This is a genomic window from Rhizobium skierniewicense Ch11, from assembly GCF_023757665.1.
GTDB classification, from domain to species: domain Bacteria; phylum Pseudomonadota; class Alphaproteobacteria; order Rhizobiales; family Rhizobiaceae; genus Agrobacterium; species Agrobacterium skierniewicense.
On sequence record NZ_RXPG01000005.1, the window covers coordinates 469,399 to 557,458 of the forward strand.

Annotated in this window: 111 protein-coding genes and 1 pseudogene (1 of these 112 cut by a window edge); 57 read left to right on the plus strand and 55 right to left on the minus strand. The window is 54.8% G+C overall.

Features of this window, described 5'->3' with window-relative positions; translation table 11 throughout:
* Nucleotides 1-9,143: the 5' portion of a PLxRFG domain-containing protein gene (locus EKM04_RS05670; protein ID WP_210290134.1), read on the minus strand. Its footprint begins 6,265 nt before the window's first position; only the first 9,143 of its 15,408 coding nucleotides appear in the window; the start codon lies at nucleotides 9,141-9,143; its stop codon lies beyond the left edge, outside the window.
* A gap of 99 nt (nucleotides 9,144-9,242) precedes the next feature.
* Here EKM04_RS05670 and EKM04_RS05675 point away from each other — a divergent pair, with 99 nt between their 5' ends.
* The 3 genes from EKM04_RS05675 (at nucleotide 9,243) to EKM04_RS05685 (ending at nucleotide 11,327) form a co-directional block, all read left to right on the plus strand.
* Entirely contained in the window at nucleotides 9,243-9,458 is a 216-nt protein-coding gene (locus EKM04_RS05675; RefSeq protein ID WP_183896939.1) for a hypothetical protein, read from the plus strand.
* A complete protein-coding gene (locus tag EKM04_RS05680; protein WP_183896940.1) occupies nucleotides 9,436-10,185 on the plus strand; it encodes a hypothetical protein in 750 nt (249 codons plus the stop codon). Before EKM04_RS05675 ends, EKM04_RS05680 begins: the two co-directional genes overlap by 23 nt.
* 338 nt (nucleotides 10,186-10,523) lie before the next feature.
* Entirely contained in the window at nucleotides 10,524-11,327 is an 804-nt protein-coding gene (locus EKM04_RS05685) for a DUF2971 domain-containing protein (protein ID WP_183896941.1), read from the plus strand.
* Between the two features lie 36 nt (nucleotides 11,328-11,363).
* Here the strand turns inward: EKM04_RS05685 and EKM04_RS05690 are convergent, their stop codons facing one another.
* From EKM04_RS05690 to EKM04_RS05780, 19 genes are all read right to left on the minus strand, one after another.
* Complete coding sequence (locus EKM04_RS05690; protein ID WP_183896942.1) at nucleotides 11,364-11,543, minus strand: hypothetical protein; 180 nt, start codon at nucleotides 11,541-11,543, stop codon at nucleotides 11,364-11,366.
* Nucleotides 11,544-11,551: 8 nt separating this feature from the next.
* Nucleotides 11,552-12,529, minus strand: coding sequence for a hypothetical protein (locus EKM04_RS05695; RefSeq protein WP_183896943.1), 978 nt, complete (start codon nucleotides 12,527-12,529; stop codon nucleotides 11,552-11,554).
* A gap of 10 nt (nucleotides 12,530-12,539) precedes the next feature.
* Nucleotides 12,540-14,798 carry a portal protein gene (locus tag EKM04_RS05700; RefSeq protein WP_183896944.1) on the minus strand — a complete coding sequence of 753 codons (2,259 nt, stop codon included), beginning with the start codon at nucleotides 14,796-14,798 and terminating at the stop codon, nucleotides 12,540-12,542.
* A gap of 1 nt (nucleotide 14,799) precedes the next feature.
* On the minus strand, nucleotides 14,800-15,168 hold the full coding sequence (locus EKM04_RS05705; protein ID WP_210290135.1) for a hypothetical protein: 369 nt from the start codon (nucleotides 15,166-15,168) through the stop codon (nucleotides 14,800-14,802).
* 68 nt (nucleotides 15,169-15,236) lie between these two features.
* Entirely contained in the window at nucleotides 15,237-16,790 is a 1,554-nt protein-coding gene (locus EKM04_RS05710; RefSeq protein WP_183896946.1) for a terminase large subunit, read from the minus strand.
* Nucleotides 16,790-17,608 (minus strand): hypothetical protein, encoded by an 819-nt coding sequence (locus tag EKM04_RS05715; protein WP_183896947.1) that lies wholly within the window; start codon nucleotides 17,606-17,608, stop codon nucleotides 16,790-16,792. Before EKM04_RS05715 ends, EKM04_RS05710 begins: the two co-directional genes overlap by 1 nt.
* On the minus strand, nucleotides 17,608-17,799 hold the full coding sequence (locus EKM04_RS05720) for a hypothetical protein (protein WP_183896948.1): 192 nt from the start codon (nucleotides 17,797-17,799) through the stop codon (nucleotides 17,608-17,610). The genes EKM04_RS05715 and EKM04_RS05720 overlap by 1 nt, the downstream gene beginning before the upstream one ends.
* Entirely contained in the window at nucleotides 17,793-18,416 is a 624-nt protein-coding gene (locus EKM04_RS05725; RefSeq protein ID WP_183896949.1) for a DUF1376 domain-containing protein, read from the minus strand. The genes EKM04_RS05720 and EKM04_RS05725 overlap by 7 nt, the downstream gene beginning before the upstream one ends.
* 58 nt (nucleotides 18,417-18,474) lie before the next feature.
* On the minus strand, nucleotides 18,475-18,690 hold the full coding sequence (locus EKM04_RS05730) for a hypothetical protein (RefSeq protein ID WP_183896950.1): 216 nt from the start codon (nucleotides 18,688-18,690) through the stop codon (nucleotides 18,475-18,477).
* Nucleotides 18,687-19,037: a hypothetical protein gene (locus tag EKM04_RS05735; RefSeq protein ID WP_234910978.1), complete on the minus strand. Its 351-nt coding sequence runs from the start codon at nucleotides 19,035-19,037 to the stop codon at nucleotides 18,687-18,689. The genes EKM04_RS05730 and EKM04_RS05735 overlap by 4 nt, the downstream gene beginning before the upstream one ends.
* Nucleotides 19,034-19,516: a 5' nucleotidase, NT5C type gene (locus EKM04_RS05740; protein ID WP_183896951.1), complete on the minus strand. Its 483-nt coding sequence runs from the start codon at nucleotides 19,514-19,516 to the stop codon at nucleotides 19,034-19,036. The genes EKM04_RS05735 and EKM04_RS05740 overlap by 4 nt, the downstream gene beginning before the upstream one ends.
* Nucleotides 19,517-19,563: 47 nt before the next feature.
* Nucleotides 19,564-21,330, minus strand: coding sequence for a DNA cytosine methyltransferase (locus EKM04_RS05745; protein WP_183896952.1), 1,767 nt, complete (start codon nucleotides 21,328-21,330; stop codon nucleotides 19,564-19,566).
* A complete protein-coding gene (locus tag EKM04_RS05750) occupies nucleotides 21,327-21,896 on the minus strand; it encodes a GcrA family cell cycle regulator (protein WP_183896953.1) in 570 nt (189 codons plus the stop codon). The genes EKM04_RS05745 and EKM04_RS05750 overlap by 4 nt, the downstream gene beginning before the upstream one ends.
* Nucleotides 21,897-21,899: 3 nt before the next feature.
* Nucleotides 21,900-22,175, minus strand: coding sequence for a DUF2312 domain-containing protein (locus EKM04_RS05755; RefSeq protein WP_183896991.1), 276 nt, complete (start codon nucleotides 22,173-22,175; stop codon nucleotides 21,900-21,902).
* A 113-nt stretch (nucleotides 22,176-22,288) separates the two neighbouring features.
* Complete coding sequence (locus EKM04_RS05760) at nucleotides 22,289-22,705, minus strand: hypothetical protein (protein ID WP_183896954.1); 417 nt, start codon at nucleotides 22,703-22,705, stop codon at nucleotides 22,289-22,291.
* Nucleotides 22,683-22,970 (minus strand): hypothetical protein, encoded by a 288-nt coding sequence (locus EKM04_RS05765; RefSeq protein WP_183896955.1) that lies wholly within the window; start codon nucleotides 22,968-22,970, stop codon nucleotides 22,683-22,685. The genes EKM04_RS05760 and EKM04_RS05765 overlap by 23 nt, the downstream gene beginning before the upstream one ends.
* Nucleotides 22,970-23,611, minus strand: a complete 642-nt coding sequence (locus tag EKM04_RS05770; protein WP_183896956.1) for a hypothetical protein — start codon at nucleotides 23,609-23,611, stop codon at nucleotides 22,970-22,972. The genes EKM04_RS05765 and EKM04_RS05770 overlap by 1 nt, the downstream gene beginning before the upstream one ends.
* Nucleotides 23,608-23,832, minus strand: coding sequence for a hypothetical protein (locus tag EKM04_RS05775; RefSeq protein ID WP_183896957.1), 225 nt, complete (start codon nucleotides 23,830-23,832; stop codon nucleotides 23,608-23,610). Before EKM04_RS05775 ends, EKM04_RS05770 begins: the two co-directional genes overlap by 4 nt.
* On the minus strand, nucleotides 23,832-24,071 hold the full coding sequence (locus EKM04_RS05780; protein WP_183896958.1) for a hypothetical protein: 240 nt from the start codon (nucleotides 24,069-24,071) through the stop codon (nucleotides 23,832-23,834). The genes EKM04_RS05775 and EKM04_RS05780 overlap by 1 nt, the downstream gene beginning before the upstream one ends.
* An 87-nt stretch (nucleotides 24,072-24,158) precedes the next feature.
* On the opposite strand from EKM04_RS05780, the gene EKM04_RS05785 reads away from it, so the two are divergent.
* From EKM04_RS05785 to EKM04_RS05865, 18 genes are all read left to right on the plus strand, one after another.
* Nucleotides 24,159-24,464 carry a helix-turn-helix domain-containing protein gene (locus EKM04_RS05785; protein ID WP_183896959.1) on the plus strand — a complete coding sequence of 102 codons (306 nt, stop codon included), beginning with the start codon at nucleotides 24,159-24,161 and terminating at the stop codon, nucleotides 24,462-24,464.
* Between the two features lie 154 nt (nucleotides 24,465-24,618).
* Nucleotides 24,619-25,314 (plus strand): COG3904 family protein, encoded by a 696-nt coding sequence (locus EKM04_RS05790; protein ID WP_183896960.1) that lies wholly within the window; start codon nucleotides 24,619-24,621, stop codon nucleotides 25,312-25,314.
* A gap of 108 nt (nucleotides 25,315-25,422) precedes the next feature.
* Nucleotides 25,423-25,551 carry a hypothetical protein gene (locus tag EKM04_RS22885; protein WP_286089333.1) on the plus strand — a complete coding sequence of 43 codons (129 nt, stop codon included), beginning with the start codon at nucleotides 25,423-25,425 and terminating at the stop codon, nucleotides 25,549-25,551.
* A gap of 12 nt (nucleotides 25,552-25,563) precedes the next feature.
* A complete protein-coding gene (locus EKM04_RS05795) occupies nucleotides 25,564-25,866 on the plus strand; it encodes a hypothetical protein (RefSeq protein WP_183896961.1) in 303 nt (100 codons plus the stop codon).
* Nucleotides 25,863-26,144 carry a hypothetical protein gene (locus EKM04_RS05800; protein ID WP_183896962.1) on the plus strand — a complete coding sequence of 94 codons (282 nt, stop codon included), beginning with the start codon at nucleotides 25,863-25,865 and terminating at the stop codon, nucleotides 26,142-26,144. The genes EKM04_RS05795 and EKM04_RS05800 overlap by 4 nt, the downstream gene beginning before the upstream one ends.
* A 1-nt stretch (nucleotide 26,145) precedes the next feature.
* Complete coding sequence (locus EKM04_RS05805; protein ID WP_183896963.1) at nucleotides 26,146-26,727, plus strand: hypothetical protein; 582 nt, start codon at nucleotides 26,146-26,148, stop codon at nucleotides 26,725-26,727.
* On the plus strand, nucleotides 26,717-26,962 hold the full coding sequence (locus EKM04_RS05810; protein WP_183896964.1) for a hypothetical protein: 246 nt from the start codon (nucleotides 26,717-26,719) through the stop codon (nucleotides 26,960-26,962). The genes EKM04_RS05805 and EKM04_RS05810 overlap by 11 nt, the downstream gene beginning before the upstream one ends.
* Nucleotides 26,955-27,374 carry a helix-turn-helix domain-containing protein gene (locus EKM04_RS05815; protein WP_183896965.1) on the plus strand — a complete coding sequence of 140 codons (420 nt, stop codon included), beginning with the start codon at nucleotides 26,955-26,957 and terminating at the stop codon, nucleotides 27,372-27,374. Before EKM04_RS05810 ends, EKM04_RS05815 begins: the two co-directional genes overlap by 8 nt.
* 124 nt (nucleotides 27,375-27,498) lie before the next feature.
* Nucleotides 27,499-28,029 (plus strand): hypothetical protein, encoded by a 531-nt coding sequence (locus EKM04_RS05820; protein ID WP_183896966.1) that lies wholly within the window; start codon nucleotides 27,499-27,501, stop codon nucleotides 28,027-28,029.
* On the plus strand, nucleotides 28,026-28,421 hold the full coding sequence (locus EKM04_RS05825; RefSeq protein WP_183896967.1) for a hypothetical protein: 396 nt from the start codon (nucleotides 28,026-28,028) through the stop codon (nucleotides 28,419-28,421). The genes EKM04_RS05820 and EKM04_RS05825 overlap by 4 nt, the downstream gene beginning before the upstream one ends.
* Entirely contained in the window at nucleotides 28,414-29,073 is a 660-nt protein-coding gene (locus EKM04_RS05830; RefSeq protein WP_183896968.1) for a hypothetical protein, read from the plus strand. The genes EKM04_RS05825 and EKM04_RS05830 overlap by 8 nt, the downstream gene beginning before the upstream one ends.
* Complete coding sequence (locus EKM04_RS05835) at nucleotides 29,070-29,357, plus strand: hypothetical protein (RefSeq protein WP_183896969.1); 288 nt, start codon at nucleotides 29,070-29,072, stop codon at nucleotides 29,355-29,357. Before EKM04_RS05830 ends, EKM04_RS05835 begins: the two co-directional genes overlap by 4 nt.
* A complete protein-coding gene (locus tag EKM04_RS05840; RefSeq protein WP_183896970.1) occupies nucleotides 29,354-29,782 on the plus strand; it encodes a DUF7694 domain-containing protein in 429 nt (142 codons plus the stop codon). Before EKM04_RS05835 ends, EKM04_RS05840 begins: the two co-directional genes overlap by 4 nt.
* Nucleotides 29,775-30,467: a hypothetical protein gene (locus EKM04_RS05845; protein ID WP_183896971.1), complete on the plus strand. Its 693-nt coding sequence runs from the start codon at nucleotides 29,775-29,777 to the stop codon at nucleotides 30,465-30,467. Before EKM04_RS05840 ends, EKM04_RS05845 begins: the two co-directional genes overlap by 8 nt.
* 3 nt (nucleotides 30,468-30,470) lie before the next feature.
* Nucleotides 30,471-30,845, plus strand: a complete 375-nt coding sequence (locus EKM04_RS05850) for a hypothetical protein (RefSeq protein ID WP_183896972.1) — start codon at nucleotides 30,471-30,473, stop codon at nucleotides 30,843-30,845.
* Complete coding sequence (locus tag EKM04_RS05855; protein ID WP_183896973.1) at nucleotides 30,838-31,443, plus strand: hypothetical protein; 606 nt, start codon at nucleotides 30,838-30,840, stop codon at nucleotides 31,441-31,443. The genes EKM04_RS05850 and EKM04_RS05855 overlap by 8 nt, the downstream gene beginning before the upstream one ends.
* The gene (locus tag EKM04_RS05860) at nucleotides 31,436-32,353 is read left to right on the plus strand and encodes a DUF5131 family protein (protein WP_183896974.1); all 918 of its coding nucleotides are present in this window, start codon (nucleotides 31,436-31,438) and stop codon (nucleotides 32,351-32,353) included. The genes EKM04_RS05855 and EKM04_RS05860 overlap by 8 nt, the downstream gene beginning before the upstream one ends.
* Before the next feature lie 329 nt (nucleotides 32,354-32,682).
* Nucleotides 32,683-32,886, plus strand: coding sequence for a hypothetical protein (locus EKM04_RS05865; RefSeq protein WP_183896975.1), 204 nt, complete (start codon nucleotides 32,683-32,685; stop codon nucleotides 32,884-32,886).
* On the opposite strand, the gene EKM04_RS05870 is transcribed toward EKM04_RS05865, so the two are convergent.
* Nucleotides 32,850-33,704, minus strand: coding sequence for a hypothetical protein (locus EKM04_RS05870; RefSeq protein WP_183896976.1), 855 nt, complete (start codon nucleotides 33,702-33,704; stop codon nucleotides 32,850-32,852). The two genes, EKM04_RS05865 and EKM04_RS05870, sit on opposite strands and share 37 nt — an antisense overlap.
* Before the next feature lie 25 nt (nucleotides 33,705-33,729).
* On the opposite strand from EKM04_RS05870, the gene EKM04_RS05875 reads away from it, so the two are divergent.
* From EKM04_RS05875 to tnpC, 3 genes are all read left to right on the plus strand, one after another.
* Nucleotides 33,730-34,107 carry a transposase gene (locus tag EKM04_RS05875; RefSeq protein ID WP_183897996.1) on the plus strand — a complete coding sequence of 126 codons (378 nt, stop codon included), beginning with the start codon at nucleotides 33,730-33,732 and terminating at the stop codon, nucleotides 34,105-34,107.
* Nucleotides 34,104-34,448, plus strand: coding sequence for an IS66 family insertion sequence element accessory protein TnpB (gene tnpB / locus EKM04_RS05880; RefSeq protein ID WP_183897997.1), 345 nt, complete (start codon nucleotides 34,104-34,106; stop codon nucleotides 34,446-34,448). Before EKM04_RS05875 ends, tnpB begins: the two co-directional genes overlap by 4 nt.
* Nucleotides 34,449-34,521: 73 nt before the next feature.
* Entirely contained in the window at nucleotides 34,522-36,114 is a 1,593-nt protein-coding gene (gene tnpC, locus EKM04_RS05885; RefSeq protein WP_183897998.1) for an IS66 family transposase, read from the plus strand.
* Nucleotides 36,115-36,377: 263 nt separating this feature from the next.
* Here tnpC and EKM04_RS22890 read toward each other — a convergent pair whose 3' ends face one another.
* Nucleotides 36,378-38,633 carry a methyl-accepting chemotaxis protein gene (locus EKM04_RS22890; protein WP_327786372.1) on the minus strand — a complete coding sequence of 752 codons (2,256 nt, stop codon included), beginning with the start codon at nucleotides 38,631-38,633 and terminating at the stop codon, nucleotides 36,378-36,380.
* A 293-nt stretch (nucleotides 38,634-38,926) separates the two neighbouring features.
* On the opposite strand from EKM04_RS22890, the gene EKM04_RS05900 reads away from it, so the two are divergent.
* From EKM04_RS05900 to EKM04_RS05925, 6 genes are all read left to right on the plus strand, one after another.
* Nucleotides 38,927-39,145, plus strand: coding sequence for a class I SAM-dependent methyltransferase (locus EKM04_RS05900; RefSeq protein ID WP_183897786.1), 219 nt, complete (start codon nucleotides 38,927-38,929; stop codon nucleotides 39,143-39,145).
* An 81-nt stretch (nucleotides 39,146-39,226) separates the two neighbouring features.
* Entirely contained in the window at nucleotides 39,227-39,502 is a 276-nt protein-coding gene (locus EKM04_RS05905; protein WP_183897785.1) for a hypothetical protein, read from the plus strand.
* A 171-nt stretch (nucleotides 39,503-39,673) separates the two neighbouring features.
* A complete protein-coding gene (locus EKM04_RS05910; protein ID WP_234911053.1) occupies nucleotides 39,674-39,886 on the plus strand; it encodes a hypothetical protein in 213 nt (70 codons plus the stop codon).
* 216 nt (nucleotides 39,887-40,102) lie between these two features.
* Nucleotides 40,103-40,342 carry a type II toxin-antitoxin system VapB family antitoxin gene (locus EKM04_RS05915; RefSeq protein ID WP_183897784.1) on the plus strand — a complete coding sequence of 80 codons (240 nt, stop codon included), beginning with the start codon at nucleotides 40,103-40,105 and terminating at the stop codon, nucleotides 40,340-40,342.
* On the plus strand, nucleotides 40,342-40,785 hold the full coding sequence (locus EKM04_RS05920) for a type II toxin-antitoxin system VapC family toxin (protein ID WP_183897783.1): 444 nt from the start codon (nucleotides 40,342-40,344) through the stop codon (nucleotides 40,783-40,785). Before EKM04_RS05915 ends, EKM04_RS05920 begins: the two co-directional genes overlap by 1 nt.
* Before the next feature lie 167 nt (nucleotides 40,786-40,952).
* Nucleotides 40,953-41,480: a thermonuclease family protein gene (locus EKM04_RS05925; protein WP_183897782.1), complete on the plus strand. Its 528-nt coding sequence runs from the start codon at nucleotides 40,953-40,955 to the stop codon at nucleotides 41,478-41,480.
* A 13-nt stretch (nucleotides 41,481-41,493) separates the two neighbouring features.
* Here EKM04_RS05925 and ligD read toward each other — a convergent pair.
* From ligD to EKM04_RS05940, 3 genes and pseudogenes are all read right to left on the minus strand, one after another.
* Nucleotides 41,494-42,554, minus strand: a pseudogene (gene ligD, locus EKM04_RS05930) (non-homologous end-joining DNA ligase).
* A gap of 64 nt (nucleotides 42,555-42,618) precedes the next feature.
* Nucleotides 42,619-43,041 (minus strand): hypothetical protein, encoded by a 423-nt coding sequence (locus EKM04_RS05935; RefSeq protein WP_183897781.1) that lies wholly within the window; start codon nucleotides 43,039-43,041, stop codon nucleotides 42,619-42,621.
* 28 nt (nucleotides 43,042-43,069) lie between these two features.
* Nucleotides 43,070-43,546 carry a hypothetical protein gene (locus EKM04_RS05940; RefSeq protein WP_183897780.1) on the minus strand — a complete coding sequence of 159 codons (477 nt, stop codon included), beginning with the start codon at nucleotides 43,544-43,546 and terminating at the stop codon, nucleotides 43,070-43,072.
* Nucleotides 43,547-43,706: 160 nt separating this feature from the next.
* On the opposite strand from EKM04_RS05940, the gene EKM04_RS05945 reads away from it, so the two are divergent.
* Complete coding sequence (locus tag EKM04_RS05945) at nucleotides 43,707-44,390, plus strand: SOS response-associated peptidase (protein WP_183897779.1); 684 nt, start codon at nucleotides 43,707-43,709, stop codon at nucleotides 44,388-44,390.
* A 5-nt stretch (nucleotides 44,391-44,395) separates the two neighbouring features.
* Here EKM04_RS05945 and EKM04_RS05950 read toward each other — a convergent pair whose 3' ends face one another.
* The 3 genes from EKM04_RS05950 to EKM04_RS05960 all read right to left on the minus strand — a co-directional run bounded on the left by EKM04_RS05950 (nucleotide 44,396) and on the right by EKM04_RS05960 (nucleotide 46,612).
* Nucleotides 44,396-45,667, minus strand: coding sequence for a Y-family DNA polymerase (locus EKM04_RS05950; protein ID WP_183897778.1), 1,272 nt, complete (start codon nucleotides 45,665-45,667; stop codon nucleotides 44,396-44,398).
* Nucleotides 45,664-46,095 carry a LexA family protein gene (locus EKM04_RS05955; RefSeq protein ID WP_252094043.1) on the minus strand — a complete coding sequence of 144 codons (432 nt, stop codon included), beginning with the start codon at nucleotides 46,093-46,095 and terminating at the stop codon, nucleotides 45,664-45,666. Before EKM04_RS05955 ends, EKM04_RS05950 begins: the two co-directional genes overlap by 4 nt.
* A 100-nt stretch (nucleotides 46,096-46,195) precedes the next feature.
* Nucleotides 46,196-46,612, minus strand: a complete 417-nt coding sequence (locus tag EKM04_RS05960) for a helix-turn-helix domain-containing protein (RefSeq protein WP_183897777.1) — start codon at nucleotides 46,610-46,612, stop codon at nucleotides 46,196-46,198.
* A 164-nt stretch (nucleotides 46,613-46,776) separates the two neighbouring features.
* Between EKM04_RS05960 and EKM04_RS05965 the strand changes: the two genes are divergently transcribed.
* Both EKM04_RS05965 and EKM04_RS05970 read left to right on the plus strand, forming a co-directional pair.
* Nucleotides 46,777-47,211, plus strand: a complete 435-nt coding sequence (locus EKM04_RS05965; RefSeq protein WP_183897776.1) for a helix-turn-helix domain-containing protein — start codon at nucleotides 46,777-46,779, stop codon at nucleotides 47,209-47,211.
* Nucleotides 47,201-47,644, plus strand: coding sequence for a hypothetical protein (locus EKM04_RS05970; RefSeq protein WP_183897775.1), 444 nt, complete (start codon nucleotides 47,201-47,203; stop codon nucleotides 47,642-47,644). Before EKM04_RS05965 ends, EKM04_RS05970 begins: the two co-directional genes overlap by 11 nt.
* Nucleotides 47,645-47,784: 140 nt before the next feature.
* Here the strand turns inward: EKM04_RS05970 and EKM04_RS05975 are convergent, their stop codons facing one another.
* Nucleotides 47,785-48,378, minus strand: a complete 594-nt coding sequence (locus EKM04_RS05975) for a hypothetical protein (RefSeq protein ID WP_183897774.1) — start codon at nucleotides 48,376-48,378, stop codon at nucleotides 47,785-47,787.
* Nucleotides 48,379-48,576: 198 nt separating this feature from the next.
* On the opposite strand from EKM04_RS05975, the gene EKM04_RS05980 reads away from it, so the two are divergent.
* Nucleotides 48,577-48,873, plus strand: coding sequence for a PadR family transcriptional regulator (locus EKM04_RS05980; RefSeq protein WP_183897773.1), 297 nt, complete (start codon nucleotides 48,577-48,579; stop codon nucleotides 48,871-48,873).
* Nucleotides 48,870-49,406, plus strand: a complete 537-nt coding sequence (locus tag EKM04_RS05985) for a hypothetical protein (protein ID WP_183897772.1) — start codon at nucleotides 48,870-48,872, stop codon at nucleotides 49,404-49,406. The genes EKM04_RS05980 and EKM04_RS05985 overlap by 4 nt, the downstream gene beginning before the upstream one ends.
* A 27-nt stretch (nucleotides 49,407-49,433) precedes the next feature.
* Here the strand turns inward: EKM04_RS05985 and EKM04_RS05990 are convergent, their stop codons facing one another.
* Nucleotides 49,434-49,907 carry a hypothetical protein gene (locus EKM04_RS05990; RefSeq protein ID WP_183897771.1) on the minus strand — a complete coding sequence of 158 codons (474 nt, stop codon included), beginning with the start codon at nucleotides 49,905-49,907 and terminating at the stop codon, nucleotides 49,434-49,436.
* 446 nt (nucleotides 49,908-50,353) lie between these two features.
* On the opposite strand from EKM04_RS05990, the gene EKM04_RS05995 reads away from it, so the two are divergent.
* On the plus strand, nucleotides 50,354-50,947 hold the full coding sequence (locus tag EKM04_RS05995) for a recombinase family protein (RefSeq protein ID WP_183897770.1): 594 nt from the start codon (nucleotides 50,354-50,356) through the stop codon (nucleotides 50,945-50,947).
* A gap of 19 nt (nucleotides 50,948-50,966) precedes the next feature.
* Nucleotides 50,967-51,254, plus strand: coding sequence for a hypothetical protein (locus EKM04_RS06000; protein WP_183897769.1), 288 nt, complete (start codon nucleotides 50,967-50,969; stop codon nucleotides 51,252-51,254).
* 53 nt (nucleotides 51,255-51,307) lie between these two features.
* On the opposite strand, the gene EKM04_RS06005 is transcribed toward EKM04_RS06000, so the two are convergent.
* A complete protein-coding gene (locus EKM04_RS06005) occupies nucleotides 51,308-52,177 on the minus strand; it encodes a hypothetical protein (RefSeq protein ID WP_183897768.1) in 870 nt (289 codons plus the stop codon).
* 285 nt (nucleotides 52,178-52,462) lie between these two features.
* Between EKM04_RS06005 and EKM04_RS06010 the strand changes: the two genes are divergently transcribed.
* Both EKM04_RS06010 and EKM04_RS06015 read left to right on the plus strand, forming a co-directional pair.
* On the plus strand, nucleotides 52,463-53,035 hold the full coding sequence (locus tag EKM04_RS06010) for a hypothetical protein (protein WP_183897767.1): 573 nt from the start codon (nucleotides 52,463-52,465) through the stop codon (nucleotides 53,033-53,035).
* Nucleotides 53,032-53,628 (plus strand): hypothetical protein, encoded by a 597-nt coding sequence (locus tag EKM04_RS06015; RefSeq protein ID WP_183897766.1) that lies wholly within the window; start codon nucleotides 53,032-53,034, stop codon nucleotides 53,626-53,628. Before EKM04_RS06010 ends, EKM04_RS06015 begins: the two co-directional genes overlap by 4 nt.
* Before the next feature lie 148 nt (nucleotides 53,629-53,776).
* Here EKM04_RS06015 and EKM04_RS06020 read toward each other — a convergent pair whose 3' ends face one another.
* Together EKM04_RS06020 and EKM04_RS06025 are read right to left on the minus strand one after the other, a co-directional pair.
* Nucleotides 53,777-53,986 (minus strand): sunset domain-containing protein, encoded by a 210-nt coding sequence (locus EKM04_RS06020; RefSeq protein WP_234911054.1) that lies wholly within the window; start codon nucleotides 53,984-53,986, stop codon nucleotides 53,777-53,779.
* Nucleotides 53,987-54,247: 261 nt separating this feature from the next.
* Complete coding sequence (locus EKM04_RS06025; protein ID WP_350310105.1) at nucleotides 54,248-54,550, minus strand: hypothetical protein; 303 nt, start codon at nucleotides 54,548-54,550, stop codon at nucleotides 54,248-54,250.
* A 369-nt stretch (nucleotides 54,551-54,919) separates the two neighbouring features.
* Between EKM04_RS06025 and EKM04_RS06030 the strand changes: the two genes are divergently transcribed.
* The 10 genes from EKM04_RS06030 (at nucleotide 54,920) to EKM04_RS06075 (ending at nucleotide 63,135) form a co-directional block, all read left to right on the plus strand.
* On the plus strand, nucleotides 54,920-55,120 hold the full coding sequence (locus tag EKM04_RS06030) for a hypothetical protein (protein WP_183897765.1): 201 nt from the start codon (nucleotides 54,920-54,922) through the stop codon (nucleotides 55,118-55,120).
* Nucleotides 55,121-55,623: 503 nt separating this feature from the next.
* Nucleotides 55,624-57,585, plus strand: coding sequence for a ParB/RepB/Spo0J family partition protein (locus tag EKM04_RS06035; protein WP_183897762.1), 1,962 nt, complete (start codon nucleotides 55,624-55,626; stop codon nucleotides 57,583-57,585).
* 23 nt (nucleotides 57,586-57,608) lie between these two features.
* The gene (locus EKM04_RS06040) at nucleotides 57,609-58,181 is read left to right on the plus strand and encodes a hypothetical protein (protein WP_183897761.1); all 573 of its coding nucleotides are present in this window, start codon (nucleotides 57,609-57,611) and stop codon (nucleotides 58,179-58,181) included.
* A gap of 130 nt (nucleotides 58,182-58,311) precedes the next feature.
* Nucleotides 58,312-59,055, plus strand: a complete 744-nt coding sequence (locus tag EKM04_RS06045) for a ParA family protein (protein ID WP_183897760.1) — start codon at nucleotides 58,312-58,314, stop codon at nucleotides 59,053-59,055.
* Complete coding sequence (locus tag EKM04_RS06050; RefSeq protein ID WP_183897759.1) at nucleotides 59,052-60,050, plus strand: ParB/RepB/Spo0J family partition protein; 999 nt, start codon at nucleotides 59,052-59,054, stop codon at nucleotides 60,048-60,050. Before EKM04_RS06045 ends, EKM04_RS06050 begins: the two co-directional genes overlap by 4 nt.
* A gap of 13 nt (nucleotides 60,051-60,063) precedes the next feature.
* Nucleotides 60,064-60,411: a hypothetical protein gene (locus EKM04_RS06055; protein ID WP_183897758.1), complete on the plus strand. Its 348-nt coding sequence runs from the start codon at nucleotides 60,064-60,066 to the stop codon at nucleotides 60,409-60,411.
* 379 nt (nucleotides 60,412-60,790) lie between these two features.
* Nucleotides 60,791-61,327, plus strand: coding sequence for a plasmid mobilization relaxosome protein MobC (gene mobC, locus EKM04_RS06060; protein WP_183897757.1), 537 nt, complete (start codon nucleotides 60,791-60,793; stop codon nucleotides 61,325-61,327).
* On the plus strand, nucleotides 61,317-62,468 hold the full coding sequence (locus EKM04_RS06065; RefSeq protein WP_183897756.1) for a relaxase/mobilization nuclease domain-containing protein: 1,152 nt from the start codon (nucleotides 61,317-61,319) through the stop codon (nucleotides 62,466-62,468). Before mobC ends, EKM04_RS06065 begins: the two co-directional genes overlap by 11 nt.
* 83 nt (nucleotides 62,469-62,551) lie before the next feature.
* Nucleotides 62,552-62,851 carry a type II toxin-antitoxin system RelE/ParE family toxin gene (locus tag EKM04_RS06070; protein WP_183897755.1) on the plus strand — a complete coding sequence of 100 codons (300 nt, stop codon included), beginning with the start codon at nucleotides 62,552-62,554 and terminating at the stop codon, nucleotides 62,849-62,851.
* 2 nt (nucleotides 62,852-62,853) lie between these two features.
* On the plus strand, nucleotides 62,854-63,135 hold the full coding sequence (locus EKM04_RS06075) for an addiction module antidote protein (RefSeq protein WP_183897754.1): 282 nt from the start codon (nucleotides 62,854-62,856) through the stop codon (nucleotides 63,133-63,135).
* Between the two features lie 45 nt (nucleotides 63,136-63,180).
* Here the strand turns inward: EKM04_RS06075 and EKM04_RS06080 are convergent, their stop codons facing one another.
* The 18 genes from EKM04_RS06080 to EKM04_RS06165 all read right to left on the minus strand — a co-directional run bounded on the left by EKM04_RS06080 (nucleotide 63,181) and on the right by EKM04_RS06165 (nucleotide 79,092).
* Complete coding sequence (locus EKM04_RS06080) at nucleotides 63,181-63,720, minus strand: restriction endonuclease (RefSeq protein WP_183897753.1); 540 nt, start codon at nucleotides 63,718-63,720, stop codon at nucleotides 63,181-63,183.
* A gap of 13 nt (nucleotides 63,721-63,733) precedes the next feature.
* Nucleotides 63,734-64,921: a Fic/DOC family protein gene (locus EKM04_RS06085; RefSeq protein WP_183897752.1), complete on the minus strand. Its 1,188-nt coding sequence runs from the start codon at nucleotides 64,919-64,921 to the stop codon at nucleotides 63,734-63,736.
* 62 nt (nucleotides 64,922-64,983) lie between these two features.
* Entirely contained in the window at nucleotides 64,984-65,190 is a 207-nt protein-coding gene (locus EKM04_RS06090; RefSeq protein WP_183897751.1) for an antitoxin VbhA family protein, read from the minus strand.
* Between the two features lie 72 nt (nucleotides 65,191-65,262).
* On the minus strand, nucleotides 65,263-66,855 hold the full coding sequence (locus EKM04_RS06095) for an LPD7 domain-containing protein (protein ID WP_183897750.1): 1,593 nt from the start codon (nucleotides 66,853-66,855) through the stop codon (nucleotides 65,263-65,265).
* Between the two features lie 12 nt (nucleotides 66,856-66,867).
* Entirely contained in the window at nucleotides 66,868-68,748 is a 1,881-nt protein-coding gene (locus EKM04_RS06100) for a type IV secretory system conjugative DNA transfer family protein (RefSeq protein ID WP_234911052.1), read from the minus strand.
* A gap of 73 nt (nucleotides 68,749-68,821) precedes the next feature.
* The gene (gene virB11, locus EKM04_RS06105; RefSeq protein ID WP_252094044.1) at nucleotides 68,822-69,838 is read right to left on the minus strand and encodes a P-type DNA transfer ATPase VirB11; all 1,017 of its coding nucleotides are present in this window, start codon (nucleotides 69,836-69,838) and stop codon (nucleotides 68,822-68,824) included.
* 12 nt (nucleotides 69,839-69,850) lie between these two features.
* Entirely contained in the window at nucleotides 69,851-71,077 is a 1,227-nt protein-coding gene (virB10, locus tag EKM04_RS06110; protein ID WP_183897748.1) for a type IV secretion system protein VirB10, read from the minus strand.
* Nucleotides 71,074-71,955, minus strand: coding sequence for a P-type conjugative transfer protein VirB9 (gene virB9 / locus EKM04_RS06115; protein ID WP_183897747.1), 882 nt, complete (start codon nucleotides 71,953-71,955; stop codon nucleotides 71,074-71,076). The genes virB10 and virB9 overlap by 4 nt, the downstream gene beginning before the upstream one ends.
* On the minus strand, nucleotides 71,952-72,632 hold the full coding sequence (locus tag EKM04_RS06120) for a VirB8 family type IV secretion system protein (RefSeq protein WP_183897746.1): 681 nt from the start codon (nucleotides 72,630-72,632) through the stop codon (nucleotides 71,952-71,954). The genes virB9 and EKM04_RS06120 overlap by 4 nt, the downstream gene beginning before the upstream one ends.
* 2 nt (nucleotides 72,633-72,634) lie before the next feature.
* The gene (locus EKM04_RS06125; RefSeq protein WP_183897745.1) at nucleotides 72,635-72,943 is read right to left on the minus strand and encodes a hypothetical protein; all 309 of its coding nucleotides are present in this window, start codon (nucleotides 72,941-72,943) and stop codon (nucleotides 72,635-72,637) included.
* A 3-nt stretch (nucleotides 72,944-72,946) separates the two neighbouring features.
* Nucleotides 72,947-73,876: a TrbL/VirB6 family protein gene (locus EKM04_RS06130; protein WP_183897744.1), complete on the minus strand. Its 930-nt coding sequence runs from the start codon at nucleotides 73,874-73,876 to the stop codon at nucleotides 72,947-72,949.
* A gap of 2 nt (nucleotides 73,877-73,878) precedes the next feature.
* The gene (locus tag EKM04_RS06135) at nucleotides 73,879-74,151 is read right to left on the minus strand and encodes an EexN family lipoprotein (protein ID WP_183897743.1); all 273 of its coding nucleotides are present in this window, start codon (nucleotides 74,149-74,151) and stop codon (nucleotides 73,879-73,881) included.
* Nucleotides 74,151-74,903, minus strand: coding sequence for a type IV secretion system protein (locus EKM04_RS06140; RefSeq protein WP_183897742.1), 753 nt, complete (start codon nucleotides 74,901-74,903; stop codon nucleotides 74,151-74,153). Before EKM04_RS06140 ends, EKM04_RS06135 begins: the two co-directional genes overlap by 1 nt.
* Nucleotides 74,900-77,290: a VirB4 family type IV secretion/conjugal transfer ATPase gene (locus EKM04_RS06145; RefSeq protein ID WP_234911051.1), complete on the minus strand. Its 2,391-nt coding sequence runs from the start codon at nucleotides 77,288-77,290 to the stop codon at nucleotides 74,900-74,902. The genes EKM04_RS06140 and EKM04_RS06145 overlap by 4 nt, the downstream gene beginning before the upstream one ends.
* Nucleotides 77,290-77,637, minus strand: coding sequence for a VirB3 family type IV secretion system protein (locus tag EKM04_RS06150; protein WP_183897741.1), 348 nt, complete (start codon nucleotides 77,635-77,637; stop codon nucleotides 77,290-77,292). Before EKM04_RS06150 ends, EKM04_RS06145 begins: the two co-directional genes overlap by 1 nt.
* A gap of 3 nt (nucleotides 77,638-77,640) precedes the next feature.
* A complete protein-coding gene (locus EKM04_RS06155) occupies nucleotides 77,641-77,943 on the minus strand; it encodes a TrbC/VirB2 family protein (protein WP_183897740.1) in 303 nt (100 codons plus the stop codon).
* A gap of 14 nt (nucleotides 77,944-77,957) precedes the next feature.
* The gene (locus EKM04_RS06160) at nucleotides 77,958-78,581 is read right to left on the minus strand and encodes a lysozyme family protein (protein ID WP_183897739.1); all 624 of its coding nucleotides are present in this window, start codon (nucleotides 78,579-78,581) and stop codon (nucleotides 77,958-77,960) included.
* Between the two features lies 1 nt (nucleotide 78,582).
* Nucleotides 78,583-79,092, minus strand: coding sequence for a hypothetical protein (locus tag EKM04_RS06165; RefSeq protein WP_183897738.1), 510 nt, complete (start codon nucleotides 79,090-79,092; stop codon nucleotides 78,583-78,585).
* Between the two features lie 475 nt (nucleotides 79,093-79,567).
* Here EKM04_RS06165 and EKM04_RS06170 point away from each other — a divergent pair, with 475 nt between their 5' ends.
* The 5 genes from EKM04_RS06170 (at nucleotide 79,568) to EKM04_RS06190 (ending at nucleotide 83,819) form a co-directional block, all read left to right on the plus strand.
* Nucleotides 79,568-80,017 (plus strand): RrF2 family transcriptional regulator, encoded by a 450-nt coding sequence (locus EKM04_RS06170; RefSeq protein WP_183897737.1) that lies wholly within the window; start codon nucleotides 79,568-79,570, stop codon nucleotides 80,015-80,017.
* 777 nt (nucleotides 80,018-80,794) lie between these two features.
* Entirely contained in the window at nucleotides 80,795-81,019 is a 225-nt protein-coding gene (locus tag EKM04_RS06175) for a ribbon-helix-helix protein, CopG family (RefSeq protein ID WP_183897736.1), read from the plus strand.
* A 191-nt stretch (nucleotides 81,020-81,210) separates the two neighbouring features.
* Nucleotides 81,211-82,578, plus strand: coding sequence for a plasmid replication protein RepC (repC, locus tag EKM04_RS06180; RefSeq protein ID WP_183897735.1), 1,368 nt, complete (start codon nucleotides 81,211-81,213; stop codon nucleotides 82,576-82,578).
* Nucleotides 82,579-82,784: 206 nt separating this feature from the next.
* A complete protein-coding gene (locus EKM04_RS06185) occupies nucleotides 82,785-83,123 on the plus strand; it encodes a single-stranded DNA-binding protein (protein ID WP_183897734.1) in 339 nt (112 codons plus the stop codon).
* Nucleotides 83,124-83,174: 51 nt separating this feature from the next.
* Nucleotides 83,175-83,819, plus strand: coding sequence for a thermonuclease family protein (locus tag EKM04_RS06190; protein ID WP_183897733.1), 645 nt, complete (start codon nucleotides 83,175-83,177; stop codon nucleotides 83,817-83,819).
* Nucleotides 83,820-84,424: 605 nt separating this feature from the next.
* Here EKM04_RS06190 and EKM04_RS06195 read toward each other — a convergent pair.
* On the minus strand, nucleotides 84,425-84,586 hold the full coding sequence (locus EKM04_RS06195; protein ID WP_183897732.1) for a hypothetical protein: 162 nt from the start codon (nucleotides 84,584-84,586) through the stop codon (nucleotides 84,425-84,427).
* Between the two features lie 366 nt (nucleotides 84,587-84,952).
* Between EKM04_RS06195 and EKM04_RS06200 the strand changes: the two genes are divergently transcribed.
* Genes EKM04_RS06200 through EKM04_RS06210 form a run of 3 tightly spaced genes read left to right on the plus strand, consistent with a single transcriptional unit; the run spans nucleotide 84,953 to nucleotide 86,806 of the window.
* The gene (locus EKM04_RS06200) at nucleotides 84,953-85,336 is read left to right on the plus strand and encodes a TIR domain-containing protein (protein ID WP_234911050.1); all 384 of its coding nucleotides are present in this window, start codon (nucleotides 84,953-84,955) and stop codon (nucleotides 85,334-85,336) included.
* The gene (locus EKM04_RS06205; protein WP_183897730.1) at nucleotides 85,336-86,328 is read left to right on the plus strand and encodes a caspase family protein; all 993 of its coding nucleotides are present in this window, start codon (nucleotides 85,336-85,338) and stop codon (nucleotides 86,326-86,328) included. The genes EKM04_RS06200 and EKM04_RS06205 overlap by 1 nt, the downstream gene beginning before the upstream one ends.
* A 1-nt stretch (nucleotide 86,329) precedes the next feature.
* Nucleotides 86,330-86,806: a toll/interleukin-1 receptor domain-containing protein gene (locus tag EKM04_RS06210; protein ID WP_183897729.1), complete on the plus strand. Its 477-nt coding sequence runs from the start codon at nucleotides 86,330-86,332 to the stop codon at nucleotides 86,804-86,806.
* Between the two features lies 1 nt (nucleotide 86,807).
* Here the strand turns inward: EKM04_RS06210 and EKM04_RS06215 are convergent, their stop codons facing one another.
* From EKM04_RS06215 to EKM04_RS22895, 3 genes are all read right to left on the minus strand, one after another.
* Nucleotides 86,808-87,083, minus strand: a complete 276-nt coding sequence (locus EKM04_RS06215; protein ID WP_183897728.1) for a hypothetical protein — start codon at nucleotides 87,081-87,083, stop codon at nucleotides 86,808-86,810.
* Between the two features lie 123 nt (nucleotides 87,084-87,206).
* On the minus strand, nucleotides 87,207-87,380 hold the full coding sequence (locus tag EKM04_RS06220) for a hypothetical protein (protein ID WP_183897727.1): 174 nt from the start codon (nucleotides 87,378-87,380) through the stop codon (nucleotides 87,207-87,209).
* A 485-nt stretch (nucleotides 87,381-87,865) separates the two neighbouring features.
* Nucleotides 87,866-88,060 (minus strand): hypothetical protein (locus tag EKM04_RS22895; protein ID WP_286089334.1); only part of this gene is annotated, 195 nt, incomplete at its 5' end.

An 88,060-nucleotide genomic window follows, 5' to 3' on the forward strand; every position in this document is an offset into this window, starting at 1 on the left:
CTCTGCAGGGTGCGCCAGATGAAATTCTTCTGGCTTGGCCGCAGGTCGATGATGTCATCACTGACCTTGCCCGGCAGCGTGAGGTGAGACCCGTCAAACTGCTGCATGACATCAGTGTTGAACGTGTCGTTGTAAAGCCGTGACAACTGGTCGCGGCGGGCGTCGTCTTGCCAAAGCCACTTGCGCCATTCGGCCTTGACCCGTTCAGCTTTTTCATTTGCTGCATCGGTGGCGGCCTGATTGACAACAGACTTACCGTCGCTGGTCCGATCATGAATCGTGATGGACTGGCCGTTCATCACGGCACTGAGCACGGTACCGACGGCGGCACGATCAGTTCCCCACTGGGTTTGCGCCGCTGGCGTCACTTGCGGTACCGTCAGATCCCACTTTGCGTTGGCCGCGGAATAGAAGGCTCGCGGGGCGATGGATGCCTGAGTGATATGAGAGACGAAGTCCTCGACGTGTTTTGCAGGCAGCCATGGCGCACCGGGCTTCACATCGATGTCGATCGCTTCAATATCTGCTGGGATGACGTCGCGCAGCGCATTTACGTTACGACGGAACTCCGGATCTTGCGCCGATGCTCGTTCGGCTTCTGCCAGCTTCTGCTTCACATTACCGGAGAGATACTGATCAGCAGTTTCATACGAGCCCGTGGGCGTCCGATAGACCAATGGGCCGAGCTCATCGACAATGGCTTCCGTCGATTTTCCGTAGAGCCGCGACATGGCTTCGAGGTTGATGCGTCCGTAGTCGTTCAGGACGGTTGCAAGAGCGTCTTTCGCCGTCGCAGCACTGGTTGGACGCTGGTATGGCTGCTGGGTGCGACGGGTGAAGATAGCGGCTTTCTCTGCCGTGGCTGGGCGGGCCTTTTCTCCCGTTTTCTTCGCTACAGCGGCGCTCAGGCCCTTGTCGAATTTCTGCTCGAGCGCACTGATCTGGGGCCATGTCGGATCGTCACGAAACAGGCGCTTGTTTGCATCTGAATTGATAGGACCGTGTTTGTTTACAGAGGCATCGTAGAAAGTGTTCAACCGCCTTCGCAGGTTCTCGACTTGCTCAGGCTTGGCCGTATCGCTGATCTGGGCACGTCGCAGGCGCGCAAAGGCATCTCTGACCCGGACCATGCCGGAAACACGTTCTTTCGCAGTGTCGTTGGGGAACGTGACCGCTTTTGAACGCGCCTCTCCGATGTGATCCTGCTCCCTGACATGGATCGTGCCGTCGGGTGCGGCGAACATGGTGCCGACTTGGACATCATTGACCGTTTCAGGGACGGTGACAGTTTCTGTCACCCTCGCAGCGACGGGTTCTCCCATGATGTTCTGCGGCAGCGTCTCGATTGCCTTGGCGAGCTCTGCCGGCGTGTCCTGCCCACCACGGGCCACCAATGCCGGTTCGTCCGGGCCGTACATCGTGCCGTATGCGCCGAAGTCGCCGAGCATCATTTCTGGGTTCTTGGCGAAATAGGCGTTCAGCGGAACAACGTTGCCATCCTTGCCGCGATAATCCTTCACCTCGAGCCATTCGCTCGACTTGGGCGCTTGGCCAGCTTCCCTGCGCTGCAACAGCACGATGTCTGTTGTGACCTCGGTACCGGCGTTCTTGAGGAAGGCGTTGTTCGGAAGTCTGATCGCTCCGATGAAATCAGCCTTGGCGTGAATAAGGTTTCGCGCCGCCGCGGACTGTCCGTCGAGGAATCGGTTTGTAACCACCATTGCCAGCACGCCACCGGGGCGCAGCGTCTCGATGGCCTTGGCGAAGAAGAAGTTATGGATCGACAGCTTGTTGAGGTGGCTGCGCTCCTTATCGTAGAGCCGTTCAGATCCGAAAGGCGGGTTGCCTATCGCCAGATCGAAATAGTCGTTCGGCAGAGACAGCTTCTCGAAGCCCATCGGCGCTTGAATGTTGGCGTTGGGATAGAGGTTCTTGGCAATCAGGCCAGTGATGCGGTCGAGCTCGACACCAGACACCCGCGACGCGCTGCGCAGTTCACCAGGCATCAAGCCAAGGAAGTTGCCCGCACCGACGGACGGCTCGAGGATCTGGCCGCCTTGGAAGCCGAGACGCTGCGCAATGATCCATGCTGCATTGACGATATTGGGCGCGGTATAGTGAGCATTCCGTGTCGAGGATTCGGCGGCGCTGTATTCCTCTTTCGTCAGCAGGTCTTTCAGTTGGTCTGCTTCGCGCTCCCAGCCCTTTGCAACGCTCCCATCTTCACGCGGGAACGCGGTACGGAGGCCGCCCCAGCCCACCCACTTCGCAAGCACGGACTGTTCGTCGCGTGTTGCCGGGCGCCGCTCTTCCTCGAGCTTCTTGACCAGCTCTATCGCGGCAATGTTGCTCTTGAATTTCGCCTTCTGACCGCCTTCGCCGAGTGCGTCCTCATCAGTGATGACGTAATCGGTCTGTCGCTGCTGCGCTGGTGTGGCGGCAGATTGGACATCCTTGAGGGCGGATGCTATATTCTCCACACGCGGCGAGGATGGCGCAGTTTCCCGGCCTCCCCACAAGTCACTGAGACGGCGTGAACTTTTCTCAGTGCGCCGCTTTCCCGTCTCATATGCCGTCAACAACCAAGTTTTTGCTGCACCATCGAAATCAAGCCTGACACCAGCGTTTCCGCTCTCGTCCGCGAGCTGAATTCGGCGTGAAGTCGAGCGGCTTTCAACGACCTTGAGACGGTCGAGAAAACCTTGCAGATCACTCAAAACTTCTGGATGCCACGCGATGAGCTTCGCAAGACCCGAGCCATTGTTCTGGTCAGTGCCCTCGGTGCCCCACACGAGATCAATAGGGCCAACATCCGGGTGCGACAGAGCGCCTATGGCGTCTCCGGTCTGGCGGCGTTCAAGCTCAAGCGCAGCCTCGCGCCACTTTCCTTCGTAACCGCGTAGAATGGGGCCGAACGAACCCTCTTCTACTCGATCTCGACTGTTCTCTGTCCGGCTCGAGCGGCCTTCATCAGATCTTGCGACGTCTGGTCGCTCTGAGGCTGCTCGGTTCCCTCTGGCGGGAGCAACAGATAGTTCTCCCTGACCATCTGCCACGCTTCGTCCGGCTTGTACCCGCCCTCCTCGAGCTGGTTCGCTTCCAGATATGTCTGCTCCGCCGCGCTCTTCAGCGCCTCGTCCAGCGTCCCGTCGGCTTTCAGTTCCTTGTACCGGTTCGGCAGGAACTCTTTCCAGTGCTGACGCCCCAGCTCGATCCAGTTGTTCAGGTTCATTCGGGGCTCCGTTGAGCGCGTTGACGTCTGTGGCTTCCACATCAGCCGCGCTCGACATGCCGTCGAACGCCGATGCGCGAGGGTCGTATTTGACCCCCATATACCATGACTTGAGGTAAGGGCGCGAACCTTCGCCAAGGTCCGCCAGCATAGCCGAAGCATATGCGGCAAAGGTTCGCGCTCCCTTTTCAATGTGATAGCCTGCAAGTGTGAGCCCGGCCTGTAGCAGCTCCGGGTCTATGCCGCTATTGAGCGTATTGCCCGAGAATTTCTTACGAAGCAACTCGCGGGCTTTCGCCGCGGCGTCCTCGGTGAAGATCTTGTTCTGTGAAACCTTGGGTGTCGGCTTAGGTGCCGTTGCGGCCTTTGGTTCTTGTGAGACGTCAATAATCGACGGATCGAGCACTTCCACGACGTCATATTCGCCGTTTCCGCTCTTGTACATTACGATCTCATAGCCTTGGCGGAGCGCTTCGTTTCTGATCGCACCTTCGGCATCGGCGCCGGGCTCCAAATCCTTGAACGCCTCGTCTCTGAGGGCGTACCATTCTGGGGTGCTTTCGCGGATCTGGCCGCGGTTGATGGCTTTTGCGTCTGCCGGTATGGTGACGGCTACAGCCTCCCCCTTATTGGCATTTCCAAAGTAAGATGCGGTTTCACGATCACTCGTGAACATGATGCCCGTCTGGCCGGGTCTGAAAGCGAAACTGCCATTGCGAAGCGCGTCGATTTCTTCCTTGCTCGCTCCTCGATACAGTTTGCGACGTTGGCCGCTGCGCGCTGGCTTCGCCTTGGCAGGCCGTTCTATATCGGCAGAACGTCCCTTTTCGCGCGCCTCGTGTTCTCGCTTCATATCCTCGAGCGAAACCACGAACTCGCTACGGATGGCGTCGGCCAGTTCCTTGCCCTTCAGGACAACGCGCTCGTTTCCGTTATCCTTCTCGAGCGTGATCGCAACTGTCGGGCCTTTGCGGGTTTCGATCATGTAACGGCGACCGCCTGCACCGCCCTCGCCCCATCGTGCCTCGATGAGCTCAAGCAGTTCCTTGTTGGTCGCGCCCGCCTTGACTGCATCCGATATCGGCGTGTCACCGCCGTTGGTGCTGGCAATGCGGCTCAGAGCGTCTGAGATGACCTCTGCATCACTGCCCCAAATTTCATCCCAAGGGTGTTTACCCCAATCAGGCGTGTTCGGGTTGGTTCGCTCTTTCGCCGCCTGGGCCTTTGTCCGTTCCTGCACCTCAAACCGCTTGCCGCGCTGAACAACATCGTGGGTCTGCCCCATCTTGTTGCGAACAACGTAAGCGTCTGCCTTTTCCTGCGACGAGAACCATTTCGGCGCGAATGGCTCGGAGGTCTTGCCGGATTTGAGCCAGTTCTTGAACTCGCCCATCGTCGTCTGGCTGATATCGCCGAGGCCTTTCCAGCCTGCGGTATAATTTTCCAGATAGGCTGCCTTGGCCTCTGCTTCGTTGTCGAAGCCAGCCATGACTTTGTGCTCATCGAATCGCCCGCGGGCGGGGTCGCGCTGGTCCACCACAAACACCGGTGCCGCGTCGTCGAGCGTTTCGGTACCGGGGCGCACGAAAATATCGATGTGGTCTTTGTCTTTGCCGACGGTGCCGAGGATATAGCCGTAATGGCTCTTCATCTTGACGGACCATTCCTTACCCGACTGAGACTTTCCCTTGCGCTCTGACCCCGCGGGGTTCTCGACCGAGATATCCAAGCCGCCCAGCTTCAACCGGCCAACCTTATAGTTTCCCGCTTCCTTCTGTGCCTGTGACGGTTCTGGCAAATCGTTCGTAGGTGACGTTGCAGCCTCATTGGCCGCGCGATCGCTGTTCCCGTCATATTCGACTATCGCATTACCAGCATGCATCCTGCTGTACGCCGTATAGCCAGGCACGTCTTCTACCTGGTCCCATAGTTCGAGCGGGTAGCGGCCCACTGCTGGGGTGTCGTGTATCGTGATGCCGCGGCTCTCTGGCGATGCGCCCCAACCGTTCTCTTTGCCGTTCCACGTTACGAGGGTCGCTTTCCCATCACGAATAGCGACGCGTGCGCCTTTCTTCGGATCGGTGAGAGTTAGGCCCGCTGCGCTCAAAGCCCCAGCGTTGGTGTCAACATAAACAGTGCGCGCTGTGCGAGCCTTTTTGCCGCTATCACCTTCATGCCCCGGCTGGTCTCGTAGTGCCTTTGTACGTGTCGTCGTTCCGTCGGGATGGATATCGTATGAACTGCCTTTGGCTGTCTTGAACCGGCCCGCTAGCGTCTCGACGGTCTCATTCGCAGCACTTTGCGCGTCACGGACGTCGACGAGCTTCTTTTTCAGCGCGGGCGTGAGCACCTTCCACATGGACTTCTCGGAGCGCTGAATGCCTGCCTGCTGCAAGATGCCCTTTCGGGCCTGATCCGTTAGATCCACATCCCACCAGGTGGCATCGGCATCAGAGGACTGGATGGGCAACTCGGCAGCATCTTTCGCTTTCGCGGACTGCCGCTGCTTCAAGATCCGTTCGTTGACCGAATGCAGCTTCACTGGCAGCGTGGATTTGCTTTCACGCGCTGCGCGCTCTGCGCGGTACCGGTAATCGTCAGCCATTGAGGCGAGATCTTCGACCTTGATGCGGAAAGCATCGGCCAAACGTTTGCGCTCGGTCGGGAGCACGCTGCCCATATCAACCTGAGACGTGCCACCAAGCCGTTTGGCGATGGCCTGTTCTCGCGCTAGGTCATACAGGGCCGCATGGTTCTCGTCGGGCAACAGCACCGTGCTCTTGCCGATCTTACGGCTATTCGGACCGGCGTCGCCGATCTCTCGCTCTATGGGCGGATTGCGCTCGAGCTCCTGCGCCTCGATTTGAGCTGGCGTAAGGCTGCTGACGTTCATTGCCGTGGTGGGCACTTGGAACGGCTTGCCGGAATCGTCGATCACAATGGCTTCGTCGCCGTCGTTCTCATAACGCTCGATGCGGGCTGCGAACCTGCCAGCTTCCGGCGTATCTACAATGACGCGCTGGCCCGGCTGTGGCCTGATCGGGCGCAGTTCTGTCGCTGGCTTGTCTTCAGAGCGTGGCGGGACTTCCGATTTCACCTGAGCAGACATCGGCGCCAGCGGTTCCATGGCAGGATCGCCGGAAAGCTCCGGCATGGCGTCGATGGATTTCTCGGGGTAGCGATAGTCACCGATAGGCGGAGCGATCTCAGTGATGTTGGCAAGCGGCACCTGGTACACTTCGCCGCTGCCGCTATCGACGACAACAGCCTCGTCGCCCTCGTAGCTCTCCACGGTGCCCATGAACGGCTCAACACCTTCAGCATCGACGCGAACGGTGGCCGTGGGCCGTGGGCGGCCATCCTGCGGTACCTGCGCTGGCTGTGCTGCGGCTCTCGCGGCGTTACGTTGCTCTGCATGATCAGCTGCGCGACGAAGCGGGCCGCGATTGTCTGGTTCAGGGGCAACAGGTGTTGCTGTACCGGCAGAGTGGCTAGGTCTGGCCGCGCCGCCTGCAGCACCCATGCCGCCGCCCATCGCGCCACCAGTTGCCACGCCAGACGCAACAGCTTCGCCAAGGCCTTCTGTAATCTCCTGATCTGGATTGACGCGCTGAATGGCCGCGTTCTCGGCTATCGTCTGACCGGCGCTTTGCGGCGCTTCCTCGAAGATACCTTCGCCGACCATGCCTTTGGCAGCGCCAACGCCGATACGACGGGCAATGCCGCCCTCGACGCCTTCAGCGATGATCTTCGCAAGAGCACGGTCACCCATGCCGCCGAATGAACCGGTGACGACGCCAGCGGTGAGAAGTGCCTGTGTCTGGGCGTCTTCGCTGATCGAATCGATGGCTTGCTGTTCAGACATGCCTGTGTCGATGAGCTGCTTCACCGCGTCGGATGCAAGAAGCTGCTCGCGTGGCAACTCGCTGATCCGCTGCTTGACGGACTGAGCCGCGTCAGCACCCCCGAGTAGACCCTCGGTAATGCCGCCTGCAATCGTGGCTGTTCGTGCAGCGGTCGCTGCTGCTGCCTGTGTGGTTGCGCCAGAGGCGACGGATGAAAGAAATGCGCCCCGCGCCAGAATGCCGGAGGGCAGCATGCTTGCTACGGTCGCGGGACCACTTTCAGCAATGGCACCGAGATAACTGCGCGGATCTGTCCAGGCTGGGCCCAGCGTTTTGTTTTCATCGTCCCACCACTTCTTATCGCGGGCCGCCTCGCCTTCAGGCGTAAGCGTCGCCGATTGCTTCTCGATGCCCTCGGCGCGCTTTTCTGCGATCGTCTTTCCGCCACCCAACCAGCGATCAATGCTGTCGAGGGTAGAATTGATCGTTTCTCCACCGGGGAGCTTGTTGATCAGGAGCGTGTTGAGGTTCGTCATGGACTGGCTTGTGTTGGCCGCGCCAGTTCCCCAGCGACGCATCAAGTCACCGAACGTGCTTCCAGAGCGGTTTTCTTCGTCCCACTTCTTCTGCCAGTCCGCCGCCTCTGTTTCACTGACAGCGGCTAGGCGACCGTTGCTCTTGGCGAGGGCCTGATCAACGGTGGCATTGTTCGCGTTGACGTCAGCCGTCAGCCGTTCATTTTCGAGACGCTTGGCTTCCTCGGCATCAGACGCGGCCTTCGCCTGCGCCAAAGCCTTCGCCTCGGCTTCCATCGGGTTTACTGAACCAGCGTAGAGCCCCAAGCCATCGCTAGGCGCGTAATTCTCATCAACGACAATGCCTTTGCCCGCAGCCACGGTGGGCGCGACGGAGTTCTCGCCGGGATTGGCGGCGACGTCCTGAAACCATGCCGGTGCGTTTGGCAGATTGCGGTTCGATTTGTCGAACATGAACCAAGGCGTACCCTTGCCAGTCTGGTCTTTCAGATCGACGTGGAGCATGTCGGGGCTGTTTTTATACGTGATGAAGCGGCGCGCGCCACGGGAATACAGTTCCCGAACCAGTTGCGCCCGCTCTGGCTCGCTCATGCCCTTCATCGAGATATCGGATGCGGTGCCGTCAGCGTGCTCGCCCGGTCCACCGGGCTTCGCTGCTTCCACTTTGTGCGTCGGAGCGCGGTAGCCGGAGTTGATGGTGAAATCTTTGCCCATCGCCTTAGAGGTGTCGGTAAGGATTGCCTCAAACTGCGGCGCGATCTTCTCTTGGCCTGCATGCACGAAGTTGAGCTTGCCGCCGCCGCTGTTATGTTTTTCCTCGGGCTCGCGAACAAGTCTTGCCAGCCCCTTCGCCTCAGGGTTCGGCGCGCTGGACTTCTCTTCACCCTTCAGCAGGTCGCGGAACTGCCCCTTGGGACCATATAGGCCGAGCGGGTCTTGCTCCGGCACGAAGGCCGATGCCTGTACCTGTACCTGCGCCTGCGGCTCGCCCTTTGAATTGTAATACTGGTGGCGTCCGATCTTGGCCGTAGCTGGCATTTTGCCCGCCCAGTCCGGATTGACGCTGTCGGCGTGGTAGTGATCCGCACCCTTGCCGTCTGGTCCAACCGTCGGGTCTGGGATCTCGCCATTAAACACGCCGTCGATGATCCGCTCGGCATTGGCGCGCGCATTTGGATCGTTGAAGGACTTTGCAACTTCGGCACCTGGTGCTTCGTAGCCAGTGAATTGCTTGGGCTGGCGAACGACCTCGGCGGGGGAAAGACCGCGAATGCCCGAGCGGTTCTTGATGACAGCGGCGACACCGGCCATGCCTTCATCACCCTCGCCTGCAGCTTCCGCCAGAACGGTGTTCACGAGGTCGGTTCTGTCCCGCTCGTCCATGTTGGCGAGGAACGATGGCTTGGTTTCGACGGGCTTTGGAGCGTTGAGACTCTCGTTTGTCGGGGAAAGACCGGGGGCGTTGCCGCCGTACAGGTTGAGTGGGTCGTTCCACTCGGCATCTGTGCCGAGTCCGATCACGATTGGCATGCGTGGGCTCCTATCAAATGGAACCTGCACTCATGCGCGGGCGAGACATTTCGGTTATAGTTTGCGGCAGCAGGAATTGGAAGCTGTCGGAGAGCTACGATGTTCGAAATCGACTGGAAGAAGGCACCCAAGAATGCCCGCTGGTGGGCAGTGGATCAAAACGGCCAAGCACACTGGTTTTGTGCGCCTGACGTGAAAGCGTTTACTACCTTTTGGTTCAGTGAGCCTATCCCAGCACCCGCTTTTGGGTATACTGATGACTGGCGAAACAGTTTGAGAGAGAAACCGATAGATGAAGCAAAGAACATTATTTGAATTACGCCCGCTCGACAAAATGCAACGTGCTATTCAGTTGGCGGCGTTTCACTACATCGCGTGCTTGAAGGCGACCCCTAGCAACGCAGACCATCAAGTTACTATCAGGGGGCTGAATTTCAATTTCGAAAACATCAGAACTGCCGACTCAAACGAACTGCATGGTGAGTTTCAGAGTTGGGCGGCCTCGACTGTGTTGAGAGATGTGATCGAGAACTTTTCAGTGTTCCTAATGGGCGTTTACCGAGATGCGATAGCGAACGCCCCCGAACGTTCATTTTCTGTGACGCAAAGCCAGTTCGAAAGAAAGGGTATCGAGGATCAATTAGCCATCCTCGATGACGAGTTTTCGGTTGCTCCCGAATGGAAGGTTAGACTGGTTGGGTACAACCGCGCGCGAAACTGCATGGCGCATAGATTAGGAGTGGTGGATCCAAGGGATGCTACGGATGGATCAGAGCTTGTTATACGATGGTTGGTCGTAAACGCGTCGTTGGCGGAAACTGTGGAGAGTGACGTCCTCGATATCGAGGGGCCCATGGGAGGTCTTATTCGTGCGCAGCGCATTCATGGTGCCGGATCCGCAGCTATTGCTTTTGAAGATCGGGAAAAACGAGTTGCGGTCGGAAAGATGCTGCAGTTTTTCCCTGACGAAGTCTTAGAGATATGCCAAGTTTTTCAACTTGCCGCTGCTGCTTTCAGCGGTATTGGACGGCGCGAGAGCTAATCATCATAGCGACAACACCCTACCAGCCCAAATACCGTTGGCAAAGAACACAGATCGACGCGAACGATCCGCCGACAGACTTCGATTGGAGCGGGTATGATGGCAATGAATGCGTAGGCAGGATCAGGAAAGAGATGCACGGCCCGACGAAGGGCAATTGGCAATGGGCTGGGAGATATTCGAGCCTCTACAAAGGCAGCCCGCCGACCCCGAACACGGGTTGGGTCGCAAACGCCCGGATCGCAACACAGATGTGCGAGGAATACTGGGAGCATGCCAGACTCGTCATGAACCGCAGGAGGTGATAGCCACTTTACTCCTGAAATTGGAGTGATTGAATGAGCCCAAGTGACCTACCACCCGACTATCTGAGCCATTATACAAAGCTTGATGTCTTAGAGAGTATCCTTGACAATGGTCTCCGCGCCTCGAACGTACTGTATCTCAACGATGGGTCAGAATTAAAATTCGCGATCGATATAGCGAGAAGCGTTTTAAGAGACTTAGTGCAAAATCGCCCATCCTCTCACTACATTTATGACAGCGACATTGAGGACGGTCTAGCAGACGACCGATTGCCTTCTATCTTCGCGACCTCGTTTTGCACAGACGATGATTTACTGAGCCAATGGCGGGCATACGGTGGCATTAGTCAAGGCATAAGCATTAGTCTTCATAGCCAGCCACTAGCAGATATCTTTAAGAAACTGTACGGTTCCCCAACGAGAATCTCATACAAGGAAAACGAAGCGAGAGCGAAACTTTACGGTCTCCTGAGCCTTTCTCTTATAGACTGGGACGAGGTTCTAGGAAGCCCAGGTTTGACGCCAGCCGAAATTGCCGCCGGGGTCATCTTAGAACAGGCCCCTCGATACAAACATCCCGGTTTTGCAGAAGAGAACGAATGGCGATTTTTTATCACTCGCCCATCTCAACAGATGAACGACGTGGAATTCTTCACCCGTGGCGGCTTGCTTGTCCCGTTCCTTCCCGTATGTGCAGACAAACTACCAATATCGCATATAACTATTGGACCTGGTCCGCAGCAGCGTTTGAATAAGCAAAGTGTCGAAAACTTACTTAGACGAAAAAACTATCTGAATGTCGAGGTTCGTGTATCGGAGGTGCCGTATCGGACTTGACGCCTCAACGATTTCATATTTATCGCGCGATTTAACTCAGATCATCTGCTGCTGACGCCGTGTAAGCCCGGTCTCATCGCGTTTGATGATCGTGATCGGGCCCATTTCAGTTTCGAAACCGAGGCGCACGCTGCGCCCCGATTTTTCTTCGATGTGGATCGTGCCCACACCCTCAATGTACACCGCATCCCCCAGCTTAACGGCAAGTCGCAACATCAAGGCTCCTATTCAGCCATATATCGTTCGCGCTTCTCGTCTGAGAGCTTCGCGAGTTCGGTTTCAAATTTCTCGGTATCTACGGAGGCCAGACGGTCCAACCACGCGAACTCGCCGCCGTCGTCGGCGTCACTCACATCAGCAGCGGGTACGCCACCGAGCGTTGGCGGAACCTGTCGTGAGCCTGCGGCCGCTGCCGGCGTCTTTGCTTCAGCCTTCGGTGCGGCTTTCTTCACGCCGTAGGCCTTCTCGACCTGTGACGTGATGTTCTCATGGGCCTTTTCGAGGATCGCTGGGTTCAGCGGGTTGGCCGACGCCTGCTGAAGTCTGCGCACCTCGGCATCCAGCATCGTGTGCAGGATTGTGCCTGGCTGATATTCGACATGCTTCTCGAAGAAAGCAGGGACGGTGACGTCCTTGTAGTGCTCGATGGCATTCGTCTTGCCGACATTGGCAGAAATGATCGTCGTTCTGATCTCGTCGATCTGGCTCTCGAGCGGCTTCAGCTTGGCGCGCATCTCGGCGCCGGTCATTTCACCGTCATCGAACTGGGCAGTGATCCGGTCGCGTTCCTCGTCGAGGGACTTCAGCTTCTCCGGTATCGATGGATCAAGCACCCACGAAGGGCGGCGCTCTTCCACCACGGCTGGCGGCGTTGCAGCCTGCCCACCTTTTGCATCGCCCTCGGCAGCCGCGGCTGCTGCCGCTGCCGCTGCGGCGGCGTCGTCTGGCTTTGCTACTTGGCGCTGGGTGCCATCGCCGTTGGCAAGCTCCAGATCCTCGTCAATGACGGCGTCCGGCTTTTTGTCCGCCTCGGATGCGGCAAGAGCAGCAGCGACCGCTTCAGCGGCATGGCCGTCTAGGCCTTCCTCGCCGCCCTCAGCCCCGTCTTCGAGGCCTTCATCCACCATATCTTCGTCTTCGAGGCCTGCGCGCTCTTCCTCGGTCAGCATGTCCAGTTCTGCTTCGGTGGGCTTTAAAGCCATAGTCGTCTCCTTATGCGCCCAGGCCGATAGCCATAGGGTCCTGCGGTTGCTGTTGGGGTTGCTGTGCCGCCTGCTGCTGCGCGGCTTGTGCCTGCTGCTGCTGGGCTTCCATCGCGGCGGCCTGCATGGTCTGCTCGCCTTCGGAGCGCGACACGAAACCGGATTCGTGCAGGATCGCGTCGCCGATGTCAGCGATGCCCGGAGCCATGATCACGGCACCAGCTGCTTCGAGTGCTGATTTCTGGCTGCCGACATTGGCGGCGACGGTCTTGGCCTTGATGTCAGCGGCGTGGGCCTCGTTCTTTGCAGCCTCAGAGATTGTCTTGCGGAGCTGTGCCATGGCCGCTTCTTGCTGGAACTTTTGCTGCTGGGCCGCTGCCTGCTCTTTCTGCTGCTCTTCCGGCGACGGTGCCTGATCGTCCGCATCAGGATCTTTCATGCCGGTGACCTGACGGATGCGCTTCACGATCTCTTCGCGTTGCGGGATATCCATGCTCTCGACCACGAGATCGAGCATGACGATCGCTATCTGCGGGTTCACTGGGGCGAGCTTGCCGAGCAGCTCCATCAACGATTCGACCTGCGCCTGTCTGACGGTGGCGCGGTAGTCTTGCTCGTCGATGATGAAATCCGCCTTGGTGCGGACGATATCGTTTTCCGGCAGACCGTCGTTGACCGTCACATACTCCGGATTGCCGCGCATGTTCGTGATGCGGAATTGCTTTTCGTCCGACATGAACTGCTCGATGTTGGCGAGCAGCTTTTCGCCACGAACCTGCTGGGCAAATCGGTGACTGTCGAAGAGCTTGGCTGTGGCAAGTGCACCCTGTTCCTGCCGGGCCTGAATGGCGATGCCTGACACGGCATTGGTGCTGCGCCCAAGGTTCTCGTCAGTGACACCGCCTACCTGCTGCACCATCTGGATGTTGCGCGACATTAGCTCGAGGTGCCACTGGCTCAACTCTCTGTCGACGTCGAAAGCGAACTTCTTGCCGGTATTCACCTCGATGATGGCGTCCGGCTGGGCTATTTCCTCGCGCAGCTCGTCGATGTCATCTACCGCGCCCTTGTCCATGACCACTTTGTTGGTCGAAAGGATGTGCAGCGCCTTGCTTGCGCGCTTGTTGATATCGACCTGAATGTCTCTGATGTTGCGCACCAGTCCGTACGGCATGCCGTCGCGGTCGCGGCGCTTGTTCCAGATCGGTGTGAATGGGTATTTGTTGTGACGGTAAAGCGATGGCGAAAGCCACAGCATCCCAGCCGACGTGAAGAGGGCGACATACATGCGCATCGTCGGCTTCTTCACTACTTCGCCGTCGCCTTCTTCTACAGCGGCTTTATGACCAGGCGAATATTCATCGTAGATTTCGCCAGCGAAGGTGCCGCCTGAAATCTTGGGTGTCTGGACGGGCATCTTGAACCAGCATTCGAATATCCTGACGCGGCGTCGCTGGTATCCTGTGACGCGGTCGGAAACATAGGTGCCGTCGCCCCTGCCCTGATTTTCCATCTCGGGGCCGTCCATGGCTTCATCGCCATAGGCATCCATCATGGCAAAGCTGTCTGCATCGTCGATGCTGCGCTCGAGTAGTGCCTTGCGCTTCGGGAACATGGCCTGAGCTACATCGAGGTCGAGCCACTTGGTGCGGATCACATACCGGGCGTCGTTCAGATCGTATTCGGAGGCCGCGCTGTCCCACAGCATGTTGCGCCACGATTCGTAGCGGGAGAACAGCGGCTCGCCCTCGTCGTCACCCTGGTAGCCGTCCTCCATCCAACCAACGCCAATCTTCGCCGCATCTTCGAAAGAGCGGCTTACATGAAAGCCTGTGCGGTTGACGTCTGAGAGGTACTTGAGCAGCTCGGACTTGCGCTGCGCCGGCTTTCCCTCTTCCTTGCGGCGCGGCAGCACCTTGAAATCGGTACGCGCGCGCTTCTCGGTACCAATGACCCAATCGACCGTGACAGCAGTGACGTTGAAGACGAGGGCCGATTGCCCGCGGTCGTTCAGCACCTTTGTCTGCTCTTCGGTCCACTGGATATTGTCGTACATATCCGCGTCGACGGCCATATCGTGGCGGTTCTCGGACTGACGATCTAGCTCGCGGGTGTAGAAACCCAGAAGCCGCTTGTGGAGCTGGGTGTTACGGCTGTTATCCAGCGCGTTTCCAGCTTGTGGGCGGGTCGACGCCGGCGTGTCTGTCGGAATGGGCGATTCGTATCGCTTCTTCCTCACTGAACCGTCGTCAGCGTCGAGTGAAAACATTCTATTCCCTTATTTCAGCTTCGATGGTTCGCCCGGTGTTGGGGTCACGCATGGTGACTTCGGCCACGGTCTGCTGATCGTCAGTCGGGTATGGGGGAATAGACAGGAGGTCGCCCAGGTGGTCAGCGATAAACATCGCTATCCGGATCACGGTGCGACGGTCATGAGCGTTAAGGCCGAGGGTACTTGCGAACTGGTGTGCCGTGTGAGCGGCTTGGGCAGGGTCGCCGACTTCCTCTGACCATATCCATGCGCGGTCCATAGTGACCACGCAAGGCGTCAGCCTGTCGTCATATTCCCTGTCCGCTGGAATAAGAACCATACACGGACGGAATCGATCTTCCAGCCGTATCCAAGTGCCGATAGCCATAATGCCGTCTTTGCGGAAAGTCCATACGCGCTTATTTAGATCCAGATCTGGTCCCATTTTGGTGCCTTTCACAGCGTCATTGGGTCACGCGCTCTTCGGCGTGATCCGTTGTTGGATGATGTTGGACGGATGGTTCCGCACAGGCGGCGGACTTCGTCGCGATACTGAGCCTTTTGGCGGATCGCGTCGGGTGCGTGCTGGTGGCCGTTCTTCTTCGGCGTGTCGGACCAGACGCCCATATTCTTGTTCCAAGACTTCCGATAATTGTCGATATGCAGGATGCCTTGCTTGCACTTCTCCTCGTCGATCACGTAATTGACGAAGTCATCCTTCAGCGCCGGAAGCCCGATAGCCATCAGGTCGGGCGTTCTCGGTACGATGTGGATGTTCTGGAGCCTGAGGCCTTCCAACATTTCCTGTGGCGTCTCGATGACGAGCGCACCTGGTCGGCGCTGGTTGCCATCGTGCGGCAGGAAGTGGTGGCCCCAGACGAAACCACGCTTCTGCATTTCGGCGATGACGTAGCTGTACGGCTCGCCGCTGCACTCGAGGTAATCGATGAAGTGGTCCATCATGCCGACGGACTGGTGGAACCAGATGGCGATATCGTCATCTACGCCCAAGTCCCAGAACGTGTTGACCGGCAGCTCTGGCCTCCATGGCACGCGGGTAATGCGGCCCTCTGCGCGCGCCCGTGTCATTTGCTTGGCGAGAATGACGCCCTCGGTGGAAACCTTGAAAGCTTCCTCGACGGTCGATGGGTATTCCTGCCACATCATCTCGTCGTCGTCGGAATAATCGTTCAGCCTGGTGGCGACGTACCAAGCGCGTTTGCCCAACGATATCTCACGGCCAATCTCGCGCTCGAGCTCGTCGAAATACTTATCGTCCTTCGGCGTGATGATGATGCCTTCGGGGTCGATCTCGTATTCGTCTGCATCCCACCACGATGCGAAGTGCATGCGGTACTGCAGGCGTGACAGTCGCTTGCCAGCATCCGCGTTCGCCTTGGCCTCCATGACCATCTTGTAGTAGGCGCCATCGCGGCCCTTGGCCGTGCTTTCAATGAAGGTGATGCCCTGCCCCGCGGCGGCCAACGCGCCGGTGACGATCTTCTCCGCCTTCAACGGCGATTCGAAACAGATGATGCCGAACTCGGAAACGTGCAGCCAGTTGAGCGTGTCACCGCGGGCCGAGGTGGAAACCTGTATCGAAGATCCGTTGCTGAAGATCTTCTCTTCGGTGTTGTCCACCTTGATCCGTCGCTCGGACTTGATGAAGTCCGGCAACCGCGCATACGCAAACTCGATCTTGTTGCGCATGATCTTGCTGGCGGTGAACTGGTCCTGCGCAATGATCGCTGCCCGCTGGTTCTCATTGAACAGGCAGGCATCCAAGAGCAGCAGCTGTATGACCGTAGAGAAACCGCGCTGGCGAGCTTTCGGCACGATGTTCCGGTGCCAGATGCGTTTTAGAAACGTCTCCTGCGCCTCGTTCGGCTTGAAGAGAACCGTCTGCCCGTCTTTATCGAGGATGTAGTAGAGGTTGCGGATGCGCCAATTCGGATCTTTGAGGTTCTCGAGGAACTGCTCTTCCGTCATGCCGGCGAGGTGCTCATACATTATCGATCGTCACCCTCAGGTTCTTCGACAGGCACGAAAGTGTTGGCGGCTTTGTCATCCTCGACCGGGACGAACGTGCTGTTGCCCAGCTTCGATAGGAAGGAACCGAGCGGGCTGCCCTTCTCGACGTCGTGATTGATATGCTGGACGGCGCGCCATGCGTCTTTCCTGCGGTTTTGCAGCCAGAACATCGCGGCCTTGGTGTCAGGCGGCACATGCTCGATGATCTCGACGCGCTGCGGCTCGCCTTCGACGACAACGATCTTCTCGCTATCGAAGCTGTAGCCTGTGGCGCGCTGGTACAGGCTGTGCTCGACGCGGTTGTCGGCCACGTCCTTGCCCATCTCGAGCGCTTCACGGAACTCTGGGTATTCCAGCTTCCAGCGATGGATGGTGCGGATGCTCACCTCGAATGCCTGGGCTATCTCGAGATCCGTAGCGCCGAGTCCTGCGAGCTGCTTTGCGATGGCGATGTTGCGTTCATCCCAAGACGTTGGACGCCCGCCGTAATTGCGCGGATCTGGGCGGAACGCTGCGCCGAACTCTGGGTGCTCTTCCTTCCACCACTCCATCGTCTCGCGCTCGATGCCGATGACGTGAGCGATCTCGTCTTCCGACACCTTGGCGAGGAACATCGTGCGGGCCAGACCTATGAAATGTTTCTGGTACCGGACGTCCTTCGGCTCAGGCGGTGCCTCGAACTTCGAGCGCACATCGGCCTTGGTCTTGCGGGGCTTAGGCTTGGCCTTCGGCTTCGTCACCTTGCCGGTCTGAGCCTTGCCTGTGGCCTTGCTGGTGGTTGGTTTCTTGATTGCCATCAGCCTGTCACCTCAAGGCGACGTGGGGTATTCTCACCCAGGCACCAGCATGTGCGCTTCATGACCACGCCGTGGCCGAGATAGAGTTTGAACACGCCTGTGCCACGGCACGAAGCGCAGTCGCTCACAGGCTCAGATTTCGGCTTTAGGAGTGACAAAACTCTGCCGAAAATCGTTGGCTTCTTCACCATTGGCGACCTCCGCGTCTCGCTCGTCCAGCGGCAAGCGCAGCAGCAGCACCAGATCCCGTTCTGCGATCCAGACTTTCAATCAGCCGATGGTTTCTAAGCGGGTGTGGTTCGACCACAGGCGGATGGTCCAAGACTTCTCTCGGCCAATGCGTATCCTCATCTACTGTCGGAGGGATATTTGTTATATATGGTACTGGCTCTGGTATTACAGCGCAATTGTCGAGCAATTGCTTGACCGCCCTGCTGTTTTTGTTGGGCTTTTCCCGTTCCACAGGCTGATTATCTTTGCGTTTCGATCCGTTTTCAGCTCGTTTTCGCGAGATATTCAGCGAGTTTTGTATTTCTGTTTCGGCGCGATGATTACTCAGTTTGCCGCCTGCGGTGATGAAGATTTTGCGCAGCGCAATGAGCTCGTCGAGGAGAGCTTTGGCCTTCCGAAGCGAGCAGTTCAGCTCACCAGCAAGCCAGCGTTCATTCCGCTCGATAGGGCCGGCCTCGTCGTAGATCAGGTCAAGGATCGTCGTGTAGGCACCACGCTGTTCGAGCGTAAGCTTACGGTACCCTTGAAGCGCGTCGCCGTGGTACCGACGATGATAAGGCATGGTACGACGGCTCATGCTGGCGTCCCTTCTGAGTGCAGTGCGAGTTGAAAGGGTGTGAGGGCGAGCGATCGCGTCATGACCTGCTCTCCAAATACTGCTCGAGAGCAATCGGAAGGCCTTCGAGAGCAGCATTGTAGCCCTCGCGGTACCCTTCCGGTTTAGTGTCGAACACATTGTCGGATTTGAACACCTCCGGCGTGATGGTCCATTGCTTGGAGCACCACTCGGCAAACTGTTCCATTTCGTGCTGCATGAGATCCGTGACAGCCCGCTCAAGCCTACTGGTCATGGCTGCCCCCTGCTCGTCTGCTGGGCCCACGCAATGGCCTCGTCGCGGCTGTGCAGCGTGACGACGGCTGAGCCGCGCCATTCGTTGGCGAATGCCTGCTGGTTGTCGTTGAGAGCCTTGGCGTAACCTTTGTGCCCCGTCTTAACCTCGACGAGATGCGTCTTGCCGCGAAAGCCGACGAGGAGATCAATGGGTTCGTTGAGCGAGAACACGGACATGCCGAACGCCTCGAGCGCTGCACGGATCTCTGGCTCTGCGATGTCGCGCTTTGCCGCTCGGCGGGCTATAGAGGTACCCGTCTTGGCCTTGCGTTGTTTCCTGAACTGGGCGGATGTGACGGGCTTCATGCTGGCACCGCCTCGCTGTAGCGTCCGGTGCGGTTCCGATAATCGTGCACATGGTTCGCCAACGTCTGATAGGTGGCTTCGAAGTCTTGCGAGTGCAGCAGGCCAACCCCGCCCTCGTGCTCCCAAGCGGCGATGTTGCGCTTGTAGTCGTCGATGAGGATGTCGCCCGGCGAATGCATGAACAGCGGCTTATTCAGACCGTCGATGACAGGCAGGATGTGGCACGCTGTTGATAGATGCTCTCTGACCCATCCACGCTTCTGCCGGGCCACATCCTGATAGCTGGACGATGGGCAGGCAGTGAGAATGATGGGGTTCATCCACGAGATGCTGTCGTAGAAGGCCTTCGCCCCCTCAAAGCTCGGCATATCCCTGAAAAAGCCGGAACGTGCGTTGATGAGTTGCCACATCGCGGCGGGTGACATCGCACGTTGATCTACACCGAAGACGGACGGGAAATGGCCGTCGAAGTCAGCCATGACGCCGTCTAGATCGAGATAGATAGTAGGATGAAATCTACGGCTCATTATTCAGCAGCCTCCGCAAAGGCATGACGAACGTTATGAACGGCCAGCAGCCGCACCATTTCGGGCGGCACCGAGTTGCCAACAAGATGATATTTTTGCGTCTTCGTGAGACGAACCTCTTTCCCGTCCAGAGTGATGGTGTCAGGCAGAGAGCCTTTGGCGAAACCATGCGCTGCCGCACCTTCCTCCGGCTCAAGCATGCGCATGCCAATATCGGTGATAACGTAATCCTCGCCTTTGACCTTGACCGTCACCAAGCCGTGGCGAGCCTTTTGCGTCATCGCACCTACCGGTTCCGTGATGCTTTGCTCGTACCCGCCGTTGCCGGTGTAGTAGGCTTGAAGGAACGCGTAGATAAGGCCAGCGTGGTTGCCCCCAGCGGTTGGGGTTGCCATAGGCTCGCAAATGTCGCGCCCGTCTTTGTTGGTACCGCGCAACGCCAGCATCGACGCTGCCACGACACCTTGCTGTGATCCGGTCGTAGTGAGAGCCGACACCGGGTCTCGCGCATCTCTTGCGTTCAGACCCGCGCGTGGTCCCTCATTGTGTTGGGCGAGGAATGCCGCGACAACGGCGGTTTTGCCTTGACCGTCTGGGGTGAACACCGGTGCCGGTTCGGACACATCGGCACCAACGCTCTCGCCAAACTGCCGTTGTAGGCTGATTGCTGCGACGGCATGGCGGGGTTCTGTGACGAACGTCTGCAAGGGTTCTTCTACATCGCCGCTGCGCCGTATGCCCTTCTCGCCGCCGTAATAGGCTTGGATCGTTGCGCCCAGACGCGGTACCGCAAGCATCATCTCCCCGCCCTTGGCGGTGGTTATCGTGTTCAACGGCTCATCGGTCGAACGTGCGCCGAGGTTGCTCTTGGTGTGAGTGATCGGCACGAGGAACGGCTTTGCTGCATTCACGACATACCGAACGACGCCGCGGGCGGTTCTTCGTTTGGTGGCGAGGGCCAAATCCTTCTTGCGCCCGAAGATCGATTTGACCGGTCGCGACCAGTCGAGGACTTCGCATACGCCTCGCCACGGCTTCAGGCCAAGGCGTTTTGCATCTTTACGCGGTGCATGGGTGCGCTCGGGCCAGACGATAGGAAGCCCGCCCAGCTGTGCCACGCCGAAATACCGTTTGCGAATGGTGTGGACGCCATAATCTGCGCAGACCAACACCTTTCCTTCAAAATTGTAATTCAGGCGGTTCATGTGTTTCAGCCAGGCGCGCCAAATGATCCCGCGTTTCTTTTTGTCGGGGATAAGCCATTGCTCCTGAACAGGGACGCGCTCGCCCTTGTTCGCAACAGTTCCGTCGAGCCTCATCACGCGCCCCGACACCGGGCAACGCTTGGCAATAAGACCGCCCCACGTCTGGATCTCGGGCACATTCTCGAGCGTAATGGTTTCCGGCCGCACGGTACCGGCCCAGCGGCAGACAACCCACGCCAGCGAGCGGCGACGCTTCGAGACAGGCTTGCCACCTTTGGCAACGCTGAAATGTGTGCAGTCCGGGCTGGCATGCAGGACGCGCACGCCCCGGCCCTTCGTTGCCTCTTTCGGGCACACCTCGAACACATCGCAACGGAGGTGGCGCGTGTGCGGGTGCCGCTTCTGATGAACAGCGACCGCGATAGGGTCATGGTTGATAGCCAGGTGGACGTGAAAGCCTGCCTGCTCGAGGCCGTCGCATCCCCCGCCCATGCCGGCGAAGAGAACAACGGTCATACGGTTATCGAGATCAAAGAATGATGGGCGCAGCGGTATGTTCATGCCGTGAGCCTCCGCGGCACGGCGGCACGCTCGGCCTTGGAACCGATGCCGACAGATGCGGTCTTGTGGAAGTGACAATACGAGGTGCCGTCATGCGTTGCGTTGGCGCAGAACAGCATGTTCTCGCGGTCGCCTTGCATCGGCCAACGGCAATGGCCGGCATCGAGCTCGTAAAGGCGAAGATTGCGTGGCTCCGGCACCGGAATAGACGGCACCGGCTGGGCAACGATGATCGGCGCAGGGACAGGTTTCACCTTTGGAGATGAGAAAGCCATACCGCTCGAGGCGAGCCGCGCAGAGGGACGTCTGGGCTGCGGGCGTGGCTGCGACGCCTCGGCGCGATCCTTCGCCATCTCCCTGCCGGGCCTGCCGGTCAGCGGCACCGCTGTCATCTTCTCAGGGTGCCGGTTGTAGAACGAAATTACCGAACTGCGAGTGATGCGTTCGCCAAACTTCCTGCTAAGCGCGTCAGCAATAGCCGCGCCGGTGCCGATTGTGGTCGGATGCGCTTCGATGATCGCAGCGCTACGCGCCTCTGCGGATAGTGTTCTCCATCGGTTCTTCATGGCTCACTCCATCCCCAGGGCGGCCATGTAAGTCTGCAAGATCGATTCTTCCTCGATGCGTTCGTTTGCATCCTTCTTGCGCAGGCGAATGATGGTGCGGATCGCCTTCGTGTCGTAACCCCGGCCTTTTGCCTCTCCCATCACGTCTTTTATGTCATCTGAGATCGCGGACTTCTCTTCCTCAAGACGCTCAACCCGCTCAATGATCGAACGGAGCTCGGCAGCGGCCACGGTTTCGGTAGCCGCTTCTCCGGTCTCGTCACGGTCGAAGGCTTCGATCTGCCCCGGCAGCGTCGGATTATGAGCTTTACCCCTCGCGGCATCTGTCAGTTTGCGGGCAGCTTCCTTGAGCACCGGAACTTGCTTCTGCTCGATTGTGAAATTTAGATTTGTCACCGTTCGACCCCTTCTATGCTGTCGAGCGTCAACTGACGCGCGGTTGCCCGGCGCGCGATGCGCCACGATTTGCTTTTGAGTTCGTTTTCAGAGAGGAGCTTCAGCTTGCCGGTGTCCCTGACCCGCGGGAGAAGAATGGTAACAACCACTCCACCGGGCTGGGCGATGACGGCGGCGAATAAGCGGTTATCGAAACTCTGAAGTCCGAATTTCGCCGCAGCAGCGAGGCCCTTTGTCCAGATCAGCGCCCTGAGAGCGTCAACCGTTGTTTCAGCCGCGTCAGCCAGAGCAAGAGCCCTCGCCTTTTCGGTCGCAAAGTCCTGATGGACGTCGATGTCCAGGATACGCTGCACATAACGCGATACAGCGTGGAAACTCACGCGCTCCGGGTCATCCCCCGCGGTCTGCTGCACTGTGTCCCCCCTTCAGCAGATCGTCGGCTTGAACCAGCGCAGCCAACTGGCGTCGTGCCGATGCGATTTCGTGATCGGGACGCTTGGCGCGGCCTTCTGAGAATTTGTCGATCCACCAGATCTTGGAGCGGATCATGTCTTTGAGGCTCGACCGGATCTGGGTAACCGTGAGTGACGGGGTTCGGGCGGCGTGAGCCTTTTCCGCGATGATCCTGTCTTCGGCGGCGCGGACCAGTCCACCGACTGATGTTTTCTCGGCCACCATCAGGCTACCTCTCCGAACTTGGCGCGTTCGCTTTGGAGCCTGCTGATTTGCTCGTCGATCTCCCGACGGCGCTGGAGCTTCGCAGCGTCATCGACCCATTCCGGGGGCTCATCGAAACATGCTGCGAGCAGCGATGGTCCGAATGCAGAGATCAGGAGCGAAAAGTGCTGCACCGATGGCTGTGAGCGGCGGTGCAGCCAGTTCTCAACGCTTGCAGCAGGTATTCCCGTCACCGCTTCGACGTGGTGCGTCGTGGCACGCGGAAACGTTCTTTTCAGCCAGGTAACGAGGCCAGTCACTTCGAACTGGACTGCGGAGCCTTGCCCGCAATGTTGCGGGAATTTTCCTGCGGAACCGCCGATACGTTTCGGTGCAATGTCGAAACGGAGAGGTTCTTCTTCGGCAAAACCGAAGACGCCTTTTAGATGAGGATCATTGGAGGCGATGCGGTGCGACGACAGGGCAATCAGACGGCTTTCAGTGCGGACAGGAGCCGCGATCATGGCCTGACGTGCGCTCCGCAGGAACTGGCGAAGATGAGAGAAAACGCCCGAGGCAGACGCAATACCTTTTGCCTCGGGTTCACGGTCAGCCCTCGGGGAGAGAGAAACCGGGGATGCTGGGAATGGGATGACGGTCACTTGCGCCCCCTGTGCTTGGAAAAACTGTTGGGCGCGAAGACGTTGCGCGGGCGATGGCGGTGGCGACCTTCGATGATGTCCTGCGCCACTTCGTCGAAATCGGTCTGGAAAGAAAAGTGAGCACATGGCGGCGAGACAAACAGAGGGCCATCGGATGGGCGCAGCTTGGCCAGCAACGCTTCGTCGGTCTGGATGTAGAAGGCGTGAACATTGGCCATCATCACGAAACGCCCTCCGGCACCGGGGATGGCTCAGGAACGTTACGCTTCAACCGCTCGGCCTCGATGAACGAAACGACCTTTACGCCAGTGTCTTGGAGGACTTTGCCGCCATTGCGAAGCCTGCCGACGAGTTCGGAGTTTCCCACGGCGCATTTGCCGAAATAGGATTCGCCCATTCCCGTATCGTTCAGGAAAGCATCAATTTTCGAGAGGAGTTGAGAGGTTTGTTCGGTCATCATGACGTGAATATATCCTCGATAGAGGATACGTCAACCATCCACTATGAAGGACGTGCAGAAATATCCGAAATAGAGGATATTGCCACCATGAAAAGTGCGGATTGGAGAGCGCGTCTGCGGGACGCATTATCGGCGCGCGGCATGTCCGCTCGTGAAGCATCGTTGGCCGCGGGCAAGGGCCCAGGCTACGTTCATTCCATATTAAAGGACGGCAAGGACCCCACAGTCGACAATCTGGTCGCGGTTTGTGAGGTTCTCAACGTAAGCCTGTCCCAGATCATCTACGGGATAGACGTCTCTGCTGAGACGGCTGAGATTTTATCTCTTCTTGAGGGCTCTCCCGAAATGAGGGACGGGATTTTGAAGATCCTTCGGAATACGCCGCGGCCTTAAGCTCGTCGATACACCCACGCTTTTGCTCATCTGTGAGCGAATTGAGTGTCTCGATCAATCTGGAAACGCGCATAAATATTCCATCCCTTTGCCAAGCAGGATGATGGAACAGAACAAGAACATAATCAAGACGGGAAACGGCGGCTATTAACAGATGGTAAACACACTTAAGATTGCAGCTGTCGTTATTTCGGTGTCTGCGCTCGCACCTAGCGGAGCCCTGGGCCTTGATTTCAAGATATTGGAGCATCAGTCAACCGCCCGATATATCAGGGCATCTGGTACTATTTCGGTAGGGGATGCCGCGGTGTTGCGGGGGCTGCTGGGAGTCGACGGTAAGAAATCTGTGATCGTATTCAATTCTGACGGCGGCTCAGTCACAGAAGCGTTGAAGATCGGACGAGATCTGAGGCGGAACGGAACTGATACATTCGTGCCGAGCGATGCCCGCTGCCTCTCTGCTTGCATCCTCGCTTTCGTGGGAGGGGCACATCGGACTGTTTCCGACACCGGAGCATTAGGATCACATCAATTCTACTGGCCCGCGGGGGAGGCGCCGGCTGGGGACGAGGCGACGTCCCTCACCCAGCAACTCTCGGCCAGCGTCCTAAGACACTTCATTGCCCTCGATGTAGATCCCGAGGCATTGACCCTCATCATGGAAACGCCGCCAGCGAAGATGCTGGTGTTTAACACTGCCCTCCTCAAGAGGTTCAGGCTCGTAGGGACCGCGTCAGCATCCGAACGCCCGGCCGTATCGCCTGAGGGAGAAAAACGGGTCGGCTGCCCGTTCCCTGAATCGTACATCAACAACGATCCACTGAACCTATATCCAGCCTGCAAGCACTAAAATATCCTCTATAGAGAACACGTCACTTGACATATCCTCTATAGCGGATATTCTCATCTCCATCGAAGGTTGCTTCGCTGCAACCAGATTTACCGATGGAGTTGACATATGCGGAACCTGCTTGCGTTTGCGGGAGCGATATCGCTCGCCCTGATTTTCAGCATCAATGATGACGGCTACGCCCGTTGCTCGCAGGTAGCGTCGCTCGCGACGTGCCACAGCGCTTTGAACCGCTGAGGTGCCGCTTTGATGAGATGGACCTGCACCAATTGCGGCGCTGTTGAACGCCTTACCTTCTATCCTGACTGCTGCTCTTCCTGCGGCGGCGCGATGATCTGCGACGATGGTCGCACCACGCAAGGTGCGAACGACACTGACATCACTGAGTGTCACGAGCTGCTCGACGCTGCGGGGGAAGGCGACGCGACGGCGAATGTCATTCTCTGGCAGGAACGCGCCCCGACCTACTACTACAATCCCGAGATGATCGCGGACCTTGCCCTGCAGAACCGCATCGACATGATGCAGGCCATCTATGGAGCTGCGGCATGACGCTCACATTGAGACAGCGCGCCGACGTGGCACTCGACGCTGCGGCTGATATCGCCCCGGCACCGGATGCGGTGAAGCACATCGCGTTTAAGGCGATGCGGGCACTTTATCCAGACGAGAGCGGCTCCCTTCTGGGATTTGTCCTGTCTTACCCTGCCCCCAATCTCGCGGAAGGCATGTCGGCGCTGTATCACGGCGTTGGCATTTTCGGCGATCTTGAGATCGATCACGTCATCGGCGCCATCGTCGCACCAGCCTACGGCGAGAGGGCTCACTGACGTGGGCAAGCGTTCGGACTTTCAGCGCAGCAAACACGACAGGTATTTGTCTCCGTACGAGGCCGCCTTACCGCTGCGGCCCTTTCTCCATGGCGTAGATACGTTCTCCGAGCCGTGCTGCGCGAACGGACGCCTGATCCGCTGGATAGAGAGCTTTGGCCCGACCTGTAAGCATAGTGGTGACATTCAGTTCAGCATTGATGCGCTGTTAGATCCATGGCTGCTGCAAAACCGTGTCGATGCGATCATCACCAACCCGCCTTACACATGGCAAATCTTGAAGCCGATGATCGAGCGGTTCATGCGGATCGCGCCGACTTGGCTGCTGCTGGAAGCTGACTTCAAATACAATCTGCAAGCCCGCGAATTCATGACCCATTGCACAGATGTTGTTCCAATCGGGCGCGTGCGTTGGTTCAGCAAAACCGAACACGACAGCAAAGATAATTACGCCTGGTACCGCTTCGACATTCAGCACCGGCGCGGCCCTGTTTTCCATCCAATGCAACTCATCGATAAGCGGCGCATCAGGAAGCTGGCGCGCCCGGAAATCGAATATCCGGAGATCGAACGTGCTGCATAGTTTCCTCAATCTCCCCGCCCCGCTGTTGGCGGTCTGCGCCGGGCTTATCGCTGGCGCGCTGTATGCGCTTGGCCTGTGCACCGGGAAGCTTCACCGCGAACTGGATCGTCGGCGCACCGAGCGCCAGATCCTCGAAATCCAAACAAGCATCGACCGCCAAGACGCCATGATGGCTCAGGCGGAACGTGACTACGCCGCCCGCATGGGCCTAACCCAAGGAGAATACAATGCTTGATACCGCTCAACACGCCAAGAAGCCCAACCCGGTAGATATCCACGTCGGCGCTAAAATCCGCGCACGCCGTGCAGTGGTTGGAATGAGCCAGGAGAAGCTGGGCGATGCGCTGGGTATCACTTTCCAGCAAGTCCAGAAATACGAGAAGGGCACCAACCGTGTCGGCGCCAGCCGCCTGCATCGCATCGCCGAGGTTCTATCTGTCCCGCCAAGCTATTTCTTTGACGGCTCGCCAAGTCATGGAGTGACGGAGAACGACGGGAAGCAGGACGATCTCACGACGTTCATGCAGCGTCCCGACGGCATCCGTCTTGCCAAGCTGTGGCTGCGGGTCGGCGATAGCGAAGCCCGGCGCAAGCTTCTCGGCGTGGTCGAGCTCGTCGCTAACAGCAGCTGCAGCGGCGATAATTAATCTCAAACATCAGAACTTCTCATTAATCCATTGTTCCCCCTGGCCTTTGAGAGTTTTGACCCGCTCCGGTTTCCTCGCCTGAATTTTCGGCGGGGTTTCCCGAACAGGTCTGATGGAGATTGTTATGACTGATACGACGACGGGGACGGCCATTCCAGCACGCCCGAAATATTACGACGATGCAGTGCGCGAAATCGCGGTAGATAGCATCATTGATGATGTTGCCGAGTGGATCGAGGAGAGCAGCCAGTTTCAGCAAAAGGCGCTGAAGGAAGTGTTGGTGCGCTGCATCGATACCAACGCTTACACCTTCGCAAGCAATCTGGAACGTCGGTATGGCTGGTCGCCTGACGCTCGTCTTGTAGAAATTTTGGATCAATTTTCGCTCTACCAGGCGCACGAAAAAGTGGTTGCGGTATGGGTGTCTGAGCACGGGGTGAAAATCCCGTTCAAGGTGGGAGATCGTATCTGCTCACCCACTATAAAAGCTGGCACCGTCGAATACCTGTACGATGAAACGGCAAAGATCGGCATCATTTCCGATGAAGACATTGAGAAAACGACACGCCCGATCAGGCTTGTCGACTTCGAGGAAGCCACCCCAATTCTCGGCACCATCGGCGAGGCATCGGCACCGGAAGGCGGTGCATCATGAGCAATGCTGACCTGAAACAGCGTTGGGCCGACGCCCAAGCCAATGTCGATGAATTGGAAGAGCAGCGCTATGAGCTCATCAGGCATACCGAGCAGGAATACCTGGCTGCGCTGGACGCGCTCGATGCCGTCGATAAGGAACTTGGCGAGGTTGAGTGCCTTCGATGCGAAGCATGTCGCGCTCCTATCTTCGAAGGCGATTTATACCACGGCGGCGATACGCCGATGTGCTTCGAGTGCGCACCTACCTATCAATCGCTGATTGACGAGCCAGAGATGTTCGTTGACGAAGACTTGGAACACGCGGACCCCGACAGGCTTCGTGCGGAATACGACGCTCACATCGCCAAGGGCGGCAGCCCTGACGACAAGTTGGTGGCGGTCCATGGTTGAGCGCGCAATTCTTTTCAACGGTACGATGGTCGCTGCTCTTCTCGCTGGGCGCAAGACACAGACACGGCGTGCTTTAAAGCCACCTTATGGGACGCTGGAACTGACCTCGAATGGCTGGAAGCCTATTCACACAAAAGTCCATGTTAACGACCGGCTCTACGTCTGCGAAACCCATTTCCGCTACGGCCATTGGGAGCCGAAAGGCACAGCAAAGACCAAGGGCGGGAAACAGAAGTGGCACTTCGTCGAGGATTCGGCGGTTGTGGTGTTCGACGCGCCGGCAGAGTTCCGCAAGGGAATGAGCAACGCTGACCCATACACCCCGGCGTGGCACAAGCGTCCCGGTCGGTTCATGTTCCGCAAGCACTCACGCCTGACCCTTAAAATCACAGATGTGCGGATCGAGCGCTTGCAGGATATAAGCGAGACCGATGCGGTTGCCGAGGGTTGCTTCAAAGGCAAGGCTTCAGGTCGCGTTTTTAATAGCGCCACCGCAATGCACCTTGGCGGCGATGAGTGGAGCAATGCCCGCGATTGGTACGCAGATCTATGGGAACGCATCAATGGACTTAACTCATGGGACGCAAACCCATGGGTGGTTGCCTACACCTTCGTCACGATCAACGCGAATATTGATCAGGTGGCGGCATGAGCGGCCTAATCATCAAATCCATCGGCACCGCTACAGTCGAAATCGGATCTATTCGTGATTTCGGCTCTTTGACACTTATCGAGACCATCGGGAAGATCGGACCCTTTACACTCTCCCGCAACATCTCCGGCGTTGGCTTCGAGCTATCGGCAGAAGATGAACTTTTTATGCGGATCAGCATCAAAGACATACTGATGAAGTGTGCCCAAGAGTTCGCCGCAGAGATTGAGCGGCGTAAAGCGTTACCGGCAACGACGGTGCAGATCGGCCAGGTGGCCGAATGAGAGCCCAATCGCACTTCGATATGCTGCCCCGCCGTAATCGCCGTCTGATCCTGCGCGATGAGGGCATCGCTCGCAGATCCGGTAAATGGTCGGCGTGGGAAACCCTGATATTTCCACGCGGCAGCGTCTCACCAAACGGATGGACCGCTGAGTTCACGACGGCTCATCGCAACAACGTTTTCAGCATTCTTGAACGTACGCTGCCCGACGGCACGCGTCACCTCGGGATCACCTCACTGTCTGGCGTCCGCCCGACTTGGCCCGAGATGCAGCGGATCAAAGACGAGATCGCGGGGCCGGAGGCAACGGCTGTCGAAGTCTACCCGCCCAAGGCTGAAATCATCGATGCCGCCGACATGTATCACCTGTGGGTGCTGCCAGCGCCCCTGCCCTTTTCCCTGTTTACGAGGACGAACAATGACTGAAACGGCACCGGCAAACCTGCAAGATTACATTCTGGCGGAAGTCACCCGCAAAACGTCGGAAGAGCACATTCGGACGCTTATCGACAAGAAGATCGATGAAGCGATCAAGGGTGCAGTCGACGATGAATTCCGCTACGGCGGAAATCTCAAAAAACAGATGACGGCGGCTGTATCGGAAGCGCTTTCGATTGGCGACAGGATCGACGTCCCGGCCTACGGCGTGATGGTCATGGCTCTGCTTCGCGAGCGACTCGATGCGAACATTTCCGAGATGTTGAACGCGAAGCTCGCGACCGAGATGCAGGAGCTCTTGCAGATCGCACCGAAAGAACTGAAATTTTCGGATGTCATCGAAAAGATGACAGAACACGCGAAGGATATGGGTGACAGGCCGTGGGGCAAGATCGCCGTCTTCGTTGAAGAAAGCGATTACAGCGCAGGATGCTACCACGTCGGTATGGACCCGGACGGCGATACTCTCAAACGCTATAATTGCGAGACGCAGTTCTACGTTAGTTCAGAAGGCACGATTTCAGGCCTTACCCTCGACCGGCGTGACGTTGGTAAGGTAATCAGCGTGGGGGCCTACTGGGGCTATCAGAAGATGATCTTCTCGGCCTACGCGTGCGGCTCGAAACTCATCATGGACGAGCTTGACCCCTCCCTCGAATATGGGGCGGATTGAGGCATGACCAGAGAAGAAGCGCGGGCGGCTTGGGATACAAGCGGGCTGACGTACGCACATTTGACTGCTAGCAGCGTCCAGAAGCTTCGCGACCTGATTGGTACGAAGATGAAATCCTCGGGCCTCATGGCCCCATCGGGCAGAAGCGCGGGGACATACCGCATCCAGTCGAAAATTAAGGTCTGGCTCCAACACGGCGGCTTTGGGTGCGGCCTCTATTGCAAGGCGTTCTATTTCAAAGACCGCGAAGCCGTGACGTTCAATGATAACGGGTTCATCGGCTTTGCAGGGTGGGCGGATGAAGTAAACGTCCAGCCGATCCTCTCAGCCTTCGTGGAGTGGGTGGAAGGCTTAAAAACGGAGCCAGCCAATGTCTGAAACTGAAATCCAGAGGCTCCGCGATAGCACCATCCGCACCGCTATCGGTCCCACCATTCTGCTCGGATCGGGCACCTACTTCGATTTCGAAGATCCCGATAACAGCTCCATTACCATTGAGGACATTGCCTACGGCTTGGCGTTCGAAGGGCGATGCGCTGGGCAGTGCGTAAGCAGGGCTCGGCACATCCGAGTGTTTTACTCGGTCGCAGAACATTGCGTCCGAATGAGCCTAGCCGTAGCTCCGGAGTTAGCGATGCAGGCGTTGATGCACGAGGTTGGAGAGGCCGTCTGTGGCGATATGACTGCGCCGCTTAAGAAGCTCCTCCCTGAGTACAAAGTGATCGAGAAACGGTGCGAGGCGGCGATCCTCAGACGGTTCGGCGTTGAAATGACGCACCCGCTTGAGATCAAACAGGCTGACGTCCGGATGCTGGCCACAGAGCGCCGCGACCTTCTGCCGTGGCGTGGTGAGCGATGGAACCACGAGGACGAAGCAGTCCCTTATGATTTCGAGATCGTCCCTTGGGATCCAGCGAGGGCGGCGCTTGAGTTCATGCAGCGGTTCGACGAGTTGACGGGTGCCTCCCATGGCTGAAACCTCCGCCATCGAGTGGTGCGACGCCACCGTGAATTTCTGGTGGGGCTGCACAAAGGTCTCTCCCGGCTGCGATCATTGCTATGCCGAGACGTGGAACAACTTTCGCGGCACCGGCGAATGGGGACCGAACGCGCCGCGCCGCAAGATTAACGGCGCTGTGGCACTGTTGAAGAAGCTAAACACCAAATCTGCCCGGACCTTTTTCAGTGACTATGGTCGCCCAATCCGCGTGTTCATGCAGTCAATGTCAGACACGTTCGACAATGAGGTGGATGATGCATGGCGCGCGGAGCTCTTTGCAAAAGCAGCGGACGCGCGCTGGGTGAATATCATCCTCCTGACCAAGCGGGGCGTGAACGTCGCCAAGATGGTGCCCGCGTCATGGCTCGATAACTGGCCGAAACACATCGGCCTGATGTTCTCGGTCACGTCACAGCGCGAAGCGGATCGGGACATACCCCGCCTCATCGACCTGAAGCAGCGCCTCGGCTTGCCATGGATTGGCTTGAGCTTAGAACCGCTGCTCGAACGCACCAGGCTGAAAGCGGAATGGCTGGACCATATCGATTGGGTCATTGTCGGCGGCGAGAGCGGACCTGATGCCCGGCCAATGCATCCCGAGTGGCTGGATGATATCAAGAACGCCTGCACGCTGCGCAGCTATCCACGTAAGCCGGTTCCATTCCTGTTCAAGCAGTGGGGCGAGTGGGTGCCGCATGACGTCGCGGTACGCCTTCCGACGATTAAACCGATGGCTGCTTACCCGGCGATGGAGCTGCGCCGCGACGGAAACGCGTTCTCTGTCACCAATCTCGGCACCGTCACCATGGTCCGCGTGGGCAAGAAGGCTGCTGGCCGGGAAATGTACGGCACTGAATATCTCCAATTTCCAAAGGCGCTCTCATGACCACCCCAGGGCTTAATTACCGCTTCGCCGAGCGCCGGTCAGCATACGCAAATTTCGTTGCCTACCTCGAGTACCTAAACGCCGAGCAAGCGGAGAATAGAGCCACACGGCGCTGCATCGTTCGCATTGTTAAGGTGCGCGGCTGTGATGGCGAGATATCGGCGAGAGAGGGCTGGCGCATGTATTGCCAGTGCAAGCCCCACATGATTGGCCGCGAAGGCAAAGGTGGCCTGTGATGCCTGAGCGCCTCGTCGCGTCGATGGTCCAATATTTCACCTCCTCTGAGCCGCCGCCCGTCGGCCTCGAGGATTTTCTGAAGGAGAACGAACTTGTTGAATAAGCTTTGGGCCAAACTGGCCGCCACATGGCGCACCGATGAATCCGGCGACCCCGACAAGGACGCCTATTTCGACAGCGGTATGTGGGCCGCTGTTCGTGAGCGCGAAGACAAAATCGCGGCGCTCGGTGCCGAATGCGAACGCCTGCAGGCGCTGGTTCATGTTCCGGACCGATCACCACTGAGGTCAAATTGACGATCTGAAGGATTGATAGTCACAATCAGAAAGCCAATGATCCGAAGCTTTTCAATTATCGGATTGATCTCTGACAGCTTTGGTACGTAGACATTTAGGAAGACCCTCGATCCTTCCGTTTTCCAACCCAGACTTTCAATCGTTCCGAGCGCTCGATGAATTGCTTCATCCACGGGTTCGCTCAACTGCGACGAATCCAGTACAATTTCAATGTGCGCGGGCATATCCTGAGCAAGGATTTCGGAGACACTAGTTGAAGTGTAATAGGGTTTGCTAGCTTTAAGTTTAGACAGAAAGGAGTCTGCGGGGCCGACAGGCCGCTTGCGCTTCAGCAAGGCGAGATCCTGTTTCACACTTTCCAATTCATGCAAAAGTAGTTTGTCGATTGAAGTAGCCGATTTTTCTATTTGCTGAAAGTTGATAGCCTTGGTGACAGGATTGTCCGGCAAATGCTCCGGCGCTGTCGCGTCCCTAATCGCTTCTTCTAGCTGCCTCCGGGCCTCCAACAAGTGGCTGTGCTGATGCCAACTGAACTCGATGGCCCGATAGGGCTTAACATCAAAAGGAATTTCGGTGCCGACCACGAACATGTGTATCGTAGGCTTTCTGGTCATATGCCTGATACCCATTTCGTAAAACGCATTCGCGTTCAACAAACTCATGTCACATATGACTAAATCCGAATCTATTAGATGGTTGATCATCTGCGTATCGATCATGCCAGGAGTGGTGATCTTATCCGAACGCGTTACTTTGAAGGTAAGCGGCAAGGAGACCCCATCTGGCGCGGCTGATGCTGAGTAGGGTATGTCGGGCATACGAGTTGTCTGAATGTGAGGATCTATGTCTAGACCTGCGGCTGGCCTTGGGTTGATGCGAATGATCGAGGCGGTGCCCGATCGCCTTGACGGGTCGCCGCGACAGTTGCGGCGGTTCTGGTCCGACGAGTTCAAGGCCACAGCGGTTGAGCAGGCCTGTCAGCCCGGTGTGAACATGTCTGCAGTGGCGCGGCAGATCGGTATCTTGCCGTCTCAACTCTACCGCTGGCGTAGAGAGCTGTTGGGCAGTGATGGGTCTGGACTAGCAGCGGCAGTTGATCCGCAGAGCGTCGCACCTGACCCCGTCGTCGAAATCGACATTGACGGTATCGTTGTGCGGGTTGGCCGGCAGGTTGAAGAAGCGCATCTGCAGCGTGTCATCCGAGCGGTTCGCTCAGCATGATCCCGGCAGGTGTAAAGGTCTTCCTGGCCAGCCATCCCATCGACTTCCGCAAAGGGCCGGACAGCCTGCTGTCGCTGGTGCGGGATGCTGGCAGTGATCCATTTAACGGCTCGCTTTATGTCTTCCGGGCCAAACGGGCCGACCGGATCAAGATCGTCTGGTGGGATGGATCCGGGGTTTGCCTTTACGCCAAGCGGCTGGAGAAGGCGCAGTTTTGCTGGCCGCGGATAGGCCACAACCGAGTCCAGCTCAACCATGCCCAGCTCTTGGCGCTCGTTGACGGCATGGACTGGAAACGGGTGCGCTCGGTGGCGGTGAAGCCGCCGGAGATTGTTGGGTAAATGCCTGCGGCAAAGTGAATCAACCGCCTGAAAGGGCAGGAAAACCGGAGCAAAATATGCTCTAGTAGACGTCATGACGCCGCCCGATCTGCAGCTCCCGGATGATATAGAGACCCTGAAAGCTATGGTCCTTGCCATGGCCGAGAAGGCAGCGCGCACCGAGGCTCTTGAGAGCGAGGTCGCAGACCTGAAAGCCAGAAACGCCGATGCTGATGAACGCATCGAACGACTGACCCAAATCCTGAAAGCCTTTGATCGTGCCCGCTTTGGCCGGCGATCAGAAAAACTCGGCTCTCCAGGCATCGATGATGAGCAGCAGGCCTTTGTCTTCGAGGAAATCGAGACCGGCATCGCGGCGATCCGAGCCCAGGTCAACAAGGGCGCAACCCATCCCGACAGCAAACGTCCGCCGCGGCCGCGCAAAGGCTTCGCACCGCATCTGGAACGGGTTGAAGTGGTGATCGAGCCGGATGAACTGCCCGAACACGTCGGCAAACAGAAGGTGCTGATCGGAGAAGACGTCTCGGAGCGACTTGACGTCGTGCCGGCGAAGTTCCGCGTCATCGTCACGCGCCGACCGAAGTATGCCTTCAAAAATGAAGACGGCGTCATTCAGGCCGCCGCACCCGCGCACATTATCGAGGCGGGCATTCCGACGGAAGCGCTTCTCGCGCAGATCGCCGTCTCTAAGTATGCCGATGGCCTTCCGCTCTATCGGCAGGAGGCAATCTATGCTCGCGACAAGGTCGAGCTTGACCGGAAACTGATGGCTCAATGGATGGGTAAGCTTGGCTTTGAACTTGATATCCTGGCCGACTACATCCTCGCCGAGATCAAGAAGGCTGAGCGTATCTTCGCTGACGAGACGACGTTGCCCACACTCGCGCCCGGATCCGGATCGGCCAAGACGGCCTGGCTTTGGGCTTATGCCCGCGATGACAGACCCTTCGGTGGCAGTAGCCCGCCGATGGTTGCCTATCGCTTCGAAGATAGCCGTGCTGGCGATCGGGTCGCCCGGCATCTGAGTGGCTATCGCGGTATTCTGCAGGTTGACGGACATGGTGCCTATAACAAGCTTGCCAGATCTGACGGAGGCAATGACGGCGTGATGCTGGCCTACTGCTGGTCCCATAGCAGGCGCAGGTTCTACGAGCTCCATGCCTCAGACAGCTCCAAGATCGCCACCGAGACGGTGGAACTGATGGCGAAGCTCTGGCAGGTGGAAGAAACAGCTCGCGGGCAAAGCCCTGACGCCCGTGTCGCCGCGCGCCAGGCGACATCTGCTGCGGTTGTCACGGAGCTCTTCGCCCTCTGGGAGAAGACCCTACCGCGGATCTCTGGCAAGTCGAAGCTGGCCGAGGCGATCCGCTATGCAACCTCGCGTCGCTCCATCTTCGAGCGCTTCCTCACCGACGGCCGCATCGAGCTCGATAACAACATAGTCGAGCGTGCAATCAGGCCCCAGACAATTACCAGGAAGAATAGCCTCTTCGCCGGCAGCGATGGCGGTGGAAGGACTTGGGCAACAATCGCCACGCTCCTTCAAACAGCGAAAATGAACAATATCGATCCGCAGGCCTGGCTCACCCAGACACTCGAGCGCATAGCCAATGGTTGGCCCAGCAGCGATCTCGATGCACTCATGCCGTGGAATTACACGCGCTGAACGGTCTCAGCTTGCCGCTTACCCTTGATGGTCCAGGCGGTCGGGTTATCGACCTGTGCACTGGTATCGGCATTCTCTCATACTTCATTGGCAAAAGGGCTAGATGGGATAGCGGAGGACGCACAGTTGCAGGGCGAATGCGACCACTCGCGATGGTCACTCAAGGGGTTCTGCTCTTATAAAAAAGCCGCCGAAGCAGTGTCTTCGGCGGCTTTTACAATTCAGTTTTTACCGTGCGTTGAACCGAGGCTAGCCGTGCAATCTTATGCCGCCCGGCTGGAGAAGGACGACTTGACGCGATCCAACAAGCGGTTCGCGGGCGACCCGGTGTTGACGGAATGCTGGGTGTGATGCGCCGCTGAGCCTATTTCGAATTTGCCAACGAGTTGGAAGAGAGCCTCTGCTTCGCGAGCGAGAGAATGGCTCGCTGCGGTGGACTCTTCCACCATCGCCGCGTTTTGCTGTGTTCCCTGATCCATCAGCGAAACAGCATGATTGATTTCCTTGATGCCCGTGGACTGTTCACGCGAAGCTTCCACGATGGACAGGACATTCACGCTGATTTCCTTGACCTGCTCGACAATCTGACCGAGTGCCTCACCGGTTTCGCCGACGAGGGAGACGCCACCCTTTACATGTTCACCCGATTTTGCGATCAGGGTCTTGATGTCCTTTGCAGCCTTCGCTGAACGTTGCGCAAGCTCGCGAACTTCCTGGGCCACGACTGCGAAGCCCTTGCCTGCCTCACCCGCCCGCGCCGCTTCCACACCTGCATTCAGTGCCAGCAGATTGGTCTGGAAAGCAATCTCATCGATAACGCCGATAATGGTGGAGATTTCGTTGGACGACGCTTGGATTGCGTTCATCGCATTGATAGCATTCGTGACGACGTGGCCGGAATGCTCGGCATTTTCGCGTGTCGCGCTAACCAGGCGACCCGCTTCTTCGGCGCGGCGGGTGGTATCTGCAACGGTCGTGGTGATCTGTTCCAGAGCAGCTGCAGTTTCCTCAACAGATGCTGCCTGCTGTTCGGTACGCTTCGCCAGATCGTCAGCCGCAGAGCGAATCTGGTTCGATCCTGCGGAGATGGCCTGCGCGTTACCGCTCACGTCCACAATCGCATCTTCCAGACGCTCGATGGCGGCATTGAAGTCCACGCGGATCTTATCCAGGCGCTCGGCAAATGTCTGCTCGATACGGTGGTTAAGCTTACCATTCGCCATCGCGCCGAGGCCAATGGCCAGCGTATCCACTGCAAGCTGCACTTCTGCGGCATCTTCCGCCTGACGCTTTTGCTGCTCGATGCGCTCACGCTCGGAGAGAGAACGGTTGGCTTCCGCCTCGGCTTCGAGACGCAATCTATCCTGCGCGTTCTGCTTGAAGACGGCGACGGATTTGACCATGTCACCGATTTCGCTTCGGTCTGCAACCGCATCAATGTCTGCCTCTGCATTGCCAGCGGCAAGCTCACGCATGGTCTGCACGATCCGCGTGACGGGGCGCGTGATGGAGCGCGTGACGATTGTTGCCAGAACCGCCACGACGGCCAGAACGCCGATGGAGGTGAGGATGGAAATCAGGAAATCCTTGTGCTGCGCATCGGCAGAGGCGGTTGCATATTCCTTCAGCTCCAGACCGGTTTGATCTTCAACTGTCTTTAGCGCATTGATGCGGTTGGTCGTTGCCTTGTACCAGTCTTCACCGGTAACGCTGCTCATCTGGCCACCGAACGGAGCCTGAAGTGCGACGCTACGCTGCTTCTCGACAAGCTGGCCGGCATCGCTCGAAAGCGCTGCCTGAAGCGCCGCACGCTGCGGTGCGCCCGCATAGCTGTTGAAGTCTGCAAAATACACGTTCTGCATGGCGCCGAACTTCGCAAACTGCTGATAGCCTTCAGGCGTGAATTTGCCGGTCGCGAAAGCTGCCGTACCAATGGTACGTTCCTGTCCAGCGCGCTCTTTGCCCTGCAAAAGCGCAGAATAGGCGACGATCCGATTCGAGATCGTGCTGTCGGTCGTAAGCGAGCTCATGGATTCGATCAGCTTGATCAGGCTACCGATCGTGTCTGCGAAATAAGAAGCAATATCCGGCACGGTTGCCTTCAGTGAGGAAACATCTTCACGCATCGTCCTCAGCCTATCGATTTTGCCTTGCGCTGCAAACGCCAGCTCCTTCATTGCCGGACCACCAATGGCGTCATTGGATGTGAGGTTCAACGCCTTGAAATTCGCGATTGCAGCATCTGCGGCAATACGCTGCTTATCCAGAAGAGAACCGAATTCACCAACGCCCTTAGCGCCGACGAAGCCAGCGGAGGCGCCGCGTTCTTTCTGGATTTCGTGAATGGTGGCACCGATGATGGGTGCCATCGAAGAGATTTCCGCCACGGACCGTGCTTCCGAAGCATGCCCGAGGCGCTTCACATTGTCCTGAGTGACGGCACCAATCAACGCGATGGTTGGAATAGCGGCAACAAGAACGACACGCGTACTGATTTTCAGATTACCAAATATGCTCACGTAAAGCCTCGATTTTTGCTTGCTGAATGAGCATCAATGGATCTGCTTGTGCTCAAAGATAGGACAGATAATAGTTTTGATAGAGAACAATTATTTAAGCTTGGTTAGCGTGCCTAGTTTTTCGTCAATAGTGAATACTATTATATCAAAAGTGCAGATCTGCGTTCCGTCGCTCCTGCGCTGTCAGCAAGTATGGCCCCTTTAATGTTCAGGGGCCTAGATACGGCGTCCGAGCAACCGAGCTAACATGCGTCGAAATCAACCCCAAATATTGCGAGGTAGGCCGCAAGCTCTTGCCGGAGGCCCGCTGGATCAATGCCGATGTGTTCGACTATCGCGCCCTTGATCTGGACCGTTACGATATTGCAATCGGCAACCCGCCATTCGGACGCGTCCGACGCAGCGCCACTGGACCGCGCTATCGGGGAGCAGAGTTCGAATTTCACATCATCGATATTGCCGCCGAGCTGGCCGACTATGGTGCGTTCATCGTTCCGCAGGGCTCCGCGTGATTTCAGTATTCCGGCAGACCCTATTTCGACCGGCGCACACGCGGCAAAGGTGTCGATTTCGAGAAGGTGACGGGCTTCGAAATGGATGCAGGAGTAGGCATCGATACGGCCATTCACAAGGACGCTTGGAAAGATACGTCCATCATCTGTGAAATCGTCTGCTTCGATTTCAAAGAGGCACGTCAGCGCGCGACTGATGAGGCGATGCGTATCGCAAGCCTGCCTGTCCCGAAGGCTTCCCTTCACCACGTCGAACAACTCGCATTCTTTCAGGGGGTGGCGAGATGCAGCGCCGAAGTGTGGAAGTATACGATGTTTATTCCGGTCTTGGAGGCACATTTACGGTTGAAATCGTAGAGCAATTGAATGCGGACTGGGTGAAAGTCCGCGTTTGGTACGGTCGAGCCACATCAAGCGCTTGGGAGTGCTGGCCTGAATGGGATGGCTTTCGAATGGAGGTCAGCCGCCGCGATCTTAGAAATAAGCGCCAGATGAAGCTTTTTGCAGAGTGATTTGAGAGGAATTGATTTGAGCCGGTATGAAGTTGAAGTGAAATCGGAAACGCGCATCGATCCAGAAGCGGTCATCGGTTTCGATCCACCATTGCGAACCTATTTCATCACAGCATTTCCCGATGAGGAAACAGATGAGCCGTATCTTTGGCTTGGAACCCGCATCGAAGAATTTCCGAGCCTTGAAGCCCTCATGTGCGGGCAGAAGGCTTTCAGGTTGTCGGATTGAAGCAGGATCACATCGTTGCAATGCTGAAAGAGGCAAGCCAACGTCACCCACCGAGCGCGGGAGAGCGCGCTGGATTTGTATTTTAGCAAGGCGCGTTGATTGGGAGGCGCTCGATGCGCCTGTCTTCTCCGTCCTTTCAAAAGTTCCTCACATCCACAATTTGCTGGTAAGGATATGCAAAATAGGATATTATAATATCCTCGAAAGGATATGCTTATGCCGCTTTATATCAAAGACCCAGAAGTAGACCGACTTACCGACGAACTGATTGGCCTCACGAAAACGAGTAAGGTCGATGCGGTCAAGAATGCGCTCATACGGGAGATTGCCAATCGCAAGGGAAAATTGCCGATCCGCGACCGCCTGGCAAAGTCCATCGCCATGGCGCGGGAGGCTGGCCCCTTTGCCCCCGGCGATCACAAGCGCGAGACTGATGAAATGTGGGGCGAGGAATAATGCTTCTTATTGATGCCTCTGTGATCGTCGCCATTCTTTCGGAAGAAGATGACGCGGCCTTTCTGATTGACCGCTTGGACCACGACGGAGGACCGTTCTATGTCTCGCCAGTCGTGCGGGTAGAGGCAACGCTTTCGTTGACCCGCCGACTGGCCGAGGCCACCGGCAAGGACAAGCCAGCCACGCCGGAAATGATGGAATCCGCCCGCCGCATGGTCGATCAATTTGCGGCCGATCTGGATTGCAAGGACGCGTTGATTTCCGCAGACGTTGGCAATAAAGCGCTCGATGCTGCGCTACAGTTCGGCAAGATCATGAACCATCCGGCAAAGCTCAACATGGGTGACTGCTTCGCCTATGCCTGCGCAAAAGCGTACCGGACCAAGATCGCCTACAAAGGCGAGGATTTCGTGCATACGGATATCGGATGGCAACATCATTGAGCGCGATACTGGCGCGAGTTAGCTTGTGAAAACAAACAGGCCGATCCCGAACAATATGATGAGCAAGGTCATAACCCTTTGAATTTTCCGCTCCGTTTCATTCTTCGGTTTATTCGCGGGACCGAACAGACTTCCTAAAATCGATTCAACAAAACAGCCGAGCATTCATGAGCCTTCAATATTCAAAAATTACTGCCTTCATTATAGCGCTGCCAGCAGTTGCCGTGTCCGGAATAGCTCACGCGAGATCAAGTCTACCTCCACAGGATTTTCAAGTAGAAGTCATCGACGGTGACACTCTGCGTGTGAAAGGGTCAAGGCAGTCGATCCGCCTTTTCGGCGTCGATGCCTGCGAAGCAGAGCAGACGGCGAAAGCCCGAAACGGAGCGGTCATGAGGTGCGGTGATCCAGCAGTCAGCGCTTTGCAGCGCTGGACTGCTGGCCGAACGATCCGTTGTGAAATCCGCGACTATGACCGCTACAGCCGCGCACTCGCGGTTTGTGGAACGGCCCAAGTGCCGGATTTCTCAGCCGAGCTGATCCGGCAAGGCTTGGCTATCGCCTATCGATATCGATCACGGGCTGTCTGGCCTGAATATCAGCGCATCGAGGACAGCGCCAAGAGGCAAGGCAAAGGAATATGGGCCTACTCGTTCGATGAGCCGTGGGTCTATCGGAAGGAACATAAGCAGTAAGTGCGACCTGGCTCTACAATCGAAAAACGTCTGCGTTATCCTGCCGGTCACGCAGACCCTTGTACGCCGCATGTCGCAGTTTGCGATCCGGGGTAATCTGCCGAAACTCGATTTCGGCAATCAACGTGGGTTGGACCCATACAACCTCTCGCTTGCCGCCGTACGGGACAGGCGATTTTGGTTCCGCCATTTCAATTTGTCCATCATGGCGCGCAAGCCAATGGCTGCCCGTTCTTTGAAACCTGTACCGACGCTTCCGACATATCGCAGCTCATCGCCCTCGTAGGCCGCCAGCAGCAGGGACGAGAAACCGCCGCTTGCGGATATGGACGGTTCATAGCCGACGATCACGAAAGCTTCGCTCTGCACGCATTTGAGCTTGACCCAATCGCCAGTGCGGCCACTCCGGTAGGCGCTATTGCGATCCTTGCCGACGATGCCCTCCAAATCCAGTTCACAGGCGGACTTGAGTAGGACTAGCGGATCATCTACCGCGATCTCCTCTGAAACTCGGATTGCGCCTGCGTCTTCCTTCAGCATTTCCTCGAGCATGTGTCGCCGGAATCTGTATGGCTCGCCGCGAACGTCGCGACCGTCGAGATAAAGCAGGTCGAAGGCCATAAGGACTGCATTGCTGGAAACCAGCTTGCCGCTACGGCGTCCGACCGCTCCCAAACTGTTCTGCAGGGCGTCGAAGTCAGACCGGCCCTGTTCATCCAGAACGACGCCTTCACCATCGATGATAAACGAAGCCGGGCCGAGGTTGCGTGCCGCTTTCACAACTTCTGGAAATCGATCAGCCCAATCATAGCCGCCGCGCGTCAACACGCGGACGCCGGAGCTGTCAGAATGGATGGCAAGTCGATAACCGTCCCATTTCACCTCCCAACCCCAATTTGAGCCAGACGGAGGCTTCTGCTTCAGGAGCGCAAGGCATGGTTCGACGCGCTCAGGCATCGGCTCAAACGGCAATGCCGCTTGCGCCTTGTTACGCTTGCGGATGGGGCGCGACTGGATGGGTTTGCCATCATCGCGAAGCAGCGGCTTTGATCGTGGTCGAGGCGCTTTCGTCATAACGACAGCCTGCGCCCGAAACCTTTATAAAAGTTTCAGGCGCATGTCCCAACTTCCAGCTGCGTCAGTCCGGCATTCTCGGTGCCAAGGGTTCAAGTTCTGGACGCGGGTAGGTTCGAAACTCGTCTGCCCACTTTGCGGGCGAAGGTATTATCTCGAATGGGGGAAGCGCGTCATAGACGAAATCGAACTTGAAGCCACCGTCTGGCTGGAGCCTCACTGTCACTGAGTACCATGCGTGACGATTATCGTGCTGAGAAGCCATGGCTCTACGAAGTCCGCTCAGTGCATCAGATCCTTCATCTTCGACCACAAAAGACCCGACACTACCGTCATCTAGCTGAAACGATCCGGTTTCCTCGGCAAATTGTGTGATGCGAAGATAGTGATAGCTTGCCTCTGTCCAACCCTGATCCGGGATAGCATCGAGAATAGCTTTGGCGATTGTTTCATAAAGCTCGTTGATTTCAGGGGAAATGCAGTTCATTCCCGTTGTTGATCGTGCCAAATCCTGATCACGCTGTCCTGGCAGATGGCGCGGATTGTTCGACCTTGCCTGCACGCGCTTTCTGTTGGCGTTCTCGACAGTCGGCGATAGTTCCATTTATGGTCGCAATCCTGCCCAGTAGGCTTAGAGTTATCAGAGAGCCGACCGATCCGAACACGAGGGCTGTCATCACATATATCTCAGCCCAAAATGGCTGCTGGAACCAAGATGCGAGCCTTGCGAGGGCGAGATGATAAAACACCAACGCGCTTGTTGTCGTAACCACAAGAAACGACGCACTCAGGAACTTTGACCGGTATTCCGTAAAGTGATCGCGTCCCAGGTGCCTACGGGCTTCTTCAACTCGCTCTTCAAGAGTTCGTTCTTTGCTCCAGAATTTAAACACCTGCCAAGGTATTTCAGCTTTCAAACGGCCATAAACATAAATCGCAAAGGCAGCTGCGAGCGATGCCAGAAAGCTCCAAAAGAAGTCTACAAATGTCATCCGTTGTCCCTCTATCCTTGAAGGGTGTATCAGGGGCAAAGTTGAACCAAGTCTTTAAGTTAGTTTCTCATTTTTAACAGTACCGGGAAATTTGCTATCATCTACGTTGAAGTCGCCAAAAGCTGCTTTCGTTAAGGCATGATCGCAAGAGGTGGGTAGAATGTGCGGACGTTTCACAAATCTCATGACCTGGGCAGAACTGCATCAGCTCTACAGCATTCATGATATCGCTCCGCCTAGCTCGAATATGCGGCCGAGATACAATATCGCACCAACGCAGGACGTGTTCTTTGCGACAAAGCCTGAAGGGCATGAAATGGCCCTTCAGCAAGGCAGATGGTGGCTTGTGCCGTTCTTCGCAAAGGAGCTTCCAAAAGCAGCGATGTTCAACGCCCGTATCGAAACCGTCGAGAGCTCCGGTGCGTATCGTGAGCCGTTCAAAACGAAACGTTGTCTCATCCCTGCGGATGGATATTTCGAATGGACCACAAATGAAGGGGACCGCAAGAAAGACCCATGGCTTCTCCAACTTCCTGACGCGCAATCGTTTTCATTTGCCGGATTGTGGTCCCATAACGACAAGCTCGATGTGACCAGCTGCACGATAATCACTGGACCGGCGGTTGAGCATATTTCTCATATTCATGGACGAATGCCATTCATTCTGCACCGCGATTCCTACGGTGATTGGCTCGATACCACCATTGAGGGACAGAGTGCCAAAGACGTGCTTAGTGCCGGTCAGATCAATGATCAGCTCGAATTTTTCCGGGTTGGTCGAGAGGTCAACTCGTCCCGATACGATGGCTCAGACACGAAAAAGCCGGTGATCAACACGCTTTGAGCAGGCTATCTCGCACTTGCTATCGGCAACTCCTTTATGTTCGTCGTATAACGTGGCGATCTGCGGTCAAATTTCGTTTGCCAGTCGCGCTTTATTCCGACTGAAGCCGGCAAAAGGGTGCCACGCCCAAACTTTGCGTTGACAGCGTCAAGCGCCGTCATAAGCCGTTCCGATCGGTCGCGGTCGCGGGCCTCAAAAAGAGGCCGCAGTTGAGATCGCGCCGCTACCAGATCGTTCATGATGATGCCCGCCTTTGCGTAACGATGACCGTCCTTGAAGATTTTACGCCCACCCCGCTGGGCTGCGCTGATCAGGTCGAACGTATCGTTCGTCGCTTCAGGGAAATGCACTGTTGTCTGTGCCGAGTGCGGCCTATCCCTATGATTAAAGCGTGATGTGTGCATGAAAACGGCGAGATGGGTAGCTTCTAGCCCATGGCGACGAAGCTTTTCCCCTGCCCTCATTGCATACGCGGCGACAGCCTCGAGCATCACGGCGAGATCCGCTACAGGGGTTCCGAAAGAGCGTGTAACAGCGCAACCCTTGCGCTGCGGCGGCACGTCTTCGAGAGGAAGGCATGAAACGCCTTGTAGCTCTAATACAGTTCGTTCCCCCACGACGCTCAGGAGATTTCGCGCAAGCCGCGCATCAATGCGGGCTAGGTCGCCAGCAGTTTCTATTCCAAGCCCAAACAGCTTGCGTTCAGAGGCAGCGCCGACACCCCAAACCTCTCCTACCTCGATACGATCCAGCCAGCTTCGCCGCGCGGCTGGTTGCGTCAAATCACAAACGCCGCCCAACTCCGCGTTCTTCTTGGCAACATGGTTCGCGAATTTCGCAAGCGTTTTGGTTGGGCCGATACCGACGCAGGTTGGTATGCCTGTCCATTGCTGGACCGTAGAGCGAAGATCGCGGCCGAAAGCTTCGCGATCTTCCGGCCTGATATCGGTCATATTGAGGAAACTTTCATCGATGGAGTAAATCTCTACATCGGGCGACCATTGGCGGTAGATGGCGTTCAGCCTAGCGCTCATGTCGCCATAGAGGGTATAATTGCTTGAAAAAACAGCAACATCGTTATCTCGACAGAGATCGCGGATTTTGAAGTACGGTTCACCCATGCCGATTCCAAGCACCTTTGCTTCCGCCGTCCTTGCGACAGCGCAGCCATCATTGTTCGAAAGAACAATGACAGGGCGCTTGGCAATGCTCGGATCAAACACCCGTTCACAAGAGCAATAAAACGAGTTCCCGTCGATCAGCGCGAAAGATGTCATGGCTTTTTCCTGGGCCGGAGCCAGTGAACGTTACACATTGCAACGCCCCAAATCTCGACTTCGGCAATTTCAGGCAAATCGAACATCGGCATGTCCGAATTTTCAAAAGTCAGCTTCGGCCGTCCGCCGATCAGGCGGAGCCTTTTCAATGATCGTTCGCCGTGAATGGTGGCAACGACAATATCACCGTCAACCGGGGTTACGCTGCGATCCACAACGATCAGGTCGCCATTGAAAATTCCCGCATCACGCATCGAGTTTCCGTCAACCTTCCACAGATATGTAGCAGGAGGGTTGCGGATTAGCAGCCGTGTGAGATCGATTGACTCATCGATATAATCATCAGCTGGAGACGGGAATCCGGCGCATAGCCCATGGAGCATAAGCGGGACGTGTATTTCCGCCTCAAATTTCAGGCCGACGAGCATTCCAGATGGACCTTTCAAGAGTGAACTTCGAAAGGAACAAATAGTGAACACAGGAGGCGGGTAAAATCAAGATGGACGATTACGCGACTTATGTTTTGGACTACTCGGATGGATTGGGTTCGCCGTCCGCTATTGCCACGACCATCGCTGCAATCTTTTTGCGCACCGCGAGGTCATCTATTCTGTCGAACGCTTGATTAAGTAAACGACCCTCAGCGCTCGTTACGAACGTGGCAACCGTGTGTGGAGCGACATTTGTTTCGTTGATTTCTGCAGGATCGTTTTCCTGGTCGAAGAAGTACGATACTGGAACATCAAGAGCCGCAGCTATTTTCGACAGCCGACCAGCACCAACGCGGTTCTTGGCATTTTCGTATTTCTGAATTTGCTGGAAGGTTACGCCAACAGTCTCCCCCAACGATGTTTGACTCATCCCAAGTGCCTTGCGCCGGACGCGAATGCGCCGACCGACTTCAATATCAGCTGCTTGGGGTAGTCGTTTTTCGTTGTTCTTCATTGTGGCTTCAGGTTCTAGATAGGCTCTTTATCTGCCTATATGTTCAATCATAAGGTGACATGTGTAGAAGTAATAGCGCCCGACAAAAACCCCCCGAAAATTATGGGGTATATTATGTTGATGCTTTGCCAGTTCGGTAAGCTTCTACTTTTGAAAGTGCATTGATGCCAGCTGCTATAACAAATGCAAATCTTTCAAAAGCCCCCGGTCAAACGGATATCGACGTGGGCAGGAAGGTCAGATTTCAACGCATCATTCATGGTTTGAGCCAAGCCGAGCTAGGAAATGCACTGTCGGTGGCAAGGCAACAGGTTCAAAAATACGAAAGCGGTACGAACCGTCTACGTGGGGATCAAATCGTCACACTTTCCCGACTGTTCAGGGTGCCAATGGAATATTTCTATGAACCTGACCCAGAACGCAGTGGCCTCCCCTTCAGCGTTCAGCAAAAGGCAGACGATGATCTGTTGCGGTTCGTCCGCTCGAAGGCTGGCAGAGAATTAAACGCCGCGTTCGTTAGGATTCGCGATCCGGAAGGTAAAAGACAGGTGGCGGCGCTTGCTGACAGCCTTGCCAGGGAGGAAAGGAATGGCGATTGAATTCGAAGATCTTCCTTACAGCCGTCTGGAAGAGCATATTTACTTTCTCAAAATGCTTGGTGTTGGGGAACGGTTGCTGAAGGACGTGGCGCACGTTCTCGAGGAGCTAGGGAAAGATCACCGCTATCCTGTTCCCCCGCATTTGATCCTGTTGTTACCTGCCGAAATGATACCGCGCCGCTTGTTAAAGATTGCCGAGGTAGATGTTGCGGAATTCCGTATGGTCGCCCACAGCCTGTTGCAGATCAGGGCTGCCCATGGTGATAAACCTTCAAAAGCCGCCGGCTTCGCAGTTGCCTCCAGCCTGCGAGGCCGAGGCACCCCGGAGCGGCGACGACGCCTTTCAACGCGATCCACGCTTACAGATCGAGAGATCAAGAAAGTGGTTCGGAACCTTCGATCGCTCGACGATTCCAATGAGGAAACTCCTTGAGGGAGGTTCTTTCACCTTGAGGTTTCGCTACTGCCCTATGTTCTGGAATAACCGAAGCCGGAGCGCGCTTATCCAAATTGCGCTGTAGGGACGGCGAAGGCCACTTTACTACTATCAAAAATCAAAGTGGCAGCGACATATCAATACATGCTGACAGGAAGAGGCGGAAGCAAGATTGAGATCATAGTAAATAACAGCTTTGTCGTTTTGGCTTTTGTCATCTCGGGAGGAACTTGTTCACACCCTGCGGAGACGCGCTTTACAACTGCGGTTGAACCTTTAGCAGTAAATTTTAGTTGGTTTGAGGGAATATCTTCAAGACTCAATTGCACCGCTATATTCTGCTTCATTGTCTCAATTGATTTTACTTGTTTAGGCGAGAGTTCCCCAATTGCTCGAAGACGCCCATCTACCAAAAGATCGAGTCTCGCTGTCAGCGTTTCGGGACGGTCCTTATCCGTTCGAAACATGAGCTTTGTCACTCCGGCCGCAGCGATAGCTCCGAGAGTAAACGCGTCAACTGTCCTATCCGAGGTGACGTACACAAGTTCGTAGCGACCAGACTGACATTTCAAGCCGATTTGCGACGTCCCCTGCTCAATGTACCCGTACCGGGTTTCATGGTCAGCAAAGTCATCTTCAACAGTTTCGAACTTCCATTGTCCAAAGGCGGCATTAGCAGAAAACAAGGTGATTGCAGCAACCGCTATCAGACGTTTCGTATAATTTTTCATTTTAGCCCCCAGCTTCGTCTTAAAACTACGAGGACAATCTAAAGTGGAGGTTAAGTCTGTGACCTCGTGTTCACTGTAGTTATCGTTTGGTTAAGTTGACGACCGTGTGACCCTTAACGATTTTTAATTCCTACCCCTTGTAAGACTCAACTCTTATCTTATGTAAGACTCATACATTCCCGTTTGATTGGATTGATTATGTTTGGAGCTACGGAACTGGAGATGGAAATCTTGCGGTTGCTGATGACAGGTAACCGCCTCTACGGTCTGGAAATGGTGAAGGAGTCGGAGAGGCTGAAGCGCGGCACAATCTATGTGTATCTGAGCCGCATGGAGGAGAAAGATTGGGTGAAATCCGAAGCTGAAAAGGAGCCATCAATGCCAGGCCTTCCTAGAAGGCGCTACTGGATCACAGGAAAAGGTCAGCGTGTGTTTGAGCGCGCCTCTGAATTGCGGAAGGAGTTTATGACATTGAGCGAAGGATATGCAGTATGAATTCCGACAAGAGTTCAAATGACGATAGTGGCTCTGGTGAACGCCAAGCGCTTTCTCTAGATGCCGACATGCAACCTAAATTTTTCTCCCATCAGTTCAACTCAAACTTTATGGGACACAACTCTGTTGACCATTTCCGCCCAAAGAGCTTTGTTAAGCAAACAGTGTACGGAATAATGTGGCTCAGCGAAGCACAGAACCGGCAGGTGGCAAAGACGCTAGCGTCAGTCATCAAGGGGTCCCGAACTGTCGTCGAAAAAGAATATAAAATTGAGCGCCCGCCGGGTCATCGCGCAATAGGAATCTTGCAAGCGGTTTTACCAAAGTCAGTATTTGAGCGCGTTTACGGCCAAATGGTCGCAGACAGTCGCGCTGAATTTTACGAAGCTCTCGATAAAAACGACTACCTTGAGGCCAAAAAGATCAAACGCCACCTGAATTACTCTTTGATCCTAAGTGCTTTGACATATGTTGTCGGTCTGCCGTTTCATCTTCTATCAAAATGCTTCAACTGGTATGACAAGAGCGAGTAGTGGGGCCGCAGCCCCACCTGCGAAGTTTCATTTGAGGCCTAGATCAGCTTTTCCAAGTTTCATGAGCTGAGTGCGGGTTCGTTCGAGGATTGACCATTCCTGCTGCAAAGTGGACATCCAAGATCGGTCAATATTTGATGATTCGTGAAGGTCAGTCTGTAACTTTGCTAGAAGAGCCGCAGCTTCTGGCGGTAAGATGAAAGCTGCGACAGGTATTGTTTCTTCAAGCTTTCGCATCAAGACTCTGTAACGCGTTCCCTTGTCATCAGTCGCAGAACTCCCATCTAGTGCCTCCTCCCTTATCCACTCGTTGATTATCTGGTTCATAGTGCCGGTAGCCGCTAAGACGTCTGAATAAGCCGCGAGCTTCTTCTCCCAATGCTTTTCCTTTTTGTATCGACCTAGAGCCCACTTAACAGCGGACCAAGCGACTAAAAGAGCCAACCCTGCCTGAACAACAATTTTAGCAAAGTCAAAAACAACAACCCACCACGTGATCAAATGTTACCCCTCGCGAATGTCCTGTTCAAAGAGAGAGAGCCGTCGCTCGACTGCAAAGGTCTAGGCAACGGCTCCGTCTCCCTATTTCCAATGTTCAGGAGACAAGAAAAAATTTATTACCACTTAGCTGATTCTGCTTTCAGGATTGCACCAAAGTATCAAAATCACGCCATGAACTATAGTCGCGCTTAAACCTGAACCTGATCCGCTCAGCAGTGCTAGCCACATGACGGGCCCACCATTTTACGAAAGCAGCGCGAGGAAAACATCTCAATCACGACGTCGCATTGCTCTTCTGTTAAGTGTCCGCAAACGATCCTTATCCGGACATTTTAATGAAGGTGTCAGTTGTATAGCCAGAGGCCAGTTATCGGCACTTCGAAATTCTCACAAGACTGGTCCGAATTAATTCTCGCTTAACGGGCGTTATATGATACACCGTGAGGATGACAGGAACCCTTATCGGATATGCTCGCTGTTCGACTGACAAGCAGGACCTCGCTTCTCAGATCACAGCACTTCACAAACTCGGTGTAGAACCTGACCGCATCTATACTGACCACGGCTATAGCGGCACGAACCGCAATCGCCCAGGTCTGGATCAGGCCCTTGCAGCGGTGCGAGAGCATGATACCCTAGTCGTTCCGAAGCTCGACAGGCTGGCCCGCTCCGTTCCAGACGCTCGCTCGATATGTGACGATTTATCGAGGCGCGGAGTGAAGCTTCAGATTGGATCTTCGATCCACGATCCAGCCGACCCGATGGGACGGCTGTTTTTCAATATTCTGGCAACATTCGCTGAGTTCGAGTCTGATCTAATCCGGATGCGTACTAGAGAGGGACTTGCCGTTGCTCGCGCAAAGGGCAAGTTGAAAGGTCGTGCTCCGAAACTGAACGCCAAGCGCGAAAAGGATCTCCGCCGACTATATGATAGCGGAGAATACTCCATCAGTGATTTGATGGATATTTTCGGTATCGGGCGTGCGACGGTTTACCGATGCCTCAATCGTAATCTTCCGACGACGGAAAATTCTCAATGAAAGTGAAGCCGGAAAAGTCATGCCGTTTTTTCTCGTTACGCAAACCGTTCTCATCGAGGCAGACGACGAACAGGCCGCGGCGCTTAAAGCTGTCGATCTGGTAAGAGCAGGCGGCGAGATCACAGTCGCTGTAAAAGCTGATGAAATAAAGACGACATACATAACCGTCCCGGCGCAGGTTATCGAAGCTCACGCGCTCGTAGTTGATGAAGAGGTCGAGGGATCTGACCCAGCAAGCGCTGATAAGGAAGCTAAAAATGAATCGTTTTTGAAGCGGATTTTCTCATCCGTTTCATTCCGACCTTAGGGAGTATACATGTGAATGACGTCTGGATTGCGCCAATGGAAGTCATCGCTGCGCTAACCTATGGCTTTTGCAAGGATGTCCATCAGCGCAGTGAGCGTAGTTTGCACCATCAACCATGCCGGGATGGCGGCGATTGCTGCGGTCTTGCCTACCGTCTTCGCAAATTCCTCGGTAGCGATGTCAGCCTTGGCACCGATCCACTTGGCGACCATGCCGGCCACCCGCGCGATCGTCTGCCCGGCAGCTCGCAGTCTGCTGGTAGATGGCGAACCGGTAGCTGACTCCTGCCGGATGGTGGCTATCGCTGCTAGGGTCTTGGTGCGGTCGTCCTCTGTAATGGCGAACTCGTCGGGCGGTTGATTATGGCCAATTCCAATGAAGTCGCTGCTCCCTATGCCCTGGCCGATCGGCACTGCATGTATTGCGCGTTCAGCGTCCGTGGCGGCGGCAAGCAATTGACCAATCAGCGCCTGTCGGTCATCGAATGCGGACGCGAAGGGCGAGAAGTCGCTTGAGCGATCCGTTTGAATTGCAAAGCGCAGGCGTATGACGTTGCCAGATGGCAAACTTGAATGACCGACCTCAAGGAGTTCGACTGCTGCGAAAAAACCTGAAGTGTTTCGAAGTAGAGCGATCTGCCCAACGCGGGGCGTCCGGGTGCGGGAGGTGAAGTCAGCGGCAGCAACCACTTTTGGTGTCACCTGACCGATAGTTGCAACGTCTTCTGCTATTGCTACCCCTTCAATACCTGCTGGATCGTTGTAAAGATGGGCTGACCCTTGACCTGCACTGCTCCAGCGAGTCTCAAACGCCCAAGACGCTGCGCCGATTACAAACCGCCCATCATAGCTTGCATAGTTGAAAGTGGCTTCGCCCATCGGCCGTTCATCTTTCGGCGGCTGAACACTATTCAACTTCGGCAATTCAGTCTCCGTCTACAACTTAACCTAAACTCGGATTACCACATTGAAAGCGTGCATGCATAGCGCCACCCAAATGGTCCGCTTCGCGCCAGGAGCAGACGTAGCGGCACGCTTCGATCAATTTCGCCTCTCGCCTCTATTTAAGTCGTTGACGCACATGCCAGAAATCCCGGAAGCTTGCTGTCCGCTTTCACTTTTCATGCAACAGTTAAGTTGAGTGGTAGGTCGCGCTTGCGTCTCTTTATGCGGCCAGATAATAAAGCATTTATATGGGAGGGGGCTTTCATGAAAACCATCATTGCAACTGCAGTTGCTTGCCTAATTTTGCTAGGTGGCGGCCTGGCTTTCATCAGCTACGCTGGTAGTGATCCTAGCACTGAAGATCTGGACCGAGACCTCGTTAATATTGCAAACGAGATATCTACTGCAGAAGCGCAAAAGGCTCGCTACGACGGCGGTGCGATCAGCAGCCTCATCGATGTTCGCATTGAAACGCTGAAGGTGACCGCTGCCATGCTAGAACAGAAGCGCCTCAGCTTCCTGCGGCGGATCGACCTGAACTATAATTTGAATGGCGAGCTCCATCAGCCGGACGAAAGAAGGATTGCTGCTATCGGGGCAGACCTAGCCGCAGCCACGAGCGAGCGTGACCGCTTAAGCGCTGAGGCCAGTCGGTACACCGGTGGGTTAGTCCAAGCAATCGCCTTAGCAAATGCTGCGACAGCAGAATTGAGTATTTCCCAGCTTCAATTGGCGCTGCTGTCTGAACGGTATGGTTTTACTTGGAACCGGCTATCTGAGGGGCGGTCCGCAACTCCCATGGGCCAGGAAACAGTGGAGGACGGTGACGCGCTATGAAGAAAACATTGGCCTTTCTTGCTCTCCTTCTAATGACGCTGATTCAGCCGGTTCTCGCTCAGGAAGCTTCCGCCCCTTTTGGCCTCAAATGGATGGTCAGTGCTTCCGAAATCGAAAAACTCGGTGTTGTACTGCGTCCTGCGGAGAGCGCGACGTTCGGCAAAACTTACGTCGCGACTTCTTTGCCCAAGGCGCTGGCTGACATGAAGTTTGTGATGCTGTCGTTCGGGCATGACGATCGCCTCTGGCGTGTCGTGGTTCTAGGGGAAGAGTTCGTCAATGACCAGTATGGATCCCGCATCATAGACCGTTACAATCAACTCGCTGCTTCTCTGGCAAAGAATTATACCGAGACTGGGGTGTACGAACGTCGGCCCAGCGATACCTTCTATGGTAGGGCGGAAAATTTTGCGTACTCCCTTAGCCAGAACGAGGCCAATTGGTTTCGGACTTACAAATCAGATGCCACCACAGTCGAGCTTTCGGCTAATTCAAATCACAAGAGCACATTCTGGCGCCTCATTTACGTCCAGCAAGAGGGGAAGAAGGCGTTCGAGGCCGGCAAGGCTGGCGCCGAGCTTGATGCGCTTTGAAAAAGCGCTGTGAGATAGCCTCGAAAAGCAGGTCGATGTCACGCGAATGCGTGAGGAGCAAACTGCCCGCATTCTACCCCCATTTCAGACTTCTGGGGAATGCCTAAGGAACGTCCGCAATGGGCCAAAAGGCGACTTCCGGTAGAATTCATCTGCCTGCCTTTCTCCAACCAGCATTCCGGGCGTCGGCTTCTGAACAGAACCAGCGCTCGCCGTAGTCTGTTCTGATGCGGGTGGAATCGTAGTCGTACTGTCCGGGAACATGAAAAATCCGGATCCCAGAACTGATACTGATGTTACCTTTGATATTGCATGCCGGATCCCACAGTTCACGCGGCAGCAACGTATATCCGCCCATGGCTAGAAAAGCCGCAGTAGATGATGCTATCACTATAAGGCCGAAGTTGCTCATATGAGCCATATACTATGCTGATATTCAAATATTATTGATCTGATGGCTAAAATCCAGCCTATCGGTCTACGAGCGCTCCGTGCTTGGTTCGCTTTTCCAGCCCACAGGGCCGGAGCCTGCGCTAAGCGCTGGCGAAGCAGACGAAGGCCAGAACGCGCTTATCCAAATTGCGCCGAAGTGACGGCCGAAGTCTTGTGGAAAACACCGCTATGATTTTTTACGTCGAGCCAGTTCAGAAAACGGTTCGCGGCCTAAAGCAGCCGCGAGCTTGCGCCAATCGCTACCCCCCATGCAGGGAAGACGCAGAATTTGAACGCTCGGCAGGTGAGCCATGTCCTCTACCGTTTCATAACCATGCTGGTTAAGCATGAATACGGTTGAGGGCTTCATCTTGATATCGGAAAGTGATTTTGCATCGCTTGTCATCCCTGCACGATTCACAACAATCACGCCGTTAGCAATGTGCAAATCTGCAGTTGGGCCTAACGAGGCAACTGACCCATGATCCATCGATTTCCGAGGCGGTTGCCACAGGCTCGACAACGTAATCTTGCTTGCAGTGAAGCGAGAAAGGCGTTTCCCCATTTCTTGCGGACTGCCTCCCGGTCGATCCACGTTTCGCGCTCACACGAAGAACAAAAGCAACCAAGCGTGATGTATTGTGGAAGATCATCCAGCGCCGTGTTGACCGGATCAGGAACCGGCCCAATGTAAGTGATCTGGTCACGTTTGAGTTTGCTAGCTTCGGCATCCCTTGGCTGTTTCATAACCTGTCCATAGCAGCCAATCTTGCAGTCATTAAAACTGCGCATGTTCGATGAGCTTCATCTTAATGAGTGATACCATAGAACGAGCGCAAAATACTTGCGAGGTACGATGATGGCATCGGTGCCAGATTTATTGAGAGACGTTCATACGATCGCTGATCCCTGCGAAAAGCTCAGGCAGGGTTTCTCTGAAATTGCTTCAGACAATTCGACAGACCCCGAGTTGCGTCAGGCAGCAGCCGATCTGGCCGACGCCATCGAGCATGTGTTCAGGGTTGCCAGATATATTGCTGACAAGAGCGGGAAAGAGTGAGCGGAAGAAACATCCATAATCAAGCTCGATGGCGTGTCCCTTCGGGCCGGGCTCTAGTCGCTGCGCGCCCCGAACCCGCAAGCGGTTTCGGCCCATTCGGGTAACGATCCCTCACGCGAGATCCGCGCACAGTTTCAATATCGCAGGCAGGATCGAATTATATCAGAAGGAGCGCGCAGGCGCGCACATTCACAAAGCAGGCGGGCAGCAGGCCCGCCTCCCCTCTTTCCATTTCAGTTTCGCCCAAGCGCCCCCGCTCGGAGCCGTTCAAGGGGCAAGCGCGATGCGCGTTGGTCCGGCCTACGGCCCGCCCTGCGAAAATCGGCTTTCAGCGCTGCGCGCCGAACCTTCCGATTTTCTTGTGCGCCAACCCCTTGAGCGTTCCTCAACGCGGACACTCGGGGGTCTTCGCCCCCCTCCCTTCGCTCCGGTGAATGTCATGAGGACATTCACCGAAGCAAACGGCGGTGGCCTCGCCCACAGGCGAAAAGGGAGTTTTTGCCATGACTGTTACCAACATTGAAAACATTGCCCTGTCCAAACTCGTGCCAAGCGCAGAGAACGTGCGGCGCACTAATTCCCAAGTCGGGATTAGTGAACTGGCAGACAGCATCGAGGCGCATGGCCTTATTCAGAATTTGACTGTCCGCAAGGGATCACGCGGAAAGTTCGAGGTTGTCGCTGGTAGCCGCCGCCTCGCCGCCCTACGGCTTCTTGCAAAAGAAGGTCGCTTGGAAAACGATGCCAAAATCGCTTGCAACGTTCTGAATGAGCAGAGCGACACAGAAATTTCTCTGGCCGAGAACATGCAGCGTGAGCGCATGCACCCTGTTGATGAAATCGAGGCTTTCCGCAAGCTCAATGATGACGGTTTGACGCCGGAAGCCATTGGCGACCGTTTCGGCATGTCTCATATGACTGTCCGTCGCCGGTTGAAGCTCGCTCACCTATCGCCGCGCATCCTTGAAGTGATGAGAACCGATGAAATTACGATGCAACAGGCCGAAGCGCTTGCATTGTCCGACGATCACGAAGCGCAAAATAGCGCATGGTTTGGTTCAGAATATTCATGGCAGCGCCAGCCACATGCTTTGCGTGAAGCCTTGTCAAAGGAACAGGTGCGCGGCGATCACAAACTAGCGCGTTTTGTGACCCTAGCGGCCTACAAAGACGCAGGTGGGAACGTGGTCACGGACCTGTTTTCCGACGACGATGAAAGCTTCTTGTCCGACCGCGTTCTGTTGGTGCGTTTGGCAACAGAAAAGCTCGCATCACTTGCAGAGCAGTGCAAGGCAGAAGGTTGGCTTTGGGCTGAACCGGACTTGGAGGGCAATGCTCACATCAGGGCAGACTTTGAGCGCATACACTCGCGACACAACCAACCTAGCGAAGAGATTTCGCAGGAGAATGATCGCCTTTCGAAAGAATATGACGAGTTGGCGGAATTGCTAAACGCAGAGGCCGGAACGGAAGATGAGCTATCCAAGGCAGCCGAACGGGTAGACGCGATTGAGGCTCGACAGGAGGAAATAAGGGCAAGTCTTCATACTTACGACCCACAAGAAGTCGCCCTCGCCGGTTGCTTGGTCAGCCTCGATTATAATGGTGAACCACGGATCACCAAAGGTTGGGTGCGTCGGGATGATTGGGCGACCATTCTTGAACTACGAGGCGAAGAAGGCATTAGCGCCGACAACACCGAAGCAAAGCAACAGAAGCATGAGGAAAGTAGCGATACAGGCACCCTTTCCGCAGCTTTGGTAGAAGAATTGACAGCCATTCGAACGGCAGCTTTGCGCGTGGAAATGACACGCCAACCGACTGTCGCGCTAGCGGCACTTTTGCAGCCATTGTTAGTGCGGGCATTCTACCCGAACTATTACGGCTCACCGTCGATTTCCAGTGCTGTAGAGGTTCGTGGCGAGTATAAAGCTTTAGACGGCGCTATTCAAAATCCATCCAGCCACCGCGCTTATGTTGAGTGGGCGCAGCATCTGGAAACGGTCAAGATAGGTCTGCCACATGAACCCGGCTTGTTGTGGGACTGGTTGCTTGAACAGGAAACCCCTGTCCTACTCAATCTTTTAGCGACGGTTTCAGCGGCGAATACGAACGCAATCCGCTATCGTCATGACATTCGCAAAGATGGCCGCATCATCCAGTCAGATGAAATTGCTAGAGCGATGGACTTCAATATGTCTGTATGGTGGACGCCGAATGTTGATTTCTTGGATCGCATTTCGAAGAAGGCCATGGGACATATCATGCGCGATCAAGGCATAGCAGAGGATCGCATTACAGCGATGCAAAAGCTGCCAAAACATGAGGCAGTACATCGTGCAGAAGCCGAGATTATGGGGCTTGCGTACATGCCAGAATGCTTGACCACGCCGGAACTCGATGACGAAGACGTGCCAGAGGCGGTCCAACCAACAGATGACAGTTTCGCAATCGCAGCTGAATAAGTCTTACACTGGAGCATCTTGTCATGCTCCAGCCCCTCAGCCGGGCCGAAACAATGAGGGCGTCTAGCTCCCATTCGCCTGACTTGTTTTGGTCCGGCTGGTATCAAGAAATTCTCAAACTGGAGACAGCGATGTTTAATGTGGCAAATGCGAATGCGACCATCACCGCTTTTTTGATCGATCCAAAAGTGTCCACCATCGAAGCCGTCACAATGGCATCTGATAAATTAGAAATCGAAGTCAATCAAAAGCTGGAATGCCTTTTCACCGTTACTGGTGAATATGCCGATGGCTTTCGGATTGTCTCGGATAAAAACGCTGCGATGAATGGCATTCATGCCTTTGTGGAAAGCAAGGACCGCGACATGATTATCGCGGGCAAAGTCGTTCTGTTTGAAGTGAACGAAGCCGGTAAGATCATCGATTCCACTCGTTCAGCGTCCATGGTCAGCGAACTCGTCACCACCGTTATTCCTGTTCTCGACCCTATCTATGACGGCGGAAATGATGCGCCCGAAAACGGCATCCGCATACATGGAACCCCCCTTGATGGCTTCCGCGTCCGACTGCGACGGTCTTCGCCAGTAGTGAAATGAAAAGTTTGCTTGAGCAAACTTTTTGCATTTCGAGTGAGCAGACGATTCCATTTTGATCAGTGATCAGCTATTCAGAAATAGAGATTTCGCCGCGCCGAATTTATGAGCCGTAAGGTTTAGGAAGGTATCAATGAAAATCCTAGAATTCACCAATCGTAAGGGAGGCGTTGGAAAAACGACGCTCGCTTGCCACTCTGCGTGGTTCTTTGCGGAAAAAAAGCGTGTGCTGCTTGTCGAGCTGGACGAGCAGCGTAACGCTTCACGCACTATTCAAGACAATCTGCTTTCGATCACCAGTACCGATTTATGTGCTGGTCCGGTCGACATTCCCGGCATGGATGCGCCGGGGATCACGACAATAGCAGCCGACGAAAAACTAAAAGACTATGCCACGGACCCTAAGCTTGGGATTCCTCAGTTGAGAGAAAACATCCTTGGGGCGCGGGATGGTTACGATATCTGCGTTATCGATACCCCTCCGGCTGCTAACGCATTGTCAATCGGACCACTATTGTTTGCTACACACGTTATCGCGCCGATCAAGCTTCAAGGCTACTCGCTGCAAGGTATCGAAAGTGTTCTACAGAGTATTGTTGGTGCAAAGAAGCAGTTCAATCCAGACCTCGAATTTCTTGGCATTTTGCCAAACGAGTATGTCGCCAACCAGCCAGCGCAGAAAGACCTACTGAAAGACCTCATCGACAAGTTTGGTGCTCGTTTCCTATTCGACGCGGTTCTGCATCAAAGACAAGGTTATGCCGATACGGCGGCAAGCAAACAGCCGGTTTGGAAAGACACAAAAACAGCGGCTCGCGCAGCAGGACGAGAGATGCGTGAGTTGATGGAAAAGATTGAAGGGCGGATTTGGGCATGAGCAGCAAGAACACATTTGAAGGTCTCGACTTCTCCGGTTTTGATACTTTGACCGCACTCGACACAAAAAAGGATCAGGACAAGGAGCCAGCCGCAGGACACAAAGAAATTGCGCTGGACATGGTGATTGAAGACCCCGATCAGCCTCGCCGCTCTTTTGATGCCGATGCCTTACAGGAGCTTGCGGATTCGATATCGAAGCGTGGAGTGCTTCAAGCAATCGTTGTCCGCCCAAAAAACAAACATGGTAAGCATGTCATCGTCATGGGTGCGCGTCGCTATCGTGCTTCATTGCTTGCAAAACGTAAGACGATACCGGTCATAATTAGGGTCGAAGGTAGCGACGGCTATGACCAGATGGTTGAGAATATCCAACGCGAAGCGTTGTCGCACCATGACATAGCGCTTTTTGTAAGTAACGAACTGGCTAAGGGCGTGAAGCCTGCCGTGATAGCGGCGGGGCTTGGCAAACCTCGTGCCTGGGTTTCCCTGTATGTCGATTTCTTCGACATGGCACCTGCCATCCAAGAGCGCTCTGAAAGCTTTGGTATTCGTGCGGCTTATGAGCTTCATAAAGCCTATGGGCTTAATGCCGATGCTACGGAGGCGTATGTTGCCTCACGAGAAACTATCACGCAACGAGAGGCAATCGAATTTGCGAAATCGCTCAAGAGCGAAAGTAGCTCGCCCTTAACTTCACTATCGACCGACATTGCGGAAGACAAGGTTGAGGTCGGCGAGGCCCAATCTGCGGCGATCACTGAACAGCAACCAGTGAAGCGCGATCAGTCACAAGAGAATTCATCCCCGAGGTTAAGGGGTAGCGTAGCACACGCCGTTGTCGTTAAAGTAGGGGATAGTTTTGGAAGGCTGTTGCTAGATAAGCCAGCCGAGCAGGGTTCTAAATTCGGGACTGTTTCTTTCGATAACGGTTCAACAATCAAGGAAGTCGCTCTAAGCGACTTGGAGATATTTGAGATAATCCGCGTGGATTAAAGGAGTGATGGTTATGGGTCAGGTGTTCAACGGCATTAAACGCACCTTCATGTTGTCAGCGCGTTTTATCCTTTGGTCGCTTCGCATGGCAGCATGGAAGCTGCTTACGTTTGCTCGCGGACCTGTAACCATCGTTTGCGGATTTACAACAGTAGCGGGTTGGGTTGGCGGCGTTGTGCTGATGCCTGCATTACTCTGGTACGCCAATGCCTACAGAGGAAGCGATTTCGGGTTTGGCATGTTTGGTGGTGCAATCGCCATTGGTCTCACCATGGGACTTATCGCGCCTGTTATCATGGTCAAGTATGACAGCCTGCTATTCCGGCTCCAGCCAGAAGATCGCATAACGATCTACACTTGATTTCAAGCTTCTGCGTGTTTCGAAAACCCGGCCTTTGTGCCGGGTTTTCTTTTGCGCCTTGCTTTGTGGTTAACCCTCGGAGCCGCGCAGGTCCCGATCAACAGGGCAGGGGAGGCCAAGCAAGGGCAGAAGCGCAGCGTCCCTTGCTTGGATGAGACTGTCATGTAGGGACCGATCCAAGCGGCCCTGTGGGTTAACCCTTGGTGAGCGCCTTGCCCCTTTTCGGGCGTAGCCCTCAATCAAATGGACTCGCGAAGCGAGGCGTTATCTCTCTTGAGCAAATCCCGCACCCGCTTGTGTTTGCTCAAGCAAACTATTACATTATCTCGTATTCTAGTGCAGGATAGCCGACGCGACTGAATTCTTTAAAGATGCGATTATGAAACTTCTTGGCACCCACGTTGATGACGACATTGCAGAACGCTTTTCAGCGTTGGCAAAGGCGCATGGCGGTAAGTCCGCTCTGCTTCGTCGTCTGGTTTCGATGGCGGTTGACGGTCAAGGCGACGGCAAGGCTCCGTCGCTGCCTGACCCTCATGGGAGGGCAGTGCATCTTTCGGTCAGACTGTCTGAGAACGAGGTTTCAGCAGTAAGGAAGGCAGCAGCAGAGAGAAGCATGAAGCCTTCGCAATGGCTGCGTTCTGTGGTGCGTGTCCGGTTAGGATCGGGCGCACAGTTTTCCGTGGGCGAGCTTCATGAAATACGTGCACTGGTCAATCAGGTTCGAAAGGTTGGCGTCAACCTCAACCAGATCACCCGCGCAGTTAATGAGGCTCGAAGGGAAGGCGGCTCATTCTCGGTTGATGCAAAGGCAGTCGATGCGGCTCGCGATGAAGTTTCAAAAGCAATCACGGCTTTGCACCTGATGGCGAGAGGGAACGTTCGTTCCTGGGAAGGTTCCGGCAATGAAGAATGATCCCAAGGTTCGAGCGCTTTATGACGACTTCTATAAAGGGGTAGGTGTCTCCGCAGCTTGGCTTCGCAATGGGCAGATGCGGACGTATCAGGATCAGTTCCCGCAGCTTATGGCGGCGTTGAAAAAAAGCCCTGATGCGAAAGCCAAGCTTGCCCGCGTCGTATCAAAAGCACCGGAAGTGATGGTGAAGATTTCGGGCCGCACCAAGGACGGCGACCATCTGAAACAGCACATGGATTACATTACCAGAAACGGGAAGGTCGAAGCTGAAACCGATTATGGCCCGATTAAGGGCAAAGAGGCGGTTCGCGATCTACATGGAGATTGGGCAGATGATGAGGTCATTTACAAAGGCCAGCATCAGGTCCGCAAAACGTCGCTTTCGGTGAATATGGTTCTTTCCATGCCCCCCGGCGTGGACAGGTCGCAGTTCCGCGATGCGGTCCGTGATTTCGTGGATAAGGAAATCCGGCCTCGCGTCGATGTTATGGTCGCATTCCATGACGATACCAACCATCCGCATGCTCATGTGACGGTACGGGGTCGCCAACATAACGGGCGAGCGTTCAACCCCGGTAAGGCCGTTCTCTCAAAGTACCGGGAACAGTTTGCGGAAGCATTACGGCATCGAGGAATCGATGCTGAGGCTACGCCTCGTTATTCACGCGGTCGCAGCATGAAATCGGAACGTCAGGAGTTTCGACAGATGCGTGCGCGTGGTCTAACGCCACGCAATGAGAAGCGCTCGATGGAGCAAGCTTACGAGGAGCTTGTCAAAGGAACTGCACGGACTTCTGGAGCGGCTCGCAGAGAGGGGCAGGGAGCGCGTGAACGCCCTTGGGAAGACGCTGCGAAGGCGAAAAACATAGGCGTCAAAGCTGTTTACAGGGCCGCAGCCCGCGAGCTTGCGACCAGCACCAGTTCCGCAGACCGGCAGCTGGCGGTAAAGGTCGAGGCTTTTGCGCAGTCGCTTCCTGAGCCAAGGTTTCAGCGCGATATTTATCTCACTCTCCTTGCAAAGCAGATTCGAGAGCATGCGCAGGGCAAGTCGGTGGAACAGGACAGAAATGTTCAATTAGAACCGAGAGTTGGCGATAGAGGTGATACGGGACCGGAGCGGGGTGGAGGTCGATCCCGGTGATGCGTTATAGCTGATTTTGCTAACTCCCGATCAAACGCAAACTTTGTGCTTGTATTGGTGTATCCAATTGGATACAAATAGCCATGAACACTTTTGAGATATCGTCGCAGTTCGATAGCTGGTTGCAGTCCCTGAAAGATAAAAAGGGTAGGGTTCGCATCGCTGCACGCATTATTGCGGCAGAGCATGGAAACTTCGGAGATTCCAAGCCGGTAGGCGAGGGCGTATCCGAAATGCGCATTCATTACGGGCCGGGATATCGGCTCTATTACACGCGCAAGGGTGAGACCGTTTATTTTCTGCTGATCGGCGGGGACAAGTCCAGTCAAAAGCGTGACATAGAAAAAGCCATAGAAATGGCCCGTACCGTCGGAAAGGAATGATTATGACGCAGTTCAAAAAATTCGACGCTTCAGAGTACCTGCACGATGAAGAAGACATGCTGGAGTTCTTGGCCGCAGCCATGGAGGATGAAAACCCAGATGTTTTCATTTCGGCGCTGGGTCATGTCGCTAAGGCTCGAGGCATGGCGCAGATCGCAGAAACTTCCGGGCTTGGCCGCGAAAGCCTCTACAAAGCCCTGAAACCCGGGTCAAAGCTTCGCTATGAAACGATGCACAAAATCATCCATGCGCTGGGCTTCCGGATGACACTAAGCGCGGCGTGATCCGCCATGGTCGCGATGAAACCACCTCGTGAGCGCTGGAATTGTCTAATCTTTTATAAAAGTCTCTGAGTTCAGGAAATTCAAAAGTTTTTGGCCGCTCAAAATCGTTAAACGATGGTCCTGTAAGACGAGGTCTTTCGCGCCTGCGCCCGTTCTGCCAGTGTGAATGAAAATACCTTTGCAGTTGCGTGCGGCGATCAAAGCGCTGAAATCTGCAATGTGCTGGCGGTTGATGTGCTTGGCATATCTCTTAGCTTGCAGGAGATGTGTTTCCCCATCTATCTGAACCGAGCCATCAATCCCGCCATCACCACTGTAGTGTGTGTTTCGAACAACTCTATGCCCGCGCCTCTCAAAGCCTTCGAGTAATAGTTCTTCGAAGGTCAGAGGATCGATCTTGCGCAGGTAGGCGAGACGTTGTGGCATCAAAGGAATAGTGTTGATCTTTTCCAGGACACGGCGCGCTTGCTCCTGCTTTCTTTTATGTCTCAGGATGCGCGCTTTGGGTTTCAGAAGCCGCCGCAACAAGATTCCTGCTGCGATGATGATCGCAACTGCGATGATTTTTATTTCGTGATCCTGCATGACTTAACGCGCTCTAGCGCTCGCGTCCGTAGTCTTTTGGGCGATCATCTTCAGGTGGCGAATGATTGATATCCGAGCGATCAACGTCTTGATCTCGCTGTATGGTAGGGGAGGGAATATCAATGCCGTTGGCGATCATTCCTGCAATCTTTTCCCGAGCGACCTTTACGGCCTGATCAACAGCATCTTTGTCGTTTGGGAATTGCCGGGTTGTCTTGTCTGTCACGTACGTTTCGAGAATGACAGCTTTTCTCAATTCCGGCTCACTAAGAAGGCTTTCCCTTGAACCGTCCAAATATGTTCTCGCTTTGTCATGACCAGAGAAATCATGGGTCGCGACAAAATCGACTTCCATTTCATCCTCGATTTTTTGAGGGAAGTCCCGGCGGTCCACGACGACAATGTAATTCTCGGCTGCAACCTTTATTGTTAGCTCGTCATGATCGATTAGGTTACCAGTGACACGCTCACCTGGGAGTGCTGTGCGAACATCGTGTTCCATCGGATCTTCGCCATACTCTCTCAGCATCGCGAAAGTTGAGCGAATAGCACCCTGCCTGTTGGGATCAACGGAATCGAGGATAGCATGAGAGAGCGCTTTGCTGTCGGCATCTCTGATGGCCTCTTTCGATCCTTCAATCATTCGTGCCTTACTCACGACATCTAACTGCACTTCGTGGCCGAGTTCGCGACCGAGCTGGACAATAAATGTTTCCTGCGTCCGTCCATTTCCCTCTCGAAATGGGTGAACATAGTTCAGATCGCCTAGAACTTTTCCAGCCAGCTTTGAAAATTCGTCTGCGCTAATGCCCTTGAGGGTTCTGAGATCGCTTAAGTCCTTGAAAGCGTCGGCCAAGCCCATGTCGATATTCTGGCCGGGGAGGAAGTTCGTCCCGCCTTTGCTGATCGAGCCAATCTGCGGCATACGTTCGCCGTCAACAATCGGTGTTTCAGCTCGCGTGTAACCGGCCCACTCATAAACATCTTGGAATATATGGCGGTGAAGGGCTTTGAGGTGGTCAGCGTCAAACTTGCCTTTGGGACCGTCGCCAATCTCAATCTGGATCATGCGAGCACCCGTTGCGTTGTATTCTTCTTCTCGCAATTCCTTGTTAGAAGTTATCCCAAAGCGATTTTTTAGAACACGCTCGCCATCTGGATTGCCTGTCGGATTCGGATAGCAGTACGGATCATTACTCATGAAATGTCTAACTCATAAAAATGGCCGCCATATAGGCGGCCGCTGGATTACAATAAGATTGATCAAGCCTGCTTTGGCGAACGGATGACTTTTGCTCGGTACTCGACGTCTGAGATATCACCATTCACATAGGCTTCAGTAGCATCTTCCCATACCTGATTATGCTTGTATCCCTGTCTGGCAATCATCGCCCGAGCCTGATCAGCTGCACGGCGTCGCTGTGCAATAGCTTCCGGCGAACGGTCTGGAACGCTTTGATGAATATTCATGTTCAAACCTCCAATTAGTACCGATTACTACCATTTCCACAGGGGAAAGTCAAGTTAAATCAAAGTGTTGAGCTATCTATCCCTGTTTTGTTCGCGGATATTCTGTCGCGCGGATTCACGTTCCATGTCCCTCGTCTGCTCTTGAACCTGCTCGCGCTGTTCTATCTGCTTGCCGGTCTTTTCTGCTTCCGCACCCAGAACTTCACGCCCTCGTTCTTCACTTCTTGAAGCTTCTCGCGTTTCTACGACGCGGGGCTTCGGGAAATCCTGACCCCGTGCAATAGCCTGTGAAATCTTGTTTCTCGCGGTGCTTAGTCCACGTTGAACTGCGACAGGATCATTCTGGAATTTGGCACGCAGCTTACGCTCAACGTATGCTTCCATAGCAACGGCAGAGCGTAACTGAGGATCATCGCCGGCTCCGCGGCCAGTCGCGGCATATTCTTTCGCTCGTGCTTCATTGGCGAACCTGCCATCCTCTAAGGCAGCATCGCGAGCCGGTCCGCTGTGAAGCGCGTTTTCGCCTGCGACGATGGATCGAGCTACATTGGCTTCAGCTGCATTAATCCGTTGCTCTCTTGCCGAGCCGAGCGGTGCTTCCTGTTGCTCGCGCTCGTTCATCTCCTGGCCGCTGCGCTCTTGCTCCTTCGTCACTTCGGCATCCCAACTCCGACGCTCTACTTGTTGCTGGACACGTACCTGTTGGCCATCAACTGTGCGGATGACCGACTTCGTGACTGTCTCCATTCCGGCTTCTTGCAAACGGACCTGATCGCCTGTCTTGGCACCTGCCCTCAGCATGGCGTCTGGAAGGCCGACACCCCAAGCGGTGTGTTCGCGGCCATTGGCATCCCGAAGCACGACATAGGGGGAATGATCGTTTTCGGGATCGTCACGGTAGGGACGTGAGCCCTGTTCGATAACCGTACCTTCTATGCCGGTCTTATAGCTTGGATTTGAACGGTCAGCGCGTGTGCGTTCAAACGCCTCTGTCTCTTCCTTTGCTTTTTCAACGTCAGCGCCGTTCGCGGACGAGGCAGGGTTTGGTGATTGTTGTCCGAGTTCAGGAGCTATTTCATTTCGGAGAAACATCTGCTCACGCTTTTTAAGCTCTTGCAAATCAATCTCGTTCGGCTTGTAGCCGGTCACGTTTATTCCGCGGGCTTGTCCTTCAAGCCATGCTTCACGCCTGAATTCTTCTGTTCCCTTGACCTTGATTTCTGTCCACCCGCGATGCGCGGCTGTGTCCAGCATCAATTTGACAGCCTGCGGGTCTTCGTTTTTGGTCTTGAGCTTGTCACCGCTCACTTGAAAAAGCTCACGACTCCCCTTTGCGTCGGCATAAATGTGATCGTCGCCAGCGAAATCTTTCCTACGGTAGTATTTGCGGTTTATTTCGTCGGGGTAATCATCCTCGACAGCCGGACGGTCTGATTTCACAAAGTCCGTTTTGCGATTTGATTCTGACTGGTCACGGAGAGAAGTTCCAGCACCCGCGGTGTCGCCTCGATCTTGGCCGCCCCGTACAGGTGCCGCTATGCTGCGTTCGGGATCGCGCGCAATTTCCAGCAAATCGGGGTTTTCAGGCTCTAAGAGAGAGGCGGCTTCATCTACCTTTTCGCGTGTCTCGTCGAGATCACGCGCTTTATTGTCATCGTCAGCCATGGATTATTCCTTTCATTCTATCGAGCGGCCTTCAGACCTTCCATCCAAAAGCTCGCTGAAAAAGGCACCTACTCGTGTTTCTGCGTTTTGCTGATTGACGGTGGTATCGTCGCTCAGATCGATACCTTCGAATGTCAGATCGACAGCTGTTCCGTCTGGCATTTCCCAAATAAGGCCGTCTTCGCCGTCAGCTACCTGCACTGGCGCGGTAATTTCTTCGATTGTAGGTTCTCGCGCAATTCGCTCATTAAGCGCTTTGCGCAGCGTCTCAACCTGCCGCTCCAACACGTCGATCCGAGCATCGCTGACCTGATTTTTTGTGGTCAAGGAGGGAGGAGGGAGGAGCCGCTTTTTGAAAACAGGATCATTCCAGTAGAGGATTTTATTGGCCTTCACAGGTGGGATGCCACCTTTCAGAAGATACTCTTCCTCGAATGGCGTTAGCACCAGTTCTTGCGGGAGCATCAAAGCGCGTCGTTGGTCCGAAGTGGTTTCGGTCTTGGACGAGCGAGAAAAGCCAAGGCCACGCGAACGGGATCGTCCCGCGACGGTATCATAACCGAAACGCTCGCTTAATTCCGTGGCTATGGTGTGTTCCTTCGGTGTGAATACGACCTCCACACCATGGTTCGTCATGTAGTTAAGCGCTGCGTCGGGACCGTAGACTTCGCGGATTTGCGATGGTGATTGAACGATTGTCACAATGCGGATTCCGAAACCGGCGACATACGAAACACCTTTGGCAATGATTTCGACATTCCCGAGCGCCCGGAACTCATCCATCATAAGCATGAGCTGGCGCTTCAGTGTTTTGTCCTGTTCAGGCAAAACACGAGTGTTGAGGTCAACGGCCTGCTGAAAAAATAGGTTCAACAGAGGTGCCATGCGATCAAGATTGTCAGGCGTAACACCGAGGTAGATCGAAATCGGCCGCCGCCTAAGTTCCCGCAAATCGAAATCATTTGCGCTGGTTGCTGCATCGATCCTGGCATTGAGCCAAAGGCCGAGCTTCGCACTGACCGACTTTCTAACGCTTTGCAGCGTATTCTCCGAGGATGCCAGAAAATCGTTCATCGCTGTGCGGCACTGTTGGGATAGAGGCCGATCCTCACTTCTCTTTTCCAATATGCCTTTGAAGTGCTTGGAAATGTCTGGCGCGGCTGCGATTTGGCGAAGTACCTCGCCGATCGTGAAAGGTAATTCAGGCGTTTCAGCGATATAGCCGGCGACCGCTATGAATGCGGTGCGGGCGCTTTCGGTCCAGAACGGATCTACAGTGCGGCCTTCGATGGGAAACAGCATCCCTGAGATCCGTTGCAGGTCATCATAGAGGTCGGTTGGGTTGTCCCTTTTCACATATGCGAGTGGATTATAGCGGGCAGTTCTGCCTTCCGGGTCGAAGGGATCAAACAGATATACCTCTTGCCCAGCCTGTTTTCTGAAACCGGCAGTGAGCTGCCAATTCTCTTTCTTGATATCGAGTACAATTGCCGAATCCGCCCAATTCAACAAGTTTGGAATAACGACGCCGACACCTTTACCGCCGCGCGTAGGCGCGTAGACAATGACATGCTCCGATCCGCCGAAGATGAGATATTTTCCCCTCAGCTTGCCGACGATAATACCTGTCGTTTCCCGCAAACCTGCTTTTCGAACTTCCGCCTCAGTGGCAAAACGAGCGGTGCCATGAAGCGCTTTTGAACCTCTTGCTTTCCACAGAGCACCCGCACCGAACAAAGCAGCGCCGCAAGTTATGATGAGAGCAAGTCGAGCGGTTCCGTTTTCCCGTTCGTTCGAAGAGGTCAGCATATCGATGATGGTCAGAACATGAAGTTCACCATCATGCGACCGTAAAAATACCAGAGCCAGGTTCGATGAGAGGATGAAAACCAAAGCGATTGTGAGAAGCCCGGCTACGGCCCAAAGGCCGTATCGAAGTTGGTTTGGCATCTAAAATCCTCGTTGGTTAAATTCCCTGTCCAAGCTGCTTTTCAGGGTCGAAATAAACTTCAGTGATGCGACGAGAGCCGTCAGGAAATTTTTTGATCTGGACCACGATATCGACGAGCATCACCAGCAGGGCGCGAATGTCGTCGCGGTCGATCTGTGAACCGCCTTCAGACTCTTTCACAAGAAGCGTCAGTTGTTCGAATGCCAGCGCAGCCGAATCCGCGTGAACTGTCGTGATCGAACCTGGGTGACCGGAATTAGCATTGCGGAGGTAGAAAAAGGCTGTGCCGTCGCGCAGCTCTTGCAGGAGAATTCTATCTGGACGCATACGCAGGCAGCTTTCGAGAAGCTGTTTCGGTCCGGCCTTCGATTGCCCTTGACCATCCTTTGAGTAGATAAGCCTCACATGGTTTGGCGGAGGCACTTCAAGTTCTAAGGCGTCTTCAATCGTGATGATGCGCTCATTGTCCGGAATGCATCGAATGAGACTTTTCGAGAAAGTTGTCTTTCCGCTACCGGTGGCGCCGCTGATGATGATGTTTTTTCGACTGCGGACAGCAAGGTCAAAAAATTCCGTCCATTGATGCGCGGCTTTTAAGCGTAAAAGCTCCTCGTCCGTGTCGTTCAGCTTGCCAGTCTGCGTGCTGACTTTGGCGAATAGCCCGCGCTCGTCAAGGTCCGACAGGCTAAGCGATACATCGGACGGCTTTCTGATCGTTATAGAAACTGTTCCGGACGGGACGGCAGGAGGAATGACAATCTGGCAGCGTTCACCGCCTGGAAGTGTTGTTGAAAGAACTGGATGCTTCTCATCTATGTTCTGTTTGGTGAAAGAAGCTGCGAGTTTTGCAAACCCGGAAGCTAAGCTTTGATAGCTCAACTTCGGGTCTGCAATCTCATGACGTTTCCAGCCGTCTTTTCCTTCACACCAGATTTCATGAGGCCGGTTGATACAGAGTTCCGTCAGCCCTTCCTCATCAAGGAAAGGCTGTATCGGCTCTAAGAACGTCAAAAGCGGCGTCGCATCACTCACGCACTGGATTCCTTATTTCGTAGCCATGATAGGTGCGTTAGCACGCATGTTGCCTGTGGCGGTTCTATCGAGGATCTGAGTGCGGGTTTCAGTGGTTTGCAGCTGATAGACCTTATCGAAGAACAGGTCACGAGCCACAAAGATCGACACTTGCTCACCCTGATTTTTGTAAAGGGTTGGAGGAATGTTGATCGAGTTCTCGAGAGCGATCGAAGCTGCATCACGAGATGCATTCTCGGTTTCGTTGGTCTCGAAATCAGTCCCATCATTCAGTTGCTGGAAAGCATACTTCGAGGCATCACCCACAATCGACATTAGGATTGCTCCGCCGAAGCGTTCCCAAAAATGATTATCGATCTTACCATCGAATCCGGAGCGGCCGAGGCCATCAGCGCCGGGGCTAGCCATGTTCACAATTACACCAGTAGGTGTACGAGCGCGGTTCCACAGAACAAAGATTCGCTTCTGGCCACGGCGAAGGCCATCATTATATTCGCCAGTGACAGTCGTTCCTTTTTCCATAAGAACGACTTGGCCACTTGCGCTCATGACGTCGCGCTGAATTACGCACGACACCATACCGGGTTGATCGCTGGAGATTGCCGTCTGCAACACGCAAGGAATCTGCGTACCTTGTGGAACGACCATGTGAAGATCCGGAAGCACCGACGCCGTTACGCCTTCAAGGTTTGTAGGCTGTAATTTGTCGCGCAGGCGATCTTGACGCTGTTGAGCCTGTTGGCCACCGAGGAGGCCGCCAATGCCGGGGGGAAGGTCAACGGAGAAATCCTGTCCCGGTCCGCCTTGTCCTTGCCCTTGTTGGCCACCTTGTCCGTTATCGCGACGTGACGAACTGTTGCTAAAGGCGATGACAGGCGAACGGATGCTTGCATCAAGCATTTCGTCACGCGGCTCAGGCTGTTGGACCTGCTGGACGGGTTGAGGCTGCTGGACGGGAGCTGGAGGTGGCTCAGGTGGCGGTGGCAAAGCCGCAGGCTGAAACGGTACAGCGCCCGGACCAATCTGCGTCTTGGTTTCTCGCACTTCCTCATTTTTGTCGCCGCTATCCCAGGTCGCATAAAGGAAACCGAGACCGGCCAGAACGATAAGGCCGACGACTACACTACGGCCAATCGTACCAGCGGCGCTTTTTTCTTCAGCGACAGACGTAATGCCAGGTCCGCGTTCGCCAGCAACCGAGGCTTCTTCATTCTGATTTTGATTGTCGGTGTTGCTCATCGATTTGCTCCACGCGGTTCAGGCCGTACGCTGCGCTCAACAGACGGCGAGGTGGTGCCTGTACCGGGGTTTACGCCGACAGGATCATACCCTTCGTTGAAAATGCAGATGACGTCGCCCCCGCGCCTTAGACGGAACTCCTTCGCTGTCCCATGAACAACGACGAGTTCACCGCTCTTACGAGCATCCCAAGGAATAAGCGTTTCGCTTCCGTCACTTTGAACCATATAAATAGCGGGGATTTCACGATTACCGGCAAATCGCATCGTAGTGACCTTGCCATCGTCATAAATGCTATCCGGCTGGATCGCGCGTGAGCCTTGAGCCGAATAGCGGTAGTTTCTTGCACCGTAGCTCTGGTGCAACGACAGAGTGCTATCGACGGCTCGCTTATTGGCGGCGGCTCGATGTTGGGCGGCTTGGAGCGCGGCAAGACGCTGACGCTCATTTGCCTCGTCCGTTGGATATCGGAATCGGACTAGGAAATATGCGTCGTTGGCGGTCACATCGCCTTCTGTGGCCCGTAGCTCGAACTGATAGACGCGCCGCTCACCGCTTTGGCGAACGGTCACGACCTGAAGGTTTGTAGGCGGGTTTTTCTCACGCGGCTTCAGGAAAAGAATATTGTGAGCAGGTGCGACTTCCCAACCAACGCTGTCACCAGTTGCGACATGTACGATTTCTTCCGTCGCGTCGAACTCGATCTGCGTAGAGGCACGATATCGACCAATGACTTTCACAACGTCATTGGCTGAATAGTCAACGAAGCGAATGCGACTATCATTCGTTCCGGCCTTTGGTATGTCCAATGCGTGAGCCCAGGTCCCGGCGAGGGTTATGCTGCAGGCTAATATCAAGGTGCGGGCGTAGCTTCTCATTGGTCAACGACCTCCGGGTCGGTCCTGTATTCTGTTACCGCGAAGGCGATGGGATTGATCAAGCGTTGCTGCCAGGTAAGCCGTTCCTCAGGCAGAACCTCGTAGGCTACGGTCGCAACGTAGTGCTGAGTACGCGGTTCAGTTCCCTGATATTCCGCGATCTGGACGAATCTCACTGTTGCAAGACCCTGCCGAACTAGCTGAACTGAGCGGATTTCAATCCGCACAGTTCCTTGGGGTCCTAGAAGCTTTTGAGGGGATTGTGGGTTATTGGCGCTTATCCAGCGGGCATATCCCTCTTGGACTGGTCCTGTGGACATGGTGTTGACCACACGATAGTTGTCCTGCACCGTGACCCTTGAATAGCTTTCCCTAGCCGTCACATACTTTGCAATGAAGTAGCGTGCTTGAGCATCGGAAAGTGTCGCAGGCGCATCTTTCAGCATCGATGCGGCTTCGGTAATTCCGGTTCCAGTATCGACCCGGATTATGAACGGCTCGATTTTCTGTAGTGGGACCAAAGCCGCCACGGCAGATACCGAGGCGATCGTGCCTGCCATAGAAACGGCAGCAACAGTCCATGCAAGTCGCTTAGACCGTAAAGCAGAGCGAAGTTCGTCCTGCTCCCAACGGCGCGAGCGCTCAAAATATTCCTTGAGGTTTTGAGCCTCAACCATCTTTAAGCTCCTTCACCGCATGGTTTTTCAGAGGCGGCAACATTCCATTGGGAAGCTGCGCTACCAGTTGCCGTTTCGATGGCCGCGACGGATGCGGGCTTGTTCGTTTCGACCGGAGAATAGGGTTTCAAAGCGGAACCAATTTCCGATCCGCTCGTTGGTGGTGTAGCGGAATCCCACAGATCCGCATTCAAAGGTCTCCTGTCACTGCCTGAGCATTTGGGCAGCCCCTTTTCCTCGATTGTGGTACAGGCACTCAGGACAAAGACGGCCATTGCTGGCAGAGCCAGCTTTGCAATTCTGTTTTTCATTATTTATCTCCCGCCGGCTCTTGCAATTGTTCCGCCAACTTTGGCGGCCGTCCCTGCGCCGGGTACTTTTTTGAGGGCTTCAAGTGCGGCTCTACCGAAACCGCCCCCGAGGGCCAATCCACCTGATGAAACCCGCGCTGCAATTTCCGGCAGTTGAAGACCGAGATAAAGGCTGAGCGCGAAAAGACCTGTCAGTCGCCATGCCATCACAATTTGAGTGCCAGCGTCCTGCCCTTCAGCATCGCCGATGTACGACTCGATAAGGCTGACAAGTAGCGTCAGCAGAGCGATCGTAAGGACTTGCAGAAGGACAAAGTTAATGGCCGCTGAAAGCCATGAAGAGAACAATGACTGTGTGGCGCGGAATAGAAGCATTGCGATAAACAGAGGCCCGAGAACAAGGATCAAGGCGGCGGCCGTTTTCGCAAACAAGTAAATGGCGAGGAGGATCATCGCGACGATAAGCGCCGCAATGGTAAAAACACCAGCCACGATGTACGGATAGACATCGCGCCAGCTTCCTTCGGAAGCAATTTCTTCTCCCATGAGAATGACCCGATCTATGATCGCATCGAAACCCGCCCCACTTTTGATCTCCTCTGTGCTTACACCGCTCGATGAAACGGAGCCGATGGCCTGACTTAGACCATCCGGCAATTGGGTGAAGAACAAATCGGTGACGTAAGTGTTGTAATTATCAACCTGCGTCACGAGTGCTACGAGTATCGAGATTTTGAAAACGTTGATCACAAAATCGGAAATCGGCGCGCGCACGTAGCCTAACAGGATCATGATCCCGAAAATCACGATGTACAGCGTGGCACCGACAGTGAGTGGTCCCTGCAATGCCGAAGCAAGGTTGCCTGCACCCTCTTGGATAAATGTTTCCAGCGGTTCAACGAAACTGCTGACGATTTCCGATGCGATCGCCATCCTTACCCCTTATTGATTGCGTCGCGCATTTCCTGCCGACGCACCTGCTTGGCAGCTTCAGTCGCATTTACGCAGTTCGGCGTGTCTTCAAGAGCGCCGGGGTTATCCTGGCACTGGACGAGCATTTGCCGTCTGGCTTGATCGTTGTTGAGATAATACTGAACGTCGAAGACTTCTGCCTTCGGCGCGGCTTCTGCCGGCTTTTCAGTCTCGCTGCTGCATCCTGTGACGAATGCAGCAAGCGCGACGGCCATTATCGTGTAGCCAGCGTTCATCAGTTCGTATTTCCAATCGCAGCTTTCATTTGGTCGCGCCGCTCTGCACGGCGCTCCTCAACGCGCTGCTCATCGACGCGGTTACGAGCTTCTTGGATCATTGCAACGCCCTGCATCCGCAACACCTCGTTTTGAAGAAGCGCGCTTTCTGCCTGAATACGTGCCTGCAGTTCCATTACTTCGCGTGGGCTTGAGGTTGAGCTGATCTTATCGCGAAGCTGGTTGAGACCTTCGAGGCGCTTTGAGGCTTGGTCGTAAACGACTTCACCAACGGCCATGTCCTTATAGGTCTCGCCCTTTCTGCGTTTCAGTTCAGCTTGATAAAAGTCGTTGGCGTTTTGTTGGCCCTTGCTTTCGTAATAGTCATACTGCTGCGCGAAGCCATCAACATTGCCTTTCAGCAAACCATCTACAGCGCTGGCATACTGACCATATTCCTGCGGGAGATACTGTTGGAAATTGCGATCTTCCAAAATCGTCTTGAGATCTTCGAGCTTCGAAATGTCGAAGGACTGATTTAGCTTCTGTGCCTCATCAAAAATCTGCTTTGCCTGATCAAGCTGATTTTTCATCTCTTGGAGTTGCTGACCCCATCGCGCGATTGCAGTCGCGTCGATGACCGGAATACCCTGCGCTTGCGCGCCGGTGGCAAGACCAAGGGCAACGATCGATGCGGCGAGGCCTACTTTCACAGAGTGTAAGGCGTTGACTGTGGCCTTCATCGAAGATTTGTTCGACCAAATTTTCGTCATGCGGCTTCTCCTCTATTATCCCGTTTGTTGAGTAGGATAGGCATCCAGTCGGCGGGATCGTCGCCAACAGTTGCGCGAATCTCGTCAAGTCTGTTCACGGCTGCTGTACGACCCGAAAGGATGGTCAATTCGTCGTTGAAACCATGCAGAGACAGTTCCGCCACAACGGAGTTGTGTTCCTGCTTGATCAAGAACTGCCGTTTTTCCACCGTCAGTTCTGTCTTGATAAGTTCGAATTCGCGGCGCGATAGCCCGAACCCGTCGATATAATCGGCGGCACTGGCTGCCGAATTAGGCATGAAAATCTTTGTCGGGCATTGCTCGATGATTGTGTACCCGATCGAAGATGCAATCGCGTCCCGCGGAGACTGCGTGCCGAAAATCATCAAGCCGTTCTGTTTACGGATGGTCTTGAGTTTGTTTTGGGCCAATTCACGAAACGCCGGATCGCCAAGAGCTTTCCAGAACTCATCGATGTCGATGACGATCCGGCGACCATCGATAAGCCGCTCGATCCGGTAGAACAGATACATCATGAGGGGTGTTCTGATCGTCGGATTATCCAAAAAGTCCGTCATATCGAACCCAAGGAATGTTGAATTGAGGTCCAAGGCATCGGTCTCGTTGTCAAAGACCCACCCAAGAGGACCGCCTGCGGTCCATCGATCGAGACGCGCAGCAGTCCCTTCCAAGTCGTTGGAAGACAGGAAAGCTTTCAACGCTGAGAGAGAGCGCTGCGATTGTGGCAGCTGGCGCATTTGAAGGATCGCGTTATCGATATCCTTTTGCTCTGGCACGGTTAGCGGACGTCCATCTGAATGCGAAATCAGATTCGTCGCCCATTCGACCGCAAAAGCATGGTCATCGGGGTTATTTAGATCAAGTGCCTTCAGGGGCGCGCAACCTGTTGGCCGTCCATTCTCAAGCGAGAGGTAGTTACCGCCAGCTGCACGAACGAAAATGTCTGCACCACGATCTTTGTCAAAGAACACTGTTGTTACATCGTGCTTTTGCAACTGCGCCAAAATGAAGTTCTGCAGTACGGTCTTACCTGATCCAGACGGGCCGCAAATGAAGGTGTTCCCAAGATCACCGACATGAAGGTTCAGGTGAAAACCGCATCCGCTCGAAGTTTTGAGCAAGGCGATAGATGGCCCCCATGGGTTGGTCAAATCGCCCTTCGGATAGGACATGAACGGCGACAGAGCCGCGAAATTGCGAGAGCTTATGTGACCGGAGCGAGGGCGCTGATTGAAATTGCCGGGGAACTGCCCCCAATACGCAGCTTCGAGGGCGAGATCTTCGCGAGCGGTCACAACGCTACAATCTGACATCATTCGACGGGCAATAGCCATCTTGTCCATGAGCGATTGCGCGGTGTCAGCCACAACCATGAGGTTGAGGTGATGGCGACCCATTGTGAACTTGCTCGATTCCAGATCGTCAAGCGCTTGGTCCAGGTCCACGATCTGTGATAGAGCGCGGTCCCTCACATTGGTCATCTGGTTCTGCTTCAGCGTCAGGATCGAGCGGCTTTCCGTTTTGGAGGCCATGGCAAAGGATTGCGACAGGACAAACTCAAACGGAGCTTGCAGAAGATCATTCAGCATTCCGGGCCGCGTCGTTGCTGGATATTCCTTCACCCCAAGGACGCCGCAATATCTGGATTGCCCTGCTCCGCGAAGCTCGATGACCTCACGGCCGAACAGAGGACGATCAAGCAGAATAGCTCCGTTGATCGGTCCTTCTGTCAGAGGCATTTTCTCAAATGACAGAGTACCAACTGCGTTCAGGTATTCACTGACTTGTGAGAACATGAAGCCGTTATGCTCATAGAGGCCGCAGAGGCGGGCTTCATAGCGGTCGAGTCCTGTGACGATTGTTGGAATGATGCCGCGAAAATCGCGCAGCCCCTTTTCGTCTATCTCCGTACCGGTTTTGCGGGCCTTCCTCAAACGAGCAACGAGCGATTTCGTCGGCTTGTCCGCATCACGCGCTGGAGCCCACACAAGGGCGAGGTAAAGGCGGTTTCGGTACAGCGTTTCGCTGGTCATTTTCTGCTTGTACTTATCGTCAAGCTGTTTCGCGAAAGCCGATTTGAAGGTTCCTTCAGGGTAATCGACGTCCCGCGTTCGAATAAGATGTGTCCAGACCGCCAGGCGCTCATCGTTGATGTTGCGCCACATGAGGTTCAGCTTTGCGTGAAGGTCATTTTTTTCGGTATGGTCAGCCGTATCGAAAGACGCGCCTTCAAGCTCGATTACAGCAAGCATCTGACCATTGCGCAGGCTCACGATGTGCTCATCGATGTGCCGGATATATGGCAGTTTTTCTGATGCAAGCGCCTCGCGCTGGATGGCACGGTTACGGCCCATGAGTTTGACCATTACACTTCGACCTTTTGAACTTCGCGCCAATTGCGCGCCTTTTTGACGCGGAGGGGGCTGACAGATGAAGCGCCCCAATACACGCGCGTCCGGCATTTGAGCTTGGTTGCTGCCCAAGCGAAAATGATGCTGAACTGGTTGGGATCGTTGGCGCACACCGCACGGCATCCCGCATAGATGAATACGCCAACCAAGAGATAAAGCAGGCTACCGCCTGCGAGGAAGACAAGCCCGGTCAAAACGATGATGATGAAGACCGCTTCCATGGTCACGCCCGCGAACATCGCAGGCCGTGTGCAAGCAAGGAAGAGAATGTCTTCAGTGGGCTTTTCGTCCTCATTCGCCATGGATCAGCTACCCGAAGAAAGAAGGTCTACGATTTCACGCGCACCGAACAAGATGATGGCGCCAACGACGAAGTAACCAACCGTCCGCAGATCGACAAAACCGAACAGGAAGCCAAAGCCGACCAAAATGCAGGCGATGATCGCGATAAGACGCGCAATGTTGCCCGTCAGAGCATCAACAATCGTTTCGAGAATGGATTCTGCGCCTCCCAAGCTTTGCGCAAAGGCAGGCTCGACCATGACTGCTGAGAAGAATACTACCGCCATCATCAGGGGCAGGAAGCGCATAGCGCCGTTGATGAACATACGTGGCTCCTTAATTACCGCGAAAAAATCAAAAGTGATTGGGACCGCTGATTGTTGAAAACGTCCCATTTGTTTTCCGGCACTGCTGCTTGCTGCGCCGGGGGAGAATTGGGCGCTTCTTCATCGGAAGATGAAGCAGGACCAGCGGCAACTACCTTGCTCGCCTGTCCCTGCCGCTTGCCCAAACGGTGAGAAAGCTCATTGATTTCTGCCAGAGCGGCGTCAAAACGCTTAGAATAGTCACTATCGACACCGGGTTCTCCGGTCCCATAGTCCAGTGCCGCCAACCGCCAGTGATCCTCTTGGCCACCGAACGATTCCCAACGCTTGCGAAGTTCATCCCCTGCAACTTCGAGGTTGAAGCAGGACGAAAATCCTTCGGTGTAAGACACCTTCAGGCTGTCGAAGGATTTCACAGGAACGCCAGCAAGACCGACTTTCACGGTAGCGCCTTCGACGAGAGCGAGCGCCACGCTTTGAACAGCCTCGTTCTGTTCAGCGTGGTCGCTTCGCTTACCATCGACTGTGACCGAATAGGTCGAGCCGCTGGTTTCCGCCATGGCGACAGCTGCAACGATTGGGGCCGGTGCAGCAGTCACGCATTGGGTTGCAAGGGCAAGAATGGCTAGCGTGTCCATTCTACCACCACAGACGGCGGCTATCGCCCTGCACGACATAATCGAGATAGCTAGGCTTTGCCCGAATTGGCGCGGCCTCGGTCACTACCTGGCCGTAGACGCGCTCTCCGTTGACCATGCGATATTCAAATACCGGAAGATCGTCGTTATCATTGCGACCGCCGTTGCTTCCGTTGCTGAACGCGCCTCCGACAGAAAAGCCGCCTTTGATCGGAATGAATTTTTCACACATGCGCATGTTTCGGCTGGAGCGATGTCCCTCGTCGTCATCCCGATAAACCGTGCGTGTGCCTTCCGGGCAATCTTCCTGAAACTCCATCCCGTAGCGGGTGAACTGCACATGGCCATCCGCTGATTTGCACATCGGGAAGCCCCGGCCTTTGGCCAGATGTTCGTAGAGTTTTTTGATTGGATTGACGCATTCACCAACCGCCATGGGACCGGCCGGATTTGAAATGCACAGAGCAACCTCACAGGGCCAATTGTCTTCTGCGTTTACGGGCGCGCTCATCAAACTGCACCCTGCCAATATGGTAACGCCCGTTACAAACCTCTTCAGTTTCCCGATTTTACGCACTTTATCCCTCCATCGTATCCGTGTCCGGTGAGACGAAAAACCCGGATAATTGCAAAAGTAGTGAAATGCAATCACGATATTAACGAGGAGGTGCTAAATGTACACCCGTAAAAATTGCTGTTTGGTATGGGTTTTGATTTCTTCGGTTGATTACTTGATGCCTGTTGCTGTCAGACTACACCGGATTTATACCGATGTTTTCGCATGGCTCGCGCCAGTTTCTAGTTCGCTTACCGCTTGCGGTGCTGATTGTTTTTCTTTTTTTAGCAATTATAAATAGAAGGTCTCGCGCTTTAATCAATCTGAATGGGAATCCCAGGAATCTCTAACAATGGCTTCACATGCATTCCCATGCTTTATGTGCAATACTCTTTTCTGACCGCAGAATGATGAATACCGGACGTTTTGAATGAGACTGCTCACTTCCACTGACGTGGGTGTAAATGCTTTGATTTATATGGCCGCTGTATTACCCCGCGAGGTGGTGCAGCAATCAGAGATTCAAGAATGTTTCGGCATTGTTCAAAGCGCTCTCAAGCGGCCCTTCAGGCTGCTTGGCGATGCTGAAATCATTACAACCAGGATGGGACGTTCCGGAGGCCATTCGTGGCTTCGAGATCCAGCAACGGTATCGTTGCGCGAAGTAATCGAGCTTCTTGAAGCGGATTTCGAGATCGCTCCAATTCTCGCTATTGATGAGCAGCATAAACCACGACACCCGAAAGCGACACTAAGCTTTGTTTACGAGCGGTCTCGCACGGCGTTTCTCAAGGAGTTGGAGCGTTTCAATTTTGCTGAAATCGCTGGCGATCCTTATACCCTAGAAGCTTTAGGTATCGAAATTCCCAAGGTGAAATAGGTCTCTGTTCATTCGATTTCATCATATATTTCAATGGTAAATCGTGCCCATGCGTCTTTCATGGAAACGGACTGGAGGTGTCCGTAATATTTGCCGTCATCTGTATTCAGTAAGATTGATCGTCTCTCTAGACCTGCCCAACACCAACATACGCCTATTTCGCGTTGTGAGTTGCTGCCCTGCTCATAGAGGCGGTACGCTCGATCACCGTACTCCGGCCAAGGCTCGCCAACAATTTCTACGGATCGTTGGGGAAGGCTAATGCGGCCGTTCAAAGCGCCGTTTACGATCTCGACCCAGCTATCGCTTTTCTCTCTCACGATACCGCCCCTTCCAATCCAACCTGTCTCGAAGGCCTGAACAAAAGCATGGCGTGGGCTTCGGACCCTACGTGCCATAACGCTGTTGGACATATGTATTCGCGACCTTTTGACGGCAAAATCGACGCATTATTACGATTTGTGGCGAAGCGGATCGGGTGATTGACGGTACGACATCTTAACCCACAGAAAAAAAGTGCACCAAAATGGCGAGTATCGAAAAAAAAGCGCTTAGCATCTTGAGCCATAACGAAAATTCATACCAATATTAGCGATCAATTATTAACGACGCCGATCCGTCTTTCGCAAACTTCTATCTCAGGGTGTGACAAAGAGGAAATTAAAATGTCTATTTAATGGTCGTAATGTAGTAATTCTAAATACCCATTTAAGACTTGTGCGAATCGTAGAATCGCAATAGGCCTGTGTAGGTGGTAACTAGAAAGTCGGGAAAGCCATGACGGTTATGGACAAAGAAGTGCAGCGGAAGATTGATCGTGATTTCGTAGCGAAATCACGCGCCAAGCGCATCCAGTCCGGACGGGTGTTCGTCCATCTCGATCTACCAGCTGAATTCGTTGAAAAATGCGACGAGCTTAAACAGAAGCGGCGCGTCGTTGGACGTTCCGTTATCATCGAGGAAGCTTTGAAGGAGTATCTATCGAAGCACCAAGGGGCATAAAGAAAAACGCCCGCCGTTGGCGCGGCAGGCGTTTTTGATAGGAGAGCCGAAGCTCGGGTTTGGAAGACCTTAATAGTCGACCACTTCACCTCCAAACCTAGCTGATCCAAGCAATTTTCGCAAGAGCCTCTTGCGAGAAAACGCCGTTGGCTTGCCTGTCATTTGCCCTTCTCCGAAGGAGGGAGAGGACAATGACATTTACTGAACGGGCTTTGGGACAAAGCCCGAACCCTTCCGGCTGGCGGAAGGTCGATGCAGTGCGCGTGAGCTATGACCGTATGGCGCAGGCCGCAAATCTTGGCGCGTATTCGCGTTCCGAGATTTGGGCAGTCACGAAACGCGCCCTTCACTGCATGAAAATTAATGGCACCGCGCAGCTTATTCTACAAACTCTCGTCTTCCGAACCTTCGAGGACGACTGGAAAACGGGTGCGCGGCCCATCGTCTGGCAGCAAAACGCCGCGCTGGCGCGTTCGGCCGGTCTCGCGATCAGCAACAACACCGTCCGTTCCGCTCTTGCATCGCTCGCACAACACGGCCTGATCACTTATCAGGACAGCGCAAATTGCCGAAGATCTGGAAGCCGCGCGGCCGATGGATCAGTCAAGTTCGCTTATGGGATCGACCTCACAATTCTCGTAGCTCGCTACGAGGAACTGCGAGCGATGGCTGAGCTTCACGAGGCGGAACACGCGCAATGGGTGGAATGCCGTACCGCAGTTCACAAACTACGCCGCCAAATCCCCGCACACTGCCAGTCCGCCGCCTCGCAACAGCTCAGCGGGCGATGGTCGCAGTTCAAGGCGAGGTACGAATGGATTAGCCGGGTAGTCGGGCGCTCGAACAAAGCACCGTTGGAACTTCTCAAGCGAGCCAGACGCGCCTATTCCACATTGCTGCGACATATCCAGATCGCCATGCTTTCCAATGCTCAGAACAAATATAATGATGCCAGCGCAACAGATTTCGGATGCCTATTAGAAACTACAACCCATCCCAACTCTGTATCTTGTAACGATGAGCGGAATCGCGCTGAAGCGCGATCAACTGATTTACATACTGACGACGGCTATGCCGTCGAAAAAACGGCTTATGAGAATTACGAAGGCGAGAGCGGCGCTGTCGAGTCCGATCTGCAAACTCCGAAGCAGAAGATTTTCGTTCAAACGGTACTAAATGCTTGCCCCGAAATGCTCGATTACGGGCAGATCACAAACTGGAGGGATCTGATCGAGGTGGCGGCGCAAATTCGCGGAACCCTCGGGATTTCACCGCAGGCGTGGCATGAGGCCCGGGCGGCTATGGGAGCGGCCGCGGCGGCGATTGCGATTGCGATTATCGTTCAAAAGTCTGCCGCTGGCCTTGTGCGCGAGCCGGGAGGATATTTGCGCGGCATGACGGCGAAGGTTGCCGGCGGCGATCTTCATCTTGAAAAAACGCTGCACGGTCTTATTGCCGACCATGAAAACCAGCGTTATTCGAGCGCTCATGTCTCCCGCGGCTTGGTGGCGAGAGCAGCGACGCCCTGGCGTCCGGAGACAATGCCGAGATTGCTGTGACATGCGTTATGTGGTGTTTCAAAATACATAGTTTATCTGGTAACGCCCCTGAAAAGCTGTTGTAATGACCGGGCAATTTGCATCTGGCGTGGCTAATAGCGTCAATCACAATGACGGTTTCCGTTTCGCGGACCCTCCGCAATTGAGATTGACGCCGCCACTTCAAGATGCCTTAAAGCCCTGTCAACAGCTTTAGGGAGTGTACCATGAAGAACCATGCTGAATTCGATATCCTCGGTCGCGTCGGTCGTATCAGCCCATTCGAAAGTGCCACGCGGGTTTCGATTTGCGCCAACTATCGCCGCCAAGAGCGCGAAGGCGGCGAATGGATCGATGATCCGCACTGGAACGAAGTGGTAGTCTTCAACAAGCGCACCCGCGATTTCATCGCGAACCACGTTGGCCCCGGCGACCTCGTTATTGCACGCGGCAAGCTTCGCCAATCGAAATTCACGGATAGTGCCACCGGCGAAGAGCGCTACTCGACGGATCTCATCGTTCTCGATTTCGGCCAGCTCGCCAAGAAGCAGCCCGAAGATAACTAAGCTTCATTGCGCCGCTCGAAAGGGCGGCGCGACCAACCGTGTTGCGAGGCAATGGACTATAAAACTTTCAGTTTGATGGGTATCGCCGCGATCGGCGTGTACGTCCTGTCCCAAATGGGAGAGGATAAGCGTATTGGCGGTCAAATCGACACGTACAAAAACATGATCGAGCAGACGACCTTGGCAGCTAATACGCAGCAGCCGGCTCAAAAAGTCGAAGCGCAACAGCAAGGCATCCTGCAGGGCCAGGTCCGCGTGATCGATGCGCGAACGCTTCAGTTTCTCAACCCCGATGTGAAAGTTGAAATCGCGGGGATCGAAGTTTGCGACAAAGGCCAGCTCGCGTATTTCAACGGGACGCCGTGGCCGTGCGAGCCGATGGCAACAGCGTGGATAGTTTCACAAACCTTGGGTCGCGAGATTCAGTGCCAGACGCTCGATCGTCGATACGATGCAACGGTGATCGCAAGGTGCGGGGTCAATGGTGCAGATATCGCCGCTGAAGCCATCGTTGCAGGTCACGCATTGGTCGATCAGAGAGGGCATTACAAGTTGCCCTACGACACATATCAATCGCTGGAAAACCAAGCCCGACAAAGCAGAGTAGGTCTTTGGTCGAGTTCATTCACAAGACCGGATGAGTGGCGCCAGAGCGTGTATGAGGATCGCAAAAGCCAGGTGAGGATGATTGAATAGCCTAAAACCCACTAATTTAGAGGGGTGGGCATCGCTCGCCATCGGCGAGCGACCGCGTGCTACCGCGGGAAACCCGCGACCGAGCCGCCCAATCCCGGTGATCGAGCTGACCCAAGGCGTCGGCTTCGTCTCAAAAAGCCGATTCCGAAGCCGGTAAGCTAACGACCACCGTTCAGGCGTCTCGGCCCTTCTGGTGACGCCCCCGGAAGCAACAAACGGAACCGTACAATCAACGCAATTTATCTCCGGATTTATCTCTGCGGGTACGATGGGAAGGTCATGCCGCGATACCTGCGCAAGATCCTCGCAGGTTCAGAGTTTCATCGCTCATGGGTGCTTGGCTACAAGGGCTTCTTTGAAGAAGGCGGGGTTAGATACGGACCTGCAAACCCTTATATGCCAGTTCTTGGACCATAGACGGTTTGAGATCGCGATCCTTCTTGGGGCTGAGGCAGCGAAGGCGTCTTCAGTCTCATCGCGAAATAGATCGTGCCAGACACAAACACGGCTCCCAGAATGGCTCCAAGGAGTAGTTCGAGTACGATCATACCGTTTCCCTCAACAAATTTCCAAGGTCCAGCGTCGTCCCTTGGGACCGCAAGATGTTAGCTCACGCTCAACACCTTCTGTCCGGCATACGTTCCTAAGCCGCCACCAACGCCAGCTGAGAGAAGTGTGACTAGGGTGGAAGCATCCAGGATTTGTGCGGCCGAAACAAACAACAGGGCGGTCGCGCCGCCAAAGAAAGCTGCTAGAAAAGGTTCCATCTAGACCTCCGTTGTAGAGCGAAGCATAAGGGATTTTGCTTGAAATCACAAATTTCGTGAGCTCACGTTTTAAAAACAATCGCCTGCTTACGGATCATCAATTGTTAAGGGCTTCGAGAAAGATACCGGGCGTCCGAGGCGCCGCGTGGTATCTCTAGCCATAATTCGTTGACATCGGACGTAACGTTTCAAAAAAGCGCATTAAGTCACGCTCCTGTCACTCGTATGACTGTTGAGGGTCGAGACGCGGCAACAGGGCATAGCCAAACGACAGTTGAAATAGTTTATAAAATGTTAAAGAACGCCTATCAGGGGTTGACTCGCGCTTTTCTCTGCCCCTACTGCTAGGGGAAGGGAGAAATGTGTATGAAACGGGTATTTACTTCTTTTGATTTCGACAATGACGAAGATCTCCGAAACCTTCTTGTTGGCCAATCTCGAAATCCAGACTCGCCATTTTCGCTCGCCGACTGGTCAGTTAAAGCGCATATGACCGGTGATTGGAAAGAAAAGGTCCGGACACGAATCCGGAGCGTCGATCAGGTCATCGTAATGTGTGGTACAAACACTAATATCGCGACCGGCGTCAGTGTCGAAGTGATGATCGCTCAAGAAGAAAAAATTCCTTACTTCTTGCTCTGGGGCAGGAGTGGCAAAACGTGCGTGAAACCAGTCGCGGCGCTTAGTACGGACAAAATCTACAAGTGGACATGGCCAAATCTTAAATCGTTGATTGGGGGCGCTCGATAATGCGTAAAGCGCTTGTCGTAGGTATTGATGACTATGATAACTCACCACTGTCCGGCTGCGTGAATGATGCGATTACAATTGCTTCAATGCTGGAAGCCAATGGAGATGGTTCTCCGAACTTTGACGTAAGGTTGATCACCAGTAACGAAACAAAGGTGACGGCGGCACTCCTGCAGGACGCTTTGGCTGAGCTCTTTTCCGGAGATGCTGACACAGCGCTTTTTTTCTTCGCAGGTCACGGACTCATTAACCTAGAAACCAATGCCGGCTACATCGTAAGCCAAGATGGAAAAAAGGGCGGATGGGGATGTTCACTTCAAGACATACTTGCCTTGGCCAATAAGGCTCATCCCCGGATCAAGTCCTCCGTAATCATACTAGATAGCTGCCATTCGGGGTATGCGGGCGAGGTCGCTGGGCTAGGAAGTGATGGCCAGGTTTCTGTTATCGGCAATGGCGTCACGATCCTTACAGCTTGCCACCGGCAAGGCACGGCTGGAGAAGTCAGTGGCCACGGCATTTTCACTGATATGTTGGTGGATGGTCTCCGGGGCTCCGCTAGCGATATTTGCGGTCGCATAACCCCCGCATCTATTTACGCTCATGTCGATCAGACTCTTGGCCCATGGGATCAGCGCCCAATCTATAAGGCTAACGTGCAGCGCTTTGTCGTTCTGCGAGAAGTGGCACCGAAAATTCCTCGCGACGTGTTGCGACGATTGCCAGAATATTTTGGTGACGCGACGGATGTCTTCAAGCTTGATCCTTCCTTTGAGCCAGATCGGGGAGAGGAGGCCGCAAATCTCACGGAGATCCCGGTCGTCGATGAGAACGTCCGCATCTATCGTGAGCTCCAGCAGTGCAATCGCCATGGGCTGGTGGTCCCGGTAGACCAAGCTCACATGTGGCACGCGGCTGTGTATGGTACTGGTTGCAAACTCACAGCATTGGGTGCTCATTACCGTAAGCTCGCTGAAATGAAACGGATATAGAATGAAGATTTTTGTTTCGCACCAAAGAGCAGACTCAGTTCTCGCGGCTGCAGTTGCAGCACGCTTGAAGACCCAACATGGCATTGACAGCTATCTTGATCTTATTGACCCCGAAGGGTCCAAGGCCGGTGAGAACCTTGGCGAATACATCCGTTTGCAGCTCGGCAAATGTACGCAACTCCTTGCCGTCGTCTCCGCAAACACGAAAACATCATGGTGGGTTCCTTGGGAGATCGGTATCGCAACGGAGAAGCATCAGCCCATCGCTACATATGCGGGCGACAATACCACTCTGCCAGAATATCTAAAAAAATGGCCGTATCTGCGTAGCCAGGCCGATCTTGATGTGTATGCAACCGTTAGCAAAACGACGGAAACAAGCTTTGTGCGCAGACGCGCTTACAAAAGCGAAGAACTAGCGAAAGCTGAAACCACGGGGGACTTCTACACCACGATAAGAAGCCGTCTCGGCCAGTAACTCAAAAGGTTTTGCTCAGAGAGCTTTTGAGAAGGGGCAGGTATTTTTGCACCTGCTCACGATCGCTATCTTTTTCGGCTTCTGAAAGCTGAGCGAATGGCAGAGCGATCTGACGCTCCCACTTGGTGACGAGGTAAGCGGGAATAATCAAAGATCCATCAGGTTGACGGAGCGCCTTACTGTGCATGTATTTTTGCCAATGTGCCCAGCGCTCGTGCTCTATGCTGGCTAACTGGTCGAGAAGGGTGTCTAAGATCGAGTCTATGTCTTGTTTCATAAGTTATCGATCCATTACCCCGATATTGCCCAGTCCATTCATTTAGGCAGAGGATAACGCAACTTCACAAATTCGTCGACTCATTGGTCGGATATACTACGGGTCGGTCGTCGGAGTTGATATCTACCTCGTCGACAATTTTTCCGTTAGCCGCGCTTCTACCTGTCTAAAATGCTCGCGCTGCTTAAGACTAGTTATCCTGTCATGCAAGGCTTTGGCGCGAGCTTCAATTTCTGGCTTTTTCTCTTGAGCATATTTCCTCAAACGTTCTGCCTTTTCCTTCATCGTTTCATTCATCGTTTTCTCCATACTTCGCTTTAATCTGGTATTGGTTGACTGAAATGGCCGAAATAAATAATCAAATCGGCGTTTAATTTACGCTTATATCATTTTATATTTGTATAAACCAGTCCGCCGCAAGGCGGTCATTGCTGTTGTTATGGGAAAAGAGGGCGCTGCCCCTCTCCCCAACAAGCATAAAAAGCCCATCCCCCATCCTTCACTCATACGACCTGGCCGGACGAGCCGGCTAGGTCTTTTCGTTGCAGGACGCCGGCTGTGCCGGCGCACCTTCGGTGTGGGTGGTCCCCCCTGACCTTTTTATGCTTGCCCCCCTCTCCCCCGATCTCGCCGCCGATGTCTCAGGAGCAGGAGCGGGGCTCCTGCCCTTCGGGACAGGACCGCTTCGCGGATTAAAGGAGATTTGAGCAATTGCGAAACTCGCAAAACAGCAGTGCAAGGCCCACGCAGAGGCAGAGGCGATATTGACCAAAGACCGTCTTTCAGATGACGAACGCGCATTCGTGTTTGAGAACTGGCACGAAGGAGCCGATTTCAACAACGGCGCAGCCGGTGCATTCTTTACGCCTTACGATCTTGCCGCCGATTTCGCCCTTGATGGTAAGCGGCAAGGAGACCCCATCTGGCGCGGCTGATGCTGAGTAGGGTATGTCGGGCATACGAGTTGTCTGAATGTG

Coding starts and splice junctions, on each gene's coding strand:
- EKM04_RS05870 (WP_183896976.1), bottom strand. CDS start 33,704: ATGCCCGACATACCCTACTCAGCATCAGCCGCGCCAGATGGGGTCTCC.
- EKM04_RS06185 (WP_183897734.1), top strand. CDS start 82,785: ATGAAGAACCATGCTGAATTCGATATCCTCGGTCGCGTCGGTCGTATC.
- EKM04_RS05725 (WP_183896949.1), bottom strand. CDS start 18,416: ATGAGCCGTCGTACCATGCCTTATCATCGTCGGTACCACGGCGACGCG.
- EKM04_RS05915 (WP_183897784.1), top strand. CDS start 40,103: ATGCCGCTTTATATCAAAGACCCAGAAGTAGACCGACTTACCGACGAA.
- EKM04_RS05790 (WP_183896960.1), top strand. CDS start 24,619: ATGGTAAACACACTTAAGATTGCAGCTGTCGTTATTTCGGTGTCTGCG.
- EKM04_RS05925 (WP_183897782.1), top strand. CDS start 40,953: ATGAGCCTTCAATATTCAAAAATTACTGCCTTCATTATAGCGCTGCCA.
- EKM04_RS06000 (WP_183897769.1), top strand. CDS start 50,967: ATGCCGTTTTTTCTCGTTACGCAAACCGTTCTCATCGAGGCAGACGAC.
- virB10 (WP_183897748.1), bottom strand. CDS start 71,077: ATGAGCAACACCGACAATCAAAATCAGAATGAAGAAGCCTCGGTTGCT.
- EKM04_RS06080 (WP_183897753.1), bottom strand. CDS start 63,720: ATGCAGGATCACGAAATAAAAATCATCGCAGTTGCGATCATCATCGCA.
- EKM04_RS06200 (WP_234911050.1), top strand. CDS start 84,953: ATGAAACGGGTATTTACTTCTTTTGATTTCGACAATGACGAAGATCTC.
- EKM04_RS06010 (WP_183897767.1), top strand. CDS start 52,463: ATGAAAACCATCATTGCAACTGCAGTTGCTTGCCTAATTTTGCTAGGT.
- EKM04_RS05680 (WP_183896940.1), top strand. CDS start 9,436: ATGAAGCAAAGAACATTATTTGAATTACGCCCGCTCGACAAAATGCAA.
- EKM04_RS06130 (WP_183897744.1), bottom strand. CDS start 73,876: ATGGCGATCGCATCGGAAATCGTCAGCAGTTTCGTTGAACCGCTGGAA.
- EKM04_RS06150 (WP_183897741.1), bottom strand. CDS start 77,637: ATGGCGAATGAGGACGAAAAGCCCACTGAAGACATTCTCTTCCTTGCT.
- EKM04_RS06030 (WP_183897765.1), top strand. CDS start 54,920: ATGGCATCGGTGCCAGATTTATTGAGAGACGTTCATACGATCGCTGAT.
- EKM04_RS06190 (WP_183897733.1), top strand. CDS start 83,175: ATGGACTATAAAACTTTCAGTTTGATGGGTATCGCCGCGATCGGCGTG.
- EKM04_RS05840 (WP_183896970.1), top strand. CDS start 29,354: ATGAGAGCCCAATCGCACTTCGATATGCTGCCCCGCCGTAATCGCCGT.
- EKM04_RS06040 (WP_183897761.1), top strand. CDS start 57,609: ATGCTCCAGCCCCTCAGCCGGGCCGAAACAATGAGGGCGTCTAGCTCC.
- EKM04_RS06135 (WP_183897743.1), bottom strand. CDS start 74,151: ATGAACGCTGGCTACACGATAATGGCCGTCGCGCTTGCTGCATTCGTC.
- EKM04_RS05960 (WP_183897777.1), bottom strand. CDS start 46,612: ATGAAGAACAACGAAAAACGACTACCCCAAGCAGCTGATATTGAAGTC.
- EKM04_RS05950 (WP_183897778.1), bottom strand. CDS start 45,667: ATGACATCTTTCGCGCTGATCGACGGGAACTCGTTTTATTGCTCTTGT.
- EKM04_RS05970 (WP_183897775.1), top strand. CDS start 47,201: ATGGCGATTGAATTCGAAGATCTTCCTTACAGCCGTCTGGAAGAGCAT.
- EKM04_RS06035 (WP_183897762.1), top strand. CDS start 55,624: ATGACTGTTACCAACATTGAAAACATTGCCCTGTCCAAACTCGTGCCA.
- tnpC (WP_183897998.1), top strand. CDS start 34,522: ATGACGCCGCCCGATCTGCAGCTCCCGGATGATATAGAGACCCTGAAA.
- EKM04_RS06075 (WP_183897754.1), top strand. CDS start 62,854: ATGACGCAGTTCAAAAAATTCGACGCTTCAGAGTACCTGCACGATGAA.
- EKM04_RS05935 (WP_183897781.1), bottom strand. CDS start 43,041: ATGAACTGCATTTCCCCTGAAATCAACGAGCTTTATGAAACAATCGCC.
- EKM04_RS05730 (WP_183896950.1), bottom strand. CDS start 18,690: ATGACCAGTAGGCTTGAGCGGGCTGTCACGGATCTCATGCAGCACGAA.
- EKM04_RS06155 (WP_183897740.1), bottom strand. CDS start 77,943: ATGTTCATCAACGGCGCTATGCGCTTCCTGCCCCTGATGATGGCGGTA.
- EKM04_RS06070 (WP_183897755.1), top strand. CDS start 62,552: ATGAACACTTTTGAGATATCGTCGCAGTTCGATAGCTGGTTGCAGTCC.
- EKM04_RS05855 (WP_183896973.1), top strand. CDS start 30,838: ATGTCTGAAACTGAAATCCAGAGGCTCCGCGATAGCACCATCCGCACC.
- EKM04_RS06175 (WP_183897736.1), top strand. CDS start 80,795: ATGACGGTTATGGACAAAGAAGTGCAGCGGAAGATTGATCGTGATTTC.
- EKM04_RS06015 (WP_183897766.1), top strand. CDS start 53,032: ATGAAGAAAACATTGGCCTTTCTTGCTCTCCTTCTAATGACGCTGATT.
- EKM04_RS05785 (WP_183896959.1), top strand. CDS start 24,159: ATGAAAAGTGCGGATTGGAGAGCGCGTCTGCGGGACGCATTATCGGCG.
- tnpB (WP_183897997.1), top strand. CDS start 34,104: ATGATCCCGGCAGGTGTAAAGGTCTTCCTGGCCAGCCATCCCATCGAC.
- EKM04_RS06120 (WP_183897746.1), bottom strand. CDS start 72,632: ATGGTTGAGGCTCAAAACCTCAAGGAATATTTTGAGCGCTCGCGCCGT.
- EKM04_RS05975 (WP_183897774.1), bottom strand. CDS start 48,378: ATGAAAAATTATACGAAACGTCTGATAGCGGTTGCTGCAATCACCTTG.
- EKM04_RS05965 (WP_183897776.1), top strand. CDS start 46,777: ATGCCAGCTGCTATAACAAATGCAAATCTTTCAAAAGCCCCCGGTCAA.
- EKM04_RS05920 (WP_183897783.1), top strand. CDS start 40,342: ATGCTTCTTATTGATGCCTCTGTGATCGTCGCCATTCTTTCGGAAGAA.
- EKM04_RS05795 (WP_183896961.1), top strand. CDS start 25,564: ATGAGATGGACCTGCACCAATTGCGGCGCTGTTGAACGCCTTACCTTC.
- EKM04_RS05845 (WP_183896971.1), top strand. CDS start 29,775: ATGACTGAAACGGCACCGGCAAACCTGCAAGATTACATTCTGGCGGAA.
- EKM04_RS05875 (WP_183897996.1), top strand. CDS start 33,730: ATGTCTAGACCTGCGGCTGGCCTTGGGTTGATGCGAATGATCGAGGCG.
- EKM04_RS05750 (WP_183896953.1), bottom strand. CDS start 21,896: ATGAAGAACCGATGGAGAACACTATCCGCAGAGGCGCGTAGCGCTGCG.
- EKM04_RS05685 (WP_183896941.1), top strand. CDS start 10,524: ATGAGCCCAAGTGACCTACCACCCGACTATCTGAGCCATTATACAAAG.
- EKM04_RS05720 (WP_183896948.1), bottom strand. CDS start 17,799: ATGGTGAAGAAGCCAACGATTTTCGGCAGAGTTTTGTCACTCCTAAAG.
- EKM04_RS05745 (WP_183896952.1), bottom strand. CDS start 21,330: ATGAACATACCGCTGCGCCCATCATTCTTTGATCTCGATAACCGTATG.
- EKM04_RS05985 (WP_183897772.1), top strand. CDS start 48,870: ATGAATTCCGACAAGAGTTCAAATGACGATAGTGGCTCTGGTGAACGC.
- EKM04_RS06050 (WP_183897759.1), top strand. CDS start 59,052: ATGAGCAGCAAGAACACATTTGAAGGTCTCGACTTCTCCGGTTTTGAT.
- EKM04_RS05705 (WP_210290135.1), bottom strand. CDS start 15,168: ATGGCTATCGGCACTTGGATACGGCTGGAAGATCGATTCCGTCCGTGT.
- EKM04_RS06165 (WP_183897738.1), bottom strand. CDS start 79,092: ATGAGCGCGCCCGTAAACGCAGAAGACAATTGGCCCTGTGAGGTTGCT.
- EKM04_RS05800 (WP_183896962.1), top strand. CDS start 25,863: ATGACGCTCACATTGAGACAGCGCGCCGACGTGGCACTCGACGCTGCG.
- EKM04_RS06220 (WP_183897727.1), bottom strand. CDS start 87,380: ATGAATGAAACGATGAAGGAAAAGGCAGAACGTTTGAGGAAATATGCT.
- EKM04_RS05765 (WP_183896955.1), bottom strand. CDS start 22,970: ATGGTGGCCGAGAAAACATCAGTCGGTGGACTGGTCCGCGCCGCCGAA.
- EKM04_RS05695 (WP_183896943.1), bottom strand. CDS start 12,529: ATGGCTTTAAAGCCCACCGAAGCAGAACTGGACATGCTGACCGAGGAA.
- EKM04_RS06095 (WP_183897750.1), bottom strand. CDS start 66,855: ATGGCTGACGATGACAATAAAGCGCGTGATCTCGACGAGACACGCGAA.
- virB9 (WP_183897747.1), bottom strand. CDS start 71,955: ATGAGAAGCTACGCCCGCACCTTGATATTAGCCTGCAGCATAACCCTC.
- EKM04_RS06085 (WP_183897752.1), bottom strand. CDS start 64,921: ATGAGTAATGATCCGTACTGCTATCCGAATCCGACAGGCAATCCAGAT.
- EKM04_RS06170 (WP_183897737.1), top strand. CDS start 79,568: ATGAGACTGCTCACTTCCACTGACGTGGGTGTAAATGCTTTGATTTAT.
- EKM04_RS05945 (WP_183897779.1), top strand. CDS start 43,707: ATGTGCGGACGTTTCACAAATCTCATGACCTGGGCAGAACTGCATCAG.
- EKM04_RS06065 (WP_183897756.1), top strand. CDS start 61,317: ATGAAGAATGATCCCAAGGTTCGAGCGCTTTATGACGACTTCTATAAA.
- mobC (WP_183897757.1), top strand. CDS start 60,791: ATGAAACTTCTTGGCACCCACGTTGATGACGACATTGCAGAACGCTTT.
- EKM04_RS05710 (WP_183896946.1), bottom strand. CDS start 16,790: ATGTATGAGCACCTCGCCGGCATGACGGAAGAGCAGTTCCTCGAGAAC.
- EKM04_RS06160 (WP_183897739.1), bottom strand. CDS start 78,581: ATGGACACGCTAGCCATTCTTGCCCTTGCAACCCAATGCGTGACTGCT.
- EKM04_RS06025 (WP_350310105.1), bottom strand. CDS start 54,550: ATGGATCATGGGTCAGTTGCCTCGTTAGGCCCAACTGCAGATTTGCAC.
- EKM04_RS06215 (WP_183897728.1), bottom strand. CDS start 87,083: ATGAAACAAGACATAGACTCGATCTTAGACACCCTTCTCGACCAGTTA.
- EKM04_RS05690 (WP_183896942.1), bottom strand. CDS start 11,543: ATGTTGCGACTTGCCGTTAAGCTGGGGGATGCGGTGTACATTGAGGGT.
- EKM04_RS06140 (WP_183897742.1), bottom strand. CDS start 74,903: ATGACGAAAATTTGGTCGAACAAATCTTCGATGAAGGCCACAGTCAAC.
- EKM04_RS06205 (WP_183897730.1), top strand. CDS start 85,336: ATGCGTAAAGCGCTTGTCGTAGGTATTGATGACTATGATAACTCACCA.
- EKM04_RS05815 (WP_183896965.1), top strand. CDS start 26,955: ATGCTTGATACCGCTCAACACGCCAAGAAGCCCAACCCGGTAGATATC.
- EKM04_RS06210 (WP_183897729.1), top strand. CDS start 86,330: ATGAAGATTTTTGTTTCGCACCAAAGAGCAGACTCAGTTCTCGCGGCT.
- EKM04_RS05775 (WP_183896957.1), bottom strand. CDS start 23,832: ATGATGGCCAATGTTCACGCCTTCTACATCCAGACCGACGAAGCGTTG.
- EKM04_RS05700 (WP_183896944.1), bottom strand. CDS start 14,798: ATGTTTTCACTCGACGCTGACGACGGTTCAGTGAGGAAGAAGCGATAC.
- EKM04_RS05830 (WP_183896968.1), top strand. CDS start 28,414: ATGGTTGAGCGCGCAATTCTTTTCAACGGTACGATGGTCGCTGCTCTT.
- EKM04_RS06055 (WP_183897758.1), top strand. CDS start 60,064: ATGGGTCAGGTGTTCAACGGCATTAAACGCACCTTCATGTTGTCAGCG.
- EKM04_RS05850 (WP_183896972.1), top strand. CDS start 30,471: ATGACCAGAGAAGAAGCGCGGGCGGCTTGGGATACAAGCGGGCTGACG.
- EKM04_RS06090 (WP_183897751.1), bottom strand. CDS start 65,190: ATGAATATTCATCAAAGCGTTCCAGACCGTTCGCCGGAAGCTATTGCA.
- EKM04_RS06020 (WP_234911054.1), bottom strand. CDS start 53,986: ATGGGCGGATATACGTTGCTGCCGCGTGAACTGTGGGATCCGGCATGC.
- EKM04_RS05675 (WP_183896939.1), top strand. CDS start 9,243: ATGTTCGAAATCGACTGGAAGAAGGCACCCAAGAATGCCCGCTGGTGG.
- EKM04_RS05835 (WP_183896969.1), top strand. CDS start 29,070: ATGAGCGGCCTAATCATCAAATCCATCGGCACCGCTACAGTCGAAATC.
- EKM04_RS05995 (WP_183897770.1), top strand. CDS start 50,354: ATGACAGGAACCCTTATCGGATATGCTCGCTGTTCGACTGACAAGCAG.
- EKM04_RS05980 (WP_183897773.1), top strand. CDS start 48,577: ATGTTTGGAGCTACGGAACTGGAGATGGAAATCTTGCGGTTGCTGATG.
- EKM04_RS05780 (WP_183896958.1), bottom strand. CDS start 24,071: ATGATGACCGAACAAACCTCTCAACTCCTCTCGAAAATTGATGCTTTC.
- repC (WP_183897735.1), top strand. CDS start 81,211: ATGACATTTACTGAACGGGCTTTGGGACAAAGCCCGAACCCTTCCGGC.
- EKM04_RS06125 (WP_183897745.1), bottom strand. CDS start 72,943: ATGAAAAACAGAATTGCAAAGCTGGCTCTGCCAGCAATGGCCGTCTTT.
- EKM04_RS05825 (WP_183896967.1), top strand. CDS start 28,026: ATGAGCAATGCTGACCTGAAACAGCGTTGGGCCGACGCCCAAGCCAAT.
- EKM04_RS05905 (WP_183897785.1), top strand. CDS start 39,227: ATGGATGCAGGAGTAGGCATCGATACGGCCATTCACAAGGACGCTTGG.
- EKM04_RS05940 (WP_183897780.1), bottom strand. CDS start 43,546: ATGACATTTGTAGACTTCTTTTGGAGCTTTCTGGCATCGCTCGCAGCT.
- EKM04_RS05820 (WP_183896966.1), top strand. CDS start 27,499: ATGACTGATACGACGACGGGGACGGCCATTCCAGCACGCCCGAAATAT.
- EKM04_RS05860 (WP_183896974.1), top strand. CDS start 31,436: ATGGCTGAAACCTCCGCCATCGAGTGGTGCGACGCCACCGTGAATTTC.
- EKM04_RS06195 (WP_183897732.1), bottom strand. CDS start 84,586: ATGGAACCTTTTCTAGCAGCTTTCTTTGGCGGCGCGACCGCCCTGTTG.
- EKM04_RS05735 (WP_234910978.1), bottom strand. CDS start 19,037: ATGAAGCCCGTCACATCCGCCCAGTTCAGGAAACAACGCAAGGCCAAG.
- EKM04_RS06045 (WP_183897760.1), top strand. CDS start 58,312: ATGAAAATCCTAGAATTCACCAATCGTAAGGGAGGCGTTGGAAAAACG.
- EKM04_RS06145 (WP_234911051.1), bottom strand. CDS start 77,290: ATGGTCAAACTCATGGGCCGTAACCGTGCCATCCAGCGCGAGGCGCTT.
- EKM04_RS05740 (WP_183896951.1), bottom strand. CDS start 19,516: ATGGCTGACTTCGACGGCCATTTCCCGTCCGTCTTCGGTGTAGATCAA.
- EKM04_RS22885 (WP_286089333.1), top strand. CDS start 25,423: ATGCGGAACCTGCTTGCGTTTGCGGGAGCGATATCGCTCGCCCTGATT.
- EKM04_RS05715 (WP_183896947.1), bottom strand. CDS start 17,608: ATGGCAATCAAGAAACCAACCACCAGCAAGGCCACAGGCAAGGCTCAG.
- EKM04_RS05955 (WP_252094043.1), bottom strand. CDS start 46,095: ATGCTCGTCGGCCTGAAATTTGAGGCGGAAATACACGTCCCGCTTATG.